Genomic DNA, 112,561 nt, shown 5'->3' with positions numbered 1-112,561 from the left:
GTGTTGTATGAGTCGCTATGAAATAATCGAACGCAAGATCGGCTTTTCTTGCAGGGAGTTGCACGATGGAACAGGCTAGCGGGGGTAAATACCGGAAGAACTGGGACCCCTCAGAGCATTACAAAGATATCGCCGTGGCTGAGGCTTATGACAAGGCCCGGTTCTCCAGCGTGGCCGGCCGTGTTTTCGACCGACTCGAAAAGAACGCCCTCGGAAAAGCGCTGTCGGCGCTCCCAAACGACTCCCTGATTCTTGATGCACCGACGGGTACAGGGCGGCTGGCCGAGAAGATGTTGCAGATGGGACATCGAGTTGTGGGCGCGGACATTTCGCCCCAGATGCTGCATGTTGCCGAACGCAAGCTTGCCCCATTCGGCGATCGATACACGACCATCCATTCCGACGTCCATGACCTGCATGGCGATGCTTTGCACGTCGACGCAGTAGTCTGCGCTCGCGTTCTGATGCACTTCCCATTGTCGGAGCAGATCGATTTTCTCTCGGCCGTGGCCAAGCTGACCGATGGTCCGGTTATATTCAATCAATCGGTAGTGACCGGCTATCATCGTGCGCGTCGAGCGTTGAAGAAAATGCTTCGTAATCAGGCGCCGGCGGCATTCCCGCTATCAAGTGATGAAGTAAATCAGCTTATCGACGGTGCAGGCTTGGTTGAGGAACAGAGGTACAGCGTGATGCCCGCCGTAAGCGAAGCGGTGTTCTTCGTCTGTAGAAAACGTCACCAAGCGTAGCCACGGCGACGATACATCGCCAGGATCAAGATCAGAACAACATCAAGGGACCAGAGTACTTGAAACGGTGACGGCGCTTTGAGTCAAACGTTGTCGATTCTGAGTCCAATCTTCCCGCATACGGTCATTGAATGGGAATCAACCCGGTACGCGCCGGTGTGGTGAGCGCACCACAGCATTACCGCTGGTCGAACTATCGCCATCCTGCACAGAGTTAGCGGGACTGCTCGCACTAATCGCGCGATACATATCAAAGACCTCATCGGATACTCCCCTATCGCCATAGCGACGATCGCTAAAGCGAGACCTTTCGTGATCGAGAAAGCTGACTCGTCGATTCCGGCCGACGACTAGGCTACCGCGCTTTTCAGAGTTGGTTTGCAGAACTTCCCTTGAAGGCAGTGCCCACACGATGCTGTCGCGACCCACCCAGCGGCTTAAGGCGCAGCACCAGCAGTACCACCAGAATCCCACCATAGATCACCGGCTCAAGCACATCGGCCTTGACCAGCCAAACGAAGTGCAACACGCCTAACGGTGCGATCAGATAGATCAGCTTGTGCAGCGACTTCCAACGCCTGCCGAGCCAACGCATCATGCCCTTGGTCGAGGTCACCGCGAGCGGCACGAGCAACAGCCACGCCGCAAAACCGACCGTGACGTACGGCCGCTTGGCGATATCCGCAACGATATTGCCCCAGCTCAACTGCTGATCGAGCCAGACCCAGGTCAGAAAATGCAGTGAGATATAGAAGAAGGCGAATAGCCCCAACATGCGCCGAAAGCGTAGGAGTTGCGACATACCCGTCAGTTGCCGCAACGGCGTAACCGCCAAGGTGATCAGCAGAAATCGCAATCCCCACTGACCGGTCACATCGGTCACGCGCTCCAAAGGATTTGCACCGAGATCACCGATCACCGTGCCATAAGCAAGCATCAGAAACGGCACGAGGCACAGTACAAACACCCATGGTTTGACCACGAACCTCAGCCATCGATCGGGTAATACGGCAGCAGACATCAGTAGAACTTGGCGAGGTCCATTCCGCGATAGAGATCGGCTACCTGCTCGGCATAACCGTTGAACATCATGGTCGGCTGTTTACTCGAAAACAGACCGGCGCCGATGATACGGTGACTGGCCTGACTCCAGCGTGGATGGTCGACCTCAGGATTGACGTTGGCGTAAAAGCCGTATTCGTGCGGCGCCAGTTTCCACCAGGTGGTCTCCGGAATCGTCTGGGTGAACGAGATACGCACGATCGACTTGATGCTCTTGAAGCCATACTTCCACGGCACGACCAAACGCAACGGGGCCCCGTTCTGATTGGGCAGCAATTCGCCGTACAGCCCTGTCGCAAAGATCGCGAGCGGGTTCATTGCCTCATCCATACGCAAGCCTTCGCGGTACGGCCAGTCCAATACTGCACGCCGCTGGCCGGGCATACGCTCCTTGTCGACCAACGTTTCAAACGCCACATACTTGGCCTTCGATGTCGGCTTGAAGCGTTTGAGCAGGCTGCTCAACGGGAAGCCAACCCAGGGAATCACCATCGACCAGGCCTCGACGCAGCGCAGCCGGTAGATGCGTTCTTCCTGCGGAATACTACTGAGGATGTCCTCGATGCCGATCTCACCGGGCGCTTCGCACTCGCCGTCGACAACAACGGTCCAGGGACGTGTCTTGAAGTCCTTGGAGTTCTCTGCCGGCTGGCTTTTTCCGGTGCCAAATTCGTAGAAGTTGTTGTAGGTGGTCACATGCTCGTATTCCGTCAGCTCCAACTTGTCGCCGTAGGCCGTGTCGATCACGTTCGGGATCGGCGTGCCTGAACCGGAAGGCTTGACCAGGGCACCTGCAGGGCCCGATGCTACAGCGCCGATCCCCAACGCGGCGGCAGCTTTGAGAAATTCGCGGCGCTTGGCATAGACCTCAGGCGAGGTGATTTCCGAGGGTCTGACGTCTGACGGCTTTTTGATCAGCATGTGTTACACCTGTAGCGCTTGTTCGCAATGAGACCTGCCGGCGCGCGGTTTCATTTCACGATGAATCCCCGGGACGGACGCGGTTTCGCCTCACCTGCCACAAAATCGGAGCCAATGCGCCGAAGAACGTGGCCATCATCGACCATTCCTGCGACCCACCATAGGCGAGCACGCCGAATCCGGCGCTGCCACCCAGTAACACTGACAGCAAAACCAGACGAATTCTCCGGCAGACCGAGCATCTTTTTCGCGCCATGTGCTGATCTGGGCCCCACCACGACTTGAGTTCGAAGTCCCAGCGTAATACAAAAGTGGCATGTCGAGCGCTACCGACATCCCTGCCGCGCGTTGTTTTGGACAACGCATGCTCAGCCCGTTTCGCGGCGTCATGCACTCGGTCGTGACCGAATGGGCAGATGCCGTGACCACCGACGGCCGGGAATGGACGCTATACGTGCGTGGCGAATGCCTTTACGACGATCTGGCGGATTTCGAGGGTGAGAAACTCACGATCCCCGACGTCAAATATGGTACTTGGTCGGCAGCGGCGGGTTTCGCGCGATCACCGATCCGGCTACCCACCTTCGATGCCAAGGTCAGACACGAAGGCGAACGGCTGCTGACAGCCGTGCAAGCCCATGCTGACCAACTGCCCTTCCCATTGACCGACCGGTTCGAATACTGGCTGCTGCACGGTGAGTCGCGTTTGCCGCTTGCGCTGATTGCGTCAAGCTGCAGCTCCGAGTTCGAGCCGCCGGTGGTGTTGCGTTGGACGCCGGGACAACTGTGCATGGCCGAAATGGCCGAATCGCGCACGCTGCATGACGCGGTCAACCGATTGGCCGGCCAACAACCGCAGGCAATGTGGTTCGAGCGCCATGCCGATGGCAGCGGCACCCCGGTCGTCCACGCTGGCGGAGCAGCGGCGAAAGGAGAAACGCCGCTCGCGGCCGACACCTTCGCCGAGTTCTACCTCGACGCCAACGCACTCGATGACGGACTGGCGCATTTGTTCGAGCAGGTGCTGGCTTGGCAGGCACCGGCACTGCTGCAGTTACCGACACTCAGCAATGCACAGCGCAGAGAGTTCGAAACCGCGGCCTGTCGACATGCCTTGCGCCTGGCCGAGCAATTGCCGCTCTATCCCTGCGTCCTCGATGAGACGCAGATCACCGCCGCGCTGGTCGAGGCACGACTACGCCGCACGACCGGCGCCACCCTCGACAGCGCCGCGTCCGGCGGCAGCCTGTCACCCGACTACATCGAGATACCCGACGCATAGCGTGCTACGCCGCTTACTGGCCGATCCCTGTAGTGAACAGTGACGAGATCAACTGTTCGACCGGTGCATTGTCGTCGGTGAGGATCGGGACCGTGCCGAGCGCTTCGATATCGGTCGACAGGCGCTGGGTGACACGCAACCAACGGCGACGCGGCTGAGTCACCGCATTCAACTCATCGGGCACGCCGACGATCTCGGTAGGTTTCTTCGACGCACTGAGCACGTAAGTGACGCGTGACTTTTCGTACGGAACCTCGTGCAGCCAGACATCGACGTGGGCAAACACATCGCCCAGCGTGCGCATCATCGCCATGGCCAGTCGCCCGTCCGGATAGGTGTCGACCAGGTTCAACACGTAGATGCCGTCGTCTGTGAGGCGCGCGTGAAGGAGCTCGGCAAACTCTCGTGTCACTAGGTGGTACGGCACAGAAACATCGTGGAAGGCATCGCCGACGATGATGTCGAAACGTTCGCCCGCGGGTAAGCGACGCAGCACGGCGCGCGCATCGCCGTGGATAACGCGCATGTCGCCGTCGTCGAGAAACAATTCGTCGCGGGCGATCTGCGTGACCACCGGATCGAGTTCGGCAACCGTAATGTCGACCGGCATACTCGCGAGCCACATGGCGCGCGGTTGCGTGTAGGCGCCGCCGCCGACAAAGAACGCCTTGAGCGATGCCTTGTCATGATGGTGGCGACACATCAGTTCCTGCATCAACTGCACGTAGGGCGCAGAGAGATAGGTGCCATCGTTCTCGACGTTGGTGCCGTGCAATAGATGATCCAGCACCAGGCTGCGTGCCTTGCCCAAGGTCGGGTGCTCGCCTTCGTCGATCGTGCGAATACAGAAATAGCTGCTTTCGTGATCGCAGGGAGACGCCAACGCCGGGTTGAACCAGGTGGAGATCCCCAGGCCTATCGCCGCTGCAAAGGCAACCGCCGTTGCCGTCAACCGCTTCGGTCCGGTCAACGGCGTCATCAACACCAGACCGCAGAGAAACAGAGATACACCGCTGGCCAGCACCACATTGCGCGATCCGAGTGCCGGAATCAGCCACCAGGCAGCAGCGAAGGTGCCGATGATGCTGCCGGTTGCACTCAGCGCGTGCATCATGCCGACAATATGGCCGGTACGCTCACTCTGTGCCAACGCCAGCGTCGTCAGCAGCGGTGTAACGATGCCGATCAGGATCGCCGGAAGCAGAAACAGCGCCATCACGAGCACCAGGCTGGTGCTCAGGATCGACAGTTCGATGTGTTCAAGCCGACTGGCAATGAGCCACAAGATCCACGGGACCGCCAGCGAGGCCAGCCCGGACAGCAGCAGGACGCCACCGGCCGCGCCCGCGGTCGCCCGGCGGTCGGCCCAGGCACCGCCGAGCGCGTTACCGACCGACAGGCCGGCCAACACGATGCCGATGACGGCCGACCAGGTGTACAACGACACGCCGACATAGGGTGCAATCAGACGCGCCGCGACGATCTCGAGCACGAGCAGCAGTGCCGAGCTCAGGAAGACAACGACGGCGTACAGCGCGATGCGTTGCTGCGGCGATGTCATGTCGCGGAGCTCACGCGTTTGGCGAGGTCAATAGCAATCACGTGAACAGCCCAACCATCAGTAGTGCGGCGGCGGTGGTTCCGGCGCGCCCGCTTCGCCCAACGGCGACGGTTTGAGTTCCGCCAGTACATTTTTCACGTGCTCGAGTTCGTCGCGCAGGCGGTCGATCAGTTGTTGCTGCTCGATCACCGTCTTGCTGAGCGATTCCAACTCGAGTTCCTGGTGGGCGAACTTCACCTGCAGATCTTCGATGGCGTCTTGCATATCAGCCCAACCAGCGACGCGCGTTGCGGAACAGGCGACGCCACGGCGCATCTTCGAGCCAGGTGTCGGGGTGCCAGGAGTTCTGCACCGCGCGCACGACGCGCTCGGGATGCGGCATCATGATGGTCACACGGCCATCGGCACTGCACAGCCCGCTGATGCCGTCCGGCGAACCGTTCGGATTGGCGGGATAGCGGTGGGCGATATCGCCACTGTTTTCGATATAGCGCATGGCGACGAACGGCTGCGCACTGGAACGATGCACATCGTTGCCGAACTCTGCGCGCCCTTCGCCGTGTGCGACCGCAATCGGGATGCGCGAACCGGCCATGCCGTCGAGTAGGACCGACGGTGTCTTGGCCACCTCGACCATGACGAACCGGGCCTCGAACTGCTCCGAGCGGTTGCGCACGAAATGCGGCCAATGGTCCGCCCCCGGTATCAGGCTCTTGAGGTTCGACAACATCTGGCAGCCGTTGCACACGCCGAGGCTGAAGGTGTCTTGGCGGTCGAAGAAGGCACTGAACTGGTCACGAGCACGGGAGTTGAACAGGATCGACTTGGCCCAGCCCTCGCCGGCCCCCAGCACGTCGCCGTAGCTGAAGCCACCGCACGCCGCCAGACCCTGGAAGTCATCCAACGTGACCCGACCGCTCAAGATGTCGGACATATGTACATCGACGCACTCGAATCCGGCCTTGCTGAACGACGCAGCCATCTCGACCTGGCCGTTGACGCCCTGTTCGCGCAGGATCGCCACTCGGGGCCGGCGCGTTTCGACGAACGGTGCCGCGATATCGTCGTTCACGTCGAACGTGAGTTTTACCGAAAGACCCGGGTCTGCTTCGGTGATCCGCGCGAACTCTTCGGCGGCGCAATCCGGATCGTCACGCAGCGCCTGCATATGCCGGGTTGTTTCCGACCAGATCTGCTGCAGATTCGAGCGCCGGTCTTCGAAGATATGCCGCTCGCCGTGACGGATGTGAATCACATCGGATTCGACAACGGTTCCGATGAGCTGACAGCAGGTACCCAGACCGGCCTGCTCCAACATGTTCATGACATCGTCGCTGTCGGTGTGCCGCACCTGCAGCACAGCGCCCAACTCTTCGTTGAACAGTACGGCAAGATCATCTTGCGCGAGCCCGGCCAGATCGATCTCGAGCCCGCAGCGTCCGGCGAACGCCATCTCGCACAAGGTGGTGAACAGCCCGCCGTCGGAACGGTCGTGATAGGCAAGCAGCAGGCCTTCGCGGTTGAGGTCCTGCACCGCGTCGAACATGGCCTTCAGCAACGCCGCATCGTCCACGTCCGGCGCCTGGTTGCCGATCTGTCGGTACACCTGGGCCAGCGCCGAGCCACCGAGGCGATTGCGTCCCTGGCCGAGGTCGATCAGCACCAGGTCGGTATCGCCACGATCCGTGCGCAACTGTGGCGTTAACGTGCGACGCACATCGTTGACCGGGGCGAACGCCGAGATGATCAACGACAACGGTGCCGTCATTTCGCGACGCTCGTCGCCCTGCTGCCAGACCGTCTTCATCGACATTGAGTCTTTGCCCACCGGTATCGCGATACCGAGCGCCGGACAGAGCTCCAGACCGACCGCGCTGACCGTCTCGTACAGGCGAGCATCTTCACCAGGGTGACCTGCGGCCGCCATCCAGTTGGCGGAAAGTTTCACATCGCCGAGCCTGTCGATCGAAGCGGCCGCCAGGTTGGCCAACGCCTCACCGATCGCCATTCGCCCGGATGCGGCGGCATCCAGCAGTGCAAGCGGCGTGCGCTCACCCATGCTCATCGCCTCGCCACGGTAGCCGTCGAAATCGGCCACGGTCACGGCGACATCGGCGACCGGTACCTGCCAGGGACCAACCATCTGGTCGCGCGCCACCATGCCGGTGATGCTGCGATCGCCGATGGTGATCAGAAATGTTTTGTTGGCAACCGTCGGCAGGCGCAATACACGTTCACCGGCAGCGGCTGCGGTAACGCCGTCGAGCGCAAGTTCTTTGAGAGCAGGTTGCAGACGTTGTACGTCGCGATGCATGCGCGGCGGTTTGCCGAACAGCAGACTCATCGGCATGTCGATCGGATTGGCGTCGAAGTGTCGGTCACCCAGTGTCAGGTGCTGCTCGTCGGTCGCCTCGCCGACGACCGCAAAGGGACAGCGCTCACGCTCACAGATCGCCTTGAAGGTGTCGAGCTGGTCTGCAGCCACCGCGAGCACATAGCGTTCCTGCGACTCATTGCACCAGATTTCCATCGGCGACATGCCGGGGTCGTCATTCGGCACCTCGCGCAATTCGAAGTTTCCGCCGCGCTCTCCGTCGTGCACCAGTTCCGGCAAGGCATTCGACAGACCACCGGCGCCGACATCGTGGATGAACAGGATGGGGTTGTCCGCGCCACGTTGCCAGCAACGGTCGATCACCTCTTGGCATCGCCGTTCCATCTCAGGATTGGCGCGTTGCACGGAGGCAAAGTCCAGATCCTCGGCCGAGGTGCCCGACGCCATGGACGAGGCGGCGCCGCCGCCTAGTCCGATCAGCATCGCCGGGCCGCCCAGGACGATCAGCGGCGTACCGGCCGGGAAGGGCTTCTTCTCGACATGTGCCGCGCGGATGTTGCCCAGGCCACCGGCCAGCATGATGGGTTTATGGTAGCCACGCAGTTCGTCACCTTCGGCCGCCGGCACCTGCTCTTCGAAGGTACGGAAATAGCCGAGCAGATTGGGACGCCCGAACTCGTTGTTGAACGCCGCGGCGCCGATCGGGCCTTCGGTCATGATCTCGAGCGCGCTGACGATACGTCCGGGCTTGCCGAAGTCATGCTCCCACGGTTGCTCCGCGTCGGGAATGCGAAGATTCGAGACCGAAAAGCCGCACAGGCCGGCCTTAGGTTTGGCACCGACGCCGGTCGCGCCTTCGTCGCGGATCTCGCCGCCCGAGCCGGTTGCCGCACCGGGGTCGGGCGAGATGGCGGTCGGGTGGTTGTGCGTCTCGACCTTCATCAGGATATGGATGTCTTCGTCGTGACGGCCATAGATACCGTTGTGCGGATCGGGATAGAAACGGTAACCCTCGCTGCCCTTGATCACCGCAGCATTGTCCTTATACGCCGACAACACATCCGCGGGCGATTGCTCGGTCGTGTTGCGAATCATGCCGAACAGCGAGTGTGGCTGATCTTCGCTGTCGATCGTCCAACTCGCGTTGAATATCTTGTGCCGGCAGTGCTCGGAATTAGCCTGGGCGAACATCATCAATTCGACGTCACTCGGATTGCGCCCCAGCGCCGTGAAGCTCTCGACCAGGTAATCGACTTCGTCATCCGACAAAGCCAAACCCAGTTCGGTATTTGCCTTCGCCAGCGCTTCACGGCCGCCGGCCAGGACGTCGACGCTGGTGAACGGTTTCGGTTCCGCGTGTTGAAACAGCACGTCGGCACGATCCATATCCTCGAGCACGATCTCGGTCATGCGGTCGTGCAGTTCGGCCGCAATCGCCTGCCGCCGCGCCGCATCCAGCACGACACCATGCAGCCAGTAGGCGATACCACGCTCAATGCGCACGATGTTCGTCAAACCGCAGTTATGCGCGATGTCGGTCGCCTTGCTCGACCACGGCGAGATAGTGCCGGGCCGCGGTACCACGAGAAACAGATCACCTCCCGCGGTGGCCTCACCGTGTGCCGGGCCATACTCCAGAATCTTATCGAGTACCGCGCGTTGTCCGGCGTTCAGTTCGCCGTCGGTTTCAACGAAATGCATGAAGGTCGTCTGGACGGTCACGCCGCTGCCGACGAGCGGCGTCAGGCGGGCCAGAATCTTCTGCAGGCGGAAGTCAGAAAGGGCGGGCGCGCCGCGCAATGTGAGCATGGATACCCCGGGGCACAAGAGACTACTGGGAAACTTTGAATGATACTTCAGCGCGCCTACCGCGTCAGGTAAGGATCGCGAACCAATCGCTCGCCTCGTCCTGGATCAGCAGGCTGAGGCAGTCACAGATGTCGTCCGATACGCACGCCAGTGCCGATCGCGCCAGATCGGGCGAATTGTTCTTCTCGCTCAGGTGGCCGGCGACCAGGTGGCGCAGGCGGGTGTGATCGATCTGTTGCAGAAAATCCGCCGCCTGCTTGTTGTTCAGGTGACCGTAGTGGCCCCCGACGCGTGCCTGGAGGCTCGGCGGATAGGGCCCATTGGCCAGCATGTGCGGATCATGATTGCATTCGAGCAGCAGCGCATCGACGCCATTGAACGCATCGACGACGCGCGGCGTGATGCTGCCCAGATCAGTCAGCAGACCGAAACGTACCCCGCCATGCTTGAAAACGAACTGCGTAGGTTCGCGCGCATCGTGCGGCACCGGTACCGGCAGGATATCGACATCGCCGAGACGAAAGGCGCCACCATGACCGGCAAACAGGTTGAGCGTCTTGATCGCACCGTATTCTGCGGCGCGCCAGGTACCGTGCGACATCCACACCGGCACACCGAACTTGCGTGCGACCGCACCCACGCCGCGCATGTGGTCGCCATGTTCGTGGGTGACGAGGATGGCGCTCAGCGCGGCGGGATCGAAATCCAGCCGTTCACAGCGCGCGACGAACTCCCGCGCAGCGAATCCGCAATCGACGAGAATGCGAGTTTCGCCAGCCTCGATCAGTGTCGCGTTGCCCCGACTGCCGCTGCCGAGCGAGGCAAATCGAAACGCCATCGTCGATTAGCGAATCTGCTCTTGTAGCAGCGTCAGGATACGTACCGCAGTCGGCGAGTTATCCGGCTTGCCTTGTTCATCGGCGACCGCTACCGCCACCTGGTCGTTGCGCGTGCCGACCTTGACCTGGTAACGATTGTCCTTGTCGATTTCATCGTCATCGGACCAGAACGCCAGGCTCTGCAGGAAGCTCTTGTCCGCTGCCTGCTTCGAGGGGTCGTTGTAACGAACATAGTAGATGCCGGCTGATCGGTCGCGATCTTCAACCGCGAAACCGACGCGGTCCAGTGACAGTCCGACCAGACGCCATGCCCGACTGAACGAATCGTCGATCAGCAACACGGTGCCATTCTGGGTATTCAGCAATTGAGAACGCGTCGGCTCCTGCTCGCCGCGCGCAGCCAACTGCGTGCGCGCACGTTCATCGGCGGCGCCGAGGTAGACCATCAGGCGACGCAGCATCTCGGCCTCGAGTTGCGGATCGCGTTCGCGCGGCACCCAAACCGTATTCTCGACACCGGAGCCACCCGCAGACTGGATGACCTCTTCTTCCATGCCGAAATGCGTCATATAAACCTCGGTAGCGCCGCCATTACCGGCACGCTCGAGCCGCACCCGGTATTGGTCGCGGGTGCCGGTTTCATACAGGCCGTCGAACACGCTGCGGATCGTGTCGGTGACGATGTCGCGTTTGATCTCCGCACGGTTTTCCAACCAGCTGGTGCGCATGACGCCGACCGACGGATCCTGTTCGAGCATCAGGATGCCGTTCTCCTGCCAAAAATCGATCACGCGCGGCCAGACTTCTTCAACCGGCGACTGAACCAGCAGATAGCGTACGCCCCCATCGTTGACGATCTTGAAACCCTGGATCTGCGGCAGGACGCTGCCGTCGGATACGCGCCGCGCGCCTTCGTCTACACCACGCAACTTGCGGTCGGTCACGTATTCCGAGTAGCTGGTCGACACACCGCCAAAGTTGTCGGGCACGCTCATTCGATCATTCATGCGATCAGAGGTCAGGTCCGGCGGCAATTCGAGGTTGCGTTCTGCCTGCTTCTCGCGCTTGTACTCGACTGATTTGTCGGGCAGCACCTTGTCGGCACTCCAACTGCTGCAGGCAACCAGTCCGGCGCTCAACAGCACAAGGACAGCGTGACGGGACAACGTTTTAATCATGCTTGAAAATCCTGCGACGCTGCCGTGGCAACGCTCTCTGGTCGGTTCTTATAGTATGCCTGCGTGCTTCATGGCGGCGCGCAGTTCATCGTGATACCTGTCCGCGAACCAGGTCAACGGCAGGCGGATACCGCGTTCGATCATCCCCATCTCGGCCACCGCCCATTTCACCGGGATCGGATTGGACTCGAGGAACAGTTTCTGGTGCAGGCCCGCCAGCGGCGCATCCAGTTCTGCCGCCTTGTCGCGATCGCCGGCCAGCGCGGCCGCACACATCGCATGCATAGCCGCCGGTGCAATGTTCGCCGTCACCGAGATGTCGCCGTTGGCGCCGGCGAGAATCGCCTCACGCGCGGTCGCGTCGTCACCGCTGTAGATCGCGAAGTCCGGGCCACACAGTTCGCGGATCTGCGTGATCCTCTCTACCTTGCCGGTCGCTTCCTTGACACCGATGACGTTGTCGAGTTCCGCAATGCGGGCAACGGTTTCGGGCAGCATGTCGACCGCGGTTCGGCCGGGCACATTGTACAGAATCTGTGGGATATCAACGGCCGCGGCGACCGCTTTGTGATGTTGGTACAGGCCTTCCTGGGTTGGCTTGTTGTAGTACGGCGTGACCAGCAGACAGGCGTCGGCGCCAGCCTCGCGGGCGCAAGCCGTCAGCGCGATGGCCTCGCTGGTCGAGTTGGCGCCGGTACCGGCAATCACCGGCAGGCGCCCGGCTACGTGCTCTACCACCAACGAGATCGCTTCGCAGTGTTCTTTTTCGTCCAGCGTGGCGGACTCGCCGCTGGTGCCGACCGCCACGATGGCATCGGTACCCTGCTCGATGTGCCAGTCGATAAGCTTGCGAAACGCCGCTTCATCGATCCGGCCATCCGGGTGCATGGGGGTGACAATGGCGACCAGACTGCCCTGGATCATCCGACGGCTCCGATGGAAACTAAGCGCGCCATTCTATCGTGACGCGATTTCGGCTGCCAACCGCGCCGCCGCGGGCGGGCGAATGAATGCCCCCATTAATAGGGTCAGCTTGAGCGGCTTAACGCACACCAGTAGAAAAAGCCCGACTCGACAAGGGGATATGGCCGATGAGTGGTTCTGAAGACAGTGTGCGCGAGATACGCATCAACCCGATCGTACCGACCGAATCCGTGCTGGTCGCCACCGCGCGCGGCATGCGGCCGAAGAAGGCTGAAGAACGGGTCGAGCGCGACACACGCGCGGTAGTCGAAACCTGCCCGTTCTGTCACGGCAACGAAGAGCGCACCCCGCCGGAGATCAAGGCCTACCCAGACAGCCAGGACTGGGAGATCCGCATCGTGCCCAACCTGTACCCGGTGCTGGGCGATGACCGCGAGCAGCAGAATCTCGCCTTCGGCCTACAGCAGGTGATCGATGGCTACGGCCGACACGAGGTCGTGATCGACAACCCGAATCACGGCATCGCAGTCCACGAGATGGGGCGCGAGCACCTGGCGAACCTGTTCTCGGTCTATCAGCAGCGCATGGCCGAACTGTACGCCTCGGATACCCGACTCAAGTACGTACTGGTGTTCAAGAACTTCGGCGCGGCGGCCGGCGCCAGCATCCCGCATACCCACAGCCAGATCATCGCCACGCCGGTCGTGCCTGAAAACGTTCAGAACGAGGTGCAACACAGCCGCGAGTACCGCCGCAAGTTCAGCCATTGCGTGTTCTGTTCACTGATCGACGAAGCGCTGACCTACGAAGCGACCATCTACGACCGGGATTCCGGCGAGATCCGCCGCAAGATCAATGTCGGCCAGTACGTGGTCGAGCGCGGCAAGCATTTCGTGGCGATCAAGCCATTCGCCAGCCGTTTCGAGTGGGAGATTCACATCCTGCCGCTCAAGCACCAATCCGACTTCCTCAAGGCGACGCGCGAACAACTCGCGGATTTCGCGCGCGTGCTCCAACGCACCATGAGCCGCCTCGAGAAGGTGGTCGGCGGCGTGCAATACAACTTCTTCCTGCATTCCGTACCGCATGGCCCCGAGTACAGCGACTGCGGCGACAGCTACCACTGGCACCTGGAGATCTGTCCGCGAACCAGCATTCCTACCGGATTCGAGCTGGGCTCGGGCCTGTTCGTCAGCACCGTCAGCCCCGAGTCCGCCGCACAGGCACTGCGCGACGCAGCGATTGACGACGACTGAGCGCACCGCGTCGGCAAAGATCGTCAATCGACCGAGACAAGGCGAAACGGCGGCAGTACACTCGTATCTGTCCAAGCCATTTTGTGTTCACCACCTCTGATGCCAGCCAAGAACAGCCATCTCGTCATCTCAGCACTCGGTAACGACCGGCCCGGTATCGTCAACCAGTTGTCGAAGGCGATCTTCGAGCTGGATTGCAACATCACCGACAGCCGCATGACGGTGCTCGGCGGTGAGTTTGCGATCCTCTTGCTGGTCGAAGGCCCGTGGAACCGACTGGCCAAACTCGAAGACCTGGTACCCGAACTGCAGAGCGAACTCGATCTGACGATCACCACCAAGCGCACCGAGGAACGCAGCGGCCAAGCCAACCTGCTGCCCTACGGCGTCGACGTGGTGTCGCTCGATCACCCGGGTATCGTGTACAGCCTGGCCAGCTTCTTTTCCGACAAGAACATCAATATCGAGGATATGACGACCAGTTCTTACGCCGCCGCACACACCGGCACGCCGATGTTTTCGGTGCGTATGAACATCGGCATTCCCGCCGACATCCACATCGCGGCGCTGCGCGACGAATTCATGGATTTCTGCGACAGCATGAACATTGACGCGGTGCTCGAACCCATCAAAGGCTGAGAGCGCCCACGGAGTATCTCAATCATGACGGACGTCAGCATCGGCAAGAAGGTGCCGAAAATCGCGTTGCATCTGACCGGCGACAAGCACGCCACACTGCACGACTATCGCGGCAAGCCGTTGGTGCTTTATTTCTACCCCAAGGCCAGCACCCCCGGCTGCACCCAGGAAGGTCTCGACTTCACCGCAGCCATCGCCAAGTTCCGACGCCAGTCGTGCGTCATCCTGGGCGCTTCGCGCGACAGCCTGAAAGCGCAGGACAACTTCAAGGCCAAGCAGAATTTTGCGTTCGACCTCGTCGCCGACCAGGACGAAACCCTGTGTAATGCCTTTGGCGTAATCAAAATGAAAAACATGTACGGCAAACAGGTACGCGGCATCGAGCGCAGCACCTTCCTGATCGACGCCGACGGCAAACTGCGACAGGAATGGCGCGGCGTGAAGGTCAAGGGCCACGTCGACGAAGTCCTCGAAGCGGTCAAGTCTCTCAAGAAGTAAGCATCCTACTTCCCTCCCGGAGCAACATGGGCATCAAATCTCGCGCCGACAAGAAACTCTTCGTTCTCGACACCAACGTGCTGATGCACGACCCGACCTCGATCTTTCGCTTTGCCGAACACGACATCTTCCTGCCGATGGTCGTGCTCGAAGAACTCGACCGCGCCAAGAAGGGCACATCCGAAGTCGCACGCAACGTGCGCCAGGTGAGCCGCTTCCTCGACGAACTGATGACCTCGGCATCGAAGAAAGACATCGATTCCGGCCTGCCGCTGCCGTGCACCGGCAAGTTCCGCGCAAACGGCGAAGACGACGAACAATGCGGCCACCTGTTCTTCCAAACCCAATTGCAGCCAGCGGTACTGCCGCAGACCCTGCCGGGCAACACACCGGACAACAACATTCTGGGTACCGCAGTCGCCTTGTCCGAGATGGCACCCAATCGTCACGTCACGCTGGTTTCCAAAGACATCAACCTGCGCATCAAAGCCGCTGTGATCGGTATCCACACCGAGGACTATCACAACGATCAGGTACTCGACGACGTTAACCTGTTGTACAGCGGCGTATCGGAACTCCCGGCGGCCTTCTGGGATCGACACAGCAAGGACATGCACTCCTGGCAGGAAGAAGGCCATACCTTCTACCGTATCTCCGGCCCCGACACGGTCGACTGGTACGTCAGCCAGTGCCTGTACATGGAAAGCGATCCGCCGTTCGAAGCCATCGTGCGCGAAAAGGACGGCGACGATGCCATCATCGAAATCGTCAACGACTTTCGCTCCAACAAGCATGCCGTCTGGGGGATCAGCGCGCGCAACCGGGAGCAGAACTTCGCGCTCAACCTATTGATGGACCCGAACATCGATTTCGTCTCGCTGCTCGGCACCGCCGGCACCGGTAAGACCCTGCTGGCGCTGGCGGCTGGGCTTTCTCAGGTGCTCGATCAGAATCGCTTCCGCGAGATCGTCATGACGCGCGTCACCGTGCCGGTCGGCGAAGATATTGGTTTCCTACCGGGTACCGAAGAAGAGAAGATGACGCCGTGGATGGGCGCCCTGATGGACAACCTCGAAGTGCTGACCCAGACCGAAGGTGGCGAATGGGGCCGGGCTGCAACCGACGATCTGCTGCGTTCACGCATCCGCATCCACTCGCTGAACTTCATGCGCGGCCGCACCTTCCTCAACAAGTACATCATTCTCGACGAGGCGCAGAACCTGACGCCGAAGCAGATGAAAACCCTGATCACGCGTGCCGGGCCCGGCACCAAGATCGTGTGCCTCGGCAACGTAGCGCAGATCGACACGCCGTACCTGACCGAAACGACCTCGGGCCTGACCTACGTGGTGGATCGATTCAAACACTGGCCGCACGGCGGCCATATCACGCTGATGCGCGGCGAGCGCTCGCGTCTCGCGGAGTTCGCGTCAGACGCGCTTTGATAAGTCTTCGAACGACTGTGCTACGCCGCCGTGGCCCGCGCCACGTGCTGCTGCAATGCGGTCTCGACGTCGCGATAGCCGGCATCGACCGCCCGGAATGAGCGTTCAGCGTCGACAAAGTTGCCGGCGCGCACCAGCTTTTCCGTCTCCTTGGCCAGCTCCGACAGCTTGACCGCGCCGACGTTGGCACTGCTCGACTTGAGCGAGTGCACCGGTATCAGCATGGCCTTGACGTCGCCTTGGGTGATCGCGGCGCGCACCTGGGCCAGCAATTGCGGCGCATTGCGCAGATAGGTCTGCAACAGGTCGACATAGTCGTCTTCCATGATTTCCTTGAGTTCGCGTAGCACGCTTTCATCGAGCACGGCTTCTTCCTTGATCTGAGGTTGAGGGATCGGTGCAGTCTTCGATTCCGCCTGCTGCACCAACTTTGCCGATGCTGCCAACCAACCCGAGACACAACTGTGCAGTTGTTCAAGGTTTATCGGTTTCGCGAGGTAGTCGTCCATACCGGCGGCGAAACACTTCTCGCGATCGCCGGCCATGGCGTTGGCGGTCATGGCGACAATCGGGGTCGGCACCCGTTCCTTTTCCTTCTCGATCTGGCGGATCGCACGGGTTGCCTCGTAGCCGTCCATCAGCGGCATCTGGCAATCCATGAAGATCAGGTCAAACCGCTGTTTATCGTATTGCTGCAATGCCTCCTGGCCATCGGCAGCGGTCATGCATTGCAGACCCAGTTTCGACAGCGCCTTGCGTACGACGCCGAGATTGACCGGATTGTCCTCGACCAACAACACCTTGCCGGTGAATTCGCCACCGGCAGCCGCCTCTTGAATGGCGCTGAGCTCGACCTCCTTGGTCGACACATTGAGGTCGTCGTAGATCTCTTCCGGGCCGGGATCGGTATTGCCGAAATGGCGGCTCTCGACGTCGAACAAGCGATACAGCACCCGCCGCAGCGGCTCCGGCCGTACGCTGTCGGTCAAGACCAGCACCCCGAACTCGCGTTTGAGCCGGTGTGCGAGCTTTTCCGAACGCACCGCAACGATGATGCGCACGCGGCGCAACGCCTCGATGCTGCGGACTTCGGATAACAGCGACGGCAAACGCGTTTCCATGCCGTTGCCATCGATCAGCACGGCCTCGAACACCCACGACTCGCCGAGCAGTGACGTCGAGTGCAGTTTCGCCAAGGCATCGCCCGCGTCGGACGACGACTCCTCGGCAACCCCCCAACTACGCAGGTGGGCCGACACGCGTGAGCCGATGTCCTTGTCGGGGATCAGGGTCAGAATGCGCACGCCGTTGAGGTCGCGGCGTGCCGACGGCACTTCCATGACCGATTTGCGCAGCGGCACCAGGAACCAGAAGGTGGACCCCTGCCCTTGCGCCGAGCGCACGCCGATGCGTCCGCCCATCAGTTCGACCAGGCGCTTGCAGATCACCAGGCCAAGCCCGGTGCCACCGTGCTTGCGCGTGGTCGATGCGTCGGCCTGGGTGAACGACTGAAACAGCCGGTCGGCGGTCTCCGGCGTCATGCCGATACCGGTGTCTGCCACCGCGAACAACAGTTCGACTTCTTTCTCGCTGGTATGCCCGCGCGACACCTCGACGCGGATACCACCCTCCTCGGTGAACTTGATGGCGTTGCTGATGAGGTTGATCAGGATCTGGCGCAAGCGGATCGGATCGCCACGCACCACGCTCGGCACATCATCCGCCACGCTGGCGCTGAGTTTCAGATTGTGATTGCCTGCGCTGCCGCTCATCAATTCAATGATCGCGCGCACCAGGTCACGCACGTCGATCTCGATAGTCTCCAGCTGCAGCTTGCCCGACTCCACTTTGGCGAAGTCGAGGATATCGTTGATGATGCGCAACAGGTGACGCGACGAACTCTGCGCGGTGCGCACCAGTTTGAGTTGCTCATTGTTGAGTTGCGTATCGTGCAACATCTCCAGGATCGGCAGGATGCCGTTGAGCGGCGTGCGGATCTCGTGACTCATGGTCGCGAGAAACTCGGTCTTGGCGCGATTGGCGTCCTCGGCCAGGTTCAGGATCTCGCTCAATTCGGATTCGAGCGTCGAGCGCTGACGCTCGGTCTCGCGCAGCCGCGAGCGGGTGTCGTCGACCTGCTTCTGCAGCTCGGAAGACTCCAGCCGCATAAAGTGCAGGTCGCCCTTGGTCATATCGACCCGGCGCGCATACACCGCTGCGATCAATGCAAGGAAGGCCAGCGCCGACCATAGACCGAGCGGCAGCAACAACGCCCCGCCGGTATAACCCGAGATCATGGCGAACAGGCCGATGCAGAACAGCTGCACCACCATTTGGATAACCAGCCCGGTCGCCCAGGACAACATCGGCAGCAGCGCAAACGCCATTGCCAGCGTAGCCACCACCAGCATCACCGCAGACGACGTCGACGGCCCGACCGCGATCGCTGTGGCGAAACACCAGGCACTGCCGTTAAGTGTCATAACGATCAGGGTCACCACCCGCCAAATTCCCAGCGAGCGCCTGCTGAGGAACTTGCTGCCGACGACCGGACCGCCGAACGCAGCAATCAACGCCGGCGCCGTGGCCCACATCAACCAGGTGCTGCCGAGGTGCGTCTCGGCTGAACCGAGCTGCGCGACCAACGCCACCAGAATCAGCAACACCCCGCCGGACAGACCGGCCAAACGGACAGCCTGACGCAGGTTGTCGATACCGATCATCTGCTCCAGCGCCGGCCCGAGGTCAGGCGCATTTTCAGTGGCGGTGGGGGGGGCGTTATGCCCGTCCAAAGGGGTCACGGATTGAAAGATCTCCTCGGTACAACGTCGCGATGCGCCAGATCATTGTATTGTTTAATCGAAACAGCGCGTTAGGATGTATGATTGTGGCAGAACACGCGGTGATAGCCTATCGTGGCAATCCGGCCCGCGCCAACTCGCGAGGCGCCGGAACCGTGTTACTCGGCAAGGAATAAGGGTTGTACCTCATGGCGCCATCGCCGGACGATTTAGCCCCAGCGAAGATCAAAGACAAAGATGCGTTCGTTCAGCAGTTGCCCAAGCGGGTGGCTGCCATCGAAGACATCTGGGCCAAGATCAGCGACGGCAACTGGGATCAACGACAACTCGATGCGCTGTACGAGCGCGTTCAGGAGATCTCCGAGTCGAGCAAGACGTTCGGCCTGTTTCAACTCAACGAAAGCGTTTTCTCGCTCGAAGTCTACCTAAGTTCATTTGTCGGCGCCGATATCGAGCCCGGCGAGGCGCAGGTGGACGCCATCAGCGGATTGCTTCGCGCCCTGCGAACGGCATCCGACTTGTGCACTGCCAGCGAGCAGGAAAAACCCAGCGCCCCCGCGACCACCGAAGTCGCCGTCTTCATGCTTGGCGACCAGACCGGCATCACGTCCGACCTGGCGACGGCGCTGGGCAAGCTCGACTGCAAGGTCGAATACTTCGCTCGCGGCCGGGAGCTGCTGGACGTATTGCGGTCGCGGCGACCGAAGGTGATCGTCGCCGATGCCGCCAAATTGAATGACCTGCAGGCGATAGCGTCCGATCTCGAAGAGGCGCGCGATGCGGGCACGCAGCATATCCCGCTGCTGGTGGTCAGCGATTCATCGGCGCTGCAACAGCGTGTCGAGGCTATCCGCGCGGGCAGCGACGGATTCTTCGTGGCTCCACTGGATGCGCCGATCGTCGCGAAACAGATCCGCGACCTGATGCGTCCTGAACAAACCAAGCCGTTCCGTGTACTGATCGTCGAGGACGACCCCACCCAGGCCGAATTCGCCGGATCGATCCTGAAGAAATCCGGCATCGAAACGCTCGAAGTTACCGAGCCGGTCAAAGTGATCGACCAGCTACGCACCTTCAAGCCCGACCTGATCCTGATGGACATCTACATGCCGGAGGTCAACGGCCTGGAGCTGACCACGGTGATCCGTGACCTGCCGGAGTTTGTCGCGGTACCGATCGTGTTCCTGTCGGGTGAGCAGAACACCGACAAGCAACTGGATGCCTTGAGCGTCGGTGGTGACGATTTTGTTGCCAAGCCGATTCGCCCGAAACATCTGCTGACCGTGGTCGAAAGCCGGATCCGCCGCTCGCGCCAGGTGATGAGTGCAACCGGGCAACCGCCGAAGCGCGACCGTGTGACCGGCCTGTTTTCACGCAAGCACCTGTTGGATCGCGTTGCCCGCGTACTGGACGCCAACGACAAGAGCGGCGTGTCGGCCGTTGTCATCGTTCGCCCCGATCACCTGCCTGATCTGAAACTGCAGCTGGGCATCGGCGGCATCGATCACCTGATGGCGGAGTTCGGTGGCGTGATCATGGATGCGATCGGCGATCGCGATGTGGCGGCACGCATCGACGAACACACCTTCGGCGTGCTGTTGAAGCGCGACACCAATGCCGGCATCGAAGGGCTGGCAAAACGCCTGCTGTCGCAGCTCTCCGATCATTGCTTTTCTTCAGATACCTCGCCGACCGGCAGTATCGGCCTGTGCGTGATCAGCGAACGCTACGACGACGCCACCGGCATACTGAACCGCGCCAAGGCAGCCTGCGATCAGGCCGGCGCACAAGGCGGCAACCGCATCGTTACGCATATCTTCGCCGAAACAACGAAGCAACCGAAGGCCGCACCTGACAACGAACTGCGCGATCGGGTGCGCGACGCGCTGAACAACGACAGCTTCATCGTCCAGTATCAGCCGATGCTCGACCTGCAGACGCGCGGCAGCGAGGCCTACGAAATCCTGCTGCGGGTCGCGAATGCCGAGGGCGATCTGCTCGGCGACCGTGAATTGATCGAGGCTGCCGACGCGGCCGGTGTGGCCACCGATCTCGACCACTGGATACTCGACCACGCTATCGACATCCTCAAGAAGCGCCGCGACACCGGCCGACGCACGCAGATCTTCGCGCATCAGTCGGTGTACAGCGCACTCGACAGCCGCCTGCCCGACTACCTCTCGGAGCAACTGCACCAGAAGCGTTCCAACGGCACCGGCCTGGTCCTGGACTTCCGCCTGCCGGACATCTCGCATGACCTGAAAGCCGCCAAGCGCAACATCGGGCGGCTGCGCGATATGGACATCGAGGTTTCCTTGTCGCGCTTTCCTGAGAAGGATGCGGCGTTCAAGGTGCTCAAGTACCTGCACGCCAATTACATCAACATAGCCCCTCGCCTGCTCAAGGCCGACCGCGCCGTGATCAGCAGCGTCATCCGCCAGGCGCACGAAGCCTCAGCCAAGGTCATCGTGTCGAACATCGACGACCCGCGCAGTATCGACCTGCACTGGTCATCCGGGGCCGACTATCTGCAAGGCAACTTCATTCAGCGGGCGCTCGAAGACATGGACTACGACTTCTCGCAGGTCGTCATCTGAGCAATGCTCGACAGCGCGCAACTGAGTGCATTCAACCGCCACTTTCCGAACATTGCTGCCGATGCTTGGTTGCGCGAACGGATCACGACCGCCACAGCCGCCGTGGAACTGGAGCGCGGCTGCAACATCTGCTACGAAGGCGACGAGTGCCACCATCTCGCGCTGGTTGTCTCAGGCGCAGCACGTGTATTTAAGCTGGCCGAGTCAGGCCGCGAAATCACGCTGTACCGGGTTGAGCCGGGAGAATGCTGCATTCTGACTGCGTCGTGCATGCTCAGCGGCGAACGCTTCCCGGCCAATGCCACAGTCGAGACCGAACTCGAAGCGGTGCTGATCCCGCAACGTCAGGTGACGACGTGGATGGGCGAATCGGCGGTATGGCGACAGTTTCTCTGGAAGCTACTGGCCGAGCGCCTTGGCGACGTGATCAGCCTGGTCGAAGAAGTGGCCTTTCGACGCATGGATGAACGCCTGGGCGAATACCTTGCCGACCACGCCGAACACCATGGGCCGGTGCTGCAGGCGACACATCAGAAGATTGCCGCCGACCTCGGCACGTCACGCGAGGTCGTCAGCCGCATGCTCAAGGATTTCGAACAGCGCGGGCTGCTGCAATTGAGCCGCGGGCGCATCGAACTCGGCGACGCAGATGCGCTTCATTCGGTCTCCCAGTCAATGTGATTTAGTCACTGACACCGCCGCAGCCGCTCTCTACTCTAAGCGTGTCATAACGCCGAACACGTTTTCAGGAGAAAGAGCATGAGCAAGAACGTAGGTACCGTCGATCGCGCGATCCGCGCAATTGCAGGCATCGCCATCATTGCATGGGGATATGTCGAACAGAACTGGCTGGGCGCTATCGGTCTGGTCCCGCTGTTCACCGCGGCCATCGGCTGGTGTCCAGCATACGTGCCGTTCGGCATCAAGACCAACAAGTCGTAAGCCGGTATCGGCCGATCCGCGGCTGATCGTCAAGCAGGCTTGGGAAGCGGTTTGCGTGCCGGCCAGGCACGCAATACCGCGTTGACCAGCGTCGCCAGCGGGATCGCGAAGAACACGCCCCAGAATCCCCATAGCCCACCGAACACCAGGATCGCGACAATGATGGCGATCGGGTGCAGGTTGACGACCTCCCCGAACAGCAGCGGCACCAACACGTTGCCGTCGAGCGCCTGGATGATCAGGTAGGTGACCGACACCCAGATGAAATCCTGTCCCCAGCCCCATTGGAACCATGCCACCAACACCACCGGGAAGGTCACCACGGTCGCGCCCACATAGGGCACCACAACCGATAGGCCGACGATGACAGCCAGCAGCATCGCGTACTGCAGGCCGAAGTACGAGAAAGCCACGAAGCTCGCGGCCCACACGATGATGATCTCCCAGAACTTGCCGCGCACATAGTTCGCGATCTGCCGATCGACCTCCAGCCAAACGAGGTTGGCCAGGCTGCGCTCTGTCGGCATGAAGTTGCTGAACCAGCGCACGATGATGTCTTTGTCCTTGAGAAAGAAGAACACCAGCATCGGCATCAGAACGAGGTAGACGACGATGGTCAGCACGCCGACGACCGAAGAGATCGACATCGTTAGCACCTCCTGCCCATAGCTGCCGATCTCACGGCGGATCCCATCCAGTATCTCCTGCGCCTGCGCGGGTGAGATCACATCGGGGAAGCGCTCTGGCAGGGTCATCAAGGCCTGCTGACCGACCGAGATCATGACCGGCAATTGCTGGATCAGTTCGGTAACCTGGCGGGACAGCATCGGCATCAGGCCGAACAGAACCAGCGCAAGGAACAGCACGAACACGACGAATACAAGAGTGACCGAGATCCAACGCGGCAGCCCCCGGTCTTCGAGTATCACGACCAGGCCTTCGAGCAGGTACGCGATCACCGCACTGGCGAGCACCGGGGCCAGCATGTCGCCCATCGTGAGTACGACCGCAAAACCGATCGCCAGCACCAACGTCAGAAACACGATCTGTGGATCGGAGAAGGTGCGCTTGAACCAGTCTGTGATAAGTCGCATAGCGTTGCTCTTCAGGGCCCCGGGACATCGTGCCCAGCCACCGGACGGTAACAAACTGCCGACGCATCCGGCAAACATCATTAGATCTGGATAGTAACGCGACGACGCATGCGACGACATTCAGAACGTCGTTCTCGCCCAGCCTACCCTTCTTGTTCGGATGTCGATTGTATGCGCTCGTAGTGACGACGGAAGATTATCTCCAATTCGTCAATCACCTCGTTCGCCGAACGACCCTGCATGACATGCGCTGTCATCAATTCCGAGGTTTCATGGAACAGATCGTTCTTGTCGAGCATGGGAAAAGTTTCAGACAGGCGCCGGATCGCACCGATCACGGACTCCGCATCGGGCCGCGGTATATCCAACGGCTCCATGCGCTCGACGCTGCGGCCACCAGTGTGCTCATGCGGGGCCTGCTGCGTGAGAAACTCGGCGTAGTTCAGCAAACACTCCTGCTGCGCCGGCGCCAGTCGCTTGAACAACTTCAGCAGTCGTTGCTGAGGGCCGGATGTCATTCGCTTGGGTGGCAGCATATCGGGAACCCGATCGGGCGCAACGCCGACCGGCACCTAGCTGTCGCGATGCTCTTCGCAGTAAGCGCGTGCGAAATCCAGGAGTTCTTCCATGACACGCACGCGGAACTTCTGTTTCTGGTGCACGAAAGAGAAAGGACGCTCGAGCGGTGGATCCAGATCGATGGCGACCAGGGTACCCAGGCGCAGTTCTTTCTGGATCGTCGCATTGGAAACCACTGAGATGCCCATGCCGGCTTCGACGGCACCCTTAACCGCCTCGGGGCTACCCAGTTCCATGGCGACATCCATGCAGCGCTGGCAGTTGGAGTTCTGGTTCATGTGCTCGGCGATGACCTCGCGCGTACCCGAACCCTCTTCGCGGCAGATGAACGGGTACTCCAGCAACTCATCCAGCGAGATCTGCTTGCGCCCCGCCTTGGGATGACCAGGGGGCACGATGGCGACCAGGTTATCGCGGCGACACTCGTCGACCACCAGGTTCTTGTTGCTGACCGGCGCCTCGACAACGCCCAGGTCGATGGTGTTGTTCTCGACCATCGATACGATGCCGTCGGTATTGGCGACCTTGAGATGAATGCTCACGTCCGGATATTTGGCGCGAAAATCACCCAGCAGCGCGGGCAACATATATTCGGCGATCGTCGTGCTCGCTCCGATCGTCAGTGAACCACTGATCTCACCGGTCATCTCGCGCACCGCGTTTTCCATCTCGCCGTACAACTCGAAGATCTTGTCAGCGTACTCATAGACGCGCGCGCCGGCCTCGGTGAGGCTGATACGGTTATGCGTACGGTCGAACAAGCGGGTGTTGAAATATTCCTCCAACTGCCGAACCTGGAAGGTCACGGCGGGTTGCGTCATGTGCAGGGTCTCGGCAGCCTTAGTAAAGCTAAGCAGGCGCGCGACTGTATGGAAGACTTGCAACCGACGGTCGGCCATAGCTCAAATACTCTCAGTGGTTCGATAAGCGAGTTTTATATTATAGCCAGTTAATACTGCAAAGTCTGCCGGGACATTTCACGGTGAACTGCGAACCTCGCACTCGGACACGCGTCCATATTCAGACGGTTGTACAGCTAGCTTTTCTTTCGTTTATAGCCTAGCCTCTCGGCCTAAGCAGGCACAAAAAATTACTCATCAGACCTGCGGTTACCTCAGTTGATTCAAGGAGAGTTGTCTATGGCGCAGACCCTGCGAGCCCATCCGTCCATCAAGACCCTTTTCGTCGCCGGCACCGTCGGCCTGAGCTGCTCGCAGCTGACCCAGGCGGCCGGTTTTGCGCTCATCGAACAAAGCGTTTCTGACATGGGAACGGCCTACGCAGGGGCGGCGGCAACCGCACAATCGGTAGACACGCTGTATTTCAACCCCGCCGGTATGACCCGCCTACCCGGCACGAATGCCGGCGGCGCGGTACACCTGATCCTGCCACAGACCGAGTTCAACAACGAGGGGACGACGTTCTCACCGTTGTTGGGGGGTGCTGCGATCACAGGAAGTGACGGCGGCGACGCGAGCGAGCTGGCCCCCGTGCCACACGGCTATATCACGCACCAGTTGAATGACCGCGTGTGGGTCGGCTTGGCGATCAACGCCCCGTTCGGCCTCAAGACCGAGTACGACGACGACTGGGTCGGCCGCTACCACGCGATCAAGTCAGAGGTCAAAACGATCAACATCAACCCCTCGATCGCCTATAAGGCAAGCGACAAGGTCAGCCTGTCGGCCGGCATAAGTGCGATGTACCTCGAGGGCGAGTTCACCAACGCGATCGACTTCGGCGCACTCAACCTCATACCCCTGGCTGATGGCGGCCTAGGTGGCGGCCTGGGTGCGGTGTTCCCCGGGCAGGCCGATGGTCACGTGGTGGTCCAGGGCGACAGCTGGGGCTTCGGTTATAACCTCGGCATGCTCGTACAACTGTCTGAAAGTACCCGCGTCGGCATCCATTACCGTTCCGAGGTCGAGCAAAACATCAAAGGCGACGCGAAATTCACGTTGCCCACACCCGCGCTCGCGGGCACATTCTCCAACACGGACGTCGAGGCGGATGTCGATCTGCCGGCGATGGTATCGGTCAGCGGATTCCACCAGTTGAATGGCGAGTGGGCACTGGTCGCCGATTACACCTGGACCGGCTGGAGCAGCATTCCAGAACTGCGTTTCGAGTTTGAGAACGGCCTGCCAGATGGCGTCACAACATTCGACTGGAAAGACACCAACCGCGTGTCGTTCGGCGCCATGTACAGTCCCTCGGGCTCGAGCTGGACATACCGCGCCGGCGTCGCCTATGACGAATCGCCGATCCGTGACGCAGAATCCCGTACCGCCCGACTGCCCGACGCCGATCGCATCTGGCTGACGGTGGGTGCCGGTTTCGCGCCGAGCAAGAATCTGAAGATCGACATCGGCTATGCCCACCTGTTCATCAACGACCCGAAGATCGAGAAAACCGGGCTGGAAGCTGAAGACGTAACCCGCGGTGCACTGATCGGCAGCTACGATTCGAGCGTCGACATCCTTTCGGTGGCAGCGCGCTACCAGTTCTGAGCAAGCCCATCCAGCGGCGCTTCGCCGCCGCATCGCGCACAAAAAAACCCCGCCGAAATGGCGGGGTTTTTTGTTCTGCTCGCATTGTGCCGTCTGCTAAGACGGTCACCGGCGTCAGATGTACAGACAGATGTCCGACTGGCCGGCAAACTCGAAGAAGCGGGCGGCTCCCGCATATTCGACACCGTCGATGAATGCCGATGAATCCATGTCGAACAGGTCCACCGTCATCTGACAGGCGATCAAACGCACTTCGGCCTCTTGGCAGAGCTCGCGCAGCTCTTCGAGGCTGGCGACACCCTTGCTGGCCATCTTCTTCTTCATCATGGAAGTCATCATGGCTTCCATACCGGGCAGTGCCGTCAGCAGGGTCGGGAACCATTTGTCCATTCCCATCGGCATCGGCATGCCGGGGTTACCCAGCGGCGTTACCTTCAGATCGAGATCTTTCTTCAACAGCTGCAGGCCATAGAAGGTAAAGAAGATTTCCGTCTCGTAACCTAATGCTGCCGCGGTCGAGGCGAGAATGAAGGGCGGATAAGCCCAGTCCAGCGAACCTTTAGTCGCGATGATGGCAAGTTTTTTCTCGTCCATCTTTGCACCCTCCTAACGTAAGGAAGTTAATCTGCCTCAGAACCTTGTATCAGGCCTTTTTGATGAGGAACTGGAACTTGCCGCCTTCTTCCTTCGACTCCATCAGTTCATTGCCGGTCTGACGGGCAAAGGCTTCGAAGTCTTTAACGGAACCCGGGTCGGTGGCGATGATGTGCAGGACCTTGCCTGCTTCCATACCCGCCAAGGTTTTCTTCGCGCGCAGGATGGGGAGCGGACAGTTCAGACCGCTTGCGTCCAGTTCTTCGTCGAAATCAGCCATGGGCAACCTCCAGGATGCTCTATGTTGTCGTTGTGGTAGGTGAAAAGTGGTTGATCCTTATATTCTAAGCGTCTAAGAAACGCAAGGATCACATCATGCCGGCGCGGCGCTGCTGCGGCGCAGCAATTTCATAGCCTTCGCGTGCCCATGCGATGATGCCGCCACGCAGGTTGATAACATTGTGGATGCCTTGCTGGCCGAGGAAATTGCACGCGTGATACGAACGTGCGCCGCTGCGGCAGTACAAGATGACATCTTTATCTTTGGGCAGGTCGTGCATCCGCAGGGGGATCAGATGCATGGCAAGGTGCTCGGCGTCGGGCAGAATGCCTTGTGCGATCTCGGCGTCGCTACGGATATCGACCAGTGCAATATCATCGCCGGCTTCGAGGCGGGTTTTGAGTTCTGACGCGTCGATCTCTTTAACTAACATCGGCACCCCTCACAATTTGTCTGGGAAAAAACGATCGGAATAGTATATTATGATTTCCTCATATAGTCAATTTGCACGCCGATCGGCGACATAATCCAAGGCCGTTTCGAGCCGGAAAATACTGATAAATGGAACATTTACCGATATTTCTTTCCGTGAAAGATCAGTTCTGCGTCGTCGTCGGCGGCGGCGAGATTGCAACCCGCAAGATTGCTCTGCTGTTGCGTGCGGGCGCCCACGTGCAGGTGATCTCGCCGGCACTGTGCGCCAACGTGGCGAAGTTCCGCGATGAAGGACGCATCGAGCACATCGCCCGCGGTTACGAAGATGGCGACCTCGACGAGGCCTATCTGGCGATTGCGGCAACCGACAACGAAGACATCAATCACCAAGTGGCCGAAGCGGGACGCATGCTGCGCATCCCGGTCAATGTCGTCGACCACCCCGAAGACGGCAGCTTCATCATGCCGTCGATCATCGACCGCTCGCCGATCGTCGCGGCGGTGTCGACCAGCGGCACCTCGCCGGTGCTGGCCCGCCTGATCCGCTCGCGACTGGAGTCGGTGATTCCTGCCGGTTACGGCCGACTTGCCGAACTCGCCGGCCGATTCCGCGACCGGGTGAAGAAGACCTTCAAAGAGCCCTCCGACCGTCGCCGTTTCTGGGACCAGGTGCTGCAAGGCAGCGTTGCCGAACGGGTGTTCTCCGGCCACATGCAAGAGGCCGAGGTGCTGATGGAAAACGCGCTGGGCCAAGGCAATATTCAACCGGGTATGGGAGAGGTCTACCTGGTCGGCGGCGGCCCCGGCGATCCGGACCTGCTGACGTTCCGCGCACTGCGCCTGATGCAGCAGGCCGATGTCGTGGTCTACGACCGCTTGGTCGCCAAGGCCGTGCTCGACATGACGCGCAGCGATGCCGAACGCATCTATGTCGGCAAGGAACGCGACAATCACGCGATGCGTCAGGAAGAGATCAACCAACTGCTGGCCGATCTGGCCAAACAGGGCAAACGCGTGGTGCGACTGAAAGGCGGCGACCCGTTCATCTTTGGTCGCGGCGGTGAAGAAATCGACACGCTGGCCAGCCAGGGCGTGCCGTTCCAGGTCATCCCCGGCATCACGGCCGCTGCGGGCTGCGCCAGCTACGCCGGTATTCCGCTGACCCATCGCGATTATGCCCAGTCGGTGACATTCGTCACCGGCCATCTCAAAGACAACACGATGAACCTCAACTGGACGCAGCTGGCCCAGCCGAACCAGACGGTCGTGTTCTACATGGGATTGAAGGGCCTGCCGGTGATCAGCCGCGAACTACAGGCGCATGGCATGCCCGGCGACACGCCCGCAGCCTTGGTGCAGCAGGGCACGACACATCAACAGCGGGTATTCACCGGCACCGTGGCAACGCTGCCGGAACTGGTCGAGCGCGAACAACCCAAGCCGCCGACCTTGATCATCGTCGGCAACGTGGTCGAATTGCAGGGCAAGCTGTCGTGGTTCAAGACGCCGGAACATTCCGAGCAAGGCGCGACATCGCCGGTCACCCCCGGCACCGAGCTTTGATGCCCGATCAGTAGCCGTCCCAGTCTTTGGGACGCAGCTGGTCTTCGCCGACCTGCGGCGTGAAATACTCGTCGGCGAAATCGAGATCGACATCGTTGCCGTCCTTGTCGACCAGCGGCTGATCATAGTCTTTCCAGCCACGCAGGCCGGTCTGCAAAGACGCTACATTGCTAAAGCCGAGCACCTGCATCGAATGCGCAGCCAATACGCTGCGCTGACCGGAGCGGCACACGATCACCACCTCGCGATCGCGCGCGCGGACCAGTTCGGGGATCGTCTCTTCGTAGTCCCACTCGCACGACGATTCGAGGATGCCGCGCGGCACATTCAGCGATCCTTCTATGTGCATCGCATCGAACTCGTAGGGCTCGCGCACATCGACCAGCAGAATGTCGCTGTTTTCTTGCAGGCGCTCTTCGAGATCCCACGGCATCAGCTCTTTGACATCGGTCAGGCAGTCGCGGACCAGTTCCAAAAATCGTTTCATCTACCACTCCGGCGAAGCGTGTCGGCGCGTTCAGTTTGCGTCGCCACCGCGTCCGCAAATATTCTCTTCGACCGCGATCACCGCGGCCTCGACGCGTGAGTGCACATCGAGCTTGCGCAGTATCGCCTTGACGTGCAGTTTCACCGTGCCATCGGAGATACCCAGGTTGCGCGCGATCACCTTGTTACTCTGCCCTTCGGCCAGGTGGCACAAAATCTCCAGTTCGCGCGGCGTCAGCTCGGCCAATGCCCGATGACTCGGTGCAGACGTTGATACCTCACCCTGTACCGCCTTCGCCAGAACGATCGTCAATTCCGGGGCAACCACGGTCTGACCGCCCACGATGTCGCCAAGTGCCCTGATCAGGTCGTCCGGCTCCATGTCTTTGAGCAGGTAACCACGCGCACCGTTCTGCAGGGCGTTGACCACGTCGGACTCTTCACGGCTGGTGGTCAGCATCACCACCGGCATGCTCACCTTGCGTCGCCGCAGTTCCTGCAGAACCTCCAGACCGTTCATCGCCGGCATACGCATATCGAGCAACACCACATCCGGCGCCTGCGCCTCGACCATTGCAATGCCTTGTTCACAGTCGCCAACCGCGGCGACCACTTCGATACCGCGACGCTCCAACAGCTCGCTGAGCCCCATGCGAAACAGCGCATGATCATCGATCATCAAGACGCGCATCAGCTGATCCACCGCCTGGCTTCACGGCCGGTGTCGTTCTGCGGTTGATAGGTCAGCTCCACCCGGGTCCCCTCGCCTATTTCACTTTCGATGCGCAGATTACCACCCAAGCGACGCGCCCGCTCTTCCATGATCGACAGGCCGATATGTTCGCCCGGCCTGCCCTGTTTGGCGGCATCTTCGAAACCCACGCCATCGTCTTCGATGAGCAGCGAGTACAGACCATTGCTGCGACAGCTCAGCAGGACACGCACCGTGTGTGCCTGGGCATGCTTGCGGATGTTGGCCAGGCATTCCTGCGCCACCCGCAGCATCTGCATCTCTTCAGCAGACGACAGGCTCGGTTCACGACACTCATTCTGAAACAACACGTGGATACCGGTCTCGCGACCAAAACGCTCGACCACCTTTTCCAGCGCCGACACCAGGCCACGCTGGTCGATCGGTGCGCGAAAGCTGTTGAGCAGCTCGCGCAACTCGGTGTGCGCCTCGTCCAGGCCGCCGCGGATGCGCTGCACGTCTTTGCAGGCGGCTTCGTTGTCGGTCTCCTGCTGCAACAGGTCTTCGAGCAGGCGCACCTGAAAGCGCAGACTGGCCAGCGTTTGCGCCAGCGAATCGTGCAGTTCGTGGGCCAGCGTCGTGCGTTCCTCCATGATCGACAGACGACGCGCCTCACGGTCGGAACGCTGCTTGGCAACGGCCATCCCGAGGTGGCTGCCGATGGTCTGTAGCAGCTCGAGAATATCCTCGCGCCCGGAGATACCCGGTTTACGCACATAGACGTGATACATACCGAGACGCTCATCGTGATAATCGAGCGGCACGGTCACCATCTCGGTCTCTCCCGGCCCATACATCACACGCTTGAGCTGCTTTACGCAGTGCATGGCCGGGTTGTCGCACAGTACATCGCCCGGCGACAGCGCCTTGCCGCAAACGCACAATGCCAGCGGCAGCATCTCGCGCTCGCGCAGCACCTCGTTGTTGGTGCCGATCGAACCGACCACACGCAACGTACCGTCCGGTTGTTCGAGCCGCACAGTGGCCGCAAGCCCGTTGACCATCTCCTTGAGCACGCGCAGAAAGCGCAACAGCAGTTCTTCGAGATCCTGGGCCTGGTTGATACTGGCTGCCACGTCGTACAGGATCTTCAGCGAGGCCGTCTTCTGCGCAAGCCGTGTCGTATGACGCGATACGCGACTGTCCATGTCCTCGTACAACTCGCTGAGTTCTTCGTTGAGGCTGTCCAGGTCGCTGACCATCGCACCCAGCACACCGGTGTCGTTCAATGCCAGGCTGGCCCCGGGTTCACCGGCGCATACCTGCGACACCGATTCCTCCAACCGGGCAAGCGGCTCGATCAGTTCCCTGCGCAACCGATAAAGACCGATGGCGAACGCCAGCAGCGTACCGACCGCCACCAGGGCAAGTACCCGGATCAACGCGACCGGATCCCAGCTGCCGACAAACAGCGCAACGCTCACCAGCACGATCAGGATAAGGCCCAGCCCCAGTACCAGCAGCGGCACGACCAGATGCGCACCGGTAACGATGCGTCGAATGCGGCTGCCCACTGTCGCGTCTGTGATTTCCTCGCCCTGTGCCTGCATTTGGTATCCCTGAACCCCCTTCAGCCCGCCTACGTTACCAGACCGGCACGTTCGAGGGCTTGCTGCGCGGCGTCACGCCGTTGCACATCGAGCTGCCTGCCCAGTTCGGCACCGGCAAAGCCTTGCGCCTGCAACGCCGCGGGACTGACGCCCTGCGCTGCCGGCAGTGCCACGTCGAGCAGCGGCGCCAATATCGGCCGCTCGGCCTGGGCATCGTGGATGCGCACCAGGCGTTCGAAATCCCGATCGTGATTCCAGCCGCGCCAGGTGCCGATCAACCGCATCAGCGCGTCGATATCGCCATGTGTCGCGGCATCGCACAGCGGCCTGCCCGACGATAGCTTGCGCAGCAACGTGGCGACGTCGCGGTCTGCGCGCAGATCCTCGGCCACAGCTGCGACCTCTCGTTCGCTCGATGCGCAATCCCAGAGTGCCGCAACCAAGCGCTCAGCGGGATCGTCGGTCGCAGGCACTATCCGTTTCAATGCGGCGACCGGCGCACTATCGGCCGCCTCCGTGTGTGAGCCCGGGCTGCCCATTGCAGCTGCAAGTCGGGGGATCAAGGCTTCGAGCGCACCACAGCGCTGCAGTACCTCGAAAAATCGCCAGGGCTGATCGGTCGCCATCGCTTTAATCATCTCGCGCCACACGCGCTCGGCGGTCAGATGCTGCATATCACCGCGCCCGACCATTTCTTTCATCAGGCGATGGGTATCGTGTGCGACCCGAAAACCGAAACGGCCGAGCTTGGCGGCGAATCGGGCCACCCGAATGACCCGCAACGGGTCTTCGGTGAAAGCGGGTGACACGTGACACAGACGACCCTCATCGAGATCGTCACGCCCACCGAACGGGTCGATCAGCCCGCCATCGTCATCCTGCGCCATCGCATTGATCGTCAGATCACGCCGACGCAGGTCTTCTTCCAAGGACACATCGGCTCCGCAATACACCTCGAAACCGCGGTAGCCTTCACCGCTCTTGGTCTCACGTCGCGCCAATGCGTACTCCTCGCCGGTATCCGGGTGCAGAAACACCGGAAAGACGCTGTCGGCGGGTTTGAATTCTCGACCCAGCATGTCGCTCGGCGTTGCGCCGACCACCACCCAATCGCGTTCGACGACCGGCAGGCCGAGCAACCGATCGCGCACGGCGCCACCGACGAGATATATCTTCATATATCTACCCTGTAGAACGCCCGACGCATCACGCTGAATCCGCCTCGGCTTGATCGTATTGCTCCTGCTCGCGCTCCTTGCGCTGCAGCTCCCACATCTCACGATAGATTCCGTTCCCGGCGAGCAGTTCGGCATGCGTACCGCGCTCGACAATCCGCCCCGCAGACATCACCAGGATCTGGTCGGCATCGACCACGGTCGACAGGCGATGTGCGATAACCAACGTCGTGTGCTTCGCGGCGACCTCGGCCAAGGTCTCCTGGATTGCCTGCTCGGTGCGCGTATCGAGCGATGAGGTTGCCTCATCGAAGATCAGGATCTGCGGGTCTTTGAGAATCGCACGGGCGATCGCCACACGCTGCTTTTCGCCGCCCGAGAGCTTCAGACCACGTTCGCCGACGCGCGTTTCCCAGGCCTCCGGCAGGCTTTCGACAAAGGCCTTGATATGCGCCATTGCAGCCGCCTGCTCGACCTCTTCGCGCGTTGCCTGCGGGCGCCCATAGGCGATGTTGTAGTAGATCGTATCGTTAAACAGAACCGTATCCTGCGGCACGATACCTATCGCCGCGCGCAGGCTGTCTTGGGTCACATCGCGCAGGTCCTGTCCATCGATGGTGATTCGGCCGCCATCGACGTCGTAGAAGCGATAGACGAGTCGCGCCAAGGTCGACTTGCCGGCACCACTATGTCCAACCACGGCCACCTTGTGCCCGGGCGGTACGTCCAGGTCGAGTGCATACAGAATCTGCCGGTCGGGCTGATAGCCGAAGTCGACCGACTCGAAGCGCAGCTTGCCGCCATCGAGCTGCAGTGGTGCAGCACCCGCTTTATCGGTGATCTCCGGCTCGCGCTCGAGCAGTTTGAAGACCAGGTCCATGTCGGCCAGCGAATACTTGATCTGGCGATAGACGATGCCGAGGAAACCGAGCGGAATGAAAAGCTGCAGCAAGAAGGCGTTCAACAGCACCAGGTCGCCGATGCTGATCTCGCCGGATGCGACACCGCGCATCGCCAGGTACATAACCAACGTCACGCCCAGAGCGATCACCGCGCCTTGGCCGAAGTTGAGCATCGACATCGAGGTCTGGCTCTTGACCGCCCAATGCTCCCACTCCGACAAGGTGCCGTCGTAACGCCGCAGCTCCATCGATTCGTTGCCGAAGTACTTCACGGTTTCGTAGTTGATCAGGCTGTCGAAGGCCTGGGTGTTGCCCTCCGAATCGAGACGGTTCATGTAGTGGCGGAAATCCATGCGCCATTCGGTGATCGCGAAGGTCACGGCGACGTACACCACAACCGAACCGAACATCGCGGCGGCGAACACCCAGCTGTAGTCCCGGATCAGAATGATCGCAACCAGGCCGAATTCGACCACGATCGGCAGGATGCTGAACGCCATGTAGTTCAGGATCGTGCTGACCGAACGCGTACCGCGTTCCAGGTCGCGACTGACCGCGCCGGTCTTGCGATCGAGATGGAAGCGCAGCGAAAGTTTGTGCAGATGTTCGAGCACGCGCGTCGACAGGCGGCGCATGGCGCGATAACGCACCTTGGCGAACACCACGTCGCGCAGCTCATTGAACAGCGAAGAGCTGAGTTTCAAGGCACCGTAGGCGACCAGCAGGGCCAGCGGCATCACGGCGGCGAGCATTGCCGGATCGTCTTTGACCCGCTCAAAATGCTCGACGATGTGTTTTAGGACGACCGGCACGCCGACATTGGCGACCTTTGACAACACCAGGCACGACAGGGCAAACAGGGCGCGGCCACGAAACTCCCACAAAAACGGCAACATACCTTTGAGGTTGTGCCAATCCCGCCGATCTTTGTGGACTTGGGGCGCCACGCCCCCCGAATGCACCATGATAGAATTCTCTGCAATTTCAGTGATTTCCCGCGGCGCGGGATCATCAGCTTACCAGAGTAGCCGTGATGCAAAAGCCTCCGATGAACGATCCTTTAAGTAGCTGCAGCAACTCCGAACCGTTCGCGCTGCAGGTGATCGGCGACAGTATGGAACCCGAGTTCCCCGACGAATGCGTGGTCGTGATCGAGCCCGCGGACTGGTGCCAGCACGGCATGTACGTGATGGCGCTGGTCGAGGGGGTTCGCTGGTTCCGCCAGTACCGGAAAGACGACGAGGGTGAACGCCTGATCGCGTTGAACGACCGTTATCCGCCGATCGATCTGGCAGGCCTGGATTGGAAGATGGAAGGCATCATCATGCAGCGCAACCTGGGTCGCCACCAAACGGAGTCAGGGCGACGCGAGGTCAAACACTACAAATACGACTGAGAGATCAGCGCGCGTCGGCCGCGCAGCGGAATCCGACCGAGCCATAGATCGCGCCGTCCTGTTCCGGCGGCTTCACGTTGCGGAAGGAACTGCGCAGGTTCGGTCGGTTTTCATCCCACGAACCGCCGCGCACCACGCGCTGCCGGCCATCGGCGGGCCCGGCGAGATCGCCCTTGGCGTAGTAAGCGGTGAGCGCGTCCGGCGCATACCAGCTTGCCGTCCACTCACCGGCATTGCCGTGCATGTCGAACAGGCCGAAGGCATTGGCGGCGCGGCTACCGACCGGCCAGGTGGCATCGGTGTAACAACCGTCGGGTTCCCGGTCTGACGCATCCGGGCTCACCTCATCGACAATCGCCGTCGAACAGTCGACCGCCTCTCCCCACGGATAACGGCTGCTCGAGCCGGCGCGCGCGGCGTATTCCCACTCAGGCTCGGTCGGCAAACGACCGCCCTGGGCCTGGCAATAGGCAACCGCCTGCCCCCAGTCCAGGCAATTCACAGGATGCTCATCGCGCTCAGCATGGCCATAGTTGCAATACTGGTTGCGCTGGTTGGTCAACGGTTCGCTGCAGTCGCCGCTGGCGACACAGGCGCGAAACTCCGCCACCGTGACCTCGTTGCGATCCAGCAGAAATGCGGGTACATCGACGCGTACGCCGCCTACCGGCCCCTCGTCATCGCCGCACGCCGGGTCGCCCACCGAACACCCCATATGAAAGCTGCCGGCCGGAATCGCGATCCGCTCGGCCACCGCCGGCGTTGTAGCCGTAAAGATCAGGAATGCTGTCGATATGATGGGTGCGCGCATGGTTTGTCCTCCCGACATTTGGTAATCGCTCCAGGTGTGACCGGGGAAGGCGGTTTTTTCTTTCGCCCGCCGGGCGGCGCCGATCAAACTTCAAATGGCGACCCGATTCGTGCGAGCATTGCAGCCGAAGAACCTGTACTGGAGTACCCCATGCCTCACCGCCTCATCGGAATCTTAGTCTTTTTGGGCGTTGCCCAGATTGCCTTCGCCGACACCACCGCCGTCACGGCCGACGGGCGCAAGGTGATCCTGCACGACAACGGCAAGTGGAGTGAGGCAACCGAGTCCGGCAAAAAAGAAGGCGACCCCGTCGCAATGCTGACGCTTGAGAAAAAGTCCGACCTGGCGCGCGGTTGTCGCCTCGGCTTGCGGCTACAAAATGATCTGCAAGCACAGATCCGCACGCTGGTACTGCGCTTCACCGCCTACAAGGGTGAAAAGCTGCCTTTCGAAACAGTCAGTCGCGGCTATTCGTACATCAAGCCGACCGCATCGCAATACCAGGAGATCGACTTCCGCGGCATCACCTGCGGAGAGATCGTTTCGATCGGCGTCGAGGCCGCAAGAAACTGTCACGTTGGTGCGTTGACGAAGTATTCCGCCGACGAAAAGCATTGCCTGAAGCTGATCGAAGTCGCGCCGAGTACCATCGTGCCGATTGCGAAGAAAGCCGAGGAATAAGCGTATCCAGCGATACGGGGCATCGCTGACAGCCGGCGCTACGTATACCTTCCATGCCGTCCCGCCCGAATAGCCGGCCGACCGTTCACTGGCCTTTCGACGGGCCGACTGCGACCACTGCCTGAACAACCATCGGTCGACGCCCTGCCAATCGCTGTCGGCGTCACCGGCCGGCCGACCAGCAACCCCATCGGTTCGCTCGCTGCAACGCTGATCGACGGAAGACCTCGACGCAATCGGGCAACACCTCCACAATGCCGACATGCGACGGCGCGCCATTTCAATCCGTTGGCAGATCGCCATGGCCTTGGGAATCATGGCATGTCTGATACTCGGTATGGCCGTGGCAGCCAGCCTCGGTATTCAGCGCGCATCCTATTTCCTGCAACGCGCCGATAAGTCGCATACCCAGTTGCAACTGGCATCGCGTCTTTCGAGCGAGATATATGCCTACGTCGTGATTCGCGCCAGCGCTATGACGCCGGGACGGTCAGACCCCATTCTCCAGGACGCCGAACGCCGCATCGATACGCTGCTGGAAGAATTCGATACCGTGTTGCGCAGCGAAGTCGCATTGATCTCAACAGACGACGAGCGCGCGCGCGAAAACGACGAGTTCGATCGCACCGCCGAACTGCGCCGACAAACGCGGGCCTTGTTCGATCACCCGACGGTGTTCACCCTGGATGGCGGGCCTGGTAGCCAGGTCGCCGGCATCAAGGGTCTCACGGCCGAACTCATTGGCCACGTGAAACAACACATTGAACCGGTGATTGCCCGACTGGTGATCGATGAAAAAAGGGAAATCGCGGCCGTCGACCTGGGCATGCGCGAGCTGCGCGGCACACTGCTCGCGACAGGCGTCGCGATTGCCTTCTCTTGCCTGTTTTTGGCGGTATTTCTGGTGTGGCACGTACGGCGTGTGCTGTCATCACCCATCTCCGAGATCATCAGCGCCGCTGCGGCGCTCTCCTCTGGGCGCACGCGGCGCGACCTGGGCGCATTTCGGCATGACGAACTGGGGCTGCTGGCACGCCATTTCGACCGTATGGCGAAGCGCGTGGAACACCACCGTACCAAATTGGAGACACTCAACGAACAACTCGAACACCGGGTCGCCGAGCGAACCGAGCTCCTGAATCGCTCCAATCAGCGGCTGCAATCCATCGACGACAGCCGCAAGCGTTTTCTCGCCAACGTAAGCCACGAGTTGCGCACGCCCCTGACCGCCATCATAGGAGAAACCGAACTGGCCCTGCAGGACGCAGACGCGATCGATCCCGAGATGGCACAGTCATTGCGTTGCATTAGTGCAAATGCTGCGTACCTGCGGCGGCGGGTGCAGGATCTCTTGCTACTCGCGCGCTCCGAGGACGGCCAGTTACAGCTCGAGCTGCAACCCGTCGACTTGGTTGAGCTGGTCGCAGAGGTATGCACCCAGGCACGAGGGCTGGCCGAGATCGAGCAGGTGGCGATCGACGTGCAGGTCGGCAACGACGTAAAGCTTGCACGCGTCATGGCCGACCCGAGCTGGCTGGGACAATGTCTGCTTGGCTTGATCGACAACGCGGTCAAGTTCTCGCTGCCGGGAAATACGGTGAGGGTCGTGCTCATACAGAGGAACGATGCCTGGCGCATCGAGATACTCGACCAGGGGCCCGGTTTTGACGACCCCACCCTGCCGGACCTTTTCGACCGCTACTACCAAACGAGCGGAGGAAGGATGCGTGGAGGCGCCGGCCTGGGTCTGGCCATCGCCCATTGGATCATCAAACAACATGACGCGGACATTCAGATCGGCAACACCGAAGAAGGCGCACTGGTGGCCATCGAACTCAATCGCTTGGACGAACCATGACGAGACTACTGCTGTGTGAAGACGATTCCAGCGTTGGCCAGATGATCCAACGGGGACTGCGCAAGACCGGTTTCGAAGTCGACTGGGTGCAGCAAGGCTATCAGGCACTCGATCTTGCATTCACCGGGCGATACCAATCACTGGTGCTGGATCTGATGCTGCCCGATATCGACGGCCTGGCACTGTGCCGACGCTTGCGCGAACAGCAGATCACCACGCCGGTGCTGATGCTCACAGCACGAGACAGCGTCGAGCACAAAGTCGACGGCTTCGAAGCCGGCGCCGACGATTATCTGACCAAACCATTTGCCTTCGCCGAACTGCTTGCACGGATGAAGGCCCTGATTCGCCGCAGCGGCGCTGCCGACACCGATGACGTGGTGGACTATGGAGCGATGCGCCTCGATCGCGGGGCACGCGAGGTGTTCTGCCATGGCGAACGTGTCGAGTTGACCGAACGCGAATTCCAGCTGCTTGTGTGCCTGGCAGAACAGGCCGGCAAGGTCGTCTCGCGGGAACGGATTATTCAGTGCGCCTGGGGCGCGGACAGCGACATCTCGGACAACGCCGTGGATGTCTATGTCGGATACCTTCGTAAGAAGATGCACGCCCATTGCCAGCGACCCTTCATCCGCACGGTCCGTGGCGCCGGCTTCAAACTCGATCTATCCCCGCTGGCCGTCTAGCCAGGGTTAACAAAAAAAACGGCCGGCGAATCGCCGGCCGCAATCTCGAGGCGTCCAACTGACGCGTCTCACAATGACACGAGCCACCTTGGGGGGACGCAACAAGGATAGGTTGCAGTTTATGAGTAAGTCCTGAGAAACCGGCAACAGCCTGGGACGATCATCGCAAGCGGTAAACGACCGGTACCGTGACCTCGAACGGCACCGGTTCGCCGGCCGGCAAATTCGGAAAAGGCGCGGCCTCTCTTGCCAACCTGACGGCTGCTTCGTCCAGTACCTGGTGCCCGGAAGTGGCAACCACCGCAACGCTTAGCAAGGATCCGCTCGCATTGATCGACAGGCGCAGGGTGACGGTTCCCTGCTTTCGGCGCATCAGCGCTTTTCGCGGATAGCGCTTGCCGCGCTCTATGCGGGCCCGCAATTGCTGAGTGTAACGCCCAGTCACCTCCGCCGAGGGTCTGGATGTGCTCTTGCGAACGTCAACCTCTTGGCTTCTCTTAGCCTGGCTCGACGACGGTGCCGCGGCTGTCGGTGCCTGACTTCGTGATTCGACCGTTTGCGATCTCGCTTGCTGAACTGCGTCTGGCTTAGCTGGAGGCTTGGGCTTGGGCTTGGGCTTGGGCTTGGGCTTGGGCTTGGGCTTGGGCTTGGGCTTGGGCTTGGGCAAGGATTTCGGCAATTTCCTCTCAGCCTCTTGCACTGCCTCGGGTTGGCGCTCCGTCGGCAGGACCTGCTGTATGTCGGGATCAGCAATGGGTTCGACCGGCAGTGGTTGTGGCTCAGGTGGCGGAGACGGTTCGGGTTCGGCTTGCGGGGCTGTTTGCTGGGCCTCTGATGCCGCCGATTCTGCGCTCTCGCGTAGGGCATCGTCGGTTTGGCTCACCTCGGGTGCATCCGCCGGCAATGCGATGACGGCAATATCCAGGGCGATAGGTCCTTCGCCAGCCGGCGAGTGAGCCACATCGGGTTCCAGGCTCTGCAGTATCCCGAGGTTCAGTATCAACGCAGCAACGAAGGCGAATAGCCAGTGCATAGTTGTCGCGGAGATCGGCATAGATTTGAGCGCAGATAGGTATCGAACTAGCTTGTCACGATCGGCAAACCCACCAGGCGAATGTCGCGTACGCCAAGCTGCCGCAGTTTGGCAATCAACCCCAGCATCGTCCGCGCGTTGAGTTCGGGGTCGGCCCTGACCGTCAAGACGCCATCCAACGGCGCAAACATTTCCGCAGACAACGCCTCCAGCGTATGAACGGTTCCCCGATAGCCGATACGTCCGTCAGCAGCGACCAACAGCTGGTCGCTGTCGGGTTTGCCCGGCTCTCCCGATGCGATAAGGAGCGCATCGAGATCAAACGGCTCAGCCGGCGTTAAGGTTCCAGCCATCAAAAAGAAAACCAGAAGCAGGAACGCGACGTTGATAAGTCCCAGCGTCTGATCGTCGGACGCTGGACGATAGCGGTGCTTGTCGGGCAGTTCGAGTTTCATTCGCGCAAGCCGAAAACCACGCGTTGCAGCCCTGCCAGTCGGGCCGCATCGACGACGCCGATCAGGTCTTGTAGCGGAGTGTCGGCCGCCGGCACCAGCACAATCGTAGTGTCTGGTGGTTGCGATTCAACGTACGCAATGAAAGCAGACAGACCGAATCGTTGATCCTTGCGTTCGACCGCTCCACCGGGGTGGACGACAAACTGCAACGTGTCCTGCGCTGGCGGCAGTGTTGCGGTCGTCCCACCCAGGTGGAAATCCATCCCCTGCCAGTTGTCGAGACTGGACGCCAACATGAAGAAGAACAGCAGAATGAAAACGACGTCGATCAGGGGCGTAAGCCCAATCAAACTGCGCCGACGTGGGTGCGCGATCTGGATCTTCATGCGCCTGCTGGATCTTGCCCATGCGCGCTCAGCACCAGCCGGGTCAAAGCGTCCTCGATCTGATGGCGCAATCGATGAACCGAACCCTCGAACAGGCTCAGCACCGCGGCGACCGGCATCGCAACGGCCAGCCCAGCGGCTGTCGTCAACAATGCCTGCCATATCCCACCCGACAGAACGGCCGGGTCCACCTGGCGACCGGCGCTTTCCATCGCCTGAAATGCATCGATCATTCCAAGAACGGTGCCGAACAGGCCGAGCAATGGGCTCAATGCGGCTATCACCTCCAGGATCCGCAGGTAACGAATCCGCCTTTCGAGCAATTCGGCAGCAACGCGCTCCGCTTCTTCGCGGACGAACGCGTCATGCCTGCCTGCAAGCATCGCATCGATCGCGGCAACAAGGACACGCTGCACCGGCTGACGACCCGCCCGCGCATGTTCGAGGGCGAGCTTCCGATCTCCCTCCTGCCATGCCTTCAACACGCGCTGAACGGCAGCTGCGCTACCAATACCGAACGGCAGAAATTGCCACAGTTTCACCAGTATCACGGTGGTCGCCACAATCGACATGACGAGCAGGATGACGACAACCGGGCCACCGCTTTGCAGCAACGTAGAGTCCGATAAGAAAGGCAATAGCTTGTCTGTATTCATGTCATCACAGTGGGTGGCGAAGGATTGCGACGATTAAACAAGCAGGCATCGCACCCTGCCCGCGCGTTAAAACGTCGCCTCAACACCGATCCAGCCGCCACGCGGCGACCCCGGGCCGAGAAAGCGCGGGTCGTCGTAGGCTGCACCGAGAACCTCGTCCGGCTCGCCCAACACGCCAAATGTCTCGTATTCCTTGTCGAACACGTTGTCGACGCGCGCAATAACGCTGAACGTCTTGTTCACCTGGTAACGCATGCGCAGATTGGTTACGGCATAGCCATCGATCGGGTCGAGCTGATTGGATTCGTCACCACGCAGATACTGATCCGACGCGTAGATAACCTCACCGCCCAACAACAGGGCCGGCGTCACCTTGTAGTCGGCACCGACCTTGAATACATGCTCCGGGATACCTGGGATGCGGTCGCCCTTCTCGACGGCGATCTCGCCGCCAACGGCTTGCGGATGATTCTCGCTCGGCGCCCTGAAGTCGCTCTGGAAGGTGGCGTCGAGATAGGTGTAGCCGGCAAACCAGTCGAGACGGTCCGAGAACGCGCTACCGGAAACGCCCAACTCGATGCCACGGCGGCGCGTATCGCCGATGTTGTCGAAATAGCCTTCGCTGGTCAGTGCGCCGGATGAGATAAAGATGATGTCGTCTTCGTTGGTGGTGGTGAACGCAGCAACGTTCCAGTTAATCCCGCCCGATCGGCCCCGCGCGCCGAGTTCGAATGTCTTGGCAACCACCTGGTCAAGCGGCGGATCGGCTACAAAGGCGTTCGGCAGGCGGCAGGGGTCGTCCGGATCGGCGCAGGTCAGCTCCACCGGCGTCGGAGCCCGCGTGGACTCGCTGTAGCTGCCATACAGGGTCACCGATGGCTTGAGTGCATAGCTGGCGCCTATCGAGGGGTTGAACCGGCTGAAGGTATGATCACCGTTCAGGGCTGTTCCCAACTGGTCGTCCAGTTCCACGTTGGTGCTGTTCCAGCGCCCAGCCAGGTTCAAGGTGAGCGCGTCGCTCACGCGCAGCGAATCAAAGAAAAACAGGCCAAAGCTGCGCGTTCTGGTTTTCACATCGACGAACGACTCGCCGTCATACACACCGCCACCAACCGCCAGGCGCGTTGCATCGAGCGAACCCAGCTCGGTCTTGGCGCGGTAGTGGGCACGACCTTCGTCCCATGCTCCACCCACGATCAGTTGATTCTCGTGACCGGCAAGGTCGTGCAGGAAGGTTGCCTGCAGCGTCATGCCGAAGCTGTCTTGATCGGTCTGCGAGGTGTTGACGGTTGCGCCTTCGAGCGCCTCGGAGGCTGCGATCGGGTTGCCGTTTGGATCTTCGACGACCTCTTCAGTACCGTCATCTTCAATGCATAACAGTCCGGCGTTGGCCGGCAGCGCACATTCCTCGATATCCGAGTCATCACCGTTCAGCGTCGAGATGTCGTGCTGACGATAATAGATATTGCCGGCCAGCAACGTGTTCTCATTCAACTCTGTCTCGCCGTTGAGCGTCACCGCGAACAACTCGTTTTCGGTCTGATCAGGCCGCGTAAAGATCGCCTCGCGATCCTCGTCCAACAGTTGTGACGGCGTTGCGCCGTTGCCGATCAGGTCGGAGTCCGCAATGTTGATGCCGAGATCCAGACGCGATACACCCGCCTGCCAGCTCACCTTGCCGAACAACGATTGGGCGGTCGACGGCGAATAATCGCGCCACCCTTCTTCATCGAAGTACGACAGCGCAAGGTAATAGGCCCACTCGCCGTGTTGCGCACCGGTCTCTGCCGCAACCTCCCAGCGGTCAAATGATCCGCCGAGCACAGATACGCGGCTCCGATCTGTCGTGAATCCGTCTTTGGTTCGGTAAGACAAGGCACCACCCAAGGTGTTGAGACCGAACAATGGGTTCGAACCCGGTATCAGGTTGATGCTACCGATGGCGTGCTGCGGGATCATGTCCCAGTGAACGGTATCGCCGAACACACTGTTGAGCCGCACGCCATCGCCGTACACCGCGATACCTTGTGGCAGTCCAAGCAGCGGCGAGGCAGTAAAGCCGCGATACTGCACATCAGGTTGCAGAGGATTGTTTTGTGCGGCATTCAGCGTGACGCTGCTCAGCTTGCGGTTCAGCGAGTCGGTAACATCCAGGCCACCGTCCTCTAGGTCGTCCCGCGTCAGCGTCTGGACGTTTGCCGGATACTCGCCGGCCGGCACGCCGGTACCGTGCAGCGGCGTAACGCCGATGACCTCGATCGCATCGACGGCCTGCGCCGACCGCACCGCCGTCGGCGTTGCCCCAGCGACAACCAGGGAGTACACGAGAGCCACACGGCCGGCGCGGTGCGACGAATCAAAGAGAGCCATGACTTGGGTCACCTCACGGAAATTATCGTCGGGAAGCCCAGCTCACACCCTGCCGCCGGCTGGGTAGGCTAGGGATTCCCGCCTCGGAATCGTTGTGTTGCAAACGTTAACAACCCAACTCTGAGGATTTCCTGAGAGCTTGCCCCTCTGACGCGTGCGGCGATGCCGCCGTATCGGGCGTCGGTGAAGCGATGGATGGTGCGGGTGGTCGCTGAGACACCAGGGAGAGAAGATGTGCCGGAACACTGGTTGATCAGCGCGACGTTGCGTCAAACGCTGAACGACACAACGTCCTGCGCGCTGTCCGGGGCTGCATGACGCACAGCGCCGCCCCCGGTCAACGACGGTAGGCGATCAGCGACGTCGCTTTCTGCGCCAGAACAAAGGCTTGAACTTCACCGGCCTGTCCGGTGCCTCGTCCGGCGGATCACTGTAGGTGAATTCACCGGATCCGTTGCCGATAAAGCGGCCACCTTGACCATAGTGATTCATCGCGGCACGCAGGTCTTTCGACTGGCGTGCCGGCATACTGAGTGTCCACAGCACGATGAAGGCTCCGATAACCGGAATCAGTGGTATCGGGAAGGCCAGTATTTTCAGGATAAGCGGGCAATCCGAGCGGACCAGCTTCCACCACGCAATGACTGCCAGCAACAGCCCCGCGGCCAAAACCACCATTCGGCCGGTGCTTGCGGTCGCATAGTCGATGAAGTGTTCCATGGCCTAGCGAGGCTCAGTTCCTGATCGAAGTGTTCTTTATCTTATCGGCAGACCTTGCCGACATCACACCATTCGACAGCGTCAATCGTTGCCGTGCAGACAATCTTGTTCTGCATGCGGAAAACCTACAGGAGCGTGCCTTCGCAAAAGGCTTTGACCGCCATTTACTGCCAATCAATCTCCGGCGGTACGGCAGCCCGGTTCAACTCCAGGCAATAGCGCGCACGCTCATGCACCGATGCCCGCAGTTCATCGCTGGTGAAGAGCAGCGCGGAGTTTCGCCCATACCGGCACGGCCTGGCTGCTGGGCGTTTTTGCATAGATATCGAGAATCTCCACCGAATCGCCGCGTTGCACTTTGCCGAGTGTGATCACCTGTCCCTGCTCCTCGCGGTCGGAGTAACGCTTCTGCACCACCCGGAAATCCTCCACGACATCGTAGCGCCGGCCAATGGCCGGTGCATCTTCGTGAACCATCAACTTGAGATCGTAGAAGCGACCGTTTTTGAGCTTACCGATAATTGCCCAACCGTCGGTCGTCTGTACCGGTGTGTTAGTGCCGGATTCGGTGACCGATACCTGCGTCGACGAGGTCTGCTGAGCACCCGGTTCGTCAAACACACCGATCTTGCTCAACACACCGATCAATGTGGCGACCGCGGTAATTACGCCGGCCAATGCGGTCAACACACCCGGGAGAGTGTGCCACCAGGACTTCTTGTCTTCTGTCATGCTTTTCTCCCGATCGGCCTAGCCTGTATCAATTGCCACCCGTCGCTTTGGTCAGCACGCGATCGAGATGGTCGGCAAACGCCTTCCTGTCGTTGCTGCTGAGTGCCGGCGGCCCACCCGTGTCGAAACCGCTGGAGCGCATGGTGTCGAGAAAATCCCGCATATTGAGTCGCGCTTTGACGTTGTCCTTGGTGAACAGCTCGCCTCGAGGGCTCAACGCAACGCCGCCCTTGTCGATGACATCTGCCGCCAGCGGGATATCGCTCGTGATCACGAGGTCGCCGGCGTCGACTCTGCGGACGATCTCCTCATCGGCGACATCGAAACCACGCGGCACCTGAAGCATTTGCACGAAGTTTGAACGGGGTATCCGCACCGCCTGGTTGGCAACCACCGTGACCAGAACTTTCGTCCGCTCGGCCGCCCTGAACAAGATCTCTTTGATCACCACCGGACAGGCATCACCGTCTACCCAAATTTTCATATCAGTTCCCCGGCACCGACGTCATGGCTATCAGTCCTCATTGCGACACAGGTACAAGAGAAAGCTGAGCCGATGCGCTCAATTGGTCTTGAAGCTCGCATGACAATTCAAACATTGATGCATCAACTGCCCGGTAAACTCGGCCAACGATGACATATCGTCGGTTTCCGCACGAATCGCCAACTCTTCGAACATCAGGTGAGTCGGACCGCCCAACTCCTTGAACGCCTCAGGCAACTTCTGCCGCACAGTATCTGGCGTCGCGCGCGCCATTCGGTTGCCGGATGTCCTCGCTGAACGCGCGATCAACTCGCGATCTTCGCTGCCTATTCCGGCGAGTATGCCCTGGATACTGGCCAGCATCTGGCGCATCTCGGACAGGAACTGATTCTCCTCGCTCGGTGTCAGCTGCAAACTCAATCGGCTGTCGGTGTCGTTCTCGCCGCCTGCAGCCCCGATTGGGAAACCTGCCAACAGCAAAAACAACGCCGATATACTGGCAATACGTTTCATATCAATTGCGTCCACTGTACCGGTGGTAGCCGCCCGTTCGAATCGGGTCATTACAAAGGTAACGTTGGTTCAATTTGTGTTCGTAACAGAGAGCATAAGCCAATCCGCCACCTAATCCAGCAGACCGATCCCATCGACGCGCGTCACCTTGGCATTTACATCAAAAATAACGCGCACTGCTTGCTCCTGCCTTTCCACAGCGCTGCCGCTCGGTGCGAGCCTGCGAACCACATACCAATAAGAATGCCCGACCGGCTCGGCGGCCGTCTTGACCGGTGCGTACAGTATTCGCACTTCGTCTGGCGGACCCAGGATATCGACGACCTCAGACACATCCATACCGGTCTGTATCTGCATGCCGGCAGACTGAATGAAGTGAACCCTCTCTGCTGAGGCTTGATAGGGATACGTCGTTATCTCTTTCAGACGAAACCAGTCCACGGATGAATCACCCCACGAGATCATCGGCATGGCCGATAAAACAAACCACCACAGGATTCTTTTCATTCAGACGACCGGCGAATAAGCCAAACGTTGACGGCACAGTCGCTTCGCATCCCGATCACAACCTCTCTCTGGGCTGCACCCGGGAACTGCAACACGCAACCATGGCACTTACCACAGTGCCGGGTCGCGCAGCGCAGCCACGCATGAGAGCGTGCAAGGTTGCACATCAGATACGCTGTCCCGCAAAGCCATCGCCTGCCAACCGAACGGATACGTCAATTCGTACGGCGGCAGGAAGTGACTGGCCAAATCGGCATCGAAACCAAACCTGCCGTAATACGCCGGATCGCCGTACACGAACAGCATGTCGACACCGTTATCTGAAAGCATCTGCCTGCCCGCCTCCACCAGCTTTACCCCGACCCCGGCCCCCTGATACTCGGGTCGTACGCCGAGCGGCGCCAGTACATATCCAATCCGAGCAGCGTTGGACTCCATCGCCAATGGGCTGAATGCTATGTGGCCGACCAGATGACCGTCGACCTCGGCAACCAAGCTGATCGTTTCCGGCGACGTACGCTCGGTCAGCAGCCGTTCCGCCAACGTCGCGACCAATCCGCTCTCGTTTTCAGGGAACGCAGACACATGGATGTCGCGAATCCCCTCACAATCGATGGTCTCCGCTTTTCGTATGCTCGCGACCACACAAGCCTCCCTTCTACCAAGACCGCCGGCACTGCGGTGCAATGATATCGCTAGCGTCGAGCAGCAGTTGCAAACCTGTCTGCCAGGATATCGACCAACAGAGGATGATCACCGATCAGGGCGGATACCTGCAGCCGAAGCCCGGAGTTGCGCTCTGTAGCAGCACTGCAGATCTCCGCTATGTCGCCGCCGTCACCGGCGTGCTTACCCGGCAACAAGAACATCATGGCGACCACAACCCTTGCCTGATCATCGCTCGAGGCGATGTGATCGAGCTCGTCGGCCAACAGTCGCCCGTTGAAGTCGTACTCGGGGCCCTCGCGGCGCTCCATCACTGCCTGCGTGAGATGGATCCCGCCACCAAGCCGCTCTGCAAGCTGCTGTGCAACCCATTTGCGTACATTGGTCACGACCGGCGTAGGCGAGCCGTGATCGGTCAGAACGACGTGAGTCATCGAACGATCCAGATGCTCTGCTGCTTTCCCGATATGCGATGCCACAATGTCGACCAAACGCGACTCACCAGCGGGCAACGGCGAGATCACGTCGGCCACGCGCACACCGAAAGCGCCATACGTCTGCGCAAGTAGCGCCACCTGCTGGGGAATGAACGAGGTCAGGGCCCTGCTTTCGCCGAAGAACAGCGGCAATATGATGAACTCTCGGCATCCCGCTTGCAGCCTCGTTTGCACATATTCGGCAAAGACGTTTGCAGGCTCACCACCCAACTCGACGGCAGGTATTTTGTCAGCATGCTGCAGAGACACCGGCGCCACGGGCCTCTCTAGCTTCACGGAGAGGGCCGCAGCCAACTCGCGTAGCCTCAACGTGGCCTCGGCACGTCGCGACCCGTTGTCCACCAGGAGCACCAGTGGTTCCATCAAACTCTTCTCCAACACCTGAATTTTGGGAATTTTCGCGCAGTATGGGGCGCCGTGTTAACCCGGCTTGTGTAAAGGAGAAAGTGACCAGGACGGACGGAAATGGCGGGATTGAGCTGTGACCGATATCGCTGGGAATCGATCACAGCTGCTCAGACATCAAACGATCGCGATCAACTCGATGTCGAAGGTCAACGACTTGCCGGCGAGCGGATGATTGGCATCCAGCTTCACCGTCTCTTCGGTGAAAGACACGACCGTGAAGTTATCGACACGGCCCTCCTGGCTCTGCCCCTGCAACACCATACCCTCGCGCAATTCCACGCCTTCCGGCATCAACTCGCGCGGCACGTCCTGAACCATGGATTGGTTGACCTCGCCATACGCCTCTTCCGGCGGAAGCGTGACCTTGCAGCTCTCCCCAACACCAAGATCGGCCACGGCATTCTCGAACCCCGCAATCAGTTGTCCCTTTCCCATCGCAAATTCAAGCGGTTCGCGGCCGCGCGAGGTATCGAACTCGGTCCCGTCATCCAGGGTACCTGTGTAATGCACGCGAACGGTGTCGCCTGACTTCGGCTTTTGCATGATGTAGCTCCTTTCGGCTATTGGGGAATGACCACGCCAGCGGCGGATTCGCACAACCACTACGCAACAGCCGCAGAGCCATGAAATTACCGGCAACCCAGTCTCATATCCGCCACCCTAGACAACCTCGACGGATAACTCAAATCGATCTATTTATGCAGTACCGAAAGGTGCACAAGGTGAGCTAGATAGTGCCCAGGTGCATGGCAGCCAATCCTGACAACACGAACGCGCTCGCGCTCAGCAGAATGGTCTTGGGGTTGATGCCGACAGAAGCAACGTAGGCCATCAATACTGCCGCGACCGCCACGTGCAGCCACCACACCACGGAATCATCCCGGGACGCGGCACCGGCAAGCATCGCGACGACGAACACAGTGAACAGCACGCGTGCCGTCAGCCTGGTTGCGCGCACACCATAGCGCACGGCGAAAGAATACTTGCCGGCTCGGCGATCGGTTTCGATCTGCGGCGGCTGATGCGACAACAGCAGCGCTACCGCCAACGCAGCGAACGCCAAACTGCCGGCGACCCAAGAGGCGTCGGCCGGGCGCCCGGCCACCAGCCACAGACAACCGAACACGCCGGGGCCGTAGCACAGGCCCGTCACCCACTCACCGAGATGAGTGTACGACAGCGGTTTTTCTCCGGCGTTATAGAGGTACCCGAGCCCCACCATTGGCAGCGCGACCGCCATCAACCACAGCTGGTCCTGCAGCCACAGCACGACAATACCCAGCAGCCCTCCGACGAGCAGGGCGACAGTGCCGTGCACGACGGCAACCGACGGCCGTTGGTCGTGAACACGCACCCACGAATCGTGCTTCTCGGTATCCGCACCCAGCCGCCAGTCAGCCGCATCGTTATAGAGATTGATCGCATGCTGCACCAGCACAACCGCCAGCGTGGCCAACAACAGCCCCAGAGTGAACTGCACATCACCCCGGGCCAACCACCAGACCCCCAGACCGGGCAGTATCGAGACAAGGTAGATCGGCGGGTTGAGCGCCTCTCGCCAATCGGCGACGCGCTCAGTTGCGGCTTGAGTCAAAGGCCGGCCCCATTGAGAACACGCGACGCCGGCATCTCAACCGCCATCGAGACTCTTCGATGCGATTTCGTAAACATCCTTCGACACCTTGATAGCCACAATGGCTTCGAGCACCGCTCGCATCTTCGCCTGACGATCCTCGTCGTAGCGACGCCAACGCGACAATGCACGAACCAGGCGGGCCGCGATCTGCGGGTTGGCGGGATCGAGTTCCAGCACGCGCTTCTTGAGAAATTCGTAGCCCGAACCATCCGCGGCGTGAAAGCGTACCGGGTTGGCGTTGGCAAAGGCGCCAATCAGCGCCCGCACCTTGTTCGGGTTATGCATCGAGAACGCATGGTGTTGCATCAGCGCCTTGACCCGATCGAGGGTGTCACTGCGATTCGACATCGCCTGCACACCGAACCATTTATCCATCACCAGGGCATCGCGCCGCCAGCGCGACTCGAAATCGGCCAGCACCTCTTCGCGCGCTGCGTGATCACCGTCGGCTATCAACGCCAACGCCGCCATCACATCAGTCATATTGTGTTGCGCGAGGTACTGCTGGCGACATAACTCCTCGCCCGCAAGGCTGGCCGATGCCAGATAACCAAGAACCCGGTTCTTCAGGCTGCGACGACCGATGGCCTGCGGCGTGGGTTGATACTCGCCTGCCTCCTGCAGCGCCGCATAGGTGTCGTTCAACTCGCGATCCAACTCGCGCCCGATCATGGCACGCAAGGTTTCACGCGCCAGGTGCAGACCGTCGATGTCCACGGTCTCCATGAAGTCTCCCAGATAGCCGATCGACGGCAGCGCCAACACCTCGGCAACGAGCGCCGGCTGTGCCTGCTCGTCGAGCAGGCTGCGGCGGAATGCCTCGAGTACGCCGTCGGGAACCAGCATCTCGACGCCATCCTGGTACTGCTGGACCATGCCGAGCAACACACGCCGAACCAGTGTCTGCGCCGCATCCCAGCGGTTGAAGCCATCACTGTCGTGCGCCATCAGGAACATCAGGTCATCATCGGCATAGCCGTAATCGAGATTGACCGGCGCACTGAAGCCACGCAGGAGTGAAGGGACCGGTTTCTGCGCGACCCCGTGAAAGACGTACTGCTGTTTTGCCTGCGTGAGCTGCAGCGTGTGCTCGGTGGCGGTTTCACCGCCCGCTTCGAGCGATACCGATAGATCGTCACCATCGGCACCCACCAGACCGGTCACGATCGGGATCAGAAAGGGCGGTTTATTGGTCTGCCCAGGGGTATCGGGCACTGATTGTTCGAAGGTCAGCGCGAAGGTTTGTGCCTCTGGGTCGTACTCGGATTGCACCTTCACCTGCGGTGTGCCGGCATAGTCGTACCAATGCTGCATCTGGCCCAGATCCTTGCCCGAGGCATCGGCCATGCAGCGCACAAAGTCCTCGGTCGTGACCGCCTGGCCATCGTGCCGCTCGAAGTACAGGTCGGTTGCCTTGCGAAACAGCTCGGGGCCGAGCAGGTTCGCCTGCATGCGCACCACCTCGGCGCCTTTTTCGTAGACCGTCAGGGTGTAGAAGTTGTTGATCTCGATATAGCTGTCGGGGCGGATCGGATGTGCCATCGGGCTGGCATCCTCGGCGAACTGATGTGCGCGTAACATGCGCACGTCTTCTATCCGCTTCACACCACGCGCACCCATGTCGGCCGAAAACTCCTGGTCGCGGAAGACCGTGAAGCCCTCCTTCAACGACAACTGAAACCAATCGCGGCACGTGATGCGGTTGCCCGTCCAGTTGTGGAAGTACTCGTGCCCGATAACGCCTTCGATGCCGAGAAAATCGGTATCGGTCGCGGTGTCCGCCCGCGCCAGCACATACTTGGAATTGAAGACGTTCAACCCCTTATTTTCCATCGCGCCCATGTTGAAGTCGTTTACCGCGACGACGTTGTAGACATCCAGGTCATACTCGCGACCGTACTTCTCTTCATCCCATCGCATCGCGTTGATTAAAGAACGCATCGCGTGGTCGCACTTATCGATATTCTCCGGTTCAACGTACAGACGCAGTTGAACCGTGCGGCCCGAAGGCGTGCTGTGGCTGTCTTCGATGTAACGCAGATCGCCGGCGACCAGCGCGAACAGGTAGCTGGGCTTGGGAATCGGATCGTCCCAGACCGCATAGTGGCGACCATCGGCCAAATCCCCCGACTCGCGTGGATTGCCGTTGGACAACAGCACCGGGTACTGCGCCTTGTCGGCCTCGAGGCGCACGGTGAAACAGGCCATCACGTCCGGCCGGTCGAGGAACCAGGTGATCTTGCGAAATCCTTCGGGTTCGCATTGGGTGCAGAACATACCGCCCGAGCGGTACAAACCCTCCAGCGCGGTGTTCTTTTCCGGCGCGATGATTACCTCGCTCTCGAGCACGAAGGCCTCGGGTGGGTCGAGCAAGGTCAGCGACTCCTCGTCGATCCGATAGTGATCGGCCGACATCTCGCTGCCGTTCAGTCGCGTCCACACCGGCTCCAGGCCTTCGCCATTGAGCTTGAGCGCCCCTCCCTTCCCCTGCGGGTTGCGCTTGATCGCCAGGCGCGAAACGACGCGCGTTCCTTGTTCACGCAAGTCGAAACTCAGATCGACCGTTTCGATCAGGTAGTCGGGCGGCTGATAGTCCTTGAGGCGAATCGTGCGCGGTGAGGCTTCTTTCATGGCGAATCTCGGTTTGGCAGCTTAATGGGTTGGATCATAGCGAGCCGGTGAGGCGGCGCGAAGCCCCCAAACCGCGGCCAGCCAATGGGTAAATCCCCGGTTTCGCCGACGATCGCTGGTTGCTACGATGACAATAGCCATTCATAGGAGAACAGCATGCCGGAAATCGTCATGTATACCACCGCGATGTGCCCCTATTGCGTGCGCGCGAAAATGCTGCTGCAACGCAAAGGGATGAACTGGGAAGAAAAGCGCATCGATCTGGACCACGGTCTGATGAGCGAAATGCTGCAGCGCAGCAACCGAAGAACGGTACCACAGATTTTCATTGGCGATCACCACGTTGGCGGCTATGACGACATGGCGGAACTCGACGCCATGGGCCAACTCGACCCGATGCTCGGCCTGGTGGCGGCCGGCATGCCGGGTGACACCCCACACACGCGCGACTCGTCGGAAGACGCGCCGACCTGATCCGAGCAATCCCGGCTTATGCTGTACTCCTGCCGGCTAGGATCGATTCGAGGCGCCGACATCGTCATTCGGGCGATGCCGGCTGCCTCCCGTGTTGAAGCAAGCAATGCCTGACAACACCGAACGCATGCGTCTCGACAAATGGCTGTGGGCCGCACGCTTCTACAAAACCCGCGGCCTCGCCGGCGAGGCGATCGAAGGCGGCAAGGTGCATCTGAACGGCCAGCGCACCAAACCCGGCAAGGATATCCGTGTCGGCAGCCGGCTTGAGATCAACAAAGAAGGGCTGACCTGGGACATCGAAGTCTGCGTACTGCCCAAACAACGTCGCCCTGCCGCGGAAGCCCGCGGCTTCTATACCGAAACCGATGAGAGTCAGCGAAGACGCGAACAGATGCTTGAGCAACTGCGCACCGCCCGTCAGGCCACGCCGCTGCAAACCGCAACCAAGCCGAACAAGCGCGATCGCCGCTTGATCCACCGTTTCAAAGAAGACAGCCGCCGCTAGGCCGCACGACCGCCCGGCCTTCCCATTACCCATGGACCAGGATGCCTTCCGCGAAACCTACCGTGAAGTCAACGAGATCTACTGCGCCTTCGAGAAAGGCGTGCTCACCAACCAGTGCAACTGCAGCGAAGCCGAACGTTTCTGTATCGCCGAGCGCGAAGGCGTTCACTGCAACAACGAGGCTGGCCAGGCGCGCTGCCTGAAGTGGCTGGAGCTGCTGCGCGAACAGGCACGCTTCGCATTGCGTACCGAAGAAGAACGCCGCTTGCTGCCGCATGGCAAGGCGATTCGCCTGCAGGTCGGGGGCATGCGCGGCCTGCTACGTGTGCTGGCCGGCGAGAGCGCGCAGGAACCGAGTGAGCGCGAAATCAAAGACATCAACGATGCCCTGGCGCGCGCAGAGGCGAGGTTTGGTCAACTCGAAGCCGCCCCCTTTTCAGAGATCATGCGCGACGTAGCGGCCTACCAGGTACGCAAACGTTCCAGGCGCAAGCGTTGAAGATCGAAAGCTGGGGATAACGGTCACCCGCCAATTGCCGGCGGGTGACCCGGTGCAGGTGATCAGTGCCGGTTCAACACGGCGCTGCTGTCTTCTTCATACATGTCGGGCAGTTCGTGCGCAATGCCTTTATGGCAGTCGATGCAGGTCTTGCCCTCGGCGAATCCTTCCTGGTGTTCCTTGCGTCCGCGACGCCCCTGCTTCACATAGTCCATTGAATTGAACTCATGGCAGTTGCGGCATTCGCGCGAGTCGGTCTCTTTCATTGCGTCCCACACGTGGCGGGCCAACTCCAGTCGCTTCGCTTCGAATTTCTCGCGCGTATCGATCGAGCCGAGCGCCTTGTGGTACAGCTCGTTGGTCGCCTGGATCTTGCGCTTAACTTTGTATATCCACTCTTTCGGCACGTGACAATCGGGGCACGTCGCCCGAACGCCGGTCCGGTTGTTGTAGTGGACGGTCTGGACGTATTCCTCGTACACGTTGTCGCGCATCTCATGACACGAGATACAGAACTCTTCCGTATTGGTCATCTCCATCGCCCAGTTGAAACCACCCCAGAACAGGATGCCGACGATGAAGGCGATCAGCAATGCGCCGAGCGCAAAACCACCGGCCTTTTGTTTATAGGTCATTCCTAACTCCCCGCAGTACCGCTCAGTTCATTCGCATGGTGTCGACCGGCTGGAAGGTATTCTCGACCAGCGGCTTGGCATCGACCTGCGGAACGTGACACTGGGTACAGAAATAGCGCCGAGCCGAGACGTTGGACAACACGGCGCCATCGCGACTTTCGAAGTGCGTCTGGCTGATCTTGGTTGCGTTGTGCTCGCGGTAGTTCTTCCAGCTATGGCAACTCAAACACTTGTTGTGCTTGACGTTGATGATGTATCCGTCGATCTGGTGTGGGATCAGCGGCGGTTGTTGCAGGTAATCGCGCTGCAATGGCTGATGATCCTTGTAATAGGTTTTGAGTTCAGCCGCCTGGGTGTCTGCGTTGGAATCAACGGCCGCATCGCCGCGCAGCGACTTCACCTCGGCGCCGGCACTCGAAGCGAACAACAAGGCAACAACCAACAGGTAAAATAGTGATAGCGGGTTCTTCATAGCGAGCCACCTAACTTGCTGTATTGATCGATAGTCATCTTTCTTCATCCTGCCGATTGTCTTTCGGCTTTCGTTATCTCAGGTTGCGAACGCCGCGGCGCATCGCGCTCGTTATTCACGGCTGCCGGAACCGTAGCCGGATGTGAAAAACGCGTGGTAAAGGTAAATACGTCACGGGTACACACATCGATGCAGCGCCCGCAGTTCGTGCAGTGCCCCGAAGCTATGATCGGACCGAGGCCTTTGTCCGCCCCTTTCAATGCCGGCTTGATCACCTGGTGCTCCGGACACACCGCAAAGCAATCCATGCAGTCGTCACATTCCTCACGCTTCACGGCGGCCACGCGCAGCACAGCGCCCTCGCCGAGCAGGCCATAAAACGCCCCAACCGGGCACAAATGGCCACACCAGGCACGCCGGCCGACGAACAGGTCGAGCAGGAACACGGCCGCGACCACGCCCCAAGCCAAACCCATGCCGAAGATCAGTCCGCGGTAGACCATCGACACGGGATTGATCAACTCCCAGGCGATGCTGCCGCTGATCGCGGAAACGACGAGAATCGCACCCAGCAACCAGTACCTTGCCTTCTCTGAGAGCTGCGCACCGCTCTTGATATTCAAACGCATGCGCAGCCATTCGGCGGTATCGGTCACGATATTGATCGGGCAAACCCAACTGCAATAGACGCGCCCGCCGACCAATAGATAAAACACCAGCACGATGAACACCCCGGTCAACGCGGCGGCTTCCGGCAAATGTCCGGCGAACAGCATCTGCAATGCGACCAACGGATCGGTCAGCGGCAGTGTATCCAGGGTGAGACTGGATGCCAGATTGCCTTTCACGATCCAGTAGCCGAGCCAGGGGCCGGCCATAAAGAGCGCCAGGATGCCGAGCTGGCTCAAACGCCGCAGGATCAGATAACGGTGCGCACCGATCCACCCCTTGCTGGCAATCGCCTCTTGCCCAGGACGCTCGCCGGGTTTCATCACAACCCTCCTTTGCGATTGAGGGTATCGAGCGGGTTATCTGAGAACGGTGGCACGCCCTGCTGGCCCGGCTGCTGCTCTGGCACCAGGCCTTTGCCACCGTGTTCGTATCGCATACCTTCAGGCAGGTTGTATTGGTGCGGGGCGTCCGGCGTCACCAGCGCCTTGCCGGCATCGGCCTTCTGCTCCCAGCCAAGACGGTAGTGCTTGCCCAGCATGCCTTTGGCCAGCGCCAGCGGAAACACCTTGATCGCCGCCTCTTCGAGAATGCACGACTTCTCGCACTTGCCGCAGCCGGTGCAATCTTTCGAATGCACCACCGGAATAAACAAGGCATGTTTGCCGCTGCGGTCGTTGTGTTGGTAGTTCAACGTAATCGCCTTGCCGCGCACCGGGCACACGTTGAAGCACACCTCGCAGCGCAAACCCTGAAACGCAATGCAGGCCTCCTGATCGACCACAACAGCCAGTCCCATGCGGGCTGCATTGATCTCGGTGAGAGCGGGATCGAGCGCACCCGTCGGGCAGGCCTTCACGCACGGTATGTCGTCGCACATCTCGCACGGAATGTCGCGAGCATGGAAATAGGGTGTGCCCAGGGCAACCTCATCGCCGAGTTGCGCCAGTTTCAGGGTGTCGTACGGACAATCACGAACGCACAGACCACAGCGCACGCAGGCAGCCTGAAACGCCTGCTCATCACCGGCGCCGGGCGGACGGATCGCAGTAGCCGGCAAGGCGCGCGCCTGGCGCTGATAGACGCCAAGCGTCATCGCCACCAGGCCGACACCGACCGCGGTGCGCAGCGTATCGGTCAGAAACCGACGCCGCGCCGGATCGACCTTGCCGTGCTGGTCTTTACCCTTTGCCATTGCCTATCTCGCTGACTGCCTGGATACGCCCGGTACCGCTATGCGACCTCGACCTTGACCGCGTTCTTTTTGAAGTCGGTCTCCTTCGACAGCGGATCGGTGGCATCGAGCGTGAGCTTGTTGACCAGGCGGCTGGCATCGAACCAGGGAACGAACACCAGGCCTTCCGGCGGCTTGTTGCGTCCACGCGTTTCGACACGGCACACAATGTCGCCGCGACGACTGGTGATCTTGGCCGACATGCCGCGCTTCAAGCCGCGCTTTTCAGCATCCTTGGGGTGCATGTAGACCACGGCATCCGGCACGGCGCGATACAACTCCGGAACGCGACGCGTCATCGAACCGGAATGCCAGTGCTCTAGCACGCGGCCGGTGGTCAGCCACAGATCGTATTCTGCATCCGGCGCCTCGGCCGGCGGCTCGTAGGGCGCGGTGATGATATTGGCGCGACCATCGGCATTGCCGTAGAACTGGATGCCCTTGCCCTTTTCGACAAACGGGTCGTAGCCCTCGCGATAGCGCCACAGGGTCTCTTTGCCGTTGACCACCGGCCAGCGCAGCCCGCGCGACTTGTGATAGGCCGCGAATTCGCCAAGGTCGTGACCTTTCTTCGGCCCTTCGGTGCCGAAGATGCGGTATTCCTCGAACAGCCCCTTCTGCAGATAGAAACCGAAGTGTTCCATCTCATCGTTGTCGTAGGCGTTGCCGCGATCGTCGGTGACAGTTTCTTTCGGGAACTTGTCGACCTGGCCGTTGGCATACAGGATGTCGAACAGGGTCTTGCCACGGTACTCGGGCATCTTTGCCAACAGGTCGTCGGGCCACACGTCTTCGGCCTTGAAGTATTTCGAGAACTCGACCACCTGCCATACGTCGGAGCGAGACTCGCCCGGCGCTTTGACCTGCTGGCGCCAGAACTGCGTGCGGCGCTCGGCGTTGCCGTAGGCGCCTTCCTTCTCGGCCCACATCGCCGTCGGCAGGATCAGGTCGGCAGCAGTAGCGGACACCGTCGGGTACGGGTCGGAAACCACCACGAAGTTCTTCGGATTGCGCCAGCCCGGATAGATCTCGTCATTGATGTTCGGACCGGCCTGCATGTTGTTGTTGCACTGAACCCAGTAGCAGTTCAGTTTGCCGTCTTTGAGCATACGGCTCTGCAATACCGCGTGATAGCCGACCTTACCCGGCAGGGTGCCTTCCGGCAGTCGCCAGACCTTTTCAGCGAAGTCGCGGTGCGGCTTTTTCTTGACGACAAGATCAGCCGGCAGGCGATGCGCGAAGGTACCCACCTCGCGAGCGGTACCGCATGCCGAGGGTTGACCGGTCAACGAGAACGGACCGTTGCCGGGCTCGGAGATCTTGCCGGTCAGCAGGTGCACGTTGTAGCAGAGACCGTTCACCCAAACGCCGCGTACGTGCTGGTTGAAGCCCATGGTCCAATACGACACGACCTTCTTGTTCGGATCGGCGTAGATCTTGGCCAGCGCCTCGAGTCGATCCGCCGGCACACCGGAAAGCTCGGATACGTACTCCAGCGTGTAGGGCTCGAGGGTTTTCTTATATTCCTCGAAATCGATCTTGGCGAGTTTGCCTTTGCCGGCGTTCTTCGCCGCCTGCTCGCGTGGATCGTTGGGGCGCAGGCCATAACCGATGTCGGTCGGCGTTTTGGTGAAGTTGACGTGTTGATTGACGAAGTCCCAGTTAACCGCATCGTTCTGCACGATGTAGTTGGCGATGTAGTTGAGGATCGCCAGGTCGGTCTGAGGCTTGAAGATCATGCCGTTGTCGGCAAGCTCGAAACTGCGGTGCTCGAACGTCGACAGCACGTGCACTTCGCACCCCGGCTTGGTCAGGCGCGTATCGGTCAGGCGCGACCACAGAATCGGGTGCATCTCGGCCATGTTCGATCCCCACAGCACGAACGCGTCGGCATGTTCGAGATCGTCGTAGCAGCCCATCGGCTCATCGGCGCCGAATGCGCGAATGAACGCGCCGACGGCCGACGCCATGCAGTGGCGGGCGTTGGGATCGATGTTGTTTGAGCGGAAGCCGGCCTTGTACAGCTTGGACGCCGCATAGCCTTCCCAGACCGTCCATTGACCAGAGCCGAACATGCCCACGCTCGAAACGAGTTCTTCGGGCGGCTTTCCTTGGTTCGCGGCCAGATCGTTCTTGATCGCCGTTTTCCATTTGTCGGCCATGGTGTTGAACGCTTCGTCCCACGAGACGGGTTCAAAATCGCCTTCTTTGTCATATACGCCGTTGCGCTTGCGCAGCAAGGGCTGGGTCAGGCGATCCTTGCCGTACATGATCTTCGACAGGAAGTAGCCCTTGATACAGTTGAGGCCACGATTGACCGGCGCATCCGGGTCACCCTGCGTGGCCACCACGCGGCCTTCCTTTGTACCAACCAGTACCGAACAGCCGGTGCCGCAGAAACGACATGCAGCTTTGTCCCAGCGAATCGTACTGTCCGCCGGGGCCGCAACGGCTGAAACACCCGGAATGGTGATGCCTGCCGCGGCCGCGGTGGCTGCGATCGCATTGGTCTTGATGAAGTCGCGGCGTGTCTGTTTCATTGTTCGGACTCCTCCGAAGTGTCTTCGGTATCGATCTGGTGATAAACGAGAGAGGAAGAAGCAACGCCATCGAGCGTGGCCAATGCCGTCATGGTGTCGGCACAATCGCTGTAACGGGCCCCTTCCACCGTCACGACCATGCGCCCGCCGTCGTTGGCATGCAGTTCAACGCCCGGCATCTCATCCAGGGCCCGCGCGATCACGGCCACCTGTTCCGGCCGCGACATCAACAACACGCCACACACGTGGTACTCACTCACGCCGCTTCCCTCATCTGAATAGATTGTGTTGGACATACAGCCACGCAAAATCCGCAGCCGGTACATTGGGCGGCATCGATGGCCGGCACCGCCGGACCACCCACCCGCAAGGCAAAGCGAACGGCCCTTGCCTCGCAAACCTCGCCGCAAGACCGGCAGGTAACCCCGTTGCGGGCCACGCAGTCTTCGGCGACCACAGCGATCAGCGACCACGCCGGCGCTACGGCGGGGTCGAGCGCCTGATGGGTACAAGCCCGAGCGCAGTCACCGCAAAACGTACAGCCGCCACGTGCAAAGTCGACGCTGGGAAAACCACCATCGCCCTGAACGAGGATGCCTTCTTCACACACCTTGATGCAGTCGTCGCAACGACGGCATTGGTCGGCAAACGCTGCAACGGCAAACGGCATGCGGGTACCGGCGTCGGCAATCCGGGCTTCGCCGCGCAAGAACGCTCGACGGGAAGTGTCGATTGCTGTCATGAAGGTGATGGCAAAAAGTCTGGGCCGGTGGCAATGAGTGAAGGCTAGAACCAGCGCAGGCGCAGAAACTTGATCTCGCTCAAGACCAGACTCTTGGCAGTTGACCAACGTCAATTGGTCAGCTTTTTTGGCGGCGATCATGGCGATCAGGGCCGACAGCAAGCCTCTGATGGTGATGGCAGGAACGACTATTCAGCACGTACGGCATCATCGTCTGCTGAAATGAGAATATGCGCAGGCGCTTCCCAAAGTTGCCGAAAGTCGGCGTATTTTCGGGACTAGCCCGGCGGCTACAACCGCCAAGGCGTGTCGAGGCCGGCGCGGCGCTGCTGCACGGCGTTGTCTCGACGCCCGGCCCCCTCAGCATGCGCCGTCCAAGGCCGGCACACGACCGTTTCACGAGGCAAAAACGTCAAAAACCGGCCATTTTCGACCGACCCGATTGTGGCGGGCATTGCCGGGTGCGCGGTTCCCGCTGAGATGGTTTGCCGCTCAAGGACGTTTACTGCATAGTTAAGCGCTAATAAGGCTGACTGGGGACGACTTGGCGGACTCATGTCCACCTTGCCGGGAACCCTTACCGTGCGAAGACGATCAAACAATCAGTCGTAAATTGGTATCAGGATACCCACGGGGCTGCGCCCCTTTATCTAAGTCGACAAAAACCGATCCTTATGGAGAAATCTCGAATGATGAATAAAAAATCGCTTTTCGGCGCCGTAGTGGCAGTAGGTATGGTGTTCGGCGCCGGCAGCGCAATGGCGGATGGTGCACAGCTTTACCAGAGCAAGACCTGCATGTCGTGCCACGGCGCAAACGGTGATGCCCCGATTACCCCGATGTATCCGAAGATCGGCGGCCAGAATGCGGCTTACCTGATCCAGCAGATGAAAGACATCAAGAGCGGCGCGCGCAACAACGGCCAGACCGCCGCGATGAAAGGCATCATGGCGGCCGTCAGCGATGAGGAAATCGAAGCCATCGCCAACTGGCTGGCCACCCTCTGATCAAGGTTTCAGCCGTCGGCGGTTCAACGCCGACGGCTGGCTCCTGCCCCGCCTTTTCGCACCCTCGCCCGGCATGCTGGTTGATCGCCATCAAGCGATGCCGCGACGAAACGGTTACATTGCAGAGATCGCTGCTGTACCCGCGCAATGACCGAACAAACTCTTAGCTACACGATCGGCGACAGCCTGTATCTCAATATCACCGACCGCTGCACACTGCGCTGCGCCTTCTGCCCGAAGTTCAATGGCTCACACCAGGTGCACGACTATGATCTTGCGCTCGACCATCGGCCCAACCTCGACGAGATCATCGCATCGATCGACGACCCCTGCCGCTACGAGCAGGTGGTGTTCTGCGGCTTCGGCGAACCCACGTTGCGCTTAAAAATACTTTTGGAAACGGCGCGATATATCAAATCGCGCGGTGGCCGGGTGCGCGTCAACACCGACGGTCTCGCCAACCGCGTGCACAAGCGCAACGTGCTGCCCGAACTGAGCCGGTACATCGACGCACTGTCGATCTCCCTGAATGCACAAAACGAAACGGTATACGACCGTCATTGTCGGCCGCAGCTGAAGGGCTCTTATCAGGACGTACTCGATTTCACAGCCTTGGCGCCGCGGTATATCAACGATGTCACCGCCACGGCAATCGACGGGCTCGATGGCGTCGACATCGCTGCGTGCGAACAACGCTGTGAACGGCTTGGGGTGCGCTTCCGGCGCAGGGTGCTGAACCGCGTCGGTTGAGGATCGCCGGCACCGCCACCGCATTCGATGTTGAGATCAGGGCTTTTCCTGCGCCTGACAGTGAATTTGCGCGCCCGGCACCCCGGCCTCAGTCAGTGCAGCATGAATGTTGCGCAGGCTAGCACCCGGCATTGCCAGATAGAAATCGTGTGATGCGCCCTGTGCGTGTTGCCGCACGAGACGCTGCACTACGTGCTCCATCCGGTCGTCGCCGGCCGGTTCGAGGTCAATCGAGTGATAGCGAAAGTCATCGAGGGCATCACGCCACGCGCGACAATAGTTTGAAAGGTAGTGGCCGCGCGGTATCGACGATAGCCAGTACAGATCGATCGAGCGGTTCTCGTCTTTCTGTATCGCGTGGTCGACCAGGCTGCTGATCGGCGCAAATCCGGACTCCCAAGCCACCATCACCATCGGCCGCGTCGAGTCTTCATCCAAGGTGAAGCCCCCGACCGGGCCCTGCAGAATCACCTCGCGCCCCTTACGCAGCCGGTTGAATACGAAATCGCTGAAGGCATCACCGGCGTGCCGGCGCAGATGAAACCGAAGCTGGATCGCATCGCAGGGGCAACTGGCGATCGACAGCAGTTGCGGTTTCATGCCATCGAAACGCAGCAAGACGCCCTGCCCCGCGAGAAAACTCATGCCGCCACTGCGCGGCGCTCGCACCGTCAGTTGCACGACGTCGTCCTGCAACTGTTCCACCTTGCTGACCTTGGCTCTGACGTGCTGTTCGGCGATCTCTGCCGCCGTTCCCGCCTCGTGCGCCTCGATCTCGACATCGCCGTCGGCGCGGTTGCTGCACAACAGGAAAACGCCGGCCTGCTTTTCGGCTTCGGTCAGGCGGAAATCATGGTGGCAGGCGGGCTCGATCCGGCCTTCGATCAGGCGCGCCTTACATTCGCCACAGCTACCGTTGGCGCAACTGTGGTCGAGGTTCAGGCCGGCACGCAGGCCTGCCTGAAGAAGCGTTTCGCTGGGTTCGGCCTCGAAAGCGTGGCCCGAGGGTCTGACGAGGATTCTGCTGGACATGCGTGCACGACTGTAGCGCCGGCACGGCGCGACGCCAAGCGCGAACGGTCAGGCAACGCGGAATATCAGTGCTTTTCGCGTTGCTTGGTCTGGTTCATGAACCAACCGACCAAGGTTCCGAGCATCATCTGTTGGCGTGCGTCGCACTGTTCCTGCAGGCTCAGCAAACGCTCTTCGGCCTCGGCGGCAAACTGGCGGTAGCTGTCCACCTCGTCCTGAAGCCGGGCGATCTCCACCCGTGCCCGCTGCAGTTCGCTGGCCAGGTGGTCGACATTGGCCCGCCCGCCGTCCCGGGTCGCCTTGAAAACGGCCGCCTCCTGGATGCGTTTGACCTTCTCCACCATCCCCGACCGGTCCGAGTCCGCATCCGGATAGGCCTTATGCAGCTCGGACATGCGGATGTGGCCCTCGAACGCATTGATGCGCCCCTCTTGGATGTGTTGCTGCAACAACCGCCGCGGTACACCGACCATGCGTGCGGCTTGCGAGAGACTCAACAAACGATCCATAGCTCCTCCGGATTGAATACCCCCCAAATGGGATATCTCGAAAGAAGTATAGCCGCTTCAAACCAGAGTAAAAAGCTAAGTTATTTTGTGGTCAGTATTCAATCGATTAGGGGGTATTTTTGGCCCGTAATCTGCCAAATTCTTCGAGTAGCGGGGCGATAACCGGTTGGATTTTGCGCCGCATCAGGCTGCCGATCGCCGTGCTGTCGCCGAACACCGGGCGCACCACGCCGTAGCTCAAACCTGACAATATCCGCAGCGCGCACACCACCTCCGCATCGACCTCCGGCACCTGCAACAGCGCGCCGGCAGCCGGATCGGCCTCGACCCAGCCTGTGGCTTCTGCCTGCAGTTGTTCGAGCGTAGCGTCGATGCGACCTTCCGGTCTGGCGCCGGCGAAATTGACCGCGATCGTGTCCAGGGTGAGATTCACCACGTCCTGGTTGGAGGGCTTGTCGAAGATCTTGAAGACCGTCTCGACAAACGCCTGCCCGGCGGCCGACAAAACAAAATCCAGGAGTGCTGCAACCGAGTTGCCCGATGCGGCCAGTTGCGCCAGCCGGTCGGTCACCTGGGCGTGCAGCGGATGCGCCCGGGTTTCCAACGGCAGGATGCGCGGGCGCGCAGCGAGGAAGCCAACGTAATAGGCGGGTTTGCGCTGCGCCTTGCGCCACAGGCCATCGATCTGCTCGTGATCGAGCAGTCCCGGCTGCAATACCAGGAAGACCGTCTCGATCTGCTGTTCGGCCTCTGTCTCAAACGGCAGGTGCTCGACCAGATACGCCGCCAGCACCGGTCCCATGCCACCGTCGACCACCGCCTGCTTGCGCAACATATGGCGCGCATTGCTCGCGTCTTCCATCGCCCACCAGGCACGGCGCGCCAGTTCGTCGGTGAGACCGGGCGCACACACGGCGGCGACCACCGCTTCCGGCTCGCCGAGCAGCAGCAGTTGCTCGAGACTGTCGTCGCGCATCTGGCCCATGCGGGTCCAACGCTGCAGATACACGGGATAGCCGCCGGGGGAACCCAGCACGTGTCCGGACAACAGTTCCTTCACCCGCTTCAGGTACTGTTCCTCGCGTCCTGTCGGGTTCAGTTGGATCTGCGCCTCACCCTTCTCCGACAGCCCATACACCGTCATCGTGGATTCGTTGATGCGTATCGCTTGCGGCGCATTGGCCAGCAACACGTTCAAACGCAGCGTGTCTTGAGACGAGAGTTCCATGATCACGAAGCCGTGCGACGACGGCGCTGTGTTCAGCCCCGTTCAGGCGGAACGTAGGTGGGGTCTTGCGGGTTGAGAAATATGAACTGCGATTCGCCCGGCTCGAGTTCGACGAAATCCAGCGTGGCGCTGTCGAGCAGGGGGACATATTCGGGCGCAATCACGATCTGTACGCCCTCTGAGGTGAATCGGATATCGTCTTCGGTAACCTCATCGAATCCCATGCGGTAGTCGATGCTGCCATCGGGTCGCTGCTGGGCTGCCAAACGCAACGCCATACCGGCAGTACCGCCCTGCTCTGCGGCTGATTTGACCTGCTCGGCGGCCTGTGGAGTTACCTTGAACATCTCTTATTACCTCTCCTGTGCGTCGGATACAGCGCCGTTCAGGCGGTGTTCCGACGTTCGCGCACGAACGAGACGAAGCGATCCGCCCAGGGGTGCGAACGGGTATCGCGAAGGTGCGCATAACTCGCCAACAGATTCCGGTACACGATCCCATCATGTATGCCGTCGAGCCCGTACCCACGCTCGACCTTGTACGCAAACTGCATCCCTTCGGGTACGCGATCCAACGCGGAATAATGAAACTCATGCGCCGATATCGCTTCGCGCCCGTCGACAGACAGCGGCCATGGGTGGGCGCCCGTCTCGCGCAATCTGACATAGCCGCGCCCTTGCGGCTTAGGGTGCATCGTGATCGATGCCGGAATCACGCCGACCATTTTACGCGTGTTTCCGTCCCAGGTCAGGCGGTCGCACAGATACATCAACCCTCCACATTCTGCGTATACGGGGCCGTCGCGTTCGATGAACGCCGCGACCGCGTTGCGCATGGAGGCGTTCTCCTGCAGTGCGTTCATGTGGGTTTCCGGGAATCCACCACCCAAAAACAGGCCATCGGCGTCGGGTAATTGCGAGTCCAACAGCGGGCTGAAGGGAATCAGCTCGGCACCTGCGGCACGCAGTGCATCCAGATCGCCCGCATAGTAGAAACCGAACGCGGAGTCTTTCGCAAAGGCGATCCGCACCGGATCACGGCCGGGCGGCTGATCGACCGCCGGCGACGATGGCATAGCGAGTTCGGACTCACCCGCCAGGCCGCGCACCGCATCGAGGTCGACCTGGTCGCGAATGATCTGCGCCATCCGCCCAATGTGCGCCTGACTGCTTTGCAGTTCGTTGCTCGGCACCAGACCGAGATGACGCTCGTTGATGACGAGTTCATCGCTGCGTTGCACCGCTCCCACCACCCGGACATCGGTGTAATGCTCAATCACCGCGCGCAGCTTTGCCTCGTGCCTGCTGCCACCGACTTTGTTGAGGATCACACCGACGATGTGGATCGACGGGTCGAACGCCTGGTAGCCGAGAATCAACGGCGCGATGCCACGTGTCATGCCCTGGCTGTCGAGCACCAGGATAATCGGCGAATCCAGTTGTGCCGCCAACGCGGCGTTGCTATTGCTTCCGTCCAGCGCCAGGCCGTCATAGAGGCCTTTGTTGCCTTCGATCAACCCGAAATCGGCACCCTGCATCTTGGCCGCGAACAGTTCGCTGATCTCTTCGCGCTCCATCGTATAGAAATCGAGGTTGTAGCAAGCGCGCCCCGCCGCCTGCTCGAGCCACAAGGGGTCGATATAGTCGGGCCCTTTCTTGAAAGGCTGGACGACGTCACCCGCTTCGCGCAGTGCAGCGCACAGACCGATACTGAGCGTCGTCTTGCCCGACGACTTGTGTGCTGCAGAGAGGTAGAGGTGCTTCATGGGCGGCCCACAAACGAAAACGGGGCGACTGTATCAGCCGCCCCGCCTCCATTCATTAGAAGTTCAGTCGATCAGCTTGCATGGTGCGGGTCGGTAACATCGTCCGACAGGGACGACGGCAGGAACTGCATGATGCGCACGCCGATAAAAGTCACCAGCAAAGCCAAGGCAAACCCACCCAGCCCAAGCAGGAACTCCGGCAGCGACGGTGAGTAATGCCGGGCCATGCCGTTGACGCCGTCGTAGTAGCCCGATTCGACAACCGTGTAGCCGGGGAACATGCTCATCGGGAATGCCTGACCACCGATAACAATGACGTAGATCGCCGACAGACCACCGAGGACCACCAACAGCGCCGCAATCGTGATCGCACCGCGCTGCATTCCGAGTGCCGGATGGAACAGGATACCCATCGGAGCGATCATGCCGAGCAACACCCAACCGATCCAGAACGTCCAGGTATACACACCACCGTCGCGCAGGATGAATGCCTCGTAGGCGTGGTTTTCGGTGCCGTAGAGATTGGTCAGGTGGTAAACCACGGTGAAATAGAAGATCGCTGCAACGAACACACCGAGCAGGTTTTTCAGGCGACGGATCAGCTTGTCGCCAAGCGGGCGCGAATCCGTATTGAACGTGAACATCAGCACCAGCAGGTACAGCGCCAGGCCGTAGGCGAACGACATGATGATGAACATCGGCGCCATGATCGCGGCATCGTAACCCTGACGGGCGACGAGGAAGCCAAAGATAGAACCCGTACCAGTGGTCAACGCAAGACGCCAGACGAAAGCCAGCACACCCACGCCTTTACTGTAATCGTTGGCCTTACGTTCCATCATTGTAAACAGGTACACCGCGACAATTGCGATAAAACCGACATACAGATAGATGTTCCAGGCGAAGATCGATTTGAAGTTGTAAGTCGTCATTGCCACGATCAGACGGCTCGGCTGGCCAAGATCGAGCACGAGCACGATCAGCCCACCCACCAGCAAGGTGATCGCCATCAGCCCCGACAACCGCGCCAACGGTTTGTACATCTTCTGTCCGAACACGGAGCCGATCGACGCAACGTTCAATGCACCGGATGCAGCGACAATCAGAAAGATCGCGAACACGTGCGGCGTGCCCCAGACGATCTGGTTGGTCATGCCGGTTACCCAGTGACCTTCGTGCTCCATGAACAAGGTCGCAAAACCGCCGATCGCCACGATCGCCGCCAATACCGCCAGCAGTCCCCAGTAACGCGGACTGTCGATGCCCCATTCGCGGTAGTGAATCTTCTTCATTGCCGAATAACTCTCCGGAAAACGATCAGACGTCGGTATAACGAACGCCAGTGTTCAGCTTCAGGTCAGCGCGAATCTGCACTGCCGGGTACTTGGCCAACGCCTGCGAAACAGCACTTTCAGGATCCCTGAGATCACCGAATACGATGGCGCCCTTGTCACAAGCTTCTTGGCAAGCCGTTGTGTTGAGCCCGTTGTCCAGGCGATGGACGCACAGATTGCAGCTCTCGACACAACCTTTGCCGCGCGGCGTCGCCGTCGGCTTGAGTTGCACGTTCTCGTGGATAAAAGAACGCGCGTTGTACGGACAGGCCATCATGCAATAGCGGCATCCGATACAAGTATGACGGTCAACCATGACGATGCCGTCTGCCCGACGGAACGAAGCGCCCGTCGGACAGACATCCACGCACGGCGGATGTTCGCAGTGCTGACACATCATCGGCAGTGTAGTGACTCGGCCGGTCAGATTATTTTTCAGTTTGACCGAGCGGATCCAGCGCGGACGCTGCATATCCCACTGCTCTTCACTAGCCCCCTCCGGCTTGATCAGCTGATCGAGACCATTTTCTTTGTCGCATGCGGCAACACAGTCATTGCAACCGTCTGCACACTTGCTGGTGTCGATCAACATGCCCCATCGAACACTATCGTTTACCGGCTCTTCACGCGGTGCGGCATTGCCGACCGAGTGCAGAAATACGCCGGGCGCAACCACGGTCGCCGCAGCGACGCCGGTTGCCTTGGTCAGAAATTGACGGCGCGCCTTGTCGGCCAAATGGTCAGTCTGCTGACTCATTGTCCATTCCCCGTAGGCTTGGTGGCATGACAGGTAAAGCAGTCCAGCGTGGCACCGGTGTATTGATGACACCCCGAACAGAACTCACCGGGCGCGTTGACCGGGACGTGCTGACCTTGTGCATCTTTGCGCACATGGCAGTCGACACAACCGGCCAGGCTGTAATCCGTGGCACGCACACCCTCATGCACCGTGATATCGCGTTGATGCTTGATCAACTCGAAATGATTGCGACGCATATAGTCGGTGGGCTCAACACAGGCATCCAGTTTGGCCGCTTTAGAGCTGCCTTCGATACCTTCACCGGCATGCGGAGCGCCGAACCCTGCGAACAGGGTCAGGCACAATGCCATGACCAGACCCAAGCCAAACTTACCTTTCATAGCCACTGCGGCCCCTGCTGGTTTGGTTTACTCGCCAAGACCCATTTTGATGTAGCCGGTCGGGCAGACATCCGAACAGATGTGGCAGCCGATGCAACGCGCGTAGTCGGTCGCGACGTAACGACCTGTGGTCGCTTCCTTCTTGTTGACGCGGTATACGGCATCCTGCGGACAGAAGATCACGCAGTTGTCACACTCGAAGCACATACCGCAGCTCATGCAGCGCTTGGCTTCTTCCGCGGCCTGCGTTTCGTCGAGGCCGATCAGGCGCTCGTGGAAGTGGCCCAGCACATCGTCAGCCGACGGCACTTCTTCTTTACGCGCGATGCGTGGCGTGTAGGCGAAGTGACCCAAGAACAGCTCATCGTGCGGAATGACTTCTGCAAACGAGCGATCCTCGTAGTTGTGCACTGCCCAGTTGCCACTCGAAGTACCGCGCATGTCGCCGCGCTCAATCGCGTCGAAGTGGTCGGGGGCCAATCCGGCCTCTTCCAGCTTCTTGTCGAGGTCGAAGTGATGGACATCAACCTTCGGACGCTTCTTGTGCTCTTTGTGCTGCAGGTATTCGTCGATCGAATCCGAGGCAACCGATGCCTGGCCGATCGCCGTGGTCAGCAGGTGCGGACGAATGATGTCGCCAGCGACGAAGTGCTTCTCACGGTCCGGGACCTGGTAGAAGCTATCCGCGTTGATCAGGCCACGACCATTGTCGAGAACCTCGAGACCGCCAAGGTCGCCACCCTGGCCGATCGCCGACACGATGAGGTCAGCTTCCAGCACCTGTTCGGTACCTTCAACCGGCGTCGGGCGACCGTCGACCATCTGGCACTGTGCAATCTTCAGACCGGTGGCACGTCCGTCGTCGCCGAGGATCACTTCAACCGGCATAACCTCATCAAGGATGGTTACACCTTCGTGAAGCGCGTCGTGAACTTCGTGCTCGGCAGCCGTCATGTTGCTCTTCGGGAACAACGAGGTCAGCGTGACCTCGGCGCCTTGCGCAGCCGCGGTGACCGCCGTGTCATGTGCGACAAAGCCATCGTTGACCACCAGCTCAGGGCGATCAGTCGGGTTGGTCTGCTCGATATGACCGAGGCGGCGCGCAACCGAAACGACGTCGATCGAGGTATCACCACCACCGACACATACAACTTTGGATGCGGTGACCTTCATGCGGCCTTCGTTGAAGGCCTTGAGGAACGCAACACCCGACACACAGTTCGGCGTGTTTTCCCAGCCCGCCACGGGCAGGCCACGACCAGTCCAGCAGCCGACAGCCCACAGGATGGCATCGAAGTCTTTCTCGAGTTCCTCGACCGTCACATCCTTACCAACGCGGGTATTGGTGCGCACGTCGATGTCGCCCATGTCCAGAATGCGCTGGATTTCGCCGGCGAGCTTGTCGCGCGGAATACGGTAGTTGGGGATGCCGTAACGCATCATGCCGCCGAGTTCAGCCTGCGACTCGAAGACGGTCGAAGCGTGACCTTTGCGACGCAGCTGATAGGCCGCTGCCATACCGGCCGGTCCGCCACCGATGATGGCGACCTTCTTACCGCTGGTCGGACCCACTTCAAACTTGTAGCCATTCGACAATGCGTTGTCGCCGATCCACTGCTCGACCGCATTGATGCCAACGAAGTCTTCGACCTCGTTGCGGTTACATCCGTCCTGACAAGGCGCCGGGCATACACGACCCATCATCGACGGGAACGGGTTGGCCTCGGTTGAACGGCGGAAAGCGTACTCGCCCATCGCCATGTCGCCGACCGGCTTTTCTTGGCCGCGCACAACGGCAAGCCAGCCGCGGATATCTTCACCCGACGGGCAGCTACCCTGGCATGGTGGCGTTTTGTGCACGTAGGTTGGGCACTTGTGAGAAGTATCTTCGTTGAAGATCTTATCCGTGAAAGAATCCCATTTGTTCTCGCCATCTTCGAAACGGCGCCAAGTGAGTTTGGTGTTCATCTCATCGCTAGGAGTTGCCATCTAAAACTCTCCTTACTTTCATGCCCAGATGATCCCGTGGGATCGGTTGTATTTTTGAACAGAGGCGCAGTGCTTATGCTGCGTCGTCTGCCGATTCATCGTCATCATCTTCGCTGGTCTGCCCAGTCAAGATAATGGCGTTCGAAACCAGTTGGTGGACGCTGACAATCATGTCCATGTCGAGTCCGTAATACGGCAGAACCTTGGTGAACTGCGACTTACAGATCGCACAGATCGCCGCCATATTGGTCACACCGTGTTCTTCAATGACGTTCTTAAGCGCCTCCATGCGAGGCTTGGCGCCTTTCACGCGCAGCTCCATGAGGTCGTCGGTCAGCAGACCACCGCCCCCGCCGCAGCAGAACGTCTTCTCGTGGATCGTTTCCGGCGCCATGTCGTAAAAGTTGTTGCAAACAGCCTTGATGACGTTACGCGGAATCTTGAACTGACCGCCCGGCTCGGGACCCATGCGCGACGCACGCGCAACGTTGCACGAATCATGGAACGTCAGGACCATGTCGTCGTTGGCGGATTTATCGATGTTCAGCGTGCCTTTCTGGATCTCGTTCCAGGTGAACTCGAGGATATGCTGCGGCACCGGATACTTCGGATCGAGGAAATCGAACGGGCCGGCCAGGGTGTTGAGGAAGCTGTAGGCAACACGCCAGGCGTGGCCACACTCACCGAAGATAATGCGCTTGACGCCCAACTCGAGTGCAGCCTCGCGAATACGCATCGACACGCGGCGCATGTTCTCGTATGAACCGATGAACATGCCGAAGTTGGCCGCTTCCGATGCCTTCGAACTCAGAGTCCAGGATACGCCCGCTTCGTGAAAGACCTTGCCGTAACCGATCAGGCCATCGACGTGCGGTTCGGCGAAGAAATCGGCCGACGGCGTAACCAGCAGAATGTCGGCACCCTTGACGTCGAGTGGGTACTTGACCGCGACACCGGTATCTTCCTCGACGTCTTCTTCGAGACCCTCGAGCGTATCCGCCAGAGCTGCCTCGGGCAGGCCGAGATTGTTACCGATCTTGTAGACCTTGCCGATGATTTCGTTGCAGTACTTCTGACCGACACCGATGCGGTCCATGATTTCGCGTGCAGCCATCGAGATCTCGGCGGTATCGATGCCGTAAGGGCAGAATACCGAGCAGCGACGACACTGCGAACACTGGTGGAAGTAGCTGTACCAATCGTCGAGGACTTCTTTGGTCAGATCCTCAGCGCCCACCAGCTTCGGGAAATACTTGCCGGCAAACGTAAAGTAGCGACGGTAGACCTTGCGTAGCAGGTCCTGACGACCGACCGGCATGTTCTTGGGATCTTTGGTACCGAGATAGTAATGACACTTATCGGTACAAGCGCCGCATTTCACGCAGGAATCGAGATACACCTGCAGTGAGCGGTACTTTCCGAGCAGGTCGCCCATCGCGCTGATGGCCTTATCGTGCCAATCCTCGGGCAATTCGCCCGGGAAGCCCAGCGGCTCCTGAAACTCCGGTTTTGCGATGAAAGGCTGGCTGTGCGCCATCGTGCCAGGCACGACCTTGGGCACTTCCGGATATTCTTTCAGCTCAGGGATTTCAAAATCTGCTTTTGCCATGCTCGCTGACCTTGCTCCGTCTTACTGTTCCAGCTTGCGCGCCCAATCGGCGACGTGGCGCTGCTCGCGGGGGTTATCGACCTGGTTGCGGGTCGGGCTGAAGAACACACCCGGGGCGTGCAGGAGTTTGCTGACCGGAAAGATGATCATCAGCAGGGCAACCAGGAACAGGTGCACCAGGATGAACGGGTCGGTCGGCAGGTTCGGCATATCACCGAAATTGAAGTACATCAGGCTGCGGAAGAACTGTTTGACCACAACCACGTCGGTATGGGCGACGAACGTTGTCATCGCGCCGCTGATACCGATCAACAGCAGCAACAGCAGCATCAGATAGTCGGACGGCGCAGAAATGTAGCGCACGCGATCAACAAACAGGCGGCGACCCAACAAGCCCAGCAGGCCGATGATCATTGCGAATGCGAGATACTTGAACAGCGGGCTGACGAACGCAACGATCGCCATCAGCCATTGGATGTCGGTGAAGTAACGCAAGTGGCGAAACAGCACGGCGAACAGCGCCATGTGAAACACCCAGCCGAACAGCCAGGTCCACTTGGTCGATTTGAAAAGGCTTTCGAAAAAAACCACTTCTCGGAACATCCGCATGACCACGCCACTCTGGGTGACGGGCGCCGGGGTCGTCGGGATCTTCAGCGGTGCTGGAGTCTTCCAGTACAGCATGATGCGACGAACCAAACCCACCACCAGCAACAAGGTAGCGGCATAAAACAGTGCGGCAAATGCGATCGTCAGAAACGACATGTTTCCGAAAACCTCTCTTCGTTAGATAGGCCGGACGGGCCCCGAGGCCCGCCCGGAAGATCAGTCTGCGATCAGACGCAGCCGGTCGGCTTCGGAAGGCCAGCGTAACGGCAAGCCTGCTTGCCCGGGCCGTACGGGAAAAGGCCGTACAGGTACTTGCTGTTACCTTTGTCCTTACCCATTTTCTTACCAACGGCTTTGGTCAGAACGCGAACAGCCGGAGCGATCTGGTACTCTTCGTAGTACTCACGCAGGAAGTTGATGATGTCCCAGTGCTCATCGGTGAGCTCCAGTTCATCTTCCTTCGCCATCACCTCGGCAACGCCGGGCTCCCACTCGTTGATGTTCGCCAAGTAACCTTCTTCGTCGGTTTCAAACGACTTACCATTTACTTCGATAGGCATATCTATCTCCTCTCCGAAAGAGTTTGCAATTACAGCCCGGCGTTTACAGCCAAGCCTGTACCTTGTCGTTGGCTTCCACCAGATCGACGAATCCTGCGTAGTCGACCACCTCGATACCATCGATAATGCGGTCATCTTTAATTGCGCGTGCCATCAGGTCGGATTTGAGGGCGTAGACTTTTTTGTCCGCCATCGCATCTTTGACCATGCTCTCGGCTCTGCTGCCCTTCATTGCGCCGTAGACGCCGTCTTCGATGAGCAGAATCGCTGAACCCGCTGTCGAATATTTGATCGCCGTTTCCAGCGAATTCTTCTCGAACGGGGATTTGTTAACAGTGAGCAAATCAGCCATCGGATTACCTCAGAAACTGAATACGACTTCGGACTCGGCCATCAGCTTGGTGGCCTGCTCCGTATCTACAACTTCGACAATGTTGTCGACCTCTTCTTCGGTCTCGAAGTCTTCCCACGCAACCTCGATCAGGTCGTCCTGGGTCAGACCGCGAGCTTCGAGCGAGGCCTTGTCGACGAACATGTGGCGAACACCGTAATCACCCAGCGTGCGGTAGGTCGGCATGAAGTTTTTCATGTCCGACTCCGACGTGTTGCTGCCCTTGACCAGCTGAAACACACCGTCGTCCATAAACATCAGGCTGACTTGCTGGTCGAATGCAGCAGCGATCAGGACAACTTCGAGCGACTCCCAGGCGTAGATGGTGCCGTAAGGAGCGCGACGGTTCAGATACATGAACTTCTTGATATCAGACATCGTGGCGGACTCCCTTAATCACCAAACACGACCAAACGGTCACTTTGGATGGCGGCTTCGATCAGCTGACCCAGACCCGAGATTCGGAACTTCGGCGCGATGTTGGTCGCGTCCTTACCGTTACGCTCGGCTTCGCCGTCGTCCACGAGGCCGCGGCGCTGGGCCGCGGCGACGCAGAGGACCAGATCGAGGTCATACTTCTCTGCCAACTCCACCCAACGATTGACGATGTTGCGATCGTCCTGCGGGGGCGTGGTCAGACGGGTGCCGTTGAGCACGCCATCGTGATAGAAGAACACGCGAAATACTTCGTGGCCCTTTTCCAGAGCTGCCTTGGTGAAGTGGTATGCCGAGTCGGTCGCCTGATGTTGGTAGGGACCCTCGTTTACCTGTACTGCCAATTTCATAGCTTCGTATGACCTCGTCTGTCGATCCGCTATCAGAAGCGGATGTAAGCGGAAGAGTTCAAGCTCTTACGAGCACCACGCCAGTTGTCGATGTGGTACTTGGTGAACGGCAGCTCGACTTCCTCGAAGAAGCGCGGCCAACCGATACGCTCGATCCACTCGTTAATACGCTCCCAATCACGTGCGCCTTCTTTGTAGGCCTTCAGGATGCGCTTGACGATGGCGGTTGCTTCCGGCCAACGCGGCGGGTTGTTCGGGATGCCCGCTGCAACCAGCTTCTGGAAGGTCGGCTTGCCACGTGCGTTCGAGTGGTTACCACCAACCCAGATGGCCAGCTTGGTGTGCTCGGCGTCGTTGATCTGCATCGGCGGGCACGGCGGGAAGCAGGCACCACAGCAGATGCACTTCTTCTCGTCGACTTCAAGCGACGGCTTGCCGTTAACCATGGCAGGACGAATAGCCGCTACCGGGCAACGTGCAACAACCGACGGACGCTCACACACGTTGGCGACCAGATCGTGGTTGATCTTCGGCGGCTTGGTGTGCTGAACGTTGATGGCGATATCGCCCTGGCCACCACAGTTGATCTGGCAGCAAGAGGTGGTGATATGCACACGGTTCGGCATGTTCGCCTGTTTAAACTCGTCGATCAGCTCATCCATCATCGACTTGACCACGCCCGATGCGTCGGTGCCCGGGATGTCGCAGTGCAACCAGCCCTGGGTGTGCGAGATCATGGTGACGGAGTTCTGCGTACCACCAACGATGAAGCCGGCGTCTTCGATCGCTTTGATCAGCGGATCGACTTTGGCTTCGTCGGTAACCATGTATTCGATGTTCGAACGGATGGTGAAGTGAACGTAGCCTTCGCCGTAGGTGTCGCCGATGTCGCACAGGGTGCGCAGGGTGAACACGTCGAGGATACGCTGGGTACCTACACGGATGGTCCAGACTTTGTCGCCGTTTTTGGCAACGTGCAGCAGAACGCCGGGACGGGGATGCTCGTGGTACGCCCACAAACCGAAGTTGCGACGCATCACGGGGTGCATGTACTGGAACGGATCAGGACAACCTGTCTCGATCGGCTCGCGCATTTCTTTCGCCATTTTTCCCTCCAAAAAGCGGGGCTATTCGCGTAAAGCTTTCCCTGCGAAGCGACCGTTTGTTACGGCCGCCCGCGGGGTAGATTTCTCTTAACCAAACGGTCTAGATCTGGATCAGGACGCTTCGGCCTGACGATCGAACCACTTGACTGCCTCGTCGTCCCAACCATCCATACGGATGTAAGAACATTCGCGCGGGTGGTTGACCATGTTCGGATCGACTTCGACGCCGACACCTTCCAGGAAGTTGACCAGACCGATACGCTCGATCATCTCACCGCAACGCTCGTGTTCCAGGGCGTTCTCTGCCCAGAAATCGATGATCTCTTCGGCGAGTTCGACCAGCGATTCCCAGTCTTCCTCGGTGTCGAGCTTTTTGAACGGAACGACTACGGTACCCATCAGGTCGCCGATCTTCAGCGTACGCTTACCACCGATCAGGATGGTCACGCCACGGTCGTCGCCAGGGTGCAGCGCCTTCGGCACAACGTTCAGACAGTGCATGCAGCGCACGCAGTCCTTGTTGTTGACTTCCAGCGAGTCGTCGTCTTTCAGCGACAGCGCGTTGGTCGGGCAGCGGCTGATGATGTTGTCGATGGTGTGCTGACGACCCTTGCGACCAACATACGCCTTCCACTCGTCCTGGTTGACTTTCATGTCGTCGCGCCAGGTACCGATGACTGCGAAGTCAGCACGCTCGATGGCGTTCTGGCAGTCGTTCGGGCAACCCGAGACCTTGAACTTGAACTTGTACGGCAGAGCCGGACGGTGCACGTCGTCGGTGAAGTTGTTGACCAGCAGACGGTGTGCCTTCTGCTCGTTGGTGCAAGACATTTCACAACGTGCCGCACCGACGCAGGACATCGCGGTACGTACGCACGGGCCGGCGCCGCCGAGGTCCCATCCGTAGTCGTTGATTTCGTCGAAGAAGTGCTGGGTGTTCGCGGTGTTGGTACCGATGAACATGATGTTGCCGGTCTGACCGTGGAAGGTCACCAGACCAGAGCCCCACTTCTCCCAGCTGTCTGCGAGCTGGCGCAGCATGCCGGTACTGTAGTGGTTACCCGCCGGCGGCTGAACGCGCAGCGTGTGGAATTCTTTCGATTCGGGGAAGGCCTTACCGACCTCGGAGAAACGCGGGATGATGCCGCCACCGTATCCATAGACGGAAACGGTGCCACCCTTCCAGTACCCTTTGCGGGTTTCATAAGAGTGTTCGAGCTGACCGAGCAGAGAATTGGTCACCTCATTGATACGCTGTTCCGGGTGCTGGTCACGCAGGCGTTTGATGCCGCTGATGAAGCTCGGCCACGGACCTTCCTCGAGCTGGTCGAGCATAGGTGTTGGATACTGGTCGATTGCCATGTCGCTGTTTCTCCTGACTAATCGTTCGTATTTGGCGGAATCCCGCTGTCGCCGAGCCGATTGCATCGACCGAACGACGTGATCCTGGGGTCACTGTTCCGAAGAGGGCAAACCGTGTGCAGGACCCGTGCAGATGCCCGATAGACATGCCCCCTATCAACGGTGGCTAATATTAGGGGACCATTGCCCTTTCCCATACTCCACCATTGGGGGATAGAGGGGATAAGCATCTATCCCTTTGGGGATATGCGGGTTTTAACCCCGCATCAACGAATCCAATGCAGGCATCTGATTCGCGGATTCTTTTGACCTGCGGTACTGCCAGCGCTGATTTAGAGTATTCTAAACTACTAATTACTCCTCGGACCGGGCGCGTGAGCCGACACGCGAGTTTGACTATGAATACCAGCATGTACGCCATCCCCGCAGACTCATCGCCATTTGCGCTGAACGACGACGATGCGTATCAGCGTTGGCGTGAGCAGAAACTGGCCGAAACCGGTCTGCCGGCCGTGGTCGAGATCAATGACCCGGGTGATCTGCAAGGCGTAGAACAGCAGACACTGCTGTCGACCTGCGAGCGGCGCAATTTTGCGTTCTTTCGTATCAAAGAGGCGCTCGGCCAGACCGAATCTGCGCTGCGTGCGCTCGGCCGACGCTTCGGCCTGCTCGATCTCGATCAAAACCTGTGTGCCGAAGACAGCGGCCTGACCGCCATCACGGTCAAACCCACCGACACCGATCATATCTATATCCCCTACACCAACCGCCCGCTCGGATGGCACACCGACGGCTACTACAACGCCGGCCAACACCAGGTGCGCGCCTGGCTGCTGTTTTGCGCCCAGCCCGCAGCGGAGGGCGGCGCCAACGAGATCATGGATCACGAGATCGCGTATATCCGCCTGCGCGACGAAAACCCGGAATGGATCGAGGCATTGATGGCGCCCGATGCCTTTACCATCCCCAGCAACACGGAACAGGGCGAAGAGATCCGCCCCGACCACAGCGGACCGGTGTTCTCGGTGTCGCCGATCGACGGCAGCCTGCACATGCGCTATTCAGCGCGCCAGCGCAACGTCATCTGGAAAGACGATGCACCCACCCGTGAAGCCGCCGCTTTTCTGCTGGACTTGTTTAAGCGAGGGGATGACCACATCTTCCGTTATCGCCTGAACGCCGGCGAAGGCATCATCAGCAACAATGTGCTGCACCGCCGCGACGGTTTCCGCGACGAACCCGGCGCCGGCTCGAAAAGACTGATGTACCGGGCGCGCTATTACCAGCGCCTGCCGGTACCGCGGGAGAAATGAACGACATGCTGTACCTGAGCAAGATCCTGATCGCCAATCAGGAACTCCAGAACTTCGACGAACTCAAGGATGCGGTCAAAGAATTTGCCCGTCAGGGCGAGATGTTTTTGCGCTTCGATGTCAAACCGCCCTTCCCCGACACGCCGTCCGACTGGGAAGACCAGCTGGAAGCCACGTTCAACAGCAGGTACTGAGACGATGGTCGAATTCTTCAAGCCCGACGAACTCGAAGACACCGCGGCCGACTCGCTGCGCAAACAACTCGGCCAGCAGGCCCAGCTCGAAGGCGAACTGGTTGAATTGCGCGAGCAGCTCGCGCGACTGCCGGAAAACGCCTCGGCCATGCAGCGTGCCGGCCTGCAGCTGGAAATCGGCCGCGCGTTGCAGATTCTCGAACGCGGCGACGAGGCCTGGCCTATCGCTTACACCGCGCTGGGCATCCTACTGCAAGAGCAGGAATGGGAGGCGGCAGCCGATGCCTGCAACATACTTTATGAGTGCGACCAGGATGATTCCCTGATCGCCCTCGGCCACGGCATCTGGCTGGGTGTGACCTTTCCGATCGACCCGGAAGTTTCGGTCAACCTGCTGAGCCGCGTGGTCGACGACACGCCGGACGATTCCGATGGCGCCGCCGTCGCTGCGGCCACCGCCTGTTTCCTGGCCGACGTGCGCGCCGATGAAGGCCCGGAGAAGGAACGGCTCGGCTTCTTTGCCCAGCAACTGCTCGGCAAAGTGGCGCGTCGCCACAGCGAGGTCGAAACCCAGGACCAGTTCGACCTGTGGGTCGAGAAGCTCGAGCTCAACGATCCCGACAAGTTCCTGGTACGCCTGCGCAACGTGGTCGACGTGCTGGTGCAGGATCAATGGTGGTTCGATCGTGACGCACTGCAGGCGCAGATTCCGTCGAACTGATTGAAAGCGCACGGCACGCTGCCGCGCGGGAGGCCCCATGTTCTGGCAAGAAGACGACAAACCGAAAAAACTGGATGTGCCGGAAGACATCGTCGACCTGGTATTCGACATCCGTTGCCGCGAACTGCCGGTCGATCACGCACACGATCTGTCTGCCGCCATCCAGGCGCATTTGCCGGCGATCGACGACGATCGTTTCGGCATCCACACGATCCATCTCGCCGGATCGCAAAACGGCTGGGAGCGCCCCGATCCGAAATTGGGACAGAAACTGATCCTGTCGCGCCGCACCAAGTTGACGCTGCGCGTACCGCGTGAACACATCGCTGCCGTCGAACAGGCACTGGAAGGCGCACAGATCGACGTGGCCGGTTGCGAGATGACCATCGGCAAGCCAAAGCAGAAGAAGCTGTCGAGCCAGAGCACGGTGTTCGCACGTCACGTCGCGCTCGAACCGGGCGAGGAAGACGACGAAAACGCCTTCCTGCAACGCATCGTCTCGCACCTGGCCGACCGCGGTATCCGGGTGAAAAAGGCCCTGTGTGGCAAGACCGCGGAAATGGCCGGACCCGAAGGCCCGATCCAGACGCGCAGCATCATGATCGCCGACCTGAGCGCCGACGATTCGGTGCAATTGCAGGAAGAAGGCATCGGCCCCTTGCGCCGGATGGGGTGTGGCATCGTGATCCCGCACAAGGGCATCGAGGCGGTAAAAAAGGCCGAAGACGACAGCTGAACCGCGAACTGCGAACAGACGCCAAAATGCCGGTGGTTTAACAAATCCTGATATTCAAATACAATCGCCCGCCAGATTTCAGCGGCCCGGCATAGATCGCGGCAACGCTGACAGTCGATGAGAGGGCTCGCCAAGCCGCCCGGCGAATCTCCCCAGTGGCATCCGCTGCCACGGAGACTCCCCGCCAACGCTGGACACATGATGAGGTCGAATTGCGTGGCTGAGGGCTTGCCGGAACGAGCTTTGGGCAGACATGCAAACAACACTCGTCATTTCAAAGAGGAGCAGACAACATGGCTTTGGACGTGAACGGTAAATCGGTCGAACTCGATGGCAACGGCAACCTCGTCGACCCGAACGCATGGGACGAAGACGTGGCGAAGGCGCTCGCCGCAGCCGACGACACCATGGGCGAACTGACCCAGGAACACTGGGATGTGTTGAAATACCTGCGCGAAGAATTCTTCGACAATAATGGCAACCAGCCGATGGAACGCCAGATCAACAAAGACATGGGCAAGGTCTGGGGCAAGAAGGTCAGCAGCAAAGACCTTTACAACCTGTTCCCCGGCGCACCCAGCAAACAGGGCAACCGCATCGCCGGCCTGCCCTACGTTGCGCGCAAAGGCGGTTACTGAGTCGCCGAGCAGCGCACGCGTTCCCGACGGGAACGTTGCAAAAAGGCAGCCCGCGGGCTGCCTTTTTCTTTACGGCACCGGTCAGCAGAATGCCCGGCGGGTATGTCAGACTGACGGCATGCCGCCGCGCCTGCAACATACCCACCTTTGTCATGCCGCTTGAACTGGCCGACAACGAGGCCCACATCTGGTATCGCGAGATTCCTGCGCCGGCGCAAACGCCTGTCGGCCCGGACAGGCTGGCGACCCTGTCGGCCGACGAACAGGCGCGCTACTCGCGGTTTCGTTTCGAGCGTGACCGTTTCCTCTACCTCGAATCACATCTGCTGTTGCGCCAAACACTGTCAAAGTACGCCGCATTACAGCCGCACGAGTGGCTATTTCGAATCGCCGAAAAAGGGCGCCCGGAGATCGACAACGCCGCAGTTCCGAACCTGCGCTTCAATCTCACCCATACGCGCGGCTTCGCCGCCTGCGTGGTGACGCGGGCCATGGATTGCGGAGTGGATGCCGAACGTCTCGAAGCCAAACGCAATATCGAAGGGGTCGCGGCCCGCATGTTTTCGCCGGCCGAGACTGCGGCGTTGGAAACACTCGACGGGACGCAACACCTGCAAGCCTTTTACATCGGCTGGACGCTGCGTGAAGCCTACGTCAAGGCGCGCGGCATCGGCATTGGCTTTCCGACGCACGCGTTGATCTTTGCCGCAGAAGAAGGCGATGTTGCCTCGCTATCGGCGCCTCACAACATCGAACCACATCCCCAACTCTGGCACTTTCGCCACCGACAACTGAGCGAGTCGCACCTGCTCAGCGTCGCCATCCGTTGCAGCGCCGCCGATACCCCGTCGTTCAAGTATTTCCCCGTCGACTCATGAGCTAAGCCTCGGCCGGGCGACCGACGCGGGTCGTGGTCGGGTGGCGATTCCGCATAACGTTTTGCCTGTTTAGCAAACTGTTTTTCCCTATACAGCCCTCGCCCCGTTTGCTTAAATCCATTCTGTAAATACGAATGATTGCGATTTGTATTACCGAAGCAAGCAATGGCCACCGCCGGGTGCCGTGCTCTTCAGATCAGCAACACCCACGGCACATGCCGCGTTTGCAGAGGACTGAATCAATGCGCGAAACACTTGTTGCCAATGACATTTTCCGAGCACCCGCACGTCTGGTCGACGAGTACCAGGGCGGCGCATCGGTGTTCTTTTCATCGTCCAGCCAGGCACTACTAGCCCAGCCACCGTTTGCATCGCTGCTCGTGACCGGCATGAAAGACCTGTCGCAGCAAGTGAGCGAATCCCTCCGCCTGGCCAGCGAGCTGGGCTTTGAAGACGCCATCGTGGTCGGCGCCATCCCGTTCGATATCGCCCAGAAGAACTACCTACGGGTCAGCACCAACGTCAAAACCCAATCGGTTGACCGCGCATCGCAGGCCGATCGGCATGCCGTCGAACTGGGCCGGTTTTCGGTATCGAGCTTTCCTGAGCAGGCAGCCTACCTGGGTGGCGTCAAACAGGCGCTGCAACGTTTCGCCCGCGGCGAACTCGACAAGGTGGTGCTATCGCGCACCCTGCATGTCGATTGTGAGAAAACCCCAGACCTGGCCACGCTGGTGCGCAACCTCGAAGCCGCGAACAAACACGGCTACACCTTTGCGATCGATCTTCAGCAAGACGCCGGTCAATCGTTCCGCGCCCTGATCGGCGCCAGCCCTGAACTGCTGATCTCGCGCCGTGGCAACAAGATCATCGCCAATCCGCTGGCCGGCTCGGAACCGCGTAGCGACGATCCCGCAATCGACCGCCGGCACGCCGAGCAATTGCTCGCCTCGGAAAAAGACCGCCACGAACACGCGCTGGTTATCCGGGCGATCGAACAGGCCTTGCGTCCATTCTGCAAGACCTTGGACGTGCCGGCCGAACCTTCGCTGATCACCACGCGCACCATGTGGCACCTATCGACCCGCATCGAAGGCGAACTGAACGACAACCTGCCCAGCTCGTTGGAACTCGCGCTGGCGATGCACCCAACACCCGCCGTATGCGGCTATCCCACACCGGCCGCATCGCGCGCCATCGCCGAGATCGAGCCGCACGCCCGCGACCTGTTCACCGGCATGGTCGGCTGGTGCGATGCCCGCGGCGACGGCGAGTGGGTGGTCACCATTCGTTGCGCCGAGGTCAGCGATCGGGCGATCCGCCTGTATGCCGGTGCCGGCATTGTCGACGGTTCGGATCCACATAAGGAGTTTCACGAAACCGAGGCCAAGTTCAACACCATGCGTCAGGCGCTCGGCATCTGATGACATCCTCCGAACCGATTACCGCTGACCACCTCGTGAACGGGCCCGACTTCACCCCGTGGGATGAAGAGAGCGCTGCGCGCTACCGCAGCGCCGGCTACTGGACGGGCGAACCGCTCGACCGCATCCTGCGGCGCGGGCTCGAGCACTTTCCAGACAACACCGCGCTCGTCGACAACGAGCGCTGCTGGACCTACGCACAACTCGACCGCCGCGTCGATCGTCTGGCCGCCGGCTTCGCTGCACTGGGTATCGGCCACCAGGACAAGGTCGTGGTGCAGTTGCCGAACCGCGGATCGTTGGTCGAAGTGATCTTCGCCCTGTTCCGCATCGGCGCGGTGCCGGTATACGCCCTGCCCGCGCACCGTTTACTCGAACTCGCGCATTTCTGCACGATCAGTGGCGCCAAGGCCTATATCACGACCGACAAAGCTGGCCAGGTCGACTACCGAGATCTGGCGCGCCGGCTGTTGGCAGAGACTCCCCTGCAATACGCCATCATCGACGGCGAAGCGAACAATCTGGTCGCGCTCGACAGTCTGTATCGCGAACCCATCGAACAACCTCGCGTCGATGCGTCCTCGATTGCATTGCTACAACTGTCGGGCGGCACGACGAACATCCCCAAACTGATCCCACGCACCCACGACGACTATTACTACAGCGTGCGTGAGAGTGCCCACATCTGCGGCCTGCACCCTCAGTCGGTCTATCTTGCCGCTCTGCCCGCCGCACACAACTTTCCTCACAGTTCACCCGGCATACTCGGCACCCTGTACGCAGGCGGCTGCGTCGTGATGGCGGAAACTGCTGCCCCCGACAAGGCGTTGGAACTGATCGCCAAGCATCGCGTGACCATCACCGCCCTGGTACCGCCGCTGGCGCTGGTATGGATGAACGCCGCCACGAATGCCACCCACGATCTTTCAAGCCTTGAGGTGCTTCAGGTCGGTGGCGCCAAGTTCGGCTCGGAACCCGCACGCCGACTGGTCGCCGCCTTCGGTTGCAAGCTGCAACAGGTGTTCGGCATGGCCGAGGGCCTGGTCAACTACACCCGCCTCGACGATCCCGATGAGATCGTCTTGCATACCCAGGGGCGCCCCATCTCGCCGGCCGACGAGATTCGTGTCGTCGACGCCGACGACAACGAGGTGACGCCCGGCCAGACCGGTGAGCTGCTGACGCGCGGCCCCTACACGATCCGTGGCTACTTCCGCGCCGACGAGCACAACCGCCGTGCGTTCACTCATGATGGCTTTTACCGTACCGGCGACGTTGTGCGTCTCGATGAGCACGGCTACCTGATCGTCGAAGGGCGCGTCAAAGACCAGATCAATCGTGGTGGCGAAAAAGTCGCTGCCGAAGAAGTCGAGAACCAGCTACTGGCGCATCACCAGGTGCATGACGTCGCCGTCGTCGCCATGCCCGACGCCTATCTCGGCGAAAAAACCTGTGCCTTCGTCGTGCCGAAGCCCGAGAGCACAACGCCGGCGAAAGCCTCCGTGCTGCGCCGTTTTCTCAGTGAACGCGGCCTTGCCGATTACAAGATCCCCGACCGTTTCGAGTTCCACACAGAGTTACCCAAGACAAGCTTCGGCAAGATCAACAAGCAGGCGCTGCGCATCCTCTTGGCCGACGAGCCACCCGCCACCGTGAACGGCTGATCACGCACAAGCCGACCAACCGCAACGAGATACACCCATGGCCATACCCAAGATCCAACCCTATGCCCTCGCCGATGTCGAGACGACGCCGGTCAACCGCGCCGATTGGCAACTCGACCCTGCGCGAGCCGTGTTGCTTGTGCACGACATGCAGAACTACTTCCTCGACTTCTACGATCGCGACCGCGAACCCATCACCGAGCTGCTGCCGAACATTCGGCGGTTGCGCGACGTGTGCAAAGAGGTCGGCGTGCCGGTGGTCTACACGGCACAACCCGGCAATCAATCGCCACACGATCGCGCCCTGCTGACCGATTTCTGGGGAACGGGCTTGGCCGATGATGCCCATGCGCAGGCTATCGACGCCGGCGTACAACCCGACGGCGACGACCGGCAATACACCAAGTGGCGCTACAGCGCGTTCCAGCGCACACCGCTGCACGACTTCATGCGCGAAGAAGGACGCGACCAGTTGATCGTCTGCGGCGTGTACGCACACATCGGCATCCTGGCCACCAGTCTCGAAGCCTTTATGAGCGACATCCAAACCTTCGTTGTCGGCAATGCGGTCGCCGATTTCAGCGCCGCAGAGCAAAGCATGGCGCTGAACTACGTCGCTCAGCGTTGCGGCGTCGTGGCGTTGTTGGACAATGCCATTGCGATGTTGCGCAACGCCGCTCACGCCCCCACGTCGGACCCATCGAAACTGCCGCTGAATCTCGCGACGATGAAACTGCAGATTGCCGACAGCCTGGGCATCTCCGTCGACGAAGTGGGCGACGACGATAACCTGATGTACCTGGGACTGGACTCGATTCGCCTGATGAGCCTGCTCGAGACCTGGCGAGAGATAGGCGCCGATGTCAGCTTCACGGAACTCGCCGAATCGACCAGTGTAGGCACCTGGTGGGCGCTGATCGAACAGCGCCTTGCAACCGACGCACCCGCTGGCGAAGTACGACGCCGTGCATAACCCTGTGGCACAGCCTGTCTTGCCACTGAGCGAGGCGCAGAAGGGCATCTGGCTCGGACAATCGCTCAATCCCGACAGTCCGATGTACAACGCGGCCGAGGTCATCGATATCGGTGGCGTGTTCCACGTCGACCAGTTCGTTACCGCGTTGCGCCGAACGCTGCTGGAATGCGATGCGATGCATACCGTCTACCGGCAGGACGGCGACAATCTGCAACAGGCTGTAAAGATCACCGAACCCCAGATCGATATCGTCGATCTCAGCAATGCCAGCGACCCGCAGCAGCGTGCCGACGAAATGATGCGTGGACTGTTGGCACAGACCGCCGATCTGGCGCGCGGCTCGTTGTTCCGCCAGGTGTTGTTCAAACTCGGGGACGAGCGCTATAAGTGGTACCAACAGGTGCACCACATCGCAGCCGATGGCTATGCCTTCAACCTGATCGCACAACGCGTTATCGAACGCTACAACCATGCCGTCGCGCGGGGCGCGCAGACGCCTGACGAGACCACCAACGCGCGCTCATACAGAACGCTGGCAAACGTCGTCGACGAGGATCGCCAATATCATGCGTCACAACACCACGATGCCGACCGACACTTTTGGCAGCAGTACATGCAAGGCCTCGTCCAGCCGGTGTCGTTCAACGACACGCCATCACCGATCAGCGATCGGGCAGTACACGCGCCGGCACTGATCCCGCCTGAGCGGATGCAGGCCATCAAGCACCTGTGCCAGCAGCGCGGCGTCGGCTGGCCAAACTTCTTTATGAGCCTGGTCGCCTACCTCCTGTACCGACAACGCGCCGCCGGCGAACTAACACTGGGCATCCCGATCATGGGCCGCATGGGCTCGGTCAGCCTGCGCGTGCCGGCCATGGTCATGAACATCATCCCGTTGCGTATTCGCCTCGATCGCAGCAGCGTGTTCTCCGAATTGCTCGATCAAGTGGCCGGCGCCATGCGCGCGACGGCGCCTCACCAACGCTACCGCTACGAACACCTGCGCCGCGATCTACAAGCCGTCGGCGGTGAACGTCGCCTGTTCGGCCCGGTGGTCAACGTCATGCCGTTCGACCGTGCCATGCACTTTGCGGGCACGACCTGCCGCAGTAGAACGCTATCGGCCGGCCCGGTCGAAGACATCTCGTTCAACTTCATCGTCGACGCCGATGGCAGCCTGCGTTTCGATCTCGACGCCAACCCGTTGCGCTACACCCAACGCGACATCGAATACCTGCAAGCGCAGACGTTGGATCAGATCGATCAGTTGATTGCAGAACCGGACGCTCCGCTACGCGCCGACCTCGGCAAGCTGTCGTATCTGCAAGGCCCGGCGTTCGACACACCGGTACGCCCGGTGACAACCCTGTTCGCCGAGCAGGCACGGCAGCGCCCGCACGCAACGGCGTTGGTCGACGGTCATAATGAATTGAGCTACGCGCAACTGCATGCCGCTTGCGAACAGCTTGCACGACGCCTCAAGGCGCTGGATATCGAGGAAGGCGACCTCGTCGCCCTGGCCCTACCACGCGGCAAAGAAGCCGTTACCACCAGTCTCGCGCTATTGATGATCGGCGCGGCTTATGTGTTCATTGATCCCCACGGCCCGGAACTGCGTAACCGCACGATTCTCGACGATGCCCAGCCGCGTATGTTGGTCTACGCCGACCAACCTTCGCCGGCCGGTACCGATATACCGGCGATCGCCTTTGTCGAACTGGTCGCCGACAACCCTGCACTTGACGGTGTCGTTGAACCGTTCGCACCGGCTTCCACCAGCGACCGTTCGGCCGCCTATGTGATCTACACCTCCGGCTCCACCGGCAAACCCAAGGGCGTAGTCGTCAGCCACCAGGCATTGGCGGAGTTTGTTGTCGGCGCGCAACAGACCTACGGCATCGCGGCGAACGATCGCGTGCTGCAATTCGCACCGCTGCACTTCGACGCCAGCGTCGAAGAGATTTTCGTCACCCTGTGCAGCGGCGCCTGCCTGGTCGTGCGCGACGACGACATGATCGCTTCCGTTCCCGGCTTTATCGAGCAATGCGACCGCTGGCGGATCAGTGTGCTCGACCTACCCACGGCGTACTGGCACGAGCTGGTCTACTACTGTGCCAGCGCCGGGCTGATGCTGCCCACGCGACTACGCTGCGTCATCATCGGCGGTGAGGCGGCACAGGCCGAGCGCCTGGCGCAATGGCATGCCGTCAATCCGAACAACGCCCGCCTGTTGAACACCTATGGGCCGAGCGAAGCCACGGTGGTCGCCACCTGCGCGCAGCTGAATGCGCAGTCGCCACTTTCGATCGGCACACCGCTACCCGGGCGTGACGTATTCGTGCTCGACGTGCATGGCCATCTTTGCCCCACCGGCGTCGCCGGTGAACTGGTACTCGCCGGCGCAGGACTGGCCAATGGTTACCTGAACGGCGAGACGTTCTCACACCAGCCTTTCAGAACGTTGCACCTGCCGTTTCTCAACGCGCCGCAGCGCGTGTACCACACCGGAGACCGTGTCTGCCTGACACCAAGCGGCGATATCGACTATCGCGGCCGGATCGACGACGAGATCAAGATCAGTGGCCACCGAATCAACCCACTTGAAATCGAAGCGGCGATACTACGCTTGCCGGATGTCGATCAAGCCGCACTCGTCGCGGTCGGCCAGGCGGATGGCAGCAAGTTCCTTGCCGCCTTCGTCGTATCGAACAAAGCGTGGTCGCTGGTACAACTTCGCCGGCAGCTTGCGTCACATTTACCTGCAGCGATGCTGCCGACCAGCCTGGCAATTGTCGAGAGCCTGCCGAAAAGTACCGCCGGCAAAGTCGATCGACGCCGACTGGTCGAGATGTGCGGCGAAAGCTCGGCACACAGCACAACCATTGCTGCTGCGAGCCTGAGCAACCACGAGCGACTGATCATCGACACCTGGCAACAGGTGTTGGGACAACGCACGATCTCGGCCGATGACGATTTCTTCCTGCTCGGTGGGCAATCACTGCAGACGATACAAGTTGCCAACCGCCTGAGCGCGGCGCTCAACGACGACATCCCGGTGACCTTGTTGTTCGAACATCCTACCGTGCGACAACTCGCCGCGGCGTTGGAAGACCGGCAGGGAACTGTCCACGAAGATGTTCGCCGACAGGTCGAACACGACAGTCGACTCGACACCCCGGTCGTTGCGCAATACGACACCCCGCCAGCCAACGGCCTGTTGAGTGACAACGTCGCCACGGTTTTGCTGACCGGGGCGAACGGCTTTGTCGGCACCCAATTGCTCTACCAGTTGCTCGAGCAGACCGGCGCACGTGTCGTCTGCCTGTTGCGCGGTAGCGACGAACATCATGCTCGACAAAAACTGCGCGACGCGTTGCACGCCGCAAACCTGCCCTATGACCGGTACGCAGAACGTATCGAGGTCGTCGTCGCCGACCTCGAACGCACTGGTCTGGGATTGTCCGAACCGACCCGTCAACGGCTAAGCGATACGGTCGATGCCATCTGGCACAACGCAGCTGTCACCAGCGTGATGCGTAGTTACCGCTCATTGCGCGCCGCCAATCTGGATTCGACCCGCGCGCTGCTCGAGATCGCGACGCCACGAAGAGTGCCAATGCACTATGTCTCGACGATTGCCGTCGGTGCGATGAATGCAGCACCCGGTTATGTATTGCCGGAAGACTTCGTTGCCTGGCACGCTGGATTGCAAGACGGCTATCAGCAGAGCAAATGGGCATCCGAGCGACTACTGGCGCAGGCAGCCGAACAGGGTCAACCGGTCGCAATCTACCGACTCGGTCGTGTCAGCGGCCACAGCATTTCGGGTTATTTCAACCGTGGCGATCTGGCATGGCGGATCCTGCAGGCGGCCATCCATCACGGCTGCGCGCCCGAGTTCGACTTCGCCGAACCCTGGACGCCGGTCGATCAGGTAGCGTTGGCGATGGTCTCGCTGGCCCGGCAAACCACCAACTCCGGTGTGTTCAACTGCGTGCCGTCGCAGCGCCTCACCTTGCAGCAGATGTTCGCCTGGCTGCGCGAACTCGATTATCCCTTGCGTTCCGCACCGCTGTCGGCGTGGCTTGCCCAGTTGCGCAACGCCGACGACCCCGATCATCAGGCACTGGCGGCGTTCTTCGAGCAACGCGCCGCCTTGGCAGGCAGCGCCGCCTTGAGCGGCGTCGCCAACGCCGCGCTTGAACGCATGGTCGATACCACTGACCTGCCGATGCCGAGCGTTGAACGCATGACTTTTGCCAACTACATGCACCATGCGACACAACAAGGGTGGATCAAGCCGGCTGCAGCTCGCACCGTCACACAGCAGGAGTCGGCCTGAGCCGTTGCGAGCGTTTCGATGTATCAGGAATTCAACAACAAGACCGCTGTGGTCAGCGGCGCTGCCCAGGGCATCGGCAAAGCGGTCGTGCAACGCCTGCGCCAGTTTGGGGCACGTGTTGCCGAGCTGGATATCCGGTTCGACGACACCCCCGATGCGGAACGCTTCGCCGTCGATGTCGCCGATGCCGGCGCGGTAACGCAGGCTATCGGCACGATTGAAGCACGCCTCGGGCCGATCGATTACCTGGTCAGCTCTGCCGGCATCCTGCGGATGGGGCCACTGCTCGACGCGCCGGCCGAAGACTGGCTGGCAACGCTGGCGGTCAACGCCACCGGCACGTTCAACCTCGCCCGCGAAGTCGGGCGCAGAATGCGTCAGCGGCGACAAGGCGCGATGGTCGCCGTCGGCTCGAACGCGGCAAACGTTCCCCGCATCGCGATGGGCAGCTATGCGGCATCAAAGGCTGCGATGACGCAGATGATGAAGTGCCTCGGTCTCGAACTGGCCGAGTTCAATGTTCGCTGCAATGTCGTCGCACCCGGTTCGACCGACACCGAGATGCAGCGCCAGCTATGGCGTGACGGCTCGGGCGCCGAACAGGTCATCAAGGGCTCATTGGAAAACCATCGCCTGGGCATTCCGTTACGCCGCATCGCGCAACCGGCGCAGATAGCCGACCTTGTCGTGTTTTTGCTCTCCGACAGCGCTGCCCACATCACCCTGGAAAACATCATCGTCGACGGCGGTGCCACGCTGGGCTGCTAGACACCGTACCCACCTTCACGAGGTCTCAGCGGGCCCGAAGCATCATGACTCAAACGACCGACTCCGCCGCGCAGATGCGCATCAGCTATATCCTGCTGGCCAGCACCCTGACGGTCATGGCCGGCGCCACCATGGCGCCCGCCTTGCCCGAGATGCACAAGGCGTTCGCCGATGTGCCGCATGCCGAGTTGCTGGTCAAATCGGTGGTCGGCCTACCGGGGCTCGTCGTCGCCGTGACGGCACCGCTGATCGGCTACCTGTTCAAGCGGGTGCGCAAAGCGACCGTGCTGCTCGGTGCCACCCTGCTCTACGGCCTGTGCGGCGGCTCAGGTTATTTTCTCGAAGACAGCCTCGGAGCCATCCTGATCGGGCGGATCGGCCTGGGCATCGCTGTGGCCGGCATCGCGGTGGCGAGCATGACCCTGATCGCCGACCACTACGCCCCCGAACAGCGCGCCCGCTATCTCGGCCTGAAGGCGGCATTCACCGGTTTCGGTGGCGTGCTGTTCATGTTTCTCGGCGGCGTGCTCGCCGATATCGAATGGACCTTTGCGTTCTTGCTGTACTTCGCTGCCATATTGTTGGTGCCGGGTCTGTGGCGTTACGTCGATGAGCCGCATGGGCAAAGTCCGGGCAACCTACCGCAGCGGGACAATCCACCGACGACCAACAGAAGATGGTTTTACGCCGTGTACCTGATGGCCATCGTTGAGATCGTCGCCCTGTACATGGTGCCGCTGCATCTCCCGTTCTACCTGCAGGGCCAGTCGGTCGGCCAGATCGGCGGCGGTGCCAGCGAAGTCGGCAGCTACATCGCGATCATGCTGTTGGCGATGGCACTGGTCGCCAGCGTCTACGCCCGGCTACGTCGCCTCGCCGATCCGTTCGCACTGCAGGCGGCCGGCCTGCTGCTGCTCGCCGTGGGCATCGGATCAGCGGTAACGACACAGACGACCGCGACCCTGGTGATCGCCCTCGCGGTCGTCGGCAGCGGCCTGGGTATCATGCGACCCAACCTGGCGAACTTCATCATCGGTATAACGCCGCCGGCCGAACGCGGTCGCGTGATGGGCAAGGTCACCACCAGTTACTTTCTCGGCCAGTTCATCGCACCGCTCGCAACGCAGCCGTTGGTCAGCAATTTAGGCTACCCGCCGGCCTTCGTCATTGCGTCGACCGTATTGGTGGTCGTGGCGCTGAGCTGCCTGCTGCTGCGATTACGCTACCCGGCAACGGCACTCGCCTTCAGCGCCGCGGGCAAACGTTGATCGCTTCACGGCTGGCGATGCGACTTGACCAACTGTGCCGGGGTAACGGCGAAGTGCTTTTTGAACGCGGTGACGAAATTCGACGGATGCTTGTAGCCGGCCAGGTACGCCGCCTCGCCAATGCTGACACCTTGAACAGCCAGGGCGTAACGTGCGATCTCCAGCCGCCGTTGACGGATGTAGTCGATCACGGTGGTCCCGTATGACCCCTTGAAGCGGCGTTGCAGCGTGCTGCTGCTCATGCCCAACGATGCCGCAATCTCCTGCAGGGTATGGCATTGCGACAGGCAGTCGTCGATACGCTGCTTGAGGCGGCTCGCCCCCGCATCGGCCACCCGCATGGCGGGCGCCTGCGATGCCGCCTGCCCCAACTGTCCCTGAAGTTCATCGAGGAAGGCACTCAACAGAGAGATAGCCGCCTGTTCGAATGCGAGCGAGGATGCCAAGCGTTCCGCATCCGGCCGTTCCCGCGCGAACTGCGCTGCCATGCGCAGCAGCGACGTTGGCGGTCGCCAGGCGACAACACGACCATGGCTGCGGAACAGCGAGGCCAGATCATCCACGGCCTGGCCCGTCGCGCAACGGGCCTCCAGCCATTCGCGGGTCACGAAGAGATTGATCTTGTGTACATGCTGACCGGTTCGCAGGTAGCGCGTCAGAATTTCCGGCCGTCCCAATACAATGGCCGAGCAGCAAGCACCCGATTGACCCGAGGCCGTCATACGGTGACGGCGACCACTCAACGAGAAATCGACTTCTCCATCGAAAACCAGGTTGAAGCTGATTCCAGCGGGCAGTTCTGACGCGTTGCTCAGATCGCAAAGCTCGGTGACCTGCACGCAATGCGCCGACAAACCACCGGTGTGGCTCTGGTAAGTCCAACGGCCGTTCATGACCGGCTGTTGCACATCCACGCTGATGTTGTGCGGCAAACCGACCGCCTCGCTAAGCGCGCGCATGTCGCTGACATAGATTGGCGCATGCGATTTGTGCTGATACTGCATCACTAAAAGCCTCGAACGACCATTCAGGCGGCTTTCCATGATACGCCGCCGGCGGGTGGCAAAAGACCCGCGATTTCTCGCTTTAATCGGTTCGCGTCAGACTGGCGCCGGGCAGGCCCGGCAAGACAGGCCGGCTAAACGTCGGCCCACATCCGCAGCAGATTCACGTAGGAACGGTCGACATTTTTGGTCACGTCGCTTTCCGGGTCGGCGCGCAACAAATGCTCTCGCGATTCATTGAGCTCGTACAGCAACTCACGCTTGGCGGCATCGCGCACGAAACTCTGGATCCAGGTCAACGCCACCAGGCGTTCGCCGCGCGTGACGTCGGCCACGCGGTGCACGCTGGCGGAAGGATAGACCACGGCATGCCCCGCGGGCAGCTTGACCTGCTGATCGCCGAACGGCGTACGGATTACCAACTCGCCACCATCGTAGCTCGCCGGGTCGTTCAAAAAAATGGTCATCGACACGTCGGTACGAAACTTCGGCCCCTGCCCCATGATCGGATCGTCGACGTGGTCACCATAGTGCATACCCGGTTGATACCGCGCAAAGATGAAATCGGCCACCTTGGCCGGCAGTGCGGCGTTGCGAAAAGTCGCGTTATGCCCCACGCTGGCCATCACCACGCGATACAGGCGCTGCAACAGGTCCGGCTGCATCGCCAGCTCTTCATTGTTCTTGACCTTGGCCGCAGCCATGCCGGCCGTCAGTTTGCCGTCGACGAACGATGCCCCGGCGAGCAATTCGTGAATCTTCTCTACCTGGGCACTGTTCAACAGCTCGGGAATCTCAATCAGCATGGGTAAGGGACCATGGGTTGTCGTTTTCGATCTGGCATGATTTCAGACGGTCAGGGTCGACGCAACGCACGACGCTAGCCAGTGGCGCCCCGAGTTACTGACCGGGCTCAACGGATCAGCGATTTCCTGAGCAAAGGCCGCAATTCCGCATGCGCCGACCGGGTATTGCACCGCCGTCACTCCGTAAAATAACGCCTCAGGTATACAAGACACGGAAACACACGATGATTTTGAACGTGGTTATCGATGACCAGCTACTGGAGCTCAATGTGCCCGAAGCGTTCATGGAACAGGCACACGACTTCTTCGCCAAGATGGATGCCGACATGGATCAGGGCTGGCAGGTCGATCGCGAATGGATCGAAAAGCCCGACACGATGCTGCGTGCGCAGATAGCGGCCAACAAACTGTTTACCGCTCTGGAGAACGAAGACCACAAGCTCGGCCGATTGATGGCCGGCTATATCGTCTCGCGCATCCCCAACGTCGAAAGCGTCGAGCTGAACCCCGCCGGCGAAACACGCGACCATCGCATCAATATCGAGCAGGCGGCCACGGATGACGCGCCGCCGTCCTCAGCGGAAATTGCTCACCCCGGCATTCCGCAAGGTCTCAACAAGATGCAGGCCATGGCGCAGGCGGCCAAAGACGTCAGCAAGGTCTTCAAGGTCGGCAAGCAGTACCGCTTCTCGGTATACAACCATGCCAAAGACAGTTGGGAAGACTCGCCGGCCATCGCCGACAAAGCGCAAGCTGAGGCAATGCGTGAGCACGCCTTCAAGGCACGCTTCGACGCGCTGTGCGGCTGACGCACAGCAGGGTCATGGCGAGCATCGACAGCATGACCGCACCGTTGGTGCTGCGCCACCCGGACGGACGCGAACAGCTTATTGCCGCCGGCTTCACCCATCCCGACGGTCTGCTCTACCTGGATCTGTACTGGCATCGGTCGAAGCCGGCAGAGGCGGCCCACCTGGTTCGCGGTGAGCTCAAAGGCGAAGGCCCGTGGCGTGTCGGCGAACACCGCCTGCGCGTGCTCGGCTGCCACCATACCGATCCCCATCTGCAGGATGACTTCACTGCCTGGCAGCAATACCTGCAGTCGCATGCCGAGGCGTATCCGCCGCGCGCCCAGATCATCGATATCGCGCGCAAACTCGGGGCAACACCCAAGCCCTGATTCTCGACAGCTTGAGATCCTGCCTTCGGGATACGCCGTGAGCACGCGTCGGCGACCGGAAGATAAGCAACCCCCACGGCGATAGGCGGGGCGGCGGGCCGGACGCACAACGGTCACGTAGCGGTCATCGTTTTGTCTTGTGACAAAGCTGCAATACCCGACCTATGCGAATCCTGAAAATCTCCGACGTGTACTTTCCGCGCGTCAATGGCGTTTCCACATCGATCCGAACCTTCGCCCACGAATTGCAGCACCAGGGACACAGCGTGACCCTGATCGCGCCGCAGTACCCGAGCGAGCTGGAGGACGAGTTCGAGATTCTGCGCGTGCCGTCGCGCTACCTGTTCGTCGACCCGGAAGACCGCCTGATGCGACGCGGCCCACTACGCCGCCGGGTGGCCGAGCTGCGGGCGCGCGAGTTTGACATCATCCATGTCCACACACCGTTCGCCGCTCACTACGAGGGCATCTGGCTGGGGAAGAAACTCGGCCTGCCGGTGGTCGAGACCTATCACACCTATTTCGAGGAATACCTCGACAAGTACCTGCCGTGGCTGCCGCGCAAGGCACTGCGCTATGCCGCGCGACGTTTCTCGCGCAGCCAGTGCGCCGATGTCGATTCGATGGTCGTGCCGACGCAACCCATGCTCGACGTACTGCGCGGATACGGCATCGACACCCCCGCCGAGGTCATACCGACCGGCATCCCGGCCGGGGCATTCAGCAATGGTGACGGCAGCCGGTTCCGCTCACGCCACCAGATCGAGGCCGATCGCAAGGTCATGCTGTACGTCGGCCGGGTGGCGCACGAGAAGAACCTCGACTTTCTGTTGCGCGTCGTCGACCGGGTGCGCAAGACAATCCCGAAAGCGCTGTTGGTGATCGCCGGCGAAGGCCCCGCAACCAAACACCTGCACAAAATGCGTGACGCACTCGGTCTACGCGATCATGTGCGCTTCGTCGGCTACCTGGCGCGCGATACCGATCTGCCCGATTGCTATGCGGCCGGCGACGCGTTCACGTTCGCTTCGCGCACCGAGACGCAGGGCTTGGTGCTGCTCGAGGCCATGCAGGCCGGCACACCTGTGGTTTCGACCGCGGTCATGGGCACTGCAGAGGTGATGCGTGACCGACGTGGCGGGCTGGTGGCCGAAGAAGACATCGGCGATTTCGCCGCCAAGGTCGAGCGCCTGTTTACCGATGCCCGCCTGCGCGGCGAGCTGCAAGATCAGGCGGTCGCAAAGGCCCTGGAATGGAGCGCCCCATCGACCACCGAGCGCATGCTGTCGCTTTACCAGAAGTGCATTGCAGCGCGCGCCGAAGGCAGCGTCGTGCAACTCGGCTCGCAGTGAACGCGCGGCAAGCTCAGGCGTTGGTCAATCCGCCGATGCAGACATACTTGAGCTCGATATACTCATCGATCCCATAGCGCGAGCCCTCTCGACCAACGCCGGATTCCTTTACCCCACCGAACGGCGCGACTTCGGTGGAGATCACGCCTTCGTTCACACCCACCATGCCGTACTCCAATGCCTCGGATACACGGATGACCCGGGCGACATCGCGGCAATAGAAATAGGCCGCCAGACCGGAAGATGTATCGTTGGCCATCGCGATCGCTTCATCTTCGGTCTTGAAGCAGAACAAAGGTGCGACCGGTCCAAAGGTTTCTTCGCTGGCAATACGCATCGACGACGTCACGTCGCGCAGCACGGTCGGTTCGAAAAAGGTGCCCCCGAGATTGTGGCGCTTGCCACCACAGACGATCGATGCTCCTTTCTGCACCGCATCGGCGATGTGTTCCTCCACCTTGCGCACGGCATGCATGTCGATCAACGGACCTTGGGTTACCCCCTCCTCCATGCCACGCCCTACCTGCAGTTGCTCAACCGCATCACGCAGTTTCGCAGCGAAAGCATCGTAAACACCCTGCTGCACCAGGATACGATTCGCACATACACAGGTCTGACCGCTGTTGCGGTACTTGGAGGCCAACGCGCCGGCGACCGCCTCGTCGAGGTCGGCATCGTCAAACACGATGAAGGGCGCATTGCCGCCCAACTCCAGCGAAACCCGCTTTACCGTATCGGCGCACTTGTGGCTCAACAGTTTGCCGACCTCGGTCGAACCGGTGAACGACAGCTTGCGCACCATCGAGTTCGACGTGAGTTCGTCGCCCACGCGCTCAGCGTCGCGCGTCGTGATCACGTTGAACACACCGCGCGGCAAGCCCGCACGTTGGGCCAGCGTGGCCAATGCCAGTGCGGATAAGGGCGTCAACTCAGAGGGTTTGACGACCACCGTGCAGCCTGCCGCGAGCGCCGGCGCCACCTTGCGTGTGATCATCGCCAGTGGAAAGTTCCACGGCGTGATGGCCGCAACCACCCCCACCGGCTGCTTCATAACGACAAAACGCCGGTCGCGCGTCGGCGCTGGAATCACGTCGCCATACAGACGCTTCGCCTCTTCGGAAAACCATTCGACAAACGCGGCGCCGTACACCACCTCGTTACGCGCCTCGTTCAACGGCTTGCCTTGCTCCAGGGTCATCAAGGTTGCCAGCTCGTCTTGATGGGTGATGATCAACTCGAACCATTGGCGCAAAATCGCCGACCTCGATTTAGCCGGCTTTGCCGACCAGGAAGGCATTGCAGCATGCGCGGCCTCGATCGCAGCACGCGTCTCGACCGCCGACAGATCGGGCACACGTGCAAGCACACTGCCGTCTGCCGGATTGGTTACATCGAACTCGTCACCATCGTCGGCGGCCACCCAGGCACCGTCGATGAAGGCACGAGAACGCATCAAAGACAGCGCATCATTCAAGATGAACTCCATAAAGTGTCGACAGCTTTGGTGTTGGCACCTAAATTTGTCGCGCTAAAAAGATAATCGGGGCAGAAAATGTAGACAGCTCAGACCTTGCGCAGCCATGCCGCGTGATGATCACCGAGATCTTCCGTATGGATGACTTCGTTACCGGTTTGTCGCGTGAACATCTCGAGTTCACGCACATACTCTTTCTGTTGATAGAGAACCTTGAGTACGTCGCCGGGCTGCATGCCGGCAAACATGGCCTTGGTCCTCAAGATCGGAAGCGGACAGTTCAGCGGGCGTACGTCGAGTGTTTGATCGAACGCGGGAAGGTCGACCTGCGTCGGCGTCGGTCGGGTGGACATGGCGTCTCCTTTTGGGGCAACAGCGAATGAACGATTGATTGTTGTTATCTGAACAACTGTTCCACAAAAGAGTATAGTCAGCCGGGGCCGAGCTGTGACCGGCATCCCAAATCGATTTGTCGCCCGGCAGCGGTCAGGCTCATCCCGGGTGGCTGCAGCGTCATCAGCCTTTTTTAACGGCCAGTAACTAGCCCGTCTTGCGTAGCGTTGCCTCCGCGCCCACCGATTGAAGTTCGGCTGCCTGGGTCCAGTGCAGCAGTTCGATGTTGCCGTCGAAGCGTTCGACCAAGGCGGTATTGCTCTCCACCCAGTCGCCGCAGTTGTGATAGGCGATGCCTTCGATGTCGCGAATCTCGGCACGGTGGATGTGACCGCAGACCACACCGTCAACCGCTTGGCGGCGTGCCTCGCGGGCGACCGCCTCTTCGAAACCGCCGATGTAATTCACGGCGTTCTTCACCTTGTGTTTCAGGAATCCGGCCAACGACCAGTAACCCATGCCCAGACGACGGCGCACGATGTTCAGCCAGCGGTTGCTGGCCAGCAGCCAGTCGTAGGCATGATTGCCGAGCTTGGCCAACCAGGGATGGCAGGTCACGACACTGTCGAATTCGTCACCGTGAACGATCAGCAAGCGCCGCCCATCGCGGGTTTCGTGGATCGCGCTCTCGGCGATCTCGACGTTGCCGAACTGTGTGCCGACATGGTCGCGAAACACCTCGTCGTGGTTCCCCGGCACGAAGACTACGCGGGTGCCGTGCTTGGCCTTGCCGAGAATCGTGCGAATCACGTTGTTGTGCGCCTGCGGCCAGTACAGCCCGCGCTTCATATTCCATACGTCGACGATATCGCCAACCAGGTACAGGGTTTCGCATTCGGTCGAATGCAGAAAGTCGAGCAGCATATCGGCGCTGCAACCGCGAAAGCCCAAGTGCACATCCGAGATCCAGACCGTACGCACCCTGCGCGGGCGCAATCGACTGATGTTTTGCATCGATAGTCACCTGTCGTTTGGTTGTCGACGGGCGCAGTGTCGATGGCGCGGATGTCACCTAGGTGACGTTTGAATGAAATAAATGTTTAGACACAATCGCTTGGCGTGCTGCGACGGCGACGACCGGCTACACGGCGGTCAGCGCCGCGTTGAGTGCGCTTTCGACCTTCTCCAGCGTGACCGGAAAGTCGACCTTGGCGAAGATCGGAAAACGCGATTCCAGCAGCGCCAGTTTCTCGCGCTGTTCGGGCAGGTAGAAGACGATCACCTTGACCTCGGGATGGAGTTGCAGGATCGCCATCAGGGTTTCGAGGTTGGACGTACGGTCGCGAAAGTCCGACTGAAAGATGTACTCGGCGACGATCACGTCCGGCATGGCCTTCTTCAACAGGCTGCGCGCCTTGCGCTGCGAATTGACCACCTCGACATCGAATCCCAGCCGCTGGTAAAGCGGCATCAGGTTGGGATAGCCGCCCAACTCGATGATTGACAACAGCGACGGCATGTCAGCGGAACACCACCCAGGTGGTCGCGATGTACTTGACCCCGGCGTGCAGCTCGGCGGCGCGGTGCTCGTGCGTCCAGAACGGCGGAAACACCAACATCTTGCCCTGCTCCGGTTTTACCTTGACGTCCTGGTACAGAAACTCGGTCTCGCCGCCCGGACCGGGCACGTCGTTGAGATACCAGATCACCACCAGCTGGCGCTGACTGAACTCGTGGCTGCCGCCATCGATATGCCAGTGATAAAACTCTCCGGGCAGATAGCGCTGAATCTGGTAACCCATGTCTTTGAACGGACCTTTGAAAAACGGAAAGGTCTCGCGCAGCTCGGCCAGGGCCGCGCCGACGCAACGGAAGAACACCTGGTCGATATCCTTCCATTCCTCACGTCCGCTAACCACCAGATCCATCGTGCGCTTGATCTCGGTGTCCAGACCCTGTGTCTGGCCGATGCGCCCGGCATTCTGCTGTTCGGGATTGGCCTCGAAGCGCCGGATCATCTCTTCACACCAATCCGCCGGGATCGTGTTCGGCCGCTCGAAGATGAAACTGCCGGGTTGGACCTCGCGGAAAGTGGCGAGCGGCTTGACCGTACGCTCGATCGGAAAGGGGTTGCTGGACATAGCGGATTAAGACTGCGGTTGAAGGCGTTGAACCTTGATTATCCGACTTGCCGATCAGTGACGCAAAACGGCGCCGGGCGCCGCAAACTCACAGGTAGGCTTGTTCGATGGCCTCAGCGACAGCGCCGGCGACTTGCTGCGGATCGCGCCGGTACAACTGCACCATCTGCTCGGCCAACTGACTCCAATGATCGACGCCGCGTGCTACCAGATCCGCCAGCGGCTGTTTATTGCCGCTTTCATCCCACCGACGGTAGGCTTCAACCAGCGACGGGAACAGCTGCTTGCGCATCGCGCCGAGATTGGCGATGAAGAAATGCAACGAGGCTTCGCGCCCGCTTTCAAGCAGCAACGGCAAGGTCTGTGTGCAGTCGGCCAGGTGATCGCGCACGGCGCGCGCCATCAGTTCGGCGGGTGTCAGGCTCAGCTCGAGCAGCATGCTGTCCCACTCGTCACCGAGCCACAGGCCGGCCTGGTACTCGCCGCGTTCATGTGCCGCAACCACCGCCATCTCGGCTGATGTCATCGCATCCAGCGCATGTTCCAACGCCGTCTCGAACGGATAAAACGCAGCGACTTTGGCCATCGCATTGTTCGGCCGGCTCCACAGCCAGGATTCATAGCGTTCCCATAGGTAGCGGCGCAACGCTTCGCGTCGCAGAAAAATCGTCGAGCCGCGCGTCATCGCCGGCGGGGCATTGAGGCAGCGCGCCAACTCGCGTCCGCTGACGCGCAGCACGAAGCCATTGTCGGCACGCTGCTCGCCTTCGAGTTCGGCCAGAAAGAACTGCGGACGCGCCCCGTAGACCAGGCCCGCGCTGTAGACGAGGCCCTGACCATCGATCGCCCGATTGACCGCTTCGGCGTCGAACGGGTCGATCGCTTCGCCATCGATGACCATGTCGGCGAAATCGGCCTCTTCGAGACCTTCGAGATGAGCCTCACGTTCGGTCAGCCAATCGCCTACGGCGTCCTTGCCGAGCGGTGCACCGAGCGGCAGGCCGTGTTCCCAGCGATACAGCTCGCGCATCTTCAGCAGGTAGGTGCACATGCCATAGTCTGCGCCATGACGGGCGTCGGCGATGTCGCAGTTGCGTTGTACGGACTCGATGAAGGCTTGCATGCGTCCTCCTGACAACGGTGGCCGAAACGGCATTTCCAAGTAAAATACTCGACTATTGCGGGCGAGCCAATCGCCAAAACCGCACAACATGGCAGGAGAATTGGGTTGTGGCGTTGAGAATCAAAAGTCGCTGGCATGACGACGATGCCGAGCGCTCACTCGAAGAGATCGCCGGCGCGCTGGCCTTCATCAGCTGGCGCATCGCCAAAGACAAGGCGATCAATCTGCACGGCGAGGATTATGTCTACGAAACCGACGAGCAGCGGTTCGCGGTGATCCAGGAGTACCTGATCTTTCAGTTGCAGATTGTCGACCGGCTGGCGGCCACCCGCCTGCAGCTGAGCGATGACGACCGGCAGAAACTGGTCATCACCGTGGCCAAGCACCAGGCAGGGCACCTGAACGACAACAGCATGGACATCTTCGGCCCGGGCGACTATGTCGGACCCTTCATCGCCCGCATGAACCAACGCGGCGCGGAATACGCCGAGTTCAATTACACCGACGACGGTCCCTCCTACCCGTTCATGCGCCACCTCGGCTACGAGATCCAGCAGATCATGGGTGAGTCGCAGGAAAACCGCTGGGTGATCGACCAGGTGATGGACAAGGACGGCGTGGATATCGACCGCGAGATCAAGCGGGCCGTGTCAAACCTGTTTGAATGAACGCACCGATGTGGTGCGAAACAGTCAGGCAAGAAAAAAGGCGGGGATCACCCGCCTTTTTTCATTGATTACCGGAAAAGCGATCAGCTCTTAACCCAGTTACCAAAATTGTCGGTGCTTTTTTCTTCACCGTCGCCGTAACCAGCCTCGTAAGCCTCGGTCACACGCTGTTCTTCACGCTGCGGGTTCTGCAGGAAACCTGCCTGCCAACCCTGGATGTACTCTTCGTCGACACCCATTTCTTCCATCTTGGTAACGGCGTCGTAGTAGAACTGGTTCATGTCCGGTCTCCGAAATTTGCCAACTTCTTGCCCCTCGTAGGCCTGTCCCTTTTTCAATACCCGTGGGCTTCTAGTCCTTAAGGCATCTGCCCGGGGAACAGGCTGCTGCCGGGTTATATTTTCCGGCACGGCGGCTTCTAAAAGGGGCATTAGAATACTCTGCTTTTCTAAAGGCTGACAAGTCACTTTTTGATCCTGAGTATTGGCTTTGCCGGGGGATGGCCGGAAACGACGAATCCCCAGGGGGGCGGGGGTTGACCTCGCCGCCTCGCGTTTTCATGCTTGCGCCCTGCTTTAGCGTAAGGAGTGAGAATGCGTCCGGCGCAGTTGCTAACCGTCCTCGACCGAGAATTCACCAGTACCCGCGAGGGACACCACACCCCGGTCATGCTCTGGGGACCACCCGGCGTCGGCAAATCCGACATGATCCGCCAGACCGGCGCACGCCATGCAGCCCCGGTGATCGACATCCGGTTGTCGCAGATGGAGCCCAGCGACCTGCGCGGTATCCCGTTTCGCAAGGGCGATTTCGTCGAATGGGCCGCGCCCGCGATCCTGCCCGACCGCGAGCGCCACGGAGAGCACGGCATCCTGTTTCTCGACGAGATCACCTCGGCGCCGCCGAGCGTGTCGGCCGCGGCCTATCAGTTGATACTCGATCGCCGACTCGGTGAGTACGAGGTGCCTGAGGGGTGGGCCATTTTTGCCGCCGGCAACCGCCAGGGCGACCGCGGGGTCACCTACACGATGCCTGCCCCGCTGGCCAACCGCTTCTCGCATTTCGACGTCGACACCCACCTCGACGACTGGGTCGCCTGGGCCTACCAGCACCGCATCGACGAACGGGTGATCGCGTTCCTGCGCTTCCGCCCCGAGCTGCTGTTCGATTTCGACCCGGCGCACAACCCGGTGGCCTTTCCGTCGCCGCGCTCGTGGGAATTCGCCCATCGCAGCCTGCAAAAATTCGGCGACAGCACCGAACTGCTGCAGGGCGCACTGCAGGCCTGTGTCGGCCCGGCCGCCGGCATCGAGCTGACCGCGTTCGTCAACAGCCTCGACAAGATGCCCGACCTCGACGATATCGTGGCCGGCAAAGAGGTACCGATGCCCGACGAGATCGATCTGCAGTATGCCGTCGCCGCCGCGCTCGTCGGCCGCGCGATCCGCGCCCAGGGCAGCGACCAGGCGCTGACGACCACCGGCAACATCCTGCGCTATGCGGGCAGCTTCCCGCAGCGCGAGATGGGCGTCATGCTGGTTTCGGACCTGCACCGGGCGATCGGCGAGAGCCTGTTCCAGGTGCCGGAGTTCGCCACCTGGGCCAACGCAATCGCCGACGTGATGCTGTACGAGTGAGCAGCCCGCACGCGCAGATGGACATCGACGCGATCGAGACCAAGCTGACCGCAGCACGCGCCAAGCTGATTCTCGACAAACCCTTTCTCGGCGCCTTGGTGCTGCGCCTGCCGATGGCCGCGGCCGATCCGAACTGGTGTGCGACGACCGCCACCGATGCGCGCAAGTTCTACTACAACCCCGAATACATCGACTCGCTGTCGATGTCGCAGACCCAGTTCATGCTGGCCCATGAGGCGCTGCACTGCGCCTTGTCGCATTTTGCCCGCCGCCAACACCGCATCCAGCACCGCTGGGATCTGGCCTGCGACTACGCGATCAATCCGCTGCTGCTCGACGACGGCCTGACGCCGCCGCCCAACTGCAACGTGATGCCGCAGTATCTCGGCATGACCGCCGAAGAGATCTATCCGCTGATCGACGAGAACGACCAGACCGAAACCGTCGACCAGCACCTGTTCGACCAGGACAACCAGTCCGGCGGCGGCCAGCAGGGCAAGGCGCCCGACAAGCCGGAGAAAGAACAACAGAGTTCAGGAAAAGGCGGCGACAACAGCCAGCGTGAGGACGACCGCGACAGTGGTGGCGAGACACCGCTCGATCAGAAGAGCGAGCAACGCCAAGGCCAGGGCGCCAAGCCGCTCGAGGCCGACAATCAGCAGACCGATCAACAGCAACGCGACGGCGATGAGAGCGGCCGCGGCGAGCCCACACCCCCACCGCTGAGCAACGAAGAGCGCCAGACACTCGAGGTGCAGTGGCAGCAACGTCTCGCCGGCGCAGCCCAGCAGGCGATGCAGGCCGGCAAGATGGGCGGTACCATGGCGCGCCTGGTCGATCATCTGCTGCAACCACAGTTGCCGTGGCGCATGCTGCTGGCGCGCTACATGACGGCGATGGCGCGCGACGACTTCAGTTACATGCGGCCGTCGCGACGCGAAGGCGATGCGATTCTGCCGTCGCTGAAGAGCTCGCAGGTCGAGATCGTGGTCGCCATCGATACCAGTGGCTCGATCCGCGGCAACGAGATGGACGAGTTTTTGTCGGAAGTCTCGGCGCTCAAAGGGCAGATGCGCGCCAGGGTGACGCTGCTGGCCTGCGACACCAATCTGGCTGAGGGTTCACCGTGGATATTCGAACCCTGGGAAGAGTTCACCTGCCCGACGCAAATTGCCGGTGGCGGTGGCACCGATTTCCGCCCGGTGTTCAAATGGCTGGATGAACAGGGTTCGCACCCGGAACTGCTGGTGTATTTCACCGATGCACAAGGCCAGTTCCCGGAACACGAACCGAACTATCCCGTTATCTGGTTGGTCAAGGGGAAGGAAACCGTCCCCTGGGGTCAACGGATACAACTGAACTGATCCGGTGCGACACAAGCGCCGATCGATGATTGAGGCGCATGAACAATACGCAAACCGGCTCCCTGCTGTCCCGTCTGGTCCTGAGCTTTCTGCTCTTCGCAGCCCCCCTGCCTTCGGCCTGGTCGCTCGATACCGAGCTACCCGAAAACATCGGCTCGCCGGATGTCACCGACCTGCCCGATCTCGGCAATTCGGCCGGCGCATTGATCACACCGAAACGCGAGCGCGATCTGGGCAAGGCCTTCATGCGCTCGGTGAGGCGGTCGGAAAAGGTCATGGAAGATCCGCTGCTGACCGACTACGTGCAGTCGCTCGGCCAGAAGCTGGTCAACAACAGCTCGGCCAAAGGCACGCCGTTTTCTTTCTTTCTGATTGATGACCCGCAGATCAACGCCTTCGCCGGCCCCGGGGGCTACATCGGTATCTATACCGGGCTGCTGCTGACCACCGAAACCGAGAGCGAACTGGCCGCGGTGCTGGCACACGAAATCGCCCACGTGACCCAACAACACCTGTTGCGCGCCTGGGAATCGACCAGCCAGATGAGCATCCCCAGCGCCGCCATCCTGCTCGCCGCGATCGTGCTCGGCGCGACCGTCGGCGGCGATGCCGCGGCGGCCGCGGCCGTCGGCGGGCAGGCTGCCTTGATTCAGAAACAGATCAACTTCACGCGCGCCAACGAGCAAGAGGCCGACCGCGTCGGCATCGACATCCTGGCCGAATCCGGCTATGAACCGCGTGCGATGCCGTCTTTCTTCTCGCGCATGGGTAAGGCCAACCGGGTGTATGCCAGCAAGCTGCCCGAGTTCCTGATGACCCACCCGGTCACCACGAACCGTACCGCCGATGCACTGGGACGCGCCGAACAGTACTCCTATAAACAGACGGCCGACGACCTGCGCTATCACCTTGCGCGGATCACGCTGCAGCAGCAGGCGATGCCGACTCCCCAGGAGGCAATTCAGGAATTTGAATCAATGCTCAAGGACGGCCGCTACCGCAGCGAAGCGGCCGTGCACTACGGGATCGCGCTCGCCCATCTGCGCGCCAAGCAGTTCGACGACGCGGCGGCCGCGCTCGATGAACTGATGAGATCCCATCCGAATACCATCGAATTTATCGTCAGCCGCTCAGAAGTGGATGCACGGCGCGGCAAGGGCGCCGATGCCCTGCGCCGCCTGAGCGCGGCCATCGACAAGCATCCGGGAAGCTACGCCCTGAACATCGCCTATGCAGAAACGGCCCTGGCCCAGGGTCAGCCCGCGAATGCCTCGCAAAAACTACAGGGTTTCCTGGATTTCCGTGACGAGGAACCGCGTGTCTATCAATTGTTGGCACGCGCCGCCGGTGACCAAGACAAACAGGCTTTGGGCCACCAGTATCTGTCAGAGTACTACTATTGGATCGGCGACCTCGAAAGCGCCATCCTGCAACTGGAAATTGCACTCAAACGTCCCGAACTGAACTTTTACGAATCGTCGAAACTCGAATCTAGACTGGCAGAGTTAAGGGCTGAGCAGGACGAAGAAGACCGCAAGCGAAGCGCAACGCCGTAGTTTATTCCATCAGTTTTTTTTTAGGGATTATTAGGCAGTTCGGGCGCTTGCTAAAGCAATACAATCCATTATGCTAGCCCCTCAGCCCTGATATGGGTTAACGATAGATTCCGGCAGGTGCGGCGATTGAGCAATCGATCGCAATGTAGATCGGAACGCATCACAACTACATTACAACGAATAACTCTCACCAGTATGAAGATAGTGATAGGAGGAAAGGCGATGCGGAAAACCGCAAGATTCGCGACAACGGCCGTCTCCCTGGCCGCCCTGGTTGCCGGCGCGAGCATGTTGCCGATGGCCGCAGCAGCGGCCGACGCCGCTACCGTCAAGATGGGCAAAGAGGTCGCTTACGACCGTAAAAAGGGTAACTGTCTCGCGTGCCACATGATGGACGACGGGGTCAGCCCCGGCGACATCGGCCCGCCCCTGATTGCCATGAAGGCGCGCTTCCCCGACCGTGCCAAGCTGCGCGCACAGATCTGGGATCCTACGGCCAACAACCCGAGCACGAGGATGCCGCCGTTCGGCAAGTACAAGGCATTGAGCGAAGCCGAGATTGACGCTGTCGTCGATTACCTCTACACCCTGTAAATCCCGACTGAAACACCATTCCGTACGTTAGGAGAATGTTGATGACCACGAATATCAAACGCCGAGTCTTTCTGAAAGGCTCATTGGCTGCGGGTACCGTCGGCGTGGCCGTTGGTGCCGGCCTGCTGACCCCCCAGGCAGTACTGGCTGCCTGGCCGAAACCGGCATTCGAAGCAAAGAGCGTTGACGACGCATTGAGCGCCGCCATGGGCAGCGCCTCGAACAGCGCCAGCGACTCGATCAAAATCAAAGCCCCCGACATCGCTGAGAACGGCGCCGTCGTTCCTGTATCGGTTGCTACCGATATGAGCGGCGTTGAGTCGATCGCCCTGCTGGCGGACGGCAACAACACCCCGCTGGTTGCGACCTTCAACCTCGGCGCCGGTGCGGTGCCCGATGTCGCTACCCGTATCAAGATGGGTAAAACCGGCGACGTAATCGCTGTTGTAAAAGCTGGCGGCAAACTGATGTCGGCACGCAAGAGCGTCAAAGTCACCATCGGCGGCTGCGGCGGTTGATCGGCCCACGGCTGAATCACCGAGCATCAGCGATAGATTTCGAGGTACATATTCATGGCTAAAAGCATCAAGATCCGCGCCAAAATCAAAGGCGACGAGACGACCGTCAAGTGTCTGATGACGCACCCGATGGAAACCGGTCTGCGCAAAGACAAGAAAACCGGCAAGGCAATCCCGGCTCACTTCATCAACGAAGTGGTTGCCGAGGCTGGCGGTAAAACAGTGATGACCGCCTACTGGAGTGGCGGCATTTCGAAGAACCCCTACCTGTCGTTCGCCTTCACCGGCGCCGCCAAAGGCGACGAAGTGAAGATCAGCTGGACTGACAACCAGGGTGGATCCGATTCGGAAACGGCACAGATCAAGTAATAACGGCGTTTTCGAAGAAAGCCCCGGCAATCGGGGCTTTTATCGGATATCCATCGGGGAGGAGATAACATAGATGAAAATGACATCACTGGCCTTGGCAGCGATCTGCGCCCTGAGCGCGTCGGTCGTCATGGCAGACAAAAAAGCAACTGAAACGTCACCGGCAGAAGATCTGAAGACTTACCGCGATTACTTCGCAAAGCGTTTTCCGGGCGTTCCGCTCAACGAGTTCGGCAATGGCGTATACGCCATCGACCGCGTATCTCGTGACAGCTGGGAAGCCATCGAGGAATTCCCGCCTTACGAACCGATGATCGAAGCCGGCGAAACCATGTGGAACACGCCTTTCGCCAACGGTAAAGGCTACGGCAGCTGCTTCAACAACGATCCTGCGCAACGCAAGAACTACCCGATGTGGGATGCCAAGCGCAAAATGGTCGTATCGATGGAGATGGCGATCAACGACTGTCGCGAGGCAAATGGCGAGAAACCGCTGAAGTACAACAAGGGTGCAATCGCCGATCTCGGCGCATTCATGGCGTACAAGTCACGCGGGCAGAAGATCAACGTCGAAGTACCGAACGACAAAGAGGCCCTCGCCGCCTACAACGATGGCAAGAGCTTCTACTTTGCACGTCGCGGTCAGCTCAACTTCTCGTGTGCACACTGCCACATGCAGAGCGCCGGTATGCACGTGCGTACCGACATCCTGAGCCCGGCACTGGGCCACACCTCAGGCTGGCCGGTTTACCGCTCGAAGTGGGGTGAGCTCGGCACGTTGCATCGTCGCTTCGGCGGCTGTAACGAGCAGGTGCGGGCGAAGAAGTTCAAGCCGCAAGGTAAAGAGTACCGCAACCTGGAATACTTCCTGTCTCACATGAGCAACGGCATCGAATTCAACGGTCCGTCGGCACGTAAGTAAGCACAGGGGTCTTCCGACCTGACGAAAAAAGCCCGGCATCGCCGGGCTTTTTTTGGTACCGCATACCCACTGCCATCGTCTATTGGCTTCCGGCAGTCGCTTCCTTGTCTTTTTCCGTGTCTTCTTCGACGTCATCGAACGCCCCCAGGTCGAACGGGTCCTCGCCGAACAGGTCATCGGCGTCGTCCTGCGCCACGATCTCTGAACTCTCCTCGACGAACACACTGTCGACGTCGGCAGTCGCTTCATCGGATGCCGATTCATCGGTCACCCCATCCGCACCGGCCGTCTCCAACAGGTCATCGATGTCGTCGGCGGTCACAGCTTTATCTGCATCTTCGTCATGCGCGCTGTCCGCTTCCGGCATTGCATCCAACAGGTCGGCTACCGCACTCAGATCGTCTTCACCCGCAGCCTCGTCGCCACCATCGGCCGGCTCTGCGGCTTCCTCCTCCAGCAAGTCAGCGACAGCACTGAGGTCGGTTTCGTCGGCCGGCGCCGTTGTCGCCTCGGCTTTTTCGGACGCTGCATCGGCAACTTCCTCGGGCATATCTTCCAGCAGGTCGGCTACCGCGCTGAGGTCGGTATCGTCGGCAGACGCCGTGGGTGCCGCAGCTTCGTCGGAAACCACCTCGTCAGCTACCTGCTCGGGCATGTCTTCCAACAAGTCGGCCACCGCACTCAGATCCGTCTCGGCTGCCGCCGCCTGATCACCGTCGGACGGTTGCGCCGCGTTATCAGGCTCGGGCTCGCCATCGATATCGGTCGCTTCAAACAGATCGTCTGCATCAGACGCCGACTCGTCGGCCGCCTCGAACAGATCATCGATATCGTCGGACGAGATATCTTCACCACCCACCTCGGCGACCGCGTCGTCGGCAAGCTGTTCTTCCGCTCCGACTGCATCCTCAGCGGCTGTGGCTGCCGACGCTTCCTCAGTACCTTCGCCTGGCGCTTCCACGGCTACGGCATCCGGCACCGGCTCGTCGCCGGCAACCTGGGCGCCGGCAAGCGCGGCGGCTGCGGCGGCCACTTCGGGCGGCGCCTCTGCCCCCTCCGGCCCGTTGGCGAACATGTGGGAATAGTCCTTGAGCATACGGCTCATGGTTTCCATGGTCATTCGCAGTTCGTCTGACAAACCGGCGTTCTCGGCGCGCAACGCCTCGAGCTCGCTATGGTTCTCGCCGCCCTCGCCCCCCGGGCCGCCCATTTCCTGGTACAAACCGACTACGGATATGACGTCGATATCGAACTGCGCGGCGGCTGCGGCGTCACGATTGCGATAGATCGCGGCGAACCGCTGCAGTAAGGAAAGCTCCGCACGCAACAGGTTGACCTTGGCGGCGGCCAGCATGTCGCCCTCGAACCCGACATTCTGCGAGAGATACTGCTCGATCGCCTCTCCGCGATCTTTGCGCGCGCCCTGCACGCGCTCGATCAAGGTCTTGATCGCTTTGGCATCGCGCCGTCTCGCCGCCTGTGTGCGAAACCAGAAAGCACCGAGCAATACGATCAGGATCAGGACTACTTCGGCCACCAGGGCGCCGATGATCATCCATGTCGTGCTGCTCATGCGGCGTCCTCCTTCGCGTCTTCGGCATCGGCGTTGCCGTCGTCGAGGTCGGCCAAGGCATCGATGTCGCCGTCATCCGCAGGAGCAGCGGCACGTCGTTTGCGCAGGAAGAACCAGACACCGCCGACGATCAGCAACAACAGGTTGACGCCACCGATAATCAAACCGATGGCCATCCAATCGGTATCCGATA

Annotated in this window: 114 protein-coding genes (1 of these 114 running past the window's edge); 43 read left to right on the top strand and 71 right to left on the bottom strand. The window is 60.4% G+C overall.

Annotation, left to right across the window (positions count from 1 at the left end; genetic code table 11):
• Positions 1-65: 65 nt before the first annotated feature.
• Positions 66-749, top strand: coding sequence for a methyltransferase domain-containing protein (locus tag B1781_RS05710; protein WP_078118736.1), 684 nt, complete (start codon positions 66-68; stop codon positions 747-749).
• Positions 750-1,116: 367 nt separating this feature from the next.
• Here the strand turns inward: B1781_RS05710 and B1781_RS05705 are convergent, their stop codons facing one another.
• Together B1781_RS05705 and msrP are read right to left on the bottom strand one after the other, a co-directional pair.
• Positions 1,117-1,770 carry a protein-methionine-sulfoxide reductase heme-binding subunit MsrQ gene (locus tag B1781_RS05705; RefSeq protein ID WP_078118735.1) on the bottom strand — a complete coding sequence of 218 codons (654 nt, stop codon included), beginning with the start codon at positions 1,768-1,770 and terminating at the stop codon, positions 1,117-1,119.
• Positions 1,770-2,732 carry a protein-methionine-sulfoxide reductase catalytic subunit MsrP gene (gene msrP / locus B1781_RS05700; RefSeq protein WP_078118734.1) on the bottom strand — a complete coding sequence of 321 codons (963 nt, stop codon included), beginning with the start codon at positions 2,730-2,732 and terminating at the stop codon, positions 1,770-1,772. Before msrP ends, B1781_RS05705 begins: the two co-directional genes overlap by 1 nt.
• Positions 2,733-3,048: 316 nt before the next feature.
• On the opposite strand from msrP, the gene B1781_RS05695 reads away from it, so the two are divergent.
• Positions 3,049-4,014, top strand: coding sequence for a hypothetical protein (locus B1781_RS05695; RefSeq protein ID WP_078118733.1), 966 nt, complete (start codon positions 3,049-3,051; stop codon positions 4,012-4,014).
• A gap of 13 nt (positions 4,015-4,027) precedes the next feature.
• Here B1781_RS05695 and B1781_RS05690 read toward each other — a convergent pair whose 3' ends face one another.
• The 6 genes from B1781_RS05690 to dapA form a co-directional block, all read right to left on the bottom strand.
• On the bottom strand, positions 4,028-5,575 hold the full coding sequence (locus tag B1781_RS05690) for a fused MFS/spermidine synthase (protein WP_078118732.1): 1,548 nt from the start codon (positions 5,573-5,575) through the stop codon (positions 4,028-4,030).
• Positions 5,576-5,632: 57 nt separating this feature from the next.
• Positions 5,633-5,839, bottom strand: coding sequence for a SlyX family protein (locus tag B1781_RS05685; protein ID WP_164513265.1), 207 nt, complete (start codon positions 5,837-5,839; stop codon positions 5,633-5,635).
• 1 nt (position 5,840) lies between these two features.
• Positions 5,841-9,719 (bottom strand): phosphoribosylformylglycinamidine synthase, encoded by a 3,879-nt coding sequence (gene purL / locus B1781_RS05680; RefSeq protein ID WP_078118730.1) that lies wholly within the window; start codon positions 9,717-9,719, stop codon positions 5,841-5,843.
• Positions 9,720-9,783: 64 nt separating this feature from the next.
• Positions 9,784-10,557, bottom strand: coding sequence for an MBL fold metallo-hydrolase (locus B1781_RS05675; RefSeq protein WP_078118729.1), 774 nt, complete (start codon positions 10,555-10,557; stop codon positions 9,784-9,786).
• A gap of 6 nt (positions 10,558-10,563) precedes the next feature.
• Positions 10,564-11,736, bottom strand: coding sequence for an outer membrane protein assembly factor BamC (bamC, locus tag B1781_RS05670; RefSeq protein ID WP_078118728.1), 1,173 nt, complete (start codon positions 11,734-11,736; stop codon positions 10,564-10,566).
• Positions 11,737-11,784: 48 nt separating this feature from the next.
• Entirely contained in the window at positions 11,785-12,660 is an 876-nt protein-coding gene (gene dapA, locus B1781_RS05665; protein WP_078118727.1) for a 4-hydroxy-tetrahydrodipicolinate synthase, read from the bottom strand.
• A gap of 167 nt (positions 12,661-12,827) precedes the next feature.
• Between dapA and B1781_RS05660 the strand changes: the two genes are divergently transcribed.
• The 4 genes from B1781_RS05660 to B1781_RS05645 all read left to right on the top strand — a co-directional run bounded on the left by B1781_RS05660 (position 12,828) and on the right by B1781_RS05645 (position 16,498).
• Positions 12,828-13,916: a galactose-1-phosphate uridylyltransferase gene (locus B1781_RS05660; RefSeq protein WP_078118726.1), complete on the top strand. Its 1,089-nt coding sequence runs from the start codon at positions 12,828-12,830 to the stop codon at positions 13,914-13,916.
• A gap of 99 nt (positions 13,917-14,015) precedes the next feature.
• Positions 14,016-14,555 carry a glycine cleavage system protein R gene (locus B1781_RS05655; protein WP_078118725.1) on the top strand — a complete coding sequence of 180 codons (540 nt, stop codon included), beginning with the start codon at positions 14,016-14,018 and terminating at the stop codon, positions 14,553-14,555.
• 24 nt (positions 14,556-14,579) lie between these two features.
• Positions 14,580-15,053: a peroxiredoxin gene (locus B1781_RS05650; RefSeq protein WP_078118724.1), complete on the top strand. Its 474-nt coding sequence runs from the start codon at positions 14,580-14,582 to the stop codon at positions 15,051-15,053.
• A gap of 26 nt (positions 15,054-15,079) precedes the next feature.
• Positions 15,080-16,498 carry a PhoH family protein gene (locus B1781_RS05645; protein ID WP_078118723.1) on the top strand — a complete coding sequence of 473 codons (1,419 nt, stop codon included), beginning with the start codon at positions 15,080-15,082 and terminating at the stop codon, positions 16,496-16,498.
• Positions 16,499-16,518: 20 nt separating this feature from the next.
• Here B1781_RS05645 and B1781_RS05640 read toward each other — a convergent pair whose 3' ends face one another.
• Positions 16,519-19,299 (bottom strand): ATP-binding protein, encoded by a 2,781-nt coding sequence (locus B1781_RS05640; RefSeq protein WP_125931939.1) that lies wholly within the window; start codon positions 19,297-19,299, stop codon positions 16,519-16,521.
• Positions 19,300-19,487: 188 nt separating this feature from the next.
• Between B1781_RS05640 and B1781_RS05635 the strand changes: the two genes are divergently transcribed.
• From B1781_RS05635 to B1781_RS05625, 3 genes are all read left to right on the top strand, one after another.
• The gene (locus tag B1781_RS05635; protein ID WP_078118721.1) at positions 19,488-21,896 is read left to right on the top strand and encodes an EAL domain-containing protein; all 2,409 of its coding nucleotides are present in this window, start codon (positions 19,488-19,490) and stop codon (positions 21,894-21,896) included.
• A gap of 3 nt (positions 21,897-21,899) precedes the next feature.
• Positions 21,900-22,577, top strand: coding sequence for a Crp/Fnr family transcriptional regulator (locus B1781_RS05630; protein WP_078118720.1), 678 nt, complete (start codon positions 21,900-21,902; stop codon positions 22,575-22,577).
• 78 nt (positions 22,578-22,655) lie between these two features.
• Entirely contained in the window at positions 22,656-22,838 is a 183-nt protein-coding gene (locus B1781_RS05625) for a YgaP family membrane protein (protein WP_078118719.1), read from the top strand.
• Between the two features lie 29 nt (positions 22,839-22,867).
• Here B1781_RS05625 and B1781_RS05620 read toward each other — a convergent pair whose 3' ends face one another.
• The 3 genes from B1781_RS05620 to B1781_RS05610 form a co-directional block, all read right to left on the bottom strand.
• Positions 22,868-23,932 (bottom strand): AI-2E family transporter, encoded by a 1,065-nt coding sequence (locus B1781_RS05620; protein WP_078121940.1) that lies wholly within the window; start codon positions 23,930-23,932, stop codon positions 22,868-22,870.
• Positions 23,933-24,075: 143 nt separating this feature from the next.
• The gene (locus B1781_RS05615; RefSeq protein WP_078121939.1) at positions 24,076-24,450 is read right to left on the bottom strand and encodes a hypothetical protein; all 375 of its coding nucleotides are present in this window, start codon (positions 24,448-24,450) and stop codon (positions 24,076-24,078) included.
• Positions 24,451-24,504: 54 nt separating this feature from the next.
• Entirely contained in the window at positions 24,505-25,410 is a 906-nt protein-coding gene (locus B1781_RS05610; RefSeq protein ID WP_078118718.1) for a selenium metabolism-associated LysR family transcriptional regulator, read from the bottom strand.
• 240 nt (positions 25,411-25,650) lie between these two features.
• Between B1781_RS05610 and B1781_RS05605 the strand changes: the two genes are divergently transcribed.
• Entirely contained in the window at positions 25,651-27,021 is a 1,371-nt protein-coding gene (locus B1781_RS05605; RefSeq protein WP_125931938.1) for an OmpP1/FadL family transporter, read from the top strand.
• Positions 27,022-27,135: 114 nt separating this feature from the next.
• Here the strand turns inward: B1781_RS05605 and dsrE2 are convergent, their stop codons facing one another.
• From dsrE2 to B1781_RS05590, 3 genes are all read right to left on the bottom strand, one after another.
• A complete protein-coding gene (dsrE2, locus tag B1781_RS05600; protein ID WP_078118717.1) occupies positions 27,136-27,615 on the bottom strand; it encodes a sulfur carrier protein DsrE2 in 480 nt (159 codons plus the stop codon).
• Positions 27,616-27,664: 49 nt separating this feature from the next.
• A complete protein-coding gene (locus B1781_RS05595; protein ID WP_078118716.1) occupies positions 27,665-27,895 on the bottom strand; it encodes a sulfurtransferase TusA family protein in 231 nt (76 codons plus the stop codon).
• Between the two features lie 88 nt (positions 27,896-27,983).
• Positions 27,984-28,328 (bottom strand): rhodanese-like domain-containing protein, encoded by a 345-nt coding sequence (locus B1781_RS05590; RefSeq protein ID WP_078118715.1) that lies wholly within the window; start codon positions 28,326-28,328, stop codon positions 27,984-27,986.
• Positions 28,329-28,456: 128 nt separating this feature from the next.
• Here B1781_RS05590 and cysG point away from each other — a divergent pair, with 128 nt between their 5' ends.
• Complete coding sequence (gene cysG / locus B1781_RS05585) at positions 28,457-29,893, top strand: siroheme synthase CysG (RefSeq protein ID WP_078118714.1); 1,437 nt, start codon at positions 28,457-28,459, stop codon at positions 29,891-29,893.
• Positions 29,894-29,900: 7 nt separating this feature from the next.
• Here the strand turns inward: cysG and B1781_RS05580 are convergent, their stop codons facing one another.
• Genes B1781_RS05580 through B1781_RS05560 form a run of 5 tightly spaced genes read right to left on the bottom strand, consistent with a single transcriptional unit; the run spans position 29,901 to position 35,722 of the window.
• The gene (locus B1781_RS05580; RefSeq protein ID WP_078118713.1) at positions 29,901-30,380 is read right to left on the bottom strand and encodes a rhodanese-like domain-containing protein; all 480 of its coding nucleotides are present in this window, start codon (positions 30,378-30,380) and stop codon (positions 29,901-29,903) included.
• A gap of 30 nt (positions 30,381-30,410) precedes the next feature.
• On the bottom strand, positions 30,411-31,070 hold the full coding sequence (locus B1781_RS05575; protein WP_078121937.1) for a response regulator: 660 nt from the start codon (positions 31,068-31,070) through the stop codon (positions 30,411-30,413).
• On the bottom strand, positions 31,070-32,680 hold the full coding sequence (locus B1781_RS05570) for a histidine kinase (protein WP_078118712.1): 1,611 nt from the start codon (positions 32,678-32,680) through the stop codon (positions 31,070-31,072). The genes B1781_RS05575 and B1781_RS05570 overlap by 1 nt, the downstream gene beginning before the upstream one ends.
• Before the next feature lie 29 nt (positions 32,681-32,709).
• Positions 32,710-33,858, bottom strand: coding sequence for a hypothetical protein (cca, locus tag B1781_RS05565; RefSeq protein WP_078118711.1), 1,149 nt, complete (start codon positions 33,856-33,858; stop codon positions 32,710-32,712).
• 28 nt (positions 33,859-33,886) lie between these two features.
• Positions 33,887-35,722 carry an ABCB family ABC transporter ATP-binding protein/permease gene (locus B1781_RS05560; protein ID WP_078118710.1) on the bottom strand — a complete coding sequence of 612 codons (1,836 nt, stop codon included), beginning with the start codon at positions 35,720-35,722 and terminating at the stop codon, positions 33,887-33,889.
• A gap of 83 nt (positions 35,723-35,805) precedes the next feature.
• Here B1781_RS05560 and B1781_RS05555 point away from each other — a divergent pair, with 83 nt between their 5' ends.
• On the top strand, positions 35,806-36,153 hold the full coding sequence (locus B1781_RS05555; RefSeq protein WP_078118709.1) for a S24 family peptidase: 348 nt from the start codon (positions 35,806-35,808) through the stop codon (positions 36,151-36,153).
• Between the two features lie 4 nt (positions 36,154-36,157).
• Here the strand turns inward: B1781_RS05555 and B1781_RS05550 are convergent, their stop codons facing one another.
• Positions 36,158-36,964 (bottom strand): formylglycine-generating enzyme family protein, encoded by an 807-nt coding sequence (locus tag B1781_RS05550; RefSeq protein WP_078118708.1) that lies wholly within the window; start codon positions 36,962-36,964, stop codon positions 36,158-36,160.
• Between the two features lie 36 nt (positions 36,965-37,000).
• On the opposite strand from B1781_RS05550, the gene B1781_RS05545 reads away from it, so the two are divergent.
• The 3 genes from B1781_RS05545 (at position 37,001) to B1781_RS05535 (ending at position 40,189) form a co-directional block, all read left to right on the top strand.
• Entirely contained in the window at positions 37,001-37,645 is a 645-nt protein-coding gene (locus tag B1781_RS05545; RefSeq protein ID WP_078118707.1) for a hypothetical protein, read from the top strand.
• A gap of 301 nt (positions 37,646-37,946) precedes the next feature.
• Positions 37,947-39,503 carry a sensor histidine kinase gene (locus B1781_RS05540; RefSeq protein WP_164513264.1) on the top strand — a complete coding sequence of 519 codons (1,557 nt, stop codon included), beginning with the start codon at positions 37,947-37,949 and terminating at the stop codon, positions 39,501-39,503.
• Positions 39,500-40,189 (top strand): response regulator transcription factor, encoded by a 690-nt coding sequence (locus B1781_RS05535; protein WP_078118705.1) that lies wholly within the window; start codon positions 39,500-39,502, stop codon positions 40,187-40,189. Before B1781_RS05540 ends, B1781_RS05535 begins: the two co-directional genes overlap by 4 nt.
• Before the next feature lie 160 nt (positions 40,190-40,349).
• Here the strand turns inward: B1781_RS05535 and B1781_RS23325 are convergent, their stop codons facing one another.
• The 15 genes from B1781_RS23325 to pepN form a co-directional block, all read right to left on the bottom strand.
• Entirely contained in the window at positions 40,350-41,222 is an 873-nt protein-coding gene (locus tag B1781_RS23325; RefSeq protein ID WP_174575399.1) for an energy transducer TonB, read from the bottom strand.
• A 47-nt stretch (positions 41,223-41,269) separates the two neighbouring features.
• Positions 41,270-41,677 carry an ExbD/TolR family protein gene (locus B1781_RS05525; RefSeq protein WP_078118703.1) on the bottom strand — a complete coding sequence of 136 codons (408 nt, stop codon included), beginning with the start codon at positions 41,675-41,677 and terminating at the stop codon, positions 41,270-41,272.
• Positions 41,674-42,063 (bottom strand): ExbD/TolR family protein, encoded by a 390-nt coding sequence (locus B1781_RS05520; protein WP_078118702.1) that lies wholly within the window; start codon positions 42,061-42,063, stop codon positions 41,674-41,676. The genes B1781_RS05525 and B1781_RS05520 overlap by 4 nt, the downstream gene beginning before the upstream one ends.
• Entirely contained in the window at positions 42,060-42,719 is a 660-nt protein-coding gene (locus B1781_RS05515) for a MotA/TolQ/ExbB proton channel family protein (RefSeq protein ID WP_078118701.1), read from the bottom strand. The genes B1781_RS05520 and B1781_RS05515 overlap by 4 nt, the downstream gene beginning before the upstream one ends.
• Positions 42,720-42,785: 66 nt before the next feature.
• Positions 42,786-45,089, bottom strand: a complete 2,304-nt coding sequence (locus B1781_RS05510; protein WP_078118700.1) for a TonB-dependent receptor — start codon at positions 45,087-45,089, stop codon at positions 42,786-42,788.
• A gap of 354 nt (positions 45,090-45,443) precedes the next feature.
• Complete coding sequence (locus B1781_RS05505) at positions 45,444-45,809, bottom strand: hypothetical protein (RefSeq protein ID WP_078118699.1); 366 nt, start codon at positions 45,807-45,809, stop codon at positions 45,444-45,446.
• 249 nt (positions 45,810-46,058) lie between these two features.
• Complete coding sequence (locus B1781_RS05500; RefSeq protein ID WP_078118698.1) at positions 46,059-46,541, bottom strand: hypothetical protein; 483 nt, start codon at positions 46,539-46,541, stop codon at positions 46,059-46,061.
• A 28-nt stretch (positions 46,542-46,569) separates the two neighbouring features.
• A complete protein-coding gene (locus B1781_RS05495; protein WP_078118697.1) occupies positions 46,570-47,025 on the bottom strand; it encodes a YaiI/YqxD family protein in 456 nt (151 codons plus the stop codon).
• A gap of 78 nt (positions 47,026-47,103) precedes the next feature.
• Positions 47,104-47,538 carry a cytochrome c gene (locus B1781_RS05490; protein WP_078118696.1) on the bottom strand — a complete coding sequence of 145 codons (435 nt, stop codon included), beginning with the start codon at positions 47,536-47,538 and terminating at the stop codon, positions 47,104-47,106.
• 111 nt (positions 47,539-47,649) lie between these two features.
• Positions 47,650-48,045, bottom strand: coding sequence for a hypothetical protein (locus B1781_RS05485; RefSeq protein ID WP_078118695.1), 396 nt, complete (start codon positions 48,043-48,045; stop codon positions 47,650-47,652).
• Positions 48,046-48,153: 108 nt separating this feature from the next.
• Positions 48,154-48,690 (bottom strand): GNAT family N-acetyltransferase, encoded by a 537-nt coding sequence (locus B1781_RS05480; protein ID WP_078118694.1) that lies wholly within the window; start codon positions 48,688-48,690, stop codon positions 48,154-48,156.
• A 50-nt stretch (positions 48,691-48,740) separates the two neighbouring features.
• Entirely contained in the window at positions 48,741-49,571 is an 831-nt protein-coding gene (locus B1781_RS05475) for a sirohydrochlorin chelatase (RefSeq protein ID WP_078118693.1), read from the bottom strand.
• Between the two features lie 159 nt (positions 49,572-49,730).
• On the bottom strand, positions 49,731-50,159 hold the full coding sequence (locus B1781_RS05470) for an FKBP-type peptidyl-prolyl cis-trans isomerase (protein ID WP_078118692.1): 429 nt from the start codon (positions 50,157-50,159) through the stop codon (positions 49,731-49,733).
• 184 nt (positions 50,160-50,343) lie between these two features.
• Positions 50,344-51,210: a prenyltransferase gene (locus B1781_RS05465; protein ID WP_078118691.1), complete on the bottom strand. Its 867-nt coding sequence runs from the start codon at positions 51,208-51,210 to the stop codon at positions 50,344-50,346.
• A 36-nt stretch (positions 51,211-51,246) separates the two neighbouring features.
• A complete protein-coding gene (pepN, locus tag B1781_RS05460) occupies positions 51,247-53,883 on the bottom strand; it encodes an aminopeptidase N (RefSeq protein WP_078118690.1) in 2,637 nt (878 codons plus the stop codon).
• A gap of 156 nt (positions 53,884-54,039) precedes the next feature.
• Between pepN and grxC the strand changes: the two genes are divergently transcribed.
• The 3 genes from grxC (at position 54,040) to B1781_RS05445 (ending at position 55,364) form a co-directional block, all read left to right on the top strand.
• On the top strand, positions 54,040-54,357 hold the full coding sequence (gene grxC, locus B1781_RS05455; RefSeq protein WP_078118689.1) for a glutaredoxin 3: 318 nt from the start codon (positions 54,040-54,042) through the stop codon (positions 54,355-54,357).
• Between the two features lie 106 nt (positions 54,358-54,463).
• Positions 54,464-54,865: an RNA-binding S4 domain-containing protein gene (locus B1781_RS05450; protein ID WP_078118688.1), complete on the top strand. Its 402-nt coding sequence runs from the start codon at positions 54,464-54,466 to the stop codon at positions 54,863-54,865.
• A gap of 31 nt (positions 54,866-54,896) precedes the next feature.
• Positions 54,897-55,364 carry a hypothetical protein gene (locus B1781_RS05445; protein WP_078118687.1) on the top strand — a complete coding sequence of 156 codons (468 nt, stop codon included), beginning with the start codon at positions 54,897-54,899 and terminating at the stop codon, positions 55,362-55,364.
• A 62-nt stretch (positions 55,365-55,426) separates the two neighbouring features.
• Here B1781_RS05445 and B1781_RS05440 read toward each other — a convergent pair whose 3' ends face one another.
• The 7 genes from B1781_RS05440 to napF are packed head-to-tail and all read right to left on the bottom strand — an operon-like array spanning position 55,427 to position 61,818.
• Complete coding sequence (locus B1781_RS05440) at positions 55,427-55,999, bottom strand: NapC/NirT family cytochrome c (protein ID WP_078118686.1); 573 nt, start codon at positions 55,997-55,999, stop codon at positions 55,427-55,429.
• Between the two features lie 22 nt (positions 56,000-56,021).
• The gene (locus tag B1781_RS05435) at positions 56,022-56,471 is read right to left on the bottom strand and encodes a nitrate reductase cytochrome c-type subunit (protein WP_078118685.1); all 450 of its coding nucleotides are present in this window, start codon (positions 56,469-56,471) and stop codon (positions 56,022-56,024) included.
• A 44-nt stretch (positions 56,472-56,515) separates the two neighbouring features.
• On the bottom strand, positions 56,516-57,463 hold the full coding sequence (napH, locus tag B1781_RS05430) for a quinol dehydrogenase ferredoxin subunit NapH (RefSeq protein WP_078118684.1): 948 nt from the start codon (positions 57,461-57,463) through the stop codon (positions 56,516-56,518).
• Complete coding sequence (gene napG / locus B1781_RS05425; RefSeq protein WP_078118683.1) at positions 57,463-58,335, bottom strand: ferredoxin-type protein NapG; 873 nt, start codon at positions 58,333-58,335, stop codon at positions 57,463-57,465. Before napG ends, napH begins: the two co-directional genes overlap by 1 nt.
• 38 nt (positions 58,336-58,373) lie before the next feature.
• Positions 58,374-60,914 (bottom strand): nitrate reductase catalytic subunit NapA, encoded by a 2,541-nt coding sequence (napA, locus tag B1781_RS05420; protein ID WP_078118682.1) that lies wholly within the window; start codon positions 60,912-60,914, stop codon positions 58,374-58,376.
• On the bottom strand, positions 60,911-61,174 hold the full coding sequence (locus tag B1781_RS05415) for a chaperone NapD (protein WP_164513263.1): 264 nt from the start codon (positions 61,172-61,174) through the stop codon (positions 60,911-60,913). Before B1781_RS05415 ends, napA begins: the two co-directional genes overlap by 4 nt.
• A complete protein-coding gene (gene napF, locus B1781_RS05410) occupies positions 61,171-61,818 on the bottom strand; it encodes a ferredoxin-type protein NapF (RefSeq protein WP_334223890.1) in 648 nt (215 codons plus the stop codon). The genes B1781_RS05415 and napF overlap by 4 nt, the downstream gene beginning before the upstream one ends.
• Positions 61,819-62,345: 527 nt before the next feature.
• On the opposite strand from napF, the gene B1781_RS05405 reads away from it, so the two are divergent.
• Both B1781_RS05405 and B1781_RS05400 read left to right on the top strand, forming a co-directional pair.
• The gene (locus B1781_RS05405; protein ID WP_334223889.1) at positions 62,346-62,663 is read left to right on the top strand and encodes a c-type cytochrome; all 318 of its coding nucleotides are present in this window, start codon (positions 62,346-62,348) and stop codon (positions 62,661-62,663) included.
• A gap of 147 nt (positions 62,664-62,810) precedes the next feature.
• Positions 62,811-63,413 carry a TatD family nuclease-associated radical SAM protein gene (locus tag B1781_RS05400; protein WP_078118679.1) on the top strand — a complete coding sequence of 201 codons (603 nt, stop codon included), beginning with the start codon at positions 62,811-62,813 and terminating at the stop codon, positions 63,411-63,413.
• Positions 63,414-63,449: 36 nt separating this feature from the next.
• Here the strand turns inward: B1781_RS05400 and B1781_RS05395 are convergent, their stop codons facing one another.
• The 17 genes from B1781_RS05395 to dsrA all read right to left on the bottom strand — a co-directional run bounded on the left by B1781_RS05395 (position 63,450) and on the right by dsrA (position 78,832).
• Positions 63,450-64,445, bottom strand: coding sequence for a 2Fe-2S iron-sulfur cluster-binding protein (locus tag B1781_RS05395; protein WP_078118678.1), 996 nt, complete (start codon positions 64,443-64,445; stop codon positions 63,450-63,452).
• 65 nt (positions 64,446-64,510) lie between these two features.
• Positions 64,511-64,954: a hypothetical protein gene (locus tag B1781_RS05390; protein ID WP_078118677.1), complete on the bottom strand. Its 444-nt coding sequence runs from the start codon at positions 64,952-64,954 to the stop codon at positions 64,511-64,513.
• A gap of 106 nt (positions 64,955-65,060) precedes the next feature.
• Complete coding sequence (locus tag B1781_RS05385) at positions 65,061-66,182, bottom strand: sulfur reduction protein DsrS (protein ID WP_078118676.1); 1,122 nt, start codon at positions 66,180-66,182, stop codon at positions 65,061-65,063.
• Positions 66,183-66,214: 32 nt separating this feature from the next.
• On the bottom strand, positions 66,215-66,529 hold the full coding sequence (locus tag B1781_RS05380) for a HesB/IscA family protein (protein ID WP_078118675.1): 315 nt from the start codon (positions 66,527-66,529) through the stop codon (positions 66,215-66,217).
• Positions 66,530-66,567: 38 nt separating this feature from the next.
• Positions 66,568-67,947 carry a cobyrinate a,c-diamide synthase gene (locus B1781_RS05375; protein WP_078118674.1) on the bottom strand — a complete coding sequence of 460 codons (1,380 nt, stop codon included), beginning with the start codon at positions 67,945-67,947 and terminating at the stop codon, positions 66,568-66,570.
• Positions 67,948-68,018: 71 nt separating this feature from the next.
• Positions 68,019-69,239, bottom strand: coding sequence for an NrfD/PsrC family molybdoenzyme membrane anchor subunit (gene nrfD, locus B1781_RS05370; RefSeq protein WP_078118673.1), 1,221 nt, complete (start codon positions 69,237-69,239; stop codon positions 68,019-68,021).
• A gap of 25 nt (positions 69,240-69,264) precedes the next feature.
• Positions 69,265-70,038, bottom strand: a complete 774-nt coding sequence (gene dsrO, locus B1781_RS05365) for a sulfate reduction electron transfer complex DsrMKJOP subunit DsrO (protein ID WP_078118672.1) — start codon at positions 70,036-70,038, stop codon at positions 69,265-69,267.
• Entirely contained in the window at positions 70,035-70,421 is a 387-nt protein-coding gene (locus tag B1781_RS05360) for a hypothetical protein (protein ID WP_078118671.1), read from the bottom strand. Before B1781_RS05360 ends, dsrO begins: the two co-directional genes overlap by 4 nt.
• Positions 70,422-70,448: 27 nt before the next feature.
• A complete protein-coding gene (locus tag B1781_RS05355; RefSeq protein WP_078118670.1) occupies positions 70,449-72,410 on the bottom strand; it encodes an NAD(P)-binding protein in 1,962 nt (653 codons plus the stop codon).
• A gap of 73 nt (positions 72,411-72,483) precedes the next feature.
• Positions 72,484-74,019: a sulfate reduction electron transfer complex DsrMKJOP subunit DsrK gene (gene dsrK, locus B1781_RS05350; protein ID WP_078118669.1), complete on the bottom strand. Its 1,536-nt coding sequence runs from the start codon at positions 74,017-74,019 to the stop codon at positions 72,484-72,486.
• A 21-nt stretch (positions 74,020-74,040) separates the two neighbouring features.
• The gene (locus B1781_RS05345; RefSeq protein ID WP_174575398.1) at positions 74,041-74,784 is read right to left on the bottom strand and encodes a respiratory nitrate reductase subunit gamma; all 744 of its coding nucleotides are present in this window, start codon (positions 74,782-74,784) and stop codon (positions 74,041-74,043) included.
• 71 nt (positions 74,785-74,855) lie between these two features.
• A complete protein-coding gene (locus B1781_RS05340) occupies positions 74,856-75,188 on the bottom strand; it encodes a TusE/DsrC/DsvC family sulfur relay protein (RefSeq protein WP_078118668.1) in 333 nt (110 codons plus the stop codon).
• 43 nt (positions 75,189-75,231) lie between these two features.
• Positions 75,232-75,540: a sulfurtransferase complex subunit TusB gene (gene tusB, locus B1781_RS05335; RefSeq protein WP_078118667.1), complete on the bottom strand. Its 309-nt coding sequence runs from the start codon at positions 75,538-75,540 to the stop codon at positions 75,232-75,234.
• 9 nt (positions 75,541-75,549) lie between these two features.
• Positions 75,550-75,957, bottom strand: coding sequence for a sulfurtransferase complex subunit TusC (gene tusC, locus B1781_RS05330; protein ID WP_078118666.1), 408 nt, complete (start codon positions 75,955-75,957; stop codon positions 75,550-75,552).
• A 14-nt stretch (positions 75,958-75,971) separates the two neighbouring features.
• Positions 75,972-76,364, bottom strand: coding sequence for a sulfurtransferase complex subunit TusD (gene tusD, locus B1781_RS05325; RefSeq protein WP_078118665.1), 393 nt, complete (start codon positions 76,362-76,364; stop codon positions 75,972-75,974).
• A gap of 32 nt (positions 76,365-76,396) precedes the next feature.
• Positions 76,397-77,470: a dissimilatory-type sulfite reductase subunit beta gene (gene dsrB / locus B1781_RS05320; protein WP_078118664.1), complete on the bottom strand. Its 1,074-nt coding sequence runs from the start codon at positions 77,468-77,470 to the stop codon at positions 76,397-76,399.
• Between the two features lie 111 nt (positions 77,471-77,581).
• Positions 77,582-78,832 carry a dissimilatory-type sulfite reductase subunit alpha gene (dsrA, locus tag B1781_RS05315; protein ID WP_078118663.1) on the bottom strand — a complete coding sequence of 417 codons (1,251 nt, stop codon included), beginning with the start codon at positions 78,830-78,832 and terminating at the stop codon, positions 77,582-77,584.
• A gap of 398 nt (positions 78,833-79,230) precedes the next feature.
• Between dsrA and B1781_RS05310 the strand changes: the two genes are divergently transcribed.
• From B1781_RS05310 to B1781_RS05255, 12 genes are all read left to right on the top strand, one after another.
• A complete protein-coding gene (locus B1781_RS05310) occupies positions 79,231-80,145 on the top strand; it encodes a TauD/TfdA family dioxygenase (protein WP_334223888.1) in 915 nt (304 codons plus the stop codon).
• 5 nt (positions 80,146-80,150) lie between these two features.
• Positions 80,151-80,339, top strand: coding sequence for a sulfur relay protein DsrC (locus tag B1781_RS05305; RefSeq protein ID WP_078121933.1), 189 nt, complete (start codon positions 80,151-80,153; stop codon positions 80,337-80,339).
• A gap of 4 nt (positions 80,340-80,343) precedes the next feature.
• Positions 80,344-81,060: a hypothetical protein gene (locus B1781_RS05300; RefSeq protein ID WP_078118662.1), complete on the top strand. Its 717-nt coding sequence runs from the start codon at positions 80,344-80,346 to the stop codon at positions 81,058-81,060.
• A gap of 37 nt (positions 81,061-81,097) precedes the next feature.
• On the top strand, positions 81,098-81,796 hold the full coding sequence (cas6, locus tag B1781_RS05295; RefSeq protein WP_078118661.1) for a type I-MYXAN CRISPR-associated protein Cas6/Cmx6: 699 nt from the start codon (positions 81,098-81,100) through the stop codon (positions 81,794-81,796).
• A gap of 293 nt (positions 81,797-82,089) precedes the next feature.
• Positions 82,090-82,434: a TusE/DsrC/DsvC family sulfur relay protein gene (locus tag B1781_RS05290; protein ID WP_078118660.1), complete on the top strand. Its 345-nt coding sequence runs from the start codon at positions 82,090-82,092 to the stop codon at positions 82,432-82,434.
• A gap of 152 nt (positions 82,435-82,586) precedes the next feature.
• Positions 82,587-83,312: a 4'-phosphopantetheinyl transferase family protein gene (locus tag B1781_RS05285; RefSeq protein ID WP_164513262.1), complete on the top strand. Its 726-nt coding sequence runs from the start codon at positions 82,587-82,589 to the stop codon at positions 83,310-83,312.
• A gap of 242 nt (positions 83,313-83,554) precedes the next feature.
• Positions 83,555-84,736, top strand: a complete 1,182-nt coding sequence (gene dhbC, locus B1781_RS05280) for an isochorismate synthase DhbC (RefSeq protein WP_078118658.1) — start codon at positions 83,555-83,557, stop codon at positions 84,734-84,736.
• Positions 84,736-86,400, top strand: coding sequence for a (2,3-dihydroxybenzoyl)adenylate synthase (locus B1781_RS05275; RefSeq protein ID WP_078118657.1), 1,665 nt, complete (start codon positions 84,736-84,738; stop codon positions 86,398-86,400). Before dhbC ends, B1781_RS05275 begins: the two co-directional genes overlap by 1 nt.
• 37 nt (positions 86,401-86,437) lie before the next feature.
• Positions 86,438-87,373, top strand: a complete 936-nt coding sequence (locus B1781_RS05270; protein WP_078118656.1) for an isochorismatase family protein — start codon at positions 86,438-86,440, stop codon at positions 87,371-87,373.
• Between the two features lie 4 nt (positions 87,374-87,377).
• Entirely contained in the window at positions 87,378-91,718 is a 4,341-nt protein-coding gene (locus tag B1781_RS05265) for a non-ribosomal peptide synthetase (RefSeq protein WP_164513261.1), read from the top strand.
• A gap of 18 nt (positions 91,719-91,736) precedes the next feature.
• Positions 91,737-92,486 (top strand): 2,3-dihydro-2,3-dihydroxybenzoate dehydrogenase, encoded by a 750-nt coding sequence (gene dhbA / locus B1781_RS05260; protein ID WP_078118654.1) that lies wholly within the window; start codon positions 91,737-91,739, stop codon positions 92,484-92,486.
• Between the two features lie 44 nt (positions 92,487-92,530).
• Positions 92,531-93,754 (top strand): MFS transporter, encoded by a 1,224-nt coding sequence (locus tag B1781_RS05255; RefSeq protein WP_078118653.1) that lies wholly within the window; start codon positions 92,531-92,533, stop codon positions 93,752-93,754.
• Positions 93,755-93,759: 5 nt separating this feature from the next.
• Here B1781_RS05255 and B1781_RS05250 read toward each other — a convergent pair whose 3' ends face one another.
• Both B1781_RS05250 and B1781_RS05245 read right to left on the bottom strand, forming a co-directional pair.
• Positions 93,760-94,758 carry a helix-turn-helix domain-containing protein gene (locus B1781_RS05250; RefSeq protein WP_164513260.1) on the bottom strand — a complete coding sequence of 333 codons (999 nt, stop codon included), beginning with the start codon at positions 94,756-94,758 and terminating at the stop codon, positions 93,760-93,762.
• Between the two features lie 134 nt (positions 94,759-94,892).
• Positions 94,893-95,564, bottom strand: a complete 672-nt coding sequence (locus tag B1781_RS05245) for a Fe2+-dependent dioxygenase (RefSeq protein ID WP_078118651.1) — start codon at positions 95,562-95,564, stop codon at positions 94,893-94,895.
• 224 nt (positions 95,565-95,788) lie between these two features.
• Between B1781_RS05245 and B1781_RS05240 the strand changes: the two genes are divergently transcribed.
• The 3 genes from B1781_RS05240 to B1781_RS05230 all read left to right on the top strand — a co-directional run bounded on the left by B1781_RS05240 (position 95,789) and on the right by B1781_RS05230 (position 98,096).
• Positions 95,789-96,373: a hypothetical protein gene (locus B1781_RS05240; protein ID WP_078118650.1), complete on the top strand. Its 585-nt coding sequence runs from the start codon at positions 95,789-95,791 to the stop codon at positions 96,371-96,373.
• Positions 96,374-96,387: 14 nt separating this feature from the next.
• On the top strand, positions 96,388-96,744 hold the full coding sequence (locus B1781_RS05235) for a hypothetical protein (protein ID WP_078118649.1): 357 nt from the start codon (positions 96,388-96,390) through the stop codon (positions 96,742-96,744).
• A 164-nt stretch (positions 96,745-96,908) separates the two neighbouring features.
• Positions 96,909-98,096, top strand: coding sequence for a glycosyltransferase (locus B1781_RS05230; protein ID WP_078118648.1), 1,188 nt, complete (start codon positions 96,909-96,911; stop codon positions 98,094-98,096).
• Between the two features lie 13 nt (positions 98,097-98,109).
• On the opposite strand, the gene B1781_RS05225 is transcribed toward B1781_RS05230, so the two are convergent.
• The 6 genes from B1781_RS05225 to B1781_RS05200 all read right to left on the bottom strand — a co-directional run bounded on the left by B1781_RS05225 (position 98,110) and on the right by B1781_RS05200 (position 103,167).
• Positions 98,110-99,570, bottom strand: a complete 1,461-nt coding sequence (locus B1781_RS05225) for an NAD-dependent succinate-semialdehyde dehydrogenase (RefSeq protein WP_334223887.1) — start codon at positions 99,568-99,570, stop codon at positions 98,110-98,112.
• 89 nt (positions 99,571-99,659) lie between these two features.
• Positions 99,660-99,923: a sulfurtransferase TusA family protein gene (locus tag B1781_RS05220; RefSeq protein ID WP_078118646.1), complete on the bottom strand. Its 264-nt coding sequence runs from the start codon at positions 99,921-99,923 to the stop codon at positions 99,660-99,662.
• A gap of 187 nt (positions 99,924-100,110) precedes the next feature.
• Positions 100,111-100,917, bottom strand: coding sequence for a UDP-2,3-diacylglucosamine diphosphatase (locus tag B1781_RS05215; RefSeq protein ID WP_078118645.1), 807 nt, complete (start codon positions 100,915-100,917; stop codon positions 100,111-100,113).
• Positions 100,918-101,044: 127 nt separating this feature from the next.
• On the bottom strand, positions 101,045-101,422 hold the full coding sequence (locus B1781_RS05210) for a DNA-binding transcriptional response regulator (RefSeq protein ID WP_078118644.1): 378 nt from the start codon (positions 101,420-101,422) through the stop codon (positions 101,045-101,047).
• 1 nt (position 101,423) lies between these two features.
• The gene (locus tag B1781_RS05205; protein WP_078118643.1) at positions 101,424-102,044 is read right to left on the bottom strand and encodes a 2OG-Fe(II) oxygenase family protein; all 621 of its coding nucleotides are present in this window, start codon (positions 102,042-102,044) and stop codon (positions 101,424-101,426) included.
• 88 nt (positions 102,045-102,132) lie between these two features.
• Entirely contained in the window at positions 102,133-103,167 is a 1,035-nt protein-coding gene (locus tag B1781_RS05200) for an Sfum_1244 family protein (protein WP_125931933.1), read from the bottom strand.
• Between the two features lie 107 nt (positions 103,168-103,274).
• Between B1781_RS05200 and B1781_RS05195 the strand changes: the two genes are divergently transcribed.
• Positions 103,275-103,835, top strand: coding sequence for a hypothetical protein (locus B1781_RS05195; protein WP_078118641.1), 561 nt, complete (start codon positions 103,275-103,277; stop codon positions 103,833-103,835).
• Between the two features lie 83 nt (positions 103,836-103,918).
• Here the strand turns inward: B1781_RS05195 and B1781_RS05190 are convergent, their stop codons facing one another.
• Entirely contained in the window at positions 103,919-104,116 is a 198-nt protein-coding gene (locus tag B1781_RS05190) for an Alvin_2107 family globule sulfur oxidation protein (protein WP_078118640.1), read from the bottom strand.
• A 312-nt stretch (positions 104,117-104,428) separates the two neighbouring features.
• On the opposite strand from B1781_RS05190, the gene B1781_RS05185 reads away from it, so the two are divergent.
• The 7 genes from B1781_RS05185 (at position 104,429) to soxA (ending at position 110,795) form a co-directional block, all read left to right on the top strand.
• Positions 104,429-105,472, top strand: a complete 1,044-nt coding sequence (locus B1781_RS05185) for an AAA family ATPase (RefSeq protein ID WP_078118639.1) — start codon at positions 104,429-104,431, stop codon at positions 105,470-105,472.
• A gap of 17 nt (positions 105,473-105,489) precedes the next feature.
• Positions 105,490-106,836: a vWA domain-containing protein gene (locus B1781_RS05180; protein ID WP_078121932.1), complete on the top strand. Its 1,347-nt coding sequence runs from the start codon at positions 105,490-105,492 to the stop codon at positions 106,834-106,836.
• A gap of 38 nt (positions 106,837-106,874) precedes the next feature.
• Positions 106,875-108,392 carry a M48 family metalloprotease gene (locus tag B1781_RS05175; RefSeq protein ID WP_078118638.1) on the top strand — a complete coding sequence of 506 codons (1,518 nt, stop codon included), beginning with the start codon at positions 106,875-106,877 and terminating at the stop codon, positions 108,390-108,392.
• A gap of 222 nt (positions 108,393-108,614) precedes the next feature.
• Positions 108,615-108,986 carry a sulfur oxidation c-type cytochrome SoxX gene (gene soxX / locus B1781_RS05170; RefSeq protein ID WP_078121931.1) on the top strand — a complete coding sequence of 124 codons (372 nt, stop codon included), beginning with the start codon at positions 108,615-108,617 and terminating at the stop codon, positions 108,984-108,986.
• Positions 108,987-109,027: 41 nt separating this feature from the next.
• Positions 109,028-109,504, top strand: a complete 477-nt coding sequence (gene soxY / locus B1781_RS05165) for a thiosulfate oxidation carrier protein SoxY (RefSeq protein ID WP_078121930.1) — start codon at positions 109,028-109,030, stop codon at positions 109,502-109,504.
• Between the two features lie 54 nt (positions 109,505-109,558).
• On the top strand, positions 109,559-109,873 hold the full coding sequence (soxZ, locus tag B1781_RS05160; protein ID WP_078118637.1) for a thiosulfate oxidation carrier complex protein SoxZ: 315 nt from the start codon (positions 109,559-109,561) through the stop codon (positions 109,871-109,873).
• A 73-nt stretch (positions 109,874-109,946) separates the two neighbouring features.
• Positions 109,947-110,795 (top strand): sulfur oxidation c-type cytochrome SoxA, encoded by an 849-nt coding sequence (gene soxA, locus B1781_RS05155; protein WP_078118636.1) that lies wholly within the window; start codon positions 109,947-109,949, stop codon positions 110,793-110,795.
• Positions 110,796-110,874: 79 nt separating this feature from the next.
• Here soxA and B1781_RS05150 read toward each other — a convergent pair whose 3' ends face one another.
• Positions 110,875-112,368, bottom strand: coding sequence for a prolipoprotein diacylglyceryl transferase (locus B1781_RS05150; protein WP_078118635.1), 1,494 nt, complete (start codon positions 112,366-112,368; stop codon positions 110,875-110,877).
• Positions 112,365-112,561, bottom strand: the final stretch of a protein-coding gene (locus B1781_RS05145) for a VWA domain-containing protein (RefSeq protein ID WP_078118634.1). The gene runs 1,645 nt beyond the window's last position; only the last 197 of its 1,842 coding nucleotides appear in the window; the start codon falls outside the window, past its right edge — the gene reads right to left on this strand; its stop codon occupies positions 112,365-112,367. The genes B1781_RS05150 and B1781_RS05145 overlap by 4 nt, the downstream gene beginning before the upstream one ends.

Source organism: Thiosocius teredinicola (assembly GCF_002009425.1).
Classification (GTDB): Bacteria; Pseudomonadota; Gammaproteobacteria; order Chromatiales; family Chromatiaceae; genus Thiosocius; species Thiosocius teredinicola.
Note: the sequence above shows the minus strand (reverse complement) of the source record. Positions and strands in the feature narration are given on the sequence as shown.

What these genes read in the sequence shown, in the direction of transcription:
- B1781_RS05710 (WP_078118736.1), top strand. Translation starts at nt 66, where the DNA reads ATGGAACAGGCTAGCGGGGGTAAATACCGGAAGAACTGGGACCCCTCA.
- B1781_RS05705 (WP_078118735.1), bottom strand. Translation starts at nt 1,770, where the DNA reads ATGTCTGCTGCCGTATTACCCGATCGATGGCTGAGGTTCGTGGTCAAA.
- msrP (WP_078118734.1), bottom strand. Translation starts at nt 2,732, where the DNA reads ATGCTGATCAAAAAGCCGTCAGACGTCAGACCCTCGGAAATCACCTCG.
- B1781_RS05695 (WP_078118733.1), top strand. Translation starts at nt 3,049, where the DNA reads ATGTCGAGCGCTACCGACATCCCTGCCGCGCGTTGTTTTGGACAACGC.
- B1781_RS05690 (WP_078118732.1), bottom strand. Translation starts at nt 5,575, where the DNA reads ATGACATCGCCGCAGCAACGCATCGCGCTGTACGCCGTCGTTGTCTTC.
- B1781_RS05685 (WP_164513265.1), bottom strand. Translation starts at nt 5,839, where the DNA reads ATGCAAGACGCCATCGAAGATCTGCAGGTGAAGTTCGCCCACCAGGAA.
- purL (WP_078118730.1), bottom strand. Translation starts at nt 9,719, where the DNA reads ATGCTCACATTGCGCGGCGCGCCCGCCCTTTCTGACTTCCGCCTGCAG.
- B1781_RS05675 (WP_078118729.1), bottom strand. Translation starts at nt 10,557, where the DNA reads ATGGCGTTTCGATTTGCCTCGCTCGGCAGCGGCAGTCGGGGCAACGCG.
- bamC (WP_078118728.1), bottom strand. Translation starts at nt 11,736, where the DNA reads ATGATTAAAACGTTGTCCCGTCACGCTGTCCTTGTGCTGTTGAGCGCC.
- dapA (WP_078118727.1), bottom strand. Translation starts at nt 12,660, where the DNA reads ATGATCCAGGGCAGTCTGGTCGCCATTGTCACCCCCATGCACCCGGAT.
- B1781_RS05660 (WP_078118726.1), top strand. Translation starts at nt 12,828, where the DNA reads ATGAGTGGTTCTGAAGACAGTGTGCGCGAGATACGCATCAACCCGATC.
- B1781_RS05655 (WP_078118725.1), top strand. Translation starts at nt 14,016, where the DNA reads ATGCCAGCCAAGAACAGCCATCTCGTCATCTCAGCACTCGGTAACGAC.
- B1781_RS05650 (WP_078118724.1), top strand. Translation starts at nt 14,580, where the DNA reads ATGACGGACGTCAGCATCGGCAAGAAGGTGCCGAAAATCGCGTTGCAT.
- B1781_RS05645 (WP_078118723.1), top strand. Translation starts at nt 15,080, where the DNA reads ATGGGCATCAAATCTCGCGCCGACAAGAAACTCTTCGTTCTCGACACC.
- B1781_RS05635 (WP_078118721.1), top strand. Translation starts at nt 19,488, where the DNA reads ATGGCGCCATCGCCGGACGATTTAGCCCCAGCGAAGATCAAAGACAAA.
- B1781_RS05630 (WP_078118720.1), top strand. Translation starts at nt 21,900, where the DNA reads ATGCTCGACAGCGCGCAACTGAGTGCATTCAACCGCCACTTTCCGAAC.
- B1781_RS05625 (WP_078118719.1), top strand. Translation starts at nt 22,656, where the DNA reads ATGAGCAAGAACGTAGGTACCGTCGATCGCGCGATCCGCGCAATTGCA.
- B1781_RS05620 (WP_078121940.1), bottom strand. Translation starts at nt 23,932, where the DNA reads ATGCGACTTATCACAGACTGGTTCAAGCGCACCTTCTCCGATCCACAG.
- B1781_RS05615 (WP_078121939.1), bottom strand. Translation starts at nt 24,450, where the DNA reads ATGACATCCGGCCCTCAGCAACGACTGCTGAAGTTGTTCAAGCGACTG.
- B1781_RS05610 (WP_078118718.1), bottom strand. Translation starts at nt 25,410, where the DNA reads ATGGCCGACCGTCGGTTGCAAGTCTTCCATACAGTCGCGCGCCTGCTT.
- B1781_RS05605 (WP_125931938.1), top strand. Translation starts at nt 25,651, where the DNA reads ATGGCGCAGACCCTGCGAGCCCATCCGTCCATCAAGACCCTTTTCGTC.
- dsrE2 (WP_078118717.1), bottom strand. Translation starts at nt 27,615, where the DNA reads ATGGACGAGAAAAAACTTGCCATCATCGCGACTAAAGGTTCGCTGGAC.
- B1781_RS05595 (WP_078118716.1), bottom strand. Translation starts at nt 27,895, where the DNA reads ATGGCTGATTTCGACGAAGAACTGGACGCAAGCGGTCTGAACTGTCCG.
- B1781_RS05590 (WP_078118715.1), bottom strand. Translation starts at nt 28,328, where the DNA reads ATGTTAGTTAAAGAGATCGACGCGTCAGAACTCAAAACCCGCCTCGAA.
- cysG (WP_078118714.1), top strand. Translation starts at nt 28,457, where the DNA reads ATGGAACATTTACCGATATTTCTTTCCGTGAAAGATCAGTTCTGCGTC.
- B1781_RS05580 (WP_078118713.1), bottom strand. Translation starts at nt 30,380, where the DNA reads ATGAAACGATTTTTGGAACTGGTCCGCGACTGCCTGACCGATGTCAAA.
- B1781_RS05575 (WP_078121937.1), bottom strand. Translation starts at nt 31,070, where the DNA reads ATGCGCGTCTTGATGATCGATGATCATGCGCTGTTTCGCATGGGGCTC.
- B1781_RS05570 (WP_078118712.1), bottom strand. Translation starts at nt 32,680, where the DNA reads ATGCAGGCACAGGGCGAGGAAATCACAGACGCGACAGTGGGCAGCCGC.
- cca (WP_078118711.1), bottom strand. Translation starts at nt 33,858, where the DNA reads ATGAAGATATATCTCGTCGGTGGCGCCGTGCGCGATCGGTTGCTCGGC.
- B1781_RS05560 (WP_078118710.1), bottom strand. Translation starts at nt 35,722, where the DNA reads ATGGTGCATTCGGGGGGCGTGGCGCCCCAAGTCCACAAAGATCGGCGG.
- B1781_RS05555 (WP_078118709.1), top strand. Translation starts at nt 35,806, where the DNA reads ATGAACGATCCTTTAAGTAGCTGCAGCAACTCCGAACCGTTCGCGCTG.
- B1781_RS05550 (WP_078118708.1), bottom strand. Translation starts at nt 36,964, where the DNA reads ATGCGCGCACCCATCATATCGACAGCATTCCTGATCTTTACGGCTACA.
- B1781_RS05540 (WP_164513264.1), top strand. Translation starts at nt 37,947, where the DNA reads ATGGCCTTGGGAATCATGGCATGTCTGATACTCGGTATGGCCGTGGCA.
- B1781_RS05535 (WP_078118705.1), top strand. Translation starts at nt 39,500, where the DNA reads ATGACGAGACTACTGCTGTGTGAAGACGATTCCAGCGTTGGCCAGATG.
- B1781_RS23325 (WP_174575399.1), bottom strand. Translation starts at nt 41,222, where the DNA reads ATGCACTGGCTATTCGCCTTCGTTGCTGCGTTGATACTGAACCTCGGG.
- B1781_RS05525 (WP_078118703.1), bottom strand. Translation starts at nt 41,677, where the DNA reads ATGAAACTCGAACTGCCCGACAAGCACCGCTATCGTCCAGCGTCCGAC.
- B1781_RS05520 (WP_078118702.1), bottom strand. Translation starts at nt 42,063, where the DNA reads ATGAAGATCCAGATCGCGCACCCACGTCGGCGCAGTTTGATTGGGCTT.
- B1781_RS05515 (WP_078118701.1), bottom strand. Translation starts at nt 42,719, where the DNA reads ATGAATACAGACAAGCTATTGCCTTTCTTATCGGACTCTACGTTGCTG.
- B1781_RS05510 (WP_078118700.1), bottom strand. Translation starts at nt 45,089, where the DNA reads ATGGCTCTCTTTGATTCGTCGCACCGCGCCGGCCGTGTGGCTCTCGTG.
- B1781_RS05505 (WP_078118699.1), bottom strand. Translation starts at nt 45,809, where the DNA reads ATGGAACACTTCATCGACTATGCGACCGCAAGCACCGGCCGAATGGTG.
- B1781_RS05500 (WP_078118698.1), bottom strand. Translation starts at nt 46,541, where the DNA reads ATGACAGAAGACAAGAAGTCCTGGTGGCACACTCTCCCGGGTGTGTTG.
- B1781_RS05495 (WP_078118697.1), bottom strand. Translation starts at nt 47,025, where the DNA reads ATGAAAATTTGGGTAGACGGTGATGCCTGTCCGGTGGTGATCAAAGAG.
- B1781_RS05490 (WP_078118696.1), bottom strand. Translation starts at nt 47,538, where the DNA reads ATGAAACGTATTGCCAGTATATCGGCGTTGTTTTTGCTGTTGGCAGGT.
- B1781_RS05485 (WP_078118695.1), bottom strand. Translation starts at nt 48,045, where the DNA reads ATGAAAAGAATCCTGTGGTGGTTTGTTTTATCGGCCATGCCGATGATC.
- B1781_RS05475 (WP_078118693.1), bottom strand. Translation starts at nt 49,571, where the DNA reads ATGGAACCACTGGTGCTCCTGGTGGACAACGGGTCGCGACGTGCCGAG.
- B1781_RS05470 (WP_078118692.1), bottom strand. Translation starts at nt 50,159, where the DNA reads ATGCAAAAGCCGAAGTCAGGCGACACCGTTCGCGTGCATTACACAGGT.
- pepN (WP_078118690.1), bottom strand. Translation starts at nt 53,883, where the DNA reads ATGAAAGAAGCCTCACCGCGCACGATTCGCCTCAAGGACTATCAGCCG.
- grxC (WP_078118689.1), top strand. Translation starts at nt 54,040, where the DNA reads ATGCCGGAAATCGTCATGTATACCACCGCGATGTGCCCCTATTGCGTG.
- B1781_RS05450 (WP_078118688.1), top strand. Translation starts at nt 54,464, where the DNA reads ATGCCTGACAACACCGAACGCATGCGTCTCGACAAATGGCTGTGGGCC.
- B1781_RS05445 (WP_078118687.1), top strand. Translation starts at nt 54,897, where the DNA reads ATGGACCAGGATGCCTTCCGCGAAACCTACCGTGAAGTCAACGAGATC.
- B1781_RS05440 (WP_078118686.1), bottom strand. Translation starts at nt 55,999, where the DNA reads ATGACCTATAAACAAAAGGCCGGTGGTTTTGCGCTCGGCGCATTGCTG.
- B1781_RS05435 (WP_078118685.1), bottom strand. Translation starts at nt 56,471, where the DNA reads ATGAAGAACCCGCTATCACTATTTTACCTGTTGGTTGTTGCCTTGTTG.
- napH (WP_078118684.1), bottom strand. Translation starts at nt 57,463, where the DNA reads ATGAAACCCGGCGAGCGTCCTGGGCAAGAGGCGATTGCCAGCAAGGGG.
- napG (WP_078118683.1), bottom strand. Translation starts at nt 58,335, where the DNA reads ATGGCAAAGGGTAAAGACCAGCACGGCAAGGTCGATCCGGCGCGGCGT.
- napA (WP_078118682.1), bottom strand. Translation starts at nt 60,914, where the DNA reads ATGAAACAGACACGCCGCGACTTCATCAAGACCAATGCGATCGCAGCC.
- B1781_RS05405 (WP_334223889.1), top strand. Translation starts at nt 62,346, where the DNA reads ATGATGAATAAAAAATCGCTTTTCGGCGCCGTAGTGGCAGTAGGTATG.
- B1781_RS05400 (WP_078118679.1), top strand. Translation starts at nt 62,811, where the DNA reads ATGACCGAACAAACTCTTAGCTACACGATCGGCGACAGCCTGTATCTC.
- B1781_RS05395 (WP_078118678.1), bottom strand. Translation starts at nt 64,445, where the DNA reads ATGTCCAGCAGAATCCTCGTCAGACCCTCGGGCCACGCTTTCGAGGCC.
- B1781_RS05390 (WP_078118677.1), bottom strand. Translation starts at nt 64,954, where the DNA reads ATGGATCGTTTGTTGAGTCTCTCGCAAGCCGCACGCATGGTCGGTGTA.
- B1781_RS05385 (WP_078118676.1), bottom strand. Translation starts at nt 66,182, where the DNA reads ATGGAACTCTCGTCTCAAGACACGCTGCGTTTGAACGTGTTGCTGGCC.
- B1781_RS05380 (WP_078118675.1), bottom strand. Translation starts at nt 66,529, where the DNA reads ATGTTCAAGGTAACTCCACAGGCCGCCGAGCAGGTCAAATCAGCCGCA.
- B1781_RS05375 (WP_078118674.1), bottom strand. Translation starts at nt 67,947, where the DNA reads ATGAAGCACCTCTACCTCTCTGCAGCACACAAGTCGTCGGGCAAGACG.
- nrfD (WP_078118673.1), bottom strand. Translation starts at nt 69,239, where the DNA reads ATGAAGAAGATTCACTACCGCGAATGGGGCATCGACAGTCCGCGTTAC.
- dsrO (WP_078118672.1), bottom strand. Translation starts at nt 70,038, where the DNA reads ATGAGTCAGCAGACTGACCATTTGGCCGACAAGGCGCGCCGTCAATTT.
- B1781_RS05360 (WP_078118671.1), bottom strand. Translation starts at nt 70,421, where the DNA reads ATGAAAGGTAAGTTTGGCTTGGGTCTGGTCATGGCATTGTGCCTGACC.
- B1781_RS05355 (WP_078118670.1), bottom strand. Translation starts at nt 72,410, where the DNA reads ATGGCAACTCCTAGCGATGAGATGAACACCAAACTCACTTGGCGCCGT.
- dsrK (WP_078118669.1), bottom strand. Translation starts at nt 74,019, where the DNA reads ATGGCAAAAGCAGATTTTGAAATCCCTGAGCTGAAAGAATATCCGGAA.
- B1781_RS05345 (WP_174575398.1), bottom strand. Translation starts at nt 74,784, where the DNA reads ATGTCGTTTCTGACGATCGCATTTGCCGCACTGTTTTATGCCGCTACC.
- B1781_RS05340 (WP_078118668.1), bottom strand. Translation starts at nt 75,188, where the DNA reads ATGCCTATCGAAGTAAATGGTAAGTCGTTTGAAACCGACGAAGAAGGT.
- tusB (WP_078118667.1), bottom strand. Translation starts at nt 75,540, where the DNA reads ATGGCTGATTTGCTCACTGTTAACAAATCCCCGTTCGAGAAGAATTCG.
- tusC (WP_078118666.1), bottom strand. Translation starts at nt 75,957, where the DNA reads ATGTCTGATATCAAGAAGTTCATGTATCTGAACCGTCGCGCTCCTTAC.
- tusD (WP_078118665.1), bottom strand. Translation starts at nt 76,364, where the DNA reads ATGAAATTGGCAGTACAGGTAAACGAGGGTCCCTACCAACATCAGGCG.
- dsrB (WP_078118664.1), bottom strand. Translation starts at nt 77,470, where the DNA reads ATGGCGAAAGAAATGCGCGAGCCGATCGAGACAGGTTGTCCTGATCCG.
- dsrA (WP_078118663.1), bottom strand. Translation starts at nt 78,832, where the DNA reads ATGGCAATCGACCAGTATCCAACACCTATGCTCGACCAGCTCGAGGAA.
- B1781_RS05310 (WP_334223888.1), top strand. Translation starts at nt 79,231, where the DNA reads ATGAATACCAGCATGTACGCCATCCCCGCAGACTCATCGCCATTTGCG.
- B1781_RS05305 (WP_078121933.1), top strand. Translation starts at nt 80,151, where the DNA reads ATGCTGTACCTGAGCAAGATCCTGATCGCCAATCAGGAACTCCAGAAC.
- B1781_RS05300 (WP_078118662.1), top strand. Translation starts at nt 80,344, where the DNA reads ATGGTCGAATTCTTCAAGCCCGACGAACTCGAAGACACCGCGGCCGAC.
- cas6 (WP_078118661.1), top strand. Translation starts at nt 81,098, where the DNA reads ATGTTCTGGCAAGAAGACGACAAACCGAAAAAACTGGATGTGCCGGAA.
- B1781_RS05290 (WP_078118660.1), top strand. Translation starts at nt 82,090, where the DNA reads ATGGCTTTGGACGTGAACGGTAAATCGGTCGAACTCGATGGCAACGGC.
- B1781_RS05285 (WP_164513262.1), top strand. Translation starts at nt 82,587, where the DNA reads ATGCCGCTTGAACTGGCCGACAACGAGGCCCACATCTGGTATCGCGAG.
- dhbC (WP_078118658.1), top strand. Translation starts at nt 83,555, where the DNA reads ATGCGCGAAACACTTGTTGCCAATGACATTTTCCGAGCACCCGCACGT.
- B1781_RS05275 (WP_078118657.1), top strand. Translation starts at nt 84,736, where the DNA reads ATGACATCCTCCGAACCGATTACCGCTGACCACCTCGTGAACGGGCCC.
- B1781_RS05270 (WP_078118656.1), top strand. Translation starts at nt 86,438, where the DNA reads ATGGCCATACCCAAGATCCAACCCTATGCCCTCGCCGATGTCGAGACG.
- dhbA (WP_078118654.1), top strand. Translation starts at nt 91,737, where the DNA reads ATGTATCAGGAATTCAACAACAAGACCGCTGTGGTCAGCGGCGCTGCC.
- B1781_RS05255 (WP_078118653.1), top strand. Translation starts at nt 92,531, where the DNA reads ATGACTCAAACGACCGACTCCGCCGCGCAGATGCGCATCAGCTATATC.
- B1781_RS05250 (WP_164513260.1), bottom strand. Translation starts at nt 94,758, where the DNA reads ATGCAGTATCAGCACAAATCGCATGCGCCAATCTATGTCAGCGACATG.
- B1781_RS05245 (WP_078118651.1), bottom strand. Translation starts at nt 95,564, where the DNA reads ATGCTGATTGAGATTCCCGAGCTGTTGAACAGTGCCCAGGTAGAGAAG.
- B1781_RS05240 (WP_078118650.1), top strand. Translation starts at nt 95,789, where the DNA reads ATGATTTTGAACGTGGTTATCGATGACCAGCTACTGGAGCTCAATGTG.
- B1781_RS05235 (WP_078118649.1), top strand. Translation starts at nt 96,388, where the DNA reads ATGGCGAGCATCGACAGCATGACCGCACCGTTGGTGCTGCGCCACCCG.
- B1781_RS05230 (WP_078118648.1), top strand. Translation starts at nt 96,909, where the DNA reads ATGCGAATCCTGAAAATCTCCGACGTGTACTTTCCGCGCGTCAATGGC.
- B1781_RS05220 (WP_078118646.1), bottom strand. Translation starts at nt 99,923, where the DNA reads ATGTCCACCCGACCGACGCCGACGCAGGTCGACCTTCCCGCGTTCGAT.
- B1781_RS05215 (WP_078118645.1), bottom strand. Translation starts at nt 100,917, where the DNA reads ATGCAAAACATCAGTCGATTGCGCCCGCGCAGGGTGCGTACGGTCTGG.
- B1781_RS05210 (WP_078118644.1), bottom strand. Translation starts at nt 101,422, where the DNA reads ATGCCGTCGCTGTTGTCAATCATCGAGTTGGGCGGCTATCCCAACCTG.
- B1781_RS05205 (WP_078118643.1), bottom strand. Translation starts at nt 102,044, where the DNA reads ATGTCCAGCAACCCCTTTCCGATCGAGCGTACGGTCAAGCCGCTCGCC.
- B1781_RS05200 (WP_125931933.1), bottom strand. Translation starts at nt 103,167, where the DNA reads ATGCAAGCCTTCATCGAGTCCGTACAACGCAACTGCGACATCGCCGAC.
- B1781_RS05190 (WP_078118640.1), bottom strand. Translation starts at nt 104,116, where the DNA reads ATGAACCAGTTCTACTACGACGCCGTTACCAAGATGGAAGAAATGGGT.
- B1781_RS05185 (WP_078118639.1), top strand. Translation starts at nt 104,429, where the DNA reads ATGCGTCCGGCGCAGTTGCTAACCGTCCTCGACCGAGAATTCACCAGT.
- B1781_RS05180 (WP_078121932.1), top strand. Translation starts at nt 105,490, where the DNA reads ATGGACATCGACGCGATCGAGACCAAGCTGACCGCAGCACGCGCCAAG.
- B1781_RS05175 (WP_078118638.1), top strand. Translation starts at nt 106,875, where the DNA reads ATGAACAATACGCAAACCGGCTCCCTGCTGTCCCGTCTGGTCCTGAGC.
- soxX (WP_078121931.1), top strand. Translation starts at nt 108,615, where the DNA reads ATGCGGAAAACCGCAAGATTCGCGACAACGGCCGTCTCCCTGGCCGCC.
- soxY (WP_078121930.1), top strand. Translation starts at nt 109,028, where the DNA reads ATGACCACGAATATCAAACGCCGAGTCTTTCTGAAAGGCTCATTGGCT.
- soxZ (WP_078118637.1), top strand. Translation starts at nt 109,559, where the DNA reads ATGGCTAAAAGCATCAAGATCCGCGCCAAAATCAAAGGCGACGAGACG.
- soxA (WP_078118636.1), top strand. Translation starts at nt 109,947, where the DNA reads ATGAAAATGACATCACTGGCCTTGGCAGCGATCTGCGCCCTGAGCGCG.
- B1781_RS05150 (WP_078118635.1), bottom strand. Translation starts at nt 112,368, where the DNA reads ATGAGCAGCACGACATGGATGATCATCGGCGCCCTGGTGGCCGAAGTA.